We start from the raw sequence: 113,486 nt of genomic DNA on the forward strand, positions 1-113,486 counted from the left end.
CGGACCGCCTGCACGCGAGCCCGCTGGGCCACGACAGGATCGCCGCCGCGCTCGCGCAGGCGCTCGGCCTGCCGGGCAGCGACGACTCGTGGTCCCGCGCTCTGGAGCCCATCGCTTCCACGGCCACCAGCGGGGTACGCGCGGCGGCCACCGAACTGCGCTGGGCCGCCGGGTTCCTGGGCCCCTGGCTGCTCCGTCGTCTGCAAGGCCGCTCCTCCGGCGACGGCCGCGCCGCCCGGCGCCCGGAGCTGCTGCCGGTGGGGATCCCGTCGATCGGCACATGAGGAAAAGCACCCGGCCGACATGATCGGGCGATCATGCCGGCCGGGTGCCGCGGAGCGATGGGGCGCCGTCCTCACTCGATGATCGTGCCGAAGAGGGCCACCGCGCCTCCGGCGGCGACACCCGCGGCGATGAGGGCATCGGGGACGCGGTGCGTGCTCAGGTAGGTCAGGCCTCCGGCCACCGCGGCGACCAGAAGGCTGAGCACGAAGACCAGGGCGGCGCGGAGGGTGAGGAGAGCTCGGTTGCTCGGGCCGGTCATGGTGACGGTGTCCTTTCGGTTCGGCCGGAGCGGACGGATCCGGCGGAGCACGGGGCTTCGCCGGCCGTACGCGGATCGGCGCGGTGCGGTCTGGAGCCAGACTGGCCTTGGGCGTTCGCAAAACAGAGGGGTGGATTCTGCGAACGCCGCCCGCCCGGTTCTCCCGCGCCCGGCTCCGCCCGAGGCCTCGCCCGCTACAGTGCGGAGGGGGGTGGTCGGCATGCGGGTCGCCGTGGTGGATGAGCGCGAGGACGTCCTGGAGGGCCGCCTCGGCTGGCTGCGGACGGCCGGACACACCGCCGTGGGCTACAGCTTCGAGGCGGCGTTCGAGGAGACGGACTGGCACCGGTTCGACACCGTCGTACTGGACGGCCGGGACGACCGGGAGCATCCGGCCCTGATGGGCAGCGGCGAACTGCCCGACCGCTTCCTCGGTCCCAGGGTCGCCCAGCACATCCGCGAACTGGCGGGCAGGGAGCGGCCCGTGATCATCCTCGTGAGCTCGTACGCGCGCACGCACCCCGAGCTCTCCCTGCGGTGTCAGGAGGCCAGGGTCGACTACGCCTTCGACTACCTCGACGTGCCGTCCGCGGCGCGCTTCGTCCGTGCGGTGGAGTCGCCACGGGACATGGGCCCCCGGAAGCCGGTCGACTGGCGGACCGTCGGGTTCGTCGGTCCGCCGCGGATCGGGGACGCGCTCGCCGCGGCCGAGGACAGCAGGGCAACCCGTCCGCTGGTGTCGGACGGCGCGTCGGCCGAAGGCGTGTCGGCCTACGAACGCCGACGGCTCCGCGAGACGCTGGGCGGCCTCCTGCCCGTGGCGCTGTTCCGCACGGGCGAGCGGCGGCGGCTCGCGCACGGGAAGGAACTGCGGCCTCTCATGCGGCGCTTGCTCGGACTGAGAGCGGCGGACGATCCCTACGTCGACCGTGGGGACGCCGGTCGCTGACCCGCCCGGACGCCCGAGAACGGGGCGCGAGGCTCGTGTTCCGCGCGTCCCGTCGGCAACGCCGTTGTAGCGGAGCACCGTTGGCGTGTTCGGGCCGCCGAGGCGGCATTGCCGTCGTCGCGGCGGCGGCGTCATAGTGGCCCCATGGGTTTCCTCGGCTGGGTGGGACGTGCCTTCTCGCGGGTCTACTGGCGGGAGGAACCGCTCGTCGCCCGGATCCGGCCGCACCTGCCGGCGGGGGGCAGCGTTCTCGACGTCGGGGCAGGTGGATGCCGGATCGCCGAGCTCCTCGGTGCCGACGGGCGGCTCTCGGTGACCGCGGTCGATGTCGTCGACCACAACGTCACCGACGTTCCCCTGCTGCTCTGCGACGGGGACACCCTGCCCTTCCCCGACAAGTCGTTCGACGCGGCGCTGCTCGTGTTCGTACTGCACCACGCGGAGCGTCCCGAGGCTCTCGTGCGCGAGGTCGTGCGGGTGACCCGGTCGACGGTGGTGGTGATCGAGGACGCCCCCGAAACCCTTGCGCAACGGCTGTGGTGGAGGGGGTGGGACTACCTGCTGAACCACGCCGCGCATGACGACATCGGGGTCGCGCACCGCGCACGGAACGTCGCGCAATGGGTGGCCTTCCTCCGGTCCTGCGGAGCCGCCCCCGTCTCGGCCCGGCGATTCAGGGCCCTCTATCCGGTACTGCGCTCCTACCCGCACGTCGTACTGCCCGTCCCCGTCGGCGCGGCGACGCGCGGGTGACGTGGACGACGGCCTGCCGTACCGCCGCCCTCCCGTCCGGGTTCAGAGCAGCCCGGCGGTTCGCATGACGCGTACCGCCTCCTCGGTGCCACGCTCCCCCGCGGCTTCCCCGGCGGTCAGGAGCGCGCGCCTCCGGTACTCCCCCGCCTCGGGCCCGCGCGTCATCGCCGTCATCATCTCCGCGAGCCGGGCGCTGTCGAGTCTCCGTCTCGGCACGGGGGTGGGTCCGACGCCGAGCAGCGCGAGTCGGCGCGCGTAGTAGTGCTGGTCGAACTGGTGCGGTACGGCGGTGGAGGGGACGCCTGAGCCCAGAGCGGTCGTCGTGGTGCCGGCCGCACCGTGGTGGACGACTCCGGCGGTACGGGGCAGCAGCCACGCGTGCGGTGCGTCGTCCACCACGTAGACCGTGTCACCGACACGGCCCGGCGCCGTGCCGGAGCCGCGTGGCACGGAGGTGATCAGACGGACGCCCGCGGTCGCGGCGGCGTCGACGCACAGCGGCACGTCCGAGGCCAGTCCGACGCTGCCGAAGCTCGCGAAGACGGGGGCGGGGCCCTCGTCGAGGAACGCCGCGAGGCCGTCAGGCACCTCCCGGCCGCTCGGTGCGGGCACCTGCCACGGTCCGGTCAGCCGTACCCCGGGGCCCCAGTCCGTCGCTTCGGGGACGAGGAGGGCACTCGCGGCGAGGAGGACGGGAACGTCCGGGGGAACGAGGAGGGACCGTTCGGCGCGGTGTCGGGGCAGGCCCAGTTCGCGCCGCGCGACGGCGCCGCCGGGTCTGGACCACCACACGCCCGCCGACCACGTGAGGGTTCCGCCGGCGCGGTTGAGGACGCTGGTACGGAAGGGCCTGACCGCTTCGACGAGGCTCGGCCCTTCACGCGTGGGCAGGCACGGGGCGAACAGCGCCACGGCGAGACGGCATCCGAGTGCCGCGCGGAGCGCAAGCGCCGTGTCGAGGGTGAGGATTCCGCTGATGACCGTGTCCGTGGGGCGGACCAGGCGCGTGACCGATCGCGCGACCTCGGTCGCGATGCCCCGTAACCACAGGCGCACGCCCCCCACGGCCACGAGCGGGCTGCGGTGCGCGTGGGTCATCGCCCAGCCCACCGGGCGGGACACCCTCCCCTCCCGAGGGAGGCTCGCGCGCATGGACGCGAAGTCGATGCCCGCGCGGCCGACGAGGTCACGGAAGTCGTCCAGCGCGTGGATCACCACGTCGTGGCCTTCCCGACGCAGCGTCCCGGCGAGGGCGACGCACGGCTCGACGTCCCCCCTGGATCCGAGGGCGAGAATGACGACGCGGCCCTTCGGTGAACTGCGGCCCATCGGTGAACTCCTGACCTAGGTGGCGTGCACCACGCCCTGATGGCGCAGGGCGTCGAGCGAGGACCGCGCCTCGGCGAGCGATCGCGCGGGGACCTCCACGTCGTGCTCGCCCTCCGCGCTGTCCACCACGTGTGCGGCGTGGGCGATCTGACGCCTCAGCAGGTCGATCTCCTCGTCGAAGCAACGGCGCCTGATGTCATCCGCGGTGGCCTGGAGGCTTCCCACCCACTGGTCGTGGAGGCGCAGGCCCAGGTCCCGGTTCCTGTTGTCGAAGGCCAGGACCGCCATGACGACGCTGGCGGGGATGACCAGCGTGCCGATGACCGACCGGAGGGGCGGCGCGCCGTACGGATTCATCTCCACGGCGACGAACGTCCAGACCAGGCAGAAGGCGACGGTGCCGAGGCGCAGACGCGATGGCAGGTCGGGCCAGATGATGCCCACCATGTAGAGCGTGGCCGTGAGCCCGACGATCGCGGGAACGATGATCCGCCCGTCCGCCAGCCTCCATTGGACGGGGAGTACGGCCGTCATCGCGAGGACCAGGAGGGCCGGGAGCAGTGTCGTGAGCCAGAGCAGGCGGATCCCCGCCCTGAGGTCCTTCTCCCGTCGGTGCTTCCTCCGTCTCTCGGCCGCGAGCCCCAGCGCCGCGGTGGCCGCCATGGTGAGGAGGACCGGGGCGAGCGGGAGGTCCGCGTAGATCGGGTTGACGAGGGCGAGCAGGGAGCCCGAACCGAAGATCACGGCGGCGGGTACCAGGGCCAGCCTGCGTCCCTTCGCCGGTGGTACGTGCAGGATGCGGCCGCCGACGGAGAGCTGGGCCTCGCCGGTGACGGGGTCGCTGGCGAGGACCTCCGCCCGGTGGCGCCCCGTCAGGTCCAGAGCGGTGAGCTGGGTCGTCAAGGCGTCGGCCTGGGCGGGGGTCAGCACTTGGAGGCGTTGTTCCCTGTCCATCGTGAAGTGCAGGTGTTCCGCGACGGCGGGCCGTCCGAGACGTTGCGCCGCCGCCGTCTCCAGGAGGATGTCGGCGAGGTACCTCGCCTGCTCCCGTGTCCTGTCGGAGAGGTGCTGCTGTTCGCCTCGGAACTCGTGATGGGCGCGACGTGCCGTGTCACCCACGGTCGCCTCGAGTTGGTACCACGTCCGGTTGAGCGCCTCCGCCACGGCACCACCCCGGCCGAGGAGCAGTTCGTTGCGCGTCTGCAGGGCGACCATGTTGCGGAAGGCCTCGCGCTCCGTCAGGAACCTTCTCTGGTGCTGCCGTCCGGCGAGTTCGGTCACGGCGAAGGCGACGGCCCCGATGACGAGCATCCACCCGCCGTAGAAGAGGAGTTCGAACACGAACGGGTCGGCGCCGGCCATGACCCGGGTGAGGAACATGACGCCGTCCACCGTGGCGACGTACAGCGCGCCGAGCAGCAGACCCCGGACGGCGATGAGCTCGATGGCGGTCGGGACCAGGAAGATGAGCACACCGGAGTACGGCCACGTCGGTGGCACGGCAAGTGCTCCCAGGCAGGCGTAGACCAGGTCGAGCGAAACCCGAGCCTTCATGAGGTCGCGCCCCGACCGGTGCAGTCGCAGGGCGATGACCGCGTCGGTCGCAGCGGCGAGGAGCGTGATAGCGAGGACGAGCGGGCGATCCTTGACCCAGCCCTCCGCGGAGACGATGTTGAAGACGTAGAGGGGTGCCCGCAGGCTGACGAAGAGGCCGGCCCGCGCGCTGGAGAACGTCATGCGCCCCAGGTGGTCCCTCGCCAGCTCCGTCATCGCCGCCCGTCGAGCACGCGCGGGCGGGGCTCCGTTGCCCCGGCCGCATGGGCGACCCATCATGTCCCACCGGGAACGCCCAAGGACAGTGGTATACGGATTTGGGGCCATCATTCAGAGGATTATTGGCTTTCACCCCGCAAACAGCCTTCGTGCCGCCGTACGCTGCCACGATGTCCGCTCTCGTCGTAGTGAACCCCCACGCAACGGGCGTCGACCGCGCCCGGCGCGACTGGCTCCTCGACGCGCTGCGCGGCGTCACACGGACCGAGGTGGCGCAGACCACCGGCCGCGGCCATGCCGTCGCGCTCGCCAGGGACGCGATGCGGGGGCGGACCGTGGACGTGGTGGTCGCACTGGGCGGCGACGGCACCGTCAACGAGGTCGCGAACGGCCTTCTCTCCGACGGGACCCACGACGGGGTCCCGGCCCTGGGCGTGGTCCCGGGCGGTGCGACCAACGTCTTCGCCCGCTCCCTCGGGCTCCCGAGGGACTTCCGGGCCGCGGCCCACGTCCTGCGGTGCCATGTGCGCACCGCCCGGTACAGGACGATCGGCGTCGGCAGGGTCGACGAGCGGTACTTCCTCTTCGCCGCGGGGGTCGGCCTGGACGCCGCGATCGTCGCGGACGTCGAGGAACAACGCCTGCGGGGGCGCAGGTCGAGCCTCTCGCGCACCGCGGGTACGGCGGTGCGCCACCTCCTCGTTCCCTCGCGGGCCGAACTGCGCCTGGAACGAACGGGGTTCAGAGCGCGCGACGGCATACGGTGGCTGGTCGTCGCGAACAGCGATCCCTGGACCTACATGGGCCACCGGCCGCTGCGCGCCACCCCACGCGCCTCCTTCGACACACGGCTCGACCTCTACGCCCGACGCACGACGCATCCCGTCGCCCTGATCCGCTCGGCCGTCCGCATGGCCGGCCGGACACCGCACGAGCCCCGTGCCGGTGAGCTGGTCGCCCATGACGTCGACCGGTTCACCGTCCACTCCGACCGGCCCGTGCCCGTACACGTCGACGGCGATCCGCTCGGGCACCACGGCCACCTGCGGTTCGCGTCCGTTCCACGCGCCCTGCGCGTCCTCGCCCCGCCGCCCCTCGCCCAGGAGGAACCCGCATGACGTTCTCGTACCGTCTCGCACTGACCGCGGCCCGGGTCGTGGTGGAAGGGCGCGCACCGCTGAGTGTCGACGGGGCGGACCACATACCGCGCACCGGTCCCACCCTGATCGTCGCCAACCACGACACGCCCCTGGACGCCCTTGTCGTCGGCGTCGCGGCACGCCGACACCGGCAGGTCCGCTTCCTGGCCAAGCGATCCCTGTGGGAACGACGGCCCCTCGGTGCCGTGCTCGACAGGCTCCAGCAGATCCCCATCGAACGGGGAGGGGAGAGCGGCGGCCTGGACGCGGCGGTGGAGGCACTCCGGTCCGGTGCGTGCGTCTGCGTGTTCCCCGAGGGCACGCTGTCACGCGGGCGGACCCTGCGCGTCCGCAGCGGTGCCGCCCGCCTGCTCACGGCGGTCCCCGACACCAGACTCATCGGGTGCGCCGTCACGGGTGCCGGGGCGCTCGCGTCACTGCGGAACCGACCACGGGTGCGGGTGGTCTTCCTCCCCCACACCCGCGAACCCCAGCCGGTCGACTACGACGTCAGCGTCGCATCGGTCCAGCGCTCGATGCACACGATTCGTACGATCGCGCCGCCTACGACGTAAGGACTCCGGCGAGGGCGACCGGACCCATGAGCTCGTCGACGCCGAGGAGCTTCAGGTCGAGGTCGCGGGCCTAGGCCCGGGCCCGTACCGGTCGGTCTTCGTCAGCCCTCGCCGGTCCTCGCAGGTCCGCGGCAGCCCTGGCCAGCCCGCGCCTGTACTCGTCGGTCCGCGACAGCCCTCGTCGGTCCTCGTCGGTCCTGGTCGGTCCTCGTCAGTCCTGGGCGGGCCGGAGGAAGTCGGCGCCGATGGACCGGGCCGTCTCCTCGATCGCGTCCTGGTTCCCGTCCTGCGCCGTGAACAGGACCATGCCGATGCTGCCCTTGTCAGCCCAGGCACACATCGCCCGGGGGGTGCCGGTGGCCGCCTCGGTGTACCGGAAACACCGCATCCAGGCGCCGTACGGACCGGCGGCGGCGCGCCAGGTGTCGTGGACGGTGCCGGCCGCCGTCATGTTCATGGGGATGGCATCACCTTCTCCCTGCACGTAGGACTCCCGCATCTCGTGGAAGTCTCCCGTCGTGACGGCCACCAGGTACTCCGCGGCGGCGTCGGGAGCGGCGTCCTCGGCCACGTAGATCTTGGCCGTCGACGCTTCCCGATCGTTGTCGGGCACGGCACCGAACGGGTCGTACTCCTCTTGGAGGTCGAAGCCCTTGAGGCCCCGGAAGGTGTCGTGGGCGACGATGTCGTAGCGGGGGTACGCGACGGAGGAGGCGTACGCCGCGACGCCGACGGCCAGCAGCAGAGCGAATCCGAACCCGGCGAAGGCGTACTCACGCCGGGTGGCGCGTGGCACGGGCGGCAGCTCCGGCACCCCGGACCCGTCTCCCCCATCAGCCGCTTCACCCTCCTGCCCGGGTTCGGCCGAAGCCGCGGCCATCCGCTCGGCAGCCCGTTCGCGGGCGGCTCGCAGCTGCTTGCGGAGGGCGAGGAAGGGCAACCCCATCAGCAGCCCCAACCCCACGGTCAGGCCGTACGGCACCGACGGCAGGACCGTGAGTCGCACGACCACCAGCAGAGCGACCACCGCACCGACGGCGCCCCGGAATTCGAGACCCCGGCGCAGCAGGAAGCGCCACCATGTCCGGCCCGGGGCGGCGAAGGCGGCCGTCGTCTCGGCGAGGACGGCGAGCCGCAGATCGTGCGGGGCAGCGGCCGCCCACTGGGCGGCCTGGGCGGCGGCGGCCTCGGGTGTCGGCGCTTCGGCGAAGGCACGGCCGGCGTCGAACGACTGCACCCGGCGCGCCGAGGCCGCGTCCTTGGCGCCGACGGAGACGGAGCTGCCCGCGCCCTCGGCGCGCCGCAGCTCCGCGGAGTCAGGAGCGACCTCCCGCAGGCGGGCGAGGAGGTCAGCACCGCGGGCGTGCCGCCCCGGCCGGTCCAGCGCGTCGGTGCGGGCGCAGAGTTCCGCGTACCCGGCGAGCAGAGCGATGTCGTCCGGGAAGGCGTCGAGGCCCTCGCGGAACACCCGCTCGGCGGCGTCGTCGTGGTCGTCGTCGTCCTCGGCCAGGTGGGCGCGGGCGAGCGCGAGGAAGAGGCCCACGTCGGGCCCACCGGCGTCGAGCGCGCCGCGCGCAGCGGCCCGCGCCTCAGCCGGACGGCCGGCGGCGACCAGCACGTCGACCTGACCGCACACGTCATCACGTACGGCATCGTGCTCGTTGTCGAGTATGTCGTCACGTACATCGTCATGCTCGTTGTCGAGTACGTCGTCTCGCACGTCATCATGCTCGTTGTCGCGTACGCCGAATCGCACTTCGCCACTGTTGTCGTTCAAGAGTCCCCACCCCTGGTACAGCAGGCCGGACGAACACGGCCGCAACCGCAACTATCACCTCTACCGGAATCCTGGTCAACCAGAAATCTGACCCTCTGACCTGCCCTTTCACTCCACAACGGGGAACAATCGGATGCACTTCGGGCACCGTCTCCGGATGCCGGGGCGCGAACGCCGGACCGGACCGCATCGAGGCCGGTTGGCATCAAGGCCGGACTCTGTCAGGGGGCCGGATGTCCACGAGAGGTGCCCTCAACGCCACCACGCCCCAGCACTGGGCGGACGAACTCGTCACCGTTCTCCATCGCCGCACCAGGACCCCTGGCCGCCTGGTGACCGCTCCTGACGAGGTACAGGCCGCGAGGGAAGGCCAATCGGGCCGCTGTCAGCAGGTCCGCCCGATCGCCGGTCCCCATCAGCACGACATCGCGCGATCCTCGGACGAGTCGACGGTTGCCGACGGGATCGCGAAGAAGGCCAGTGCCGCAACGGCCGCCGCAGTTGCCGCGAGCACGAGAGAACCCTGAAGGGACCAGGCCGCGACTGGCCCGGCCAGCGCCGCGCCCACGGCGAAGCCGGTGATCTTCAGACTGGCTCCGGTGGTGAAGATCTGGCCCCGCAGACGTTCCGGGGCCTCCCGATGACGGACGGCGAACAGGGCGGTGAGCTGGGGCCCTTCACCGAGGCCGACCATGAACACAGCCACGATGAGCACGGCTGGATGGCCCGACGTCGCCAAGGCCAACGCGACGGCCTGGACGACGGCACTGGCCCAGATGATCGTGTCGGGGGCCACCGAACGCGGGAACCGGGCCAGTACGGCGTTGGCCACCAGGGCGGCGACGGCCGCACAGGAGAGCAGCACCGCGCCACGGCCCGCGCCACCCAAGACGCGCTCGCCCAGGAGTGGGACGCACACCATCAGCATGCCCTGGGCGACGCAGGAGACAACCGAGGTGAGGGTCGCTCGGGCCAAGGACGGCCTTCCGGCGATGACTCGCAGGCCGGCGGCAAGGTCGCTGATGACCGAGGCCGTCCGAGTGCCACGCCCTCGCCCCTCCGCCCCGGCTCGGCGCGCACAAACTCGACCCACGCTCCGTCGCCCCGCGCTCCCTCGGCCCGCACTCCCACGGCCCGCACTCCCACGGCCCGAGCCGGCTCGGCGCTTACCGGCTCGGCGCGCACGGGCAGGCAGCATCCAGGCCGCGGGCAGCGCGAAGGCAATGAGCGCCGCGGAGACCACCCCGGCCGTCGGGGCTCCCCAGGCCTCTGCCACACCGCCCGCGAGGGCAGGGCCCGCCAGACTTGCCGCACTGAACGTCATGGCATCGAGCGCGTTCGCCCGGGACAGGCGATCATCGGGCACGACACGGGGCAGTTGGGCCGACCACCCTCCCGACAGCGCCGGCCCCAGCAGCCCGGCCAGAAACGCGATGAGGATCGTGACGGCAAACGGGAACCGGTCGATTCCCACGAGGATCGACCCCAGCCCGGCCGCGTACAGGAGAAGAGCCCCGGCCAGCAGGCGTCCCGGCCACACCGCCCGGTCGAGGAGGGCGCCGATCACCGGTCCTCCCACCGCCGCCGAGATCGTTGCCGCCGCGAGCAGCGACGCCGCGTCGACGGTCGACCCGGTCAGGGCGAATCCCGTCAGCATCAGAGCCGGTCCCGACATCTCGTCCCCGGCGCGAGCCGCCATGGCCCCGGCCAGATGACAATGGATCAAGTAACGCTTCCTCATCAGCAAGACGTTACGGAAGTAACTCAAAACTCAGCAAGATGCGTTACATTGCGCGAGTGACCTCCACCTCCACCAACGCCGACTGGTCCACCCGGCACTCGGTACTGACCACGGCTCAGCGGACCGCCGCCCTGCTCAACGCTCTCGCCGGGGATGCCCCCGACCCGGCCGAAGTCACCGATGTCCTCAGGGCATACGGCGAGGCGGACCCCATCGAGCTCACGACCAGCGATGTGGCCGGGATGCGCGCCGCAGCCGCGCTGCTGCGGCAGGTCTTCGCCGCCGAGCACACCGACGATGCCGCGGCCACCCTCAACCGCCTCCTGCGGGAACACACCGGGCCGCTCCGCCTCACCTCACACGACGGCAGCGCCCCCTGGCATCCTCACCTCGACCAGGACGACGACGCCCCCTGGGACGAGTGGCTCCTCGCCTCGTCCTGCATGGCCCTGACCGTCCTCCTCTGGGACCACCAACGCCCGCCCGGCAGAATCTGCGCCTCCCCCAGCTGCCAGAACGTCTTCATCACTCAAGGCAGCGGTCCGGAACGCCGCTACTGCTCCCGCCGATGCGCCACCCGCGAACGAGTCGCAGCCCACCGACGCTCACACGCCACCGAGCAACGTCGCGAGGCCGAGTAGAACGCGCCAACCAGCCGACGCGACGCCCACAGGCTCGATGAGAACGACTCACCTGCGCTGCCTCGGCTGCAACAGTTCAGCAGGCACTGCTCGGCGTCAGGGTGCTTACACCTCAAGCACCCTGACGCCATCTCACATGATCTGCGAGCATACGCTCGGCATCGACTAGGACCTGTCCGGGCGATCTTTGAGGTAGTGGCCCCCAACAGTCGTGGACCGTTTTCGCAGATCTCGCCGCGTGAGGTAGAGGGGCGGCATGGACACCGCCGTACTTCAGCAGCTGCTGGATGCGACCTTTCGATCACGCTGTCGTGCACAAGCCCTTCCACGCGAGCCCGCAGGGGCTGTGCGCGACCGACGCCGACCGGTACGCACTCCGACCACCGTCGCCATCCTCGCGGCGGCTGCCGCTGCCGTGATCCGCTACGTGGCCTGCAACGCGCAAGTCCCCACGACGGTTTGAGTAGCACTACTCAGGCGTCAGGGGCCGGCCCGCCGCACGATGGAACCCTCGTCGACACGGCGGGACGGATCCGTTCAGGAGGAATCGATCATGCGAGACAGTCGCCCCCGCGCACTCGTCCGGCTCACGTTCGCCAACCCCGCCTCGCTGGTCTACCTCGGCCTGGTGGCCGCGGCAGCGCTCCCCATGGTGTTCGCCTCGGCGACTGCGGACAGCAGCTTCGCGGCTGTCTGGATGCTCCTGATCACTGCGCCCACCAGCATGCTCCTGCTCCTCCCCGACTTCGCGGACGGCGACTCGGGCCTGGCGACCGGGTACTTCCTCGCGGCGCTGACCCTCTCCGCGCTGCTCCACTCCTTCCTCCTCGGTCTCGCATACCGGGGACTCCGGGGAAAGCCGACACAGCAGGCCTGCACCACCAGGTGAAGACCCTCCCTCGACTCCACAAAGCGCCCTACCTGTCCACCCACCGAGAGCACTGGCCACATCCTCGGCATCACTCACATCGCCCCGCCCCTTGCCCGCAGGACGACTAGGACTCGTCCGGCCGATCATGGTTATGGGCAGTCGGCATGATGCCCCAGTGAGCATCATCGTGAAGTTCAGGCGGTTGATCGCCCGCTCGACCGTGTTGCGCTTCGGGTAGCGGATCTCGTCGAAGCCGGGCGGCCGACCGCCACGTAAGCCCTTGCGTACGCGGGCCGCCTGACTATCAATCCTCTCCGGGATGGTGTGGCTGATTCCCCGTCGTCGCAGGTACTCGCAGATGGGGCCGTTGCTGTAAGCCTTGTCGGCCGCGAGGCTGGCAGGCTTCTTGCGTGGCCGACCCGGGCAAGGTCTGGGCACTCGGATCTTCTCAAGGACCGGCTTGAACTGAGTACAATCCGCCCGCTGACCTGGAGTGACGATCAGGGACAGCGGGCGGCAGCGGCCGTCCGCGCTCAGGTGGAGCTTGCTGGTGAACCCTCCACGTGAGCGGCCCAGGCCCTCGCTTCCAGCACCACCTCCACCACCAGGTGGGCGAAGAGAATCTGCCACGCCGTATCGGCCTGGTGTTCCATTTCTTCGGCCCCCTTTGGTTCCGGGCCGGAGGCGAATCGGTACGGGCGCCGGCCGCGTGTTGATGCGCGCGGACGATGGTGGAGTCGACCGAGATGTCCCAGTTGATCTCGCCTGCGGCGTCGGCCGCGGCCTGGACCTGCTGGAGCAAGGTTCCCAGCCTCCGTCGGCCGACCACAGGCGGTGGCGTTCATAGACGGTCTTCCACGGCCCGAACAGTTCGGGCAGATCACGCCACTGCACCCCGGTCAGCACTCGGTGCAGAATCCCGTCGATCACCTGCCGGCGATCCCGCCACCTGCCACCACGCCCGCTGCTGACCGGAAGGAACGGCCGCAGCCGCTCCCACTCGGCAACCGTCATATCACCCCGCCCCATGTCCATGTGAACGATCAGCAGCAAGGGCCAGGGCGTGCCCCATCGAGTCGGTCCTAGTCTCCTGAGAATCCGAAGATTCCCAGGTGAGTCGGCCTATCGCCGGAGTAGAGGACGATGTAGAAACCGGTCCACCGCATCTGACACTCGCCGAGCAGGCTTCGCTCGTGCTCCTCATGGCCCGCAGCCTCGTTGGCAGCAGCAGTGAGTTCCTCGTACTGCTCGACCGACGGGCAATCTGTGCCGAAGTGGTGCCTCACACGGTTGAGGGCCAGAGGGCGCAGGGTGCCGTAGTCAGCGATAGCGGAACGTGCCGGCGGGTCATCCGTGGCGACAACCTTGTCGATGTCAAGGATCGTATGGGTGCCCTCGGTCCCCATGAACTCCTCGTCCTCAGAGAGGTCCTCCAGGCTTCGGTATCGGTCATCGTCGCCGTACTCCTCCTGGAACACGCTGGCCTGCAATGTCGCCAAGGCCGCCTCGACATCCCCGTTGTACCCGGTGACCTAGTCCCATCCGCTGGCGCCCATCGAGCTGTTTGACGTCCCGGACGGAGGTGCCCAGGCGGTCGACCGCATCACGAAGATCGGCTGGACAGTTCCTAGTCGATGCAGAACTCGTTGCCCTCGATGTCCAACATCGGAATGCACGAGTCGTTGCCGTCATAGAGCGTTCGCACGTGTACGGCGCCGAGCGGGACCAGTCGTGCGCGTTCGGCCTCAAGCGCGGCGAGGCGCTCCTCACCCTTGAGCCCGGTGCCGACCCGTACATCAAGATGCAGCCGGTTCTTGGCGGCCTTCCCCTCTGGGACGCGCTGGAAGTACAGTCGCGGACCCACGCCTGAGGGGTCAGTGCAGGCGAACCACGAATCCCGCTGCTCGGGTGCCTGCGAACGCTTGTAGTCGTCCCAGGTTGCAAATCCCTCTGGCGGAGCCGGTACGACGTACCCCAACACCTCGCACCAGAATCGAGCGAGGCGCTCGGGTTCAGCACAGTCGAAGGTGACTTGGAACTTCTTGATCGACGTCATCGGTCCACCCTAGGGGCGCTCGCCAAACCCCTGAGATCCCGGGGCCTCCACGCAGCCCGCCCCCGTCCAATACCCCCAATCCAACCGCCCAGTAGCGCCCGAAGCCCTCTCGCGGCGATCAGCTGAGACAGCCGTGGCGCGCTCGAACTCTCTCCGAGCGGACCAGCATGGGACGGGACAACAAGGCGCCCGCCCGTCCGCATTCCGGTCAGGGGAAGCAGCCGGGCGGGCTCTGTGAACCACGCGCTACCGGCCACAGCGGACCGCCATCCACACCTGACCGCCTCCGCCCCAGGACACCCACGAGACGTCAGGCGATCCAGGGGTGGGGCCAATACACATCGTCGAAAACACACGGCGCTCTCGCCGGACGGCAAGGTCGCGCTCATCGCGCACGAGTGGGCCTGCCGCCTCAGCGGCCGTCTCAGGGTCCGTCGCCCGCCCTGCGGCACGGCGCCCGGGAAGTGATCAACGGCATCTCGCGCCAAGCCTCCGTATGGGCGCAGGCGGCCGGCATCGGTCCCGTCTCGAACCACCTCGGGCCGTCGGAGGGCTTGACGCCGGCCTCGTAACGCAGTGCCATGAACACAGAGGGAGGGGGCGGGATGAGCGACGAGGAACGCGACACCGAGAGCGAGCGCGGCGTTCCCCCACGGCGCCCGAGCATCACGGACTTCCCGGGCACTGTCTGGACGGTGCTGCTCGCGCTGCTCGTGCTGGGGCTGTTCCTGTACGGCCTCACACGGGGCGAGGGGGGCGGAGGACACCCCGACGGGTACACCGGCTGGCATTGAGCGGATCAGGGCGGGCCGCGCCGGGCCGACCGGAGACAGCGGGCACCCACACCGCGCCTCGCTGACCCGCGACCCCGCTCGGACTCGGGAGGACCAGCGGCTACTGGTCTCCTGGAAGGACGCGATTCGCTCCAACCTGGTCAAGCCCGCCTGCACCGCAGGACACCCGGACAGGATGTCCAGACATCTGGGCGAACACCCTGTCCTCGCGAGTCAGCAGTGCCGGACACATCTCCCAGAGCCGCGCCCCGGACCCCGTGTCCGGAGGTCGCGAACAGGGTGTCCGGCAGCAGCGTGCCCCGCCCGGGTTCCACCGCCGGACGGGGCACGCAAGGGTCCGAGTAGCACAGCACGGACAGAATGAAGCTAGCGCGCGGGTCTGACAGGACGCCGGCGGACGGCTGAGGTTGCGGCCCGGATCGAGCGTGACTGGTGGCTGGCCGAACTCTCAAGCTCCTCGTGCACCCGGTCGGCCCGGATGCCCTCGGTCACGTGGACTCCGTGACGGCCCGGATCGGTGACGACGCCTACAACCACACCCCGTTCCAGCAACGCCTCGGGTACAGCCACCCGTACAGCCCCACCCCGGAACAGATCGCCGCACACATCTGGGAGCCCTTCCGCCTCCGGCCTCGAATCGACCACGCAGACGACGACGGCCCAGAGCTTGAGTCAGCCGACCTAGGCCTAGGCCGCGACCGGCCTCTCACGCCGGATCCTCCTCACGTGCCGTCGTGGCGAAAAGACGTGCAAGATCGCCGTCACCAACCCGAACTGGCGGGCAACAGACCCGCCTGCCGCCTAGTCCGGCCCCGCTGTCCGGTCGCGTGTCCGCGGACGCGGAGTAGGGCCCCGCGCTCGCCTTCCTCCCGCTCGTGAGGCGGTTGTCGGTACCAACCACGGCCCGGAAGTGCAGCCTCCCCCAGGACGGTACAGACACGGACCGCCGGCCCCTGGAGTCGTAGGGGTGGGCGGTCCCATCCTCGCGGGGCAGGACCTGGAGGTACTCGTAGCCATCAAAGCGGTCGGGTCAGCCGCTGGAAGAGCGGGTGCTTCCAGTCCTCCAGCGGCAACCATCGCCTCGATAGCTCGCGGATCGGGGGCGTCCTTGGTCCGGCCGTGCTCCAGCGCGACAAGTTCGATCGGTCCAAGGCCCTACCTGGGCCGCATTTCCCAGTGCCACGTCTTCTCCTGACCGATGAGCAGGGGCGGCGGTACGGCGGGCCCGTCGTGGCTGTGGACGACGAAGAGGTCATCCGGGCCGAACCACGAACCCATCGTCGACAGTCAGTAGAAGTGGACGCCGCCCCCGTTCAGCGGCATCGGGGCGGGACTCCGGCGCGGGAGGACCGGGAATGCACCGCCCCACTTCCTCGCCATACGGACCCCCAGGGAAGGCAGCGCGCATCCAGCCGCTCGGCGTTCTACCAGTCATGTCGAGAAGGTCATCCATCGCACGCCCCTCGCGCATCCTGGAGTTCGCCCTCCACGATCTGATCGGCCGGACAGGCCTAGGTCGCAACGAGCAGGCGGAGGCCGAGATCGGCTGCGCCGAGATCGGTGAGATCGCGGTTGCGCTCGGCCCAACGCCCGGACTGGAGGTCGTCGTTGAGGCTGCGTACCGCACGCCGCTCGGCCTCGGGCCCCACCCTCGTCCACACCGACATCGCACGGCGCACGTGATCGTCCAGATACGCCCCCGGTCGCCGCCAGTAGGCCTCGAACAGGCCATCAGCGCAGTCCCACGGGATGGGCACCGGCTCGACGCGGGCGTCGATCGCGTCGGCCATTCCAGCCAACGAGGGAAACCCCGCGAGGACCCCTGCGAACTCGGGCAGGTAGTCGCGGGTGAGCCAGAACCGGTCCTGCCATCCGGATTCGTCGGTGTCGAACGTGAGCACCACCACGCGGCGGGCCACCCGCCGCATCTCACGCAGCCCCGCTATCGGGTCGCCCCAGTGGTGAACCGTGGAGACAGCCATCGCGACATCGAACGAGTGGTCCTCGAACGGCAGGTCTTCCGCAGCGGCGGCCACGCACGGCGCCGAGTCCGCGGGCCGCTGTGCACGCATGACCGCCGACGGCTCCACTGCCGTCACCTCACGATCCGCGGGCTCGTAGGAGCCGGTTCCGGCTCCTACGTTCAGCACCGTCTCCGCGTCCCCGAGCGCGTCCCAGATCTGCGCGGCGATCCGCGGCTCGGTACGACGTGTCGCGGTGTAGGCACCGCCGATCGCGTCGTACAACCGTGCACCGAGCATCTCCAGTTGTTCCTCCGGTGTCACCTTCAGCCCCTTCGAACGTGCCTCGAGTTCCCTGTCGATGGAGGCCACCATGGCGTCGGCGCGAGCACGCCGTTCCAGAAGCAGACCACGCAGCCGACGCAGGTGTGCGATCGCGTCGGTGGACGGGTCACCGACCAGTTCCGCGACCTCCCGCAGCCCGAAGCCCAACCGCCGATAGACAAGTACCTCCCGCAGCCGCTCCACGTCCTCAGCCGAGTAGGCCCGGTACCCGGCTGCGGTCCGCGCCGACGGCTGCACGAGCCGGATCTCGTCATAGTGATGCAGCGTGCGAACGCTCACGCCGGCCAGATCGGCCACGCGTCCCACGGTCCAGTGATCCTCCATGGCCCCGACTATGCAGCCTCACGCCACGTGAGGGTCAAGAGCTCACCCTCCACCGTCGCGCCGTACGGGCTGTAGAGGGTGGCTTGACCGGGCTCTCCTCGAAACGCCCCAAGACGCTTCGTCCGAAGTCACATGCGGGGATCCCCAACGCTGGAGCACCTCCGTGCTGCGTGCTCACGTATCACTGCGACGGCCTGAATGTTGCAACCGGCAGCGGTAAGACGATCCGCCCCGCCGGTCAACCGCCAAGAGGCGTCTCCGCACCGGGAGACCGGGCGCTGGATAGTGGCACGAGACCCAGAGGGGTGCGAGCGACGCGGCACCATTGTAGGTGACCCGCTTCGCTCCCCGATGGAGTGGTGTGACGGAGTCTGTCAGTAGGCTCCCCCACCATGACCAGCGATCTCGGGTTCACCTGCTCGTGCTGCGGAGCCCACCACTCTGAGCTGCCGATGAACTACACAGCCCACGCCCCGGCCGTCTGGGAGCCGGAGTTCGCGGAGGCCGACAACTGCCTGCTCTCGTCGGACCAGTGCGTCGTCCATGCGCAGCACTACTTCGTCAAAGGCCTCATCGAGATACCCGTCATCGGCAGCGACGAGGTGTTCTCCTGGGGTGTCTGGGTCTCGCTCAGCCGGGACAACTTCTCCCGGACTGCGGATCTGTGGGACAGGCCCGGCCGTGAGGCTGAGGACCCGTACTTCGGCTGGCTCACCACGGATCTGCCGGTCTACCCGACCGCGACCCTCAACCTCAGGACCCACGTCCACACTCGTCCGATCGGTGAGCGCCCCTACGTCGAGCTCGAGCCCACCGACCATCCCCTGGCCGTCGAACAGCGCACGGGGATCACCCTGGACCGCGTGCGGGAGATCGCGACGGCAGTGTTCCACTCCAGCAGCAAGGAGCGGTGATGACCGACACTTCAGACGTGGCCGCGTCGCCGATCCCGATCGTGCCGGCGGGGCTGAGTCGCAGGGCCCGGACGTTCGTCGAGGCGCATGGCATCCGCGTCCCCCGGCGGGATCTGCGGCAGCACCGTGACATGTGGATCGAGCACGGAATCCCCGCTGCGGAGATCGGGCGAGCCCTGGCCTTCCAGGACCGCTGGGGCGGACTCGCCCTGCCGCCGGCCCCGTTCTACGAGGGCGGTCCGCGCATCCTCGACGCCGACTGTCCCGAGGGCTCGGCCGCGGAGGGTTGGTCGTTCCCGGCCGGGAACTGCCGGTTCTCCATGGCCTACGGATTCATGATCGGAGCAGACGGCACGTTCGGAATCGACGGCTACCACTGGACGCCCTTGCACGCCAGTACGGACGGATGGGTGGAGTCCCTGGCGCTGGCCGACCATGCGGGAAGGGCGGCCAAGACCATCACGAAGCTCACAGGCAAGGCCGTCGACTCCCTCGACCTCGACGGGTACGAGCGGGTACCTGAAGTGCAGGGCCTGACCGACACCTGGTGGCGGGGCAAGGACTCTCTGATCGCCCTCTACCGCGGCGAGGCCGTCGGTCTTGACGCCCCTCAGTGCCTCCAAGGCCACGTGTACGGCGGCCTTGACGAGTGGGGCCTCCACGGCGGCTGAGTGGGTATCGGCGGTGAGCCCCACCCGGACACTACCAGCGGCGCAAAGACCCCGGTCCGCAACGAGTGGACCAGCCGCCCGCCCGTGACAGTCGCTCGCCACTTGCCCGCACTACGACAAGCCTCTCGCCTTCGAAAGCGATTCGATCACCAGTGTCCAGGAAGAGCGGGCTCGCCAGCTCGAAGGCGTACCCGTCGTCAGTCTCGAGGTCCTTCACCAGCACCAACGACGAGGTCGGCGTGGATCCGTCAGCTACCAGGTGCATGCCGAGATGGTCCCACGCGGCCTGAGATCACCTCGACCCCATCCAGCGGCTGACCCACCGCCCAAACCTTAAAGATCAAGCTAAGGCTTGTCTGTAAATGATCTCAATGATCTTCGAGTCGACTGAGGCATGCTCGACCATCATGCGAGCTGCTCACCTGTCCCGGCGAGAGTAGGGCTGTACATCGAGGCCATGCCGAGCGTGGCGTGGTGAACTCTGTCGCCTTGAGACGGCAGTCGCGGAGGATCTTCCAGGTCTTCACGCCGGCGAAGACGTGCTCGACGCGGGCCCGGACCTGCTTGTGGGACTTGGTGTGCTTCTCATTCCGGTCCGGGAGTTCGGTCCGGACGCGCTTGCGGCGGTACGGGATGACAAGTCCGGTGCCTGGGTAGCCGCCATCGACGACCGAAAGCGTCATGCCACAGCGGCCTTGGCGCCGGATTCCTCCCATGCCTTGCAGTCGTTGCGGTTCCCGGCGAGCGGCCGGCCGACCACGATGACCAGACGGCTGTCGGCGTCGATGAGGACCTGGTGGTTGGTGGAGTACCGGTAGTTCTTTGACCGCTCCGCGATGGTGTGGTCTCGGGTGGGGACCAGAGTGCCGTCCACGATGAGCGCGGTGTTCTTGGCGTCCCGCTTGCGGGGCTGGAGGCCGAGCAGGTGCCCGAGATGGTCGATGATGCGGTGCGTCGCCGACTTGGACACACCGCTTCAAGGGCAAGCTGGACCATGGTCAGGTTCGTGCGGCAGTGGGACTCGAACAGCAGTGCCTGGTCCTCCAGCGGGAGACTCTATGGCCGGCCTTGCGGACCGCGTCCACACCCTGGCGCCGCAGATCGTCATCGGACTGCCCGAAGACGCGAGGGCTCGTCCCGGGGAGCGGAGCTATCCAGGACGGCGTCGGCGCCGCGACCACACCAGCCACGCGGCGATCATTTCAGTTGCCGATGAAGTGCGTTCTGGCCGATCCTGTCGACTTCGCAAGCGAGGAGGACCACGTGGGCTTGACTCTGTTCCCGGGAGACGGAGAGATCAGCAGCCCGGACGTCTCATGGTCCTGCATCAGCTTCAACGCATTCCGGGAACGTCTCGCACAGGTCGAGGGGTTCAGCCTCCCGGAGATGTGGGGCTTTGGCGGCGACCGGCCGTGGAGCGACATCTCCACCACCCTGGAGCCGCTCCTCGATCACCCGGATGTCGGTGGTGACAATCTCTCTACTGCCGACTGCGCTGCGATGTTGCCTCGCCTTCAGGCAATCATCGACGAATGGCAGGAGGAGCCCGATCAACCACTTCTCCAGCAGCACATCCAGGACGCCCGACAACTGACAGTAGTCCTACGTTTCTGCGTAGACGAGAGCGTCGAACTCATCTTCCTCTGACCTCGAGGAGTGCCCAGTCAGCACACCTCACCCCGACCGCAGTTACGGGACAGCCCGACGCGCGGCCCCGAGACACGTCGATGCCTTGACGAAGAACTCCTCAGGGCAAGGTGCAGACAGCATTGGCCGAGTGCCGGTCAGGTTGGATCGGCTGGTGACCAGGTGCCCCCACAAGGAAAAGATGGCTCTTTCCGGCACGGCGCTATACAAAGTAGTCGCGCGCTTCCTGCTGGGGGCCGCGCAGTAGACAGCTGACGGCCTCGTGGGTGTTCGTTCCCAGGAAGTAGGGGCCGGTGTGGTGCAGGAGGAAGAAGCGGCCGGTCTCGTCGACGAGGATCATCGCGCCGTCGGACGTTTCGTATCCGACGGGAAACAACTTCCCTCCCAGGTTTCGGGCGAGTTCGGCGACGTCCTCGCTGCTCTCCTCGTAGATCCAGTGAGGGGTGAATCCGATGGCGAACGGCGGGGTCCCCGGAATCTCCAGACGAATCCCACCGAATTCCCGGACGAAGTCCTGCGCGGCTCGGAACGGTTCGACCGGGTGGCCCTCCTCGGTGAAGCGGTCGGTCACGAACCTCAGGAACTCGGGCAGCTGGTCACCGATGTCACGGCCCCGGGACCAGCCGGCGTCGGTGAGAACGGCTTCGACCGCTTCCGTTGTCATTCTCGCCATGTGCGAGCCTTCTCTCAGTGGTGCGCGGTGAGGTGACGCCGGCGAGGGGCAGCTCGCACTGGACCTGCATTCGCCGTACCCGAGGGCCAGAGACTCATCGTGCCACTCCATGTCATCCTCAAGCCGTTCCAAGTCCTGCTCCATAGCCGGGCGGGAGCATCGACACAGCGCCGGTAGCGGCACTGACGGCTCGGCGGTCCGCTCCTGGCGTCGTCTGCGACGGTGACGTCCTCGTAGGCGAGCAACTCCAGCCGCCCACAATCATCGAGGTGGCGTTTCACCGGCCTGGCGGGAAGCGGGCGGGCCTGGGCCCGGGTCTTCGGTACCCGCCGACCACAGCCCGCCGGCGTCTGGGCGGGCTGCCGGACGCAGTGCTGAGATCCTGGTGCCATGAACTCTGCGGATCCCCCTGTTCGCCCCTCGCCGACGGACCCGTCCCCTCGTCCCTTGCTCGTGGTGGACGGTGCCAATGTCGTGGGATCGGTGCCGGACGGCTGGTGGCGCGACCGGCGAGGGGCGGCCGAGCGGTTGCGTGATCGGCTCGCCGCGACCGGCGGGCCTGCCGATGGCCCGTACCCAGGCCCGTACGAGATCGTCCTGGTCGTGGAGGGCCGCGCCCGGGGTGTCGCCTCCGTGCCCGGTGTTCGGGTCGAGGAGGCCCCTGGCAGCGGTGATGATCTGATCGCCGAGCTGGCTCTGGAGGCGCGCGGCCGGCCGTGCCTGGTGGTCACGGCCGACCGGGAGCTGCGTCGGAGGGTGGAAGAGGTGGGCGCCCGCTGTGTGGGGCCACGGAGTCTCGTCTCCGACGGGGCCTGAAGAACGGAGGCGCGCGGTCTCGGGTCGGACATGGCCGGCGGGGTGGGTGCGCTGCGGCGGGTCGATCCCCGCTGAGCGGGTGAGGGGTGGGCCGGCGGGTTTCCGGGCGCGGGCCTCGATCGGTGCAGGCCTGGGTGGGGGCCGGAGTGTTCCACGCTCTCGTTGCCGGGTCAGTTCACTCGCGGCGGCATGAGGGGAAACCGGACCGTGGCGAGGAGGCCGCCGTCGTTGCGCGGGACGAGGTCGAGGGTTCCGTCGTGGGCGCGGACGATGCTGTGCACGATGGCCAGGCCGAGGCCGACGCCGGCATGTTCGTCGGTGCGCACGCGTTCCGTTCCGCGCTGGAAGGGCTCGGTGAGGGTCGGTACGAGTTCCGGTGGGAGCGGGCGGCCGGTGTTCTCCACCCTCAGCACGCTCGAGTCGCCCTGGATCTCGGTGTGGATCGTCACGGTGCCGCCGGTGGGGAGGTTGTGGACGACGGCGTTCTGGACGAGGTTCGTCACCATCCGCAGCAGGAGCTCCATGGAGCCGCTGGTACGGGCCTCTCCCCCGGTGACGTCGAGCGTGATCGTGCGTTGCTCGGCCACGGGCAGCAGTGTCTCGGCGGCTTCCTCGGCGATGAGGGAGAGGTCGACGCTCTCGCGGGTGAAGTTTCCGCTGTCGCCGCGGCTAAGGAGCAGGAGGGCTTCGGTGAGGTCGATCGCCCGCGTGTTGACAGCCTGCAGGCGTTCGATGAGTTCGCCCCGGTCCCGTGTGGGGTCCTTGCGGGCGACGTCGAGGAGCGTCCGCGAGATCGCCAGCGGGGTGCGCAGTTCGTGGGAGGCGTTCGCGGCGAACCGCTGCTGCTCGACGACGTGGGATTCGAGTTGGTCGAGCATCGAGTCGAAGGTGTCGGAGAGCTCCCGGAATTCGTCCTGGCGGCCTTTCATGCGGATCCGGTGGGACAACGAACCGGTTCCGGCCGTCCGCGCCGCGGTCCTGATCTGGTGGAGCGGTGCAAGCATCCGACCCGCCAGGATCCATCCCCCGACGAGGCCGAACACCAGCAGGGAGACCATCGCGACGGCTGCGGCGGGGGCGAAGGTGCGCACGAGGAGGTAGCGGTTGGGTGCGACCCCGAGGAGGCCCTGGGAGTTGTCGGGGACGTAGCGCAGCAGGAACACCCACACCACGGCCAGCAGGAGAGCCCCGGCGACCCCGAGGAACCCGGCGTAGCTGAGGGTGAGTTTCAGGCGGACGCTGAAGCCTGGGCGCCTACGCATCCGTACGTCCGGGGCGGGTGGGGCCGGGGCGGGTGGTGTGGGGACGAACGGAGCGGGCGCCCGTGGTGCCGGGGCGGTCGGAGGGGGGCGCGTCGATGCCGGAACCATGGGTGGGGGAAGCCGTGGGGCCGGATGCCGTGGGGTCGGATGCGGTGGGGTCGGATGCGGTGGGGTCGGGGCCGGTGCCGATCCGGTAGCCGACTCCCGGCACCGTAGCGATGATCCACGGTTCTCCGAGGCGCTTGCGCAGCGCGGAGACAGTGATGCGGACGGCGTTGGTGAGGGGGTCGGCGTTCTCGTCCCAGGCACGTTCCAGCAGCTCTTCGGCGCTGACGACCCCGCCCTCGGCGGCGACGAGGACTTCCAGCACGGCGAACTGTTTACGGGTGAGCGCGACGTAGCGTCCCTCGCGGAAGACCTCCCGGCGGAAGGGATCGACCCGCAGGCCCGCGATCTCGCGGACCGGGGGCCGGGCGTGCGCGCGTCTACGGTCGAGGGCCCTCAGCCGCAGAACGAGCTCCCGCAGCTCGAACGGTTTCGTGAGGTAGTCGTCGGCTCCGAGCCCGAACCCGGAGGCCTTGTCGTCGATCCGGTCCGCGGCGGTGAGCATGAGGATCGGGATGCCGCTGCCGGAGGCGACGATGCGCCGGGCGACCTCGTCCCCGGAGGGGCCGGGGATGTCGCGGTCGAGGACGGCGAGGTCGTAGGAGTGGATGCTGAGCAGTTCCAGGGCGGATTCGCCGTCACCGGCGACGTCGGCGGCGATCGCCTCCAGCCGCAGACCGTCACGGACGGCCTCGGCAAGGTACGGCTCGTCCTCCACGATCAGTACGCGCATGGCTGAAGCCTAAGCAGGACCGCATATCTCCGACGTATGCAAAGGCGCGCGCACCGGAGCCCTGCTCAGCCTGCCCGTGTCGTCGGCTTGGGGCCGGTCCCCTCCGGCATCCCCTCCATCGGGCCCTCCGACGAGTTCTCCGACGACCGCTCGGACGGGCTGTCCGACGGCGCCACCGCCGTGGTGCGCCACCAGCGGCGCGACGCCAGCGCGGCCAGCGCAGCGCCGGTCGCGTTGACCAGTACGTCGTCCACGGAGGACACCCGGTCCAGCCGGAGGGCGTACTGCGCGGTTTCGACCAGGACCGAGCAGCCGGCCCCGAGCGCCAGGATCCGCGGTACGGACGCCAGCGCCGCGAACCGCATCGGGGCGAAGAACCCCAGTGCCGCGAAGACCAGCAGGTTGCCGGCGATCCCGAGCGTCCCCATCATCAGCAGGTCCCGCAGCGGCACCAGGCTCACCCGGGCGGGGGCCATGCCCGCACCGGCGCCCGGCATCATGGTCATCCACAGGAACGGCGCCGTCCCGTGAACCATGCCCACCTCGGCCAGCGACATCCGCCACGCCGAAGTGGCTCCGGTGGCACGCCGACGGCGCGCCAGGGCCCACACCACCAGCATCGCCAGCGGCAGCGTGACCAAGGTCATGAGCACGACGCCGTTGAACGTGTCGATGCAGCCGTGCCACCGCCCGGCCAAACACACCGGGGCGGACATCATGAGCGGCTTCCGCACGGCGAACGCGCCACTCGCGACGGCGAGGATCGCCAGACAGAGGAGCACGAACCGGCGCATGCGGCGGGGCGGTGCTGACAGGGGTGGGTCGACGTGGTCCATGCCGCCATTGCAGACGGCGTGCCGTTGCGGTGGCGTATGCGATTTTCCATACACCCGCGACACACCCGCGGTACATCCACTCCCTGCCGTCAGAGGGCAGACGCAACTCGACAGGGCGGCTGTTTCGCCGCTGATGATCGCGTTGGTCCGGCCTTGGCCGGTGCTCAGGTGGGTCGGGAGACCGGTGACTCGGGAGGCCGGCGGGCGGGAGGCTGGTGGTCGGGAGGTCGGTGGGCAGCTGTGTCGCCCGGCCGCTCAGCCGACCGTCCTTCGACGCCGACCGACTCGGCAGTGGACATCGCACTGCCGATCAACCAAGACGACGTGAGGCCCGGATCCTGTGGATCCGGGCCTCACGTCACTTCAGTAGCGGGGACAGGATTTGAACCTGCGACCTCTGGGTTATGAGCCCAGCGAGCTACCGAGCTGCTCCACCCCGCGTCGGTAGGTCCAACACTACGCCATCCACGGCACCACCCATGACCACGCCGGTCTCCTCGTAGACCGCATCACACAGACCTGTCCGCCCGGGGCATCCGCCCATCCGCCGGATCCATACTTCACAGCCCATCTCCCCAGCCGACCGGAGACGCACGGCTGATGCTGTGAGCCTGCATCATGCACGGTCGCGGTCGCGGTCGCGCCAGGGGCCGTCCGGCACCAGGGTGTCGAGTACGGCCAGTAGTTGAGGCGGCTCCACCGGGTCTGGCAGCGCGCCCAGGTCCGACCATGCGATCCAGACGTGCGTCCCCAGGTTGACCTGTTCATCGGGGAGCAGGCCCGTACGTACGAGGGGAGGTTGTTGGTCAGTGAACCGTGCGACGAAGAAGTACTCCGTCCCGATGTACCGCTTGCCGTTCCACCGGACATCGCGATCGACCGGTACAGTCTGATCGAGCACCGCTGCCGGGTCGAGTCCGGTCTCCTCGGCCAGTTCGCGTCGTGCCGCCACCAGCGGTGTCTCACCCGGTTCGATGCCTCCACCGGGAGGCTCCCAGAGCAATGTCCCGTCAAGCGGGTCGCGCCAGTGCAGCAGGAGCAGGTGATGGGCAGCGTCCAAGCAGATGACCCGGGCGGCGGGCCGGTGTGTTGCTTCCACCGCCCTGACGCTATGCGGTGCACGAGATGTCGATCAAGACCTGCGTTGCGTTGATCGACATCTCCGACACGCCCTAGTGCGGGCCGCCGCGGAGGAGCACATTGCCGTGCTGGCGTGGGCGGTCGCCACGTTCGTGGGCTGCGTCGGAGCGGTCGGCGGGGGTCGAGAGCTGGGCGAGGGCCCGGAGGGCCGTCAGGCCGGCCAGCACCTCGTCACGGCGCTCGGCGGCCTTCATCCAAGCCGGCAGCCGAGCGAACATCGCCATCGTCGGGGAAGCGCGGCGCTCGCGCAGCCGGGCACCCACGTATGCGGTGAGGGCGTCGACGTGCTCCTCGTCGTAGGCCCACAGAATCCGTCCCGCACAGCGGGTCTGAAGCCACAGCGGCCGCCGGAAGAAGGGGTCCTCGGTGCCGCCGGGCACCGCACCGACGAAGCCGCTGCCTCGCTGCTCTACCGCCCCCTCGGCGACCGCTCCGCAGCCGGCGACACCGTCGAGACGGGCGGGCGGGAAACCCCATGAGGTCCGTGTCCGTGCCGCCCTCGGCCCGGGAGTCCGTGCGGAGGCCCACAACGAGGAACCGTGATCGCCACTGCTCCTTGCCTCCCTCTGCGGTCACATGAAGCCGCCCCTGTCTTGGTCACGGCCGGAATCCGAACCCGCAGCAGCACGGCAGGCTCGTCCAGCCCCGCCGTGCTGCCCGAAAACTCCCGTAGCCCGATCGGTCACCTTGGGCCTCCCGCACGAAGGGTGACCGAGATGAGACGACTCCCGCGTTCCGTGAACGGAAGTAGCACGTGAAGGCGGGCTGTTCGACCGGGTGGCTACGGTATGTGTACCTTCACGGGCTCCGTCTCTGGGGCGCTGTGCCTCTCCGCCCACGTTTCGAGGGCAGCTCGGCAGGCGTGGTCCAGGTAGTTGAGGCCCGAGAGGTCCAGTTCGATGGGTCGGTCGTCGGGAAGCGCTTCGAGGCTGTCCAGTATTTTCGGCAGCCGCAGGAAAGTGGCGTTGCCCGACAGGTGGACCTGGATCGGTCCCGCTCCCTTGTCTATGACCTCCGTCTTCAGGTGCGACGTGTCCCACGCCGTCTTCACGATCGACAGCGCGAGACCGATCAGCACGCCCTCGAACATGTTGACCAGGACGATCGCCAGGGCCGTGGCCACGAGGATCAGGGCCTCGCCGCGGTGTGCGCGCCACAGGCCGGCGAGTTGCCGCCGGGGGATGAGTTTCCATCCCGCGTGGATCAGGATGCCCGCGAGCGCGGGCAACGGGATGAGCGCCAGGGCGCCGGGGAGCAGGGCCGCGAAGAGGAGCAGCCACAGTCCGTGGAGTACCCGGGATGCCTTGGTGCGGGCTCCTGCCTGGACGTTCGCCGAGCTCCGCACGATCACCGCGGTGAGGGGCAGTGCGCCCAGCAGGCCGGACACGGCGTTGCCGGCGCCCTGGGCCATCAACTCCTTGTCGTAGCGGGTGCGAGGGCCGTCGTGGAGGCGGTCCACGGCGGCGGCACTGAACAGGCTCTCGGCGGAGGCGATCAGCGTGAACGCGAGGACTGTTCCGATCATGCCGACGCTCGCCAGATCGCCGAATGCCGAGAGCCCCGGGAGTTGGAGCGCGCCGAGAAGGCCCGTCACCTCGACGGTCGCCACGGGCAGGTCGAGGACGAGGGTGGCCAGCACGGCCAGCAGTACCGCTGCGAGCGCTCCGGGGACGACCCGTACCTTCTTCGGCGCCCTTTGCCACAGGACGATGACGGCGATGGTGCCGACGCCTATGGCGAGAGAGACCAGGGCGGTCGCATCGCCCACCACGTCCGCGGCTGCTCCGGGCAGGCCCTTGATCTTGTCGAGCCCGGAGGCGGGGGCGTCGGTTCCGGCCGCCGCGTAGAGCTGTCCGGCGATGATGATCAGTCCGATGCCGGCCAGCATGCCTTCGACGACCGAGACCGAGATGGCCCGGAACCAGCGCCCCATCCCGAAAGCGCCCATGGCGATCTGGAGCAGTCCGGTCGCGAGCACGATCACGCCGAGCGCGGCGAGCCCGTGCTCGCGGACGGCCTCGAAGACGAGAACGGTCAGGCCGGCCGCCGGACCGGAGACCTGGAGGCTGCTGCCGGGGAGGAGTCCGACGACGATGCCGCCCACGATGCCGGTGACGAGACCGAGTTCGGCCGGAACGCCGGAGGCGACGGCGACGCCGACGCACAGCGGGAGGGCCACCAGGAAGACGACGAGCGAGGCCGCGAAGTCCTGGCGCAGGTGGGGGAAGTTCTTCCCGACGGTCCTGGCCCTCCTCACAGCGCCTCGAATGTGTCGGTGTGGGCACGGTGCTCGCGTACGGAGCCGGTGTGGACCTCGTAGTACCAGGCGTGGATGTTCAACACCCCTTGCTCCAGGCGCTGTTGCACACAGGGATAGGAGCGCAGGCGCAGTACCTGGGTGAGGATGTGGTTCTGCACCGCCGCTTCTACAGCCGGGTCCGCGGGGTCGGCCTCGGCCGGATCGACCGACTCGCCGGCGGCGTGTGCCAGCCAGTCACGCACGGCGGGTACGAGGGAGAGGTCGTCGCCCCGTACGAGGGCGCCGACCGCTCCGCAGTGGGAGTGGCCGCAGACCACGATGTCCCGCACCCCGAGAACCGCCAGGGCGTACTCGATGGTCGCCGCCTCACTGCTCGGGCTGCCCGACCGGTAGGGCGGGACGATGTTGCCGGCCGTGCGCAGTTCGAAGAGTTCACCGGGCCGGGCGCCCGTGATGAGGGCGGGTACGACGCGGGAGTCGGAGCAGGTGATGAAAAGGACCTGAGGGGACTGGCCTTCCGCCAGTCTGGCGAACTCCTCAGGGCGCTGTCCGAAGGTCCGGGCGTTGTCGATGAGGGGCTGCATGATTGTTCCTCCTGGCGGGCCACGATGGGGGCGCCGGACGTGCACGTGTGCATGGGGGGGGTAAGGAAATGGGTGGGGAATGAGCGAGGGGAGAGAAGTCAGAGCGAACGGGGGCAGGCGAGGACACTGCTCTCAGAAGTGACAGGACTTAGCAGTGTCGTTTCTGCCGACCGGTACAGATCTGACGGTGCCGTCGAACAAAGCAGCGGAGAGCCGCAGTTGCGGGCCGAGGCTCACCGTCTCCGGATTCCCCGCACGTTCGGGGTTCACGGAGATGGAGGACTCGACGAGTCGAGCGGGCCGCCGCGCGTGAGGGGTGCGTCCAGAGGGTATTTCGGCGTTCCGGGCGAGGAATATACGGAACATGTGCACCTCCTTTCCACGTACTGCCGGGGCGACCATTCCCGACCTATAGCGATCACCAAGACTTGGTCAATAGCAGGTCAAGAGAGAAGTTACCCGTGCGAAGTCGCCCGGCGGGACGACACGGCGTCACGCGGCGCAGAGAGTCTCAAAAGTGTGGCGACTTGACGTGATCCGCCGCCTTGGCGGAGCGGGCGGGACAGCGTACGGCGACGCGCTGCCCGGGCAGATCCGGGGAGGGCAGGGCAGAGCCCGGCCGGGGCCGGGCGGAGACAGGTCGGGCCGGGCGGAGACAGGTCGGGCCGGGCGGAGACAGGTCGGGCCGGGCTGGGCAAAGCCAGTTCGGGCTGGGCAGAGCCGAGCAGAGCCAGCTCCGGCCGGGCAGAACAAGGGAGAGCCAGGCCAGAGAGAGCCGGGTCGCTGCGAGGTGGAAGCGGCGCGGTGGGTGCCCATGCCCCGTCGGGGGCAGCAGCCGCCGCACGTGCGGACATGGGCTGCGGGGCAGTCAGGATGCGGGGGCCTCGCCGGTGACGGGCTCCTGGCCACCGAGGACGGTTGCGCGGAACGACGCCACCACGGGTCGCAGATCGACCCGGTGCCAGGCCGCCCAGAGCTGCACCGATCCCCCGTACCAGGGAAGTTCGCGTACGACGATGCCTTCGGTCGTACCGCGCACCATGCTCCGCTGGACCAGCGCGAGGCCGAGGCCGGAGGCGACCAGACCCAGCGCGGTGAGCGGATCGGACGCGTCGAGGCGGATGTCCGGGGTGAAGCCGGCGGAGATGCAGGACGCGACGAACGTGTCACGCCAGGCGGGATCCGGGGAGTCCCCCACCGCGATCCACGGCTGACCGTTCAGGGCGTCGGGCGTCAGGTCCTCCTGGTGCGCGAGGGGATGGTCCGTGGGCAGTGCGAGCAGCAGCGGGTCCTGCAGCAACGAGCAGGCGGCGAGGTCCGCGTCGTCGTCGGGAGGGGGCGTGCGGACCAGGGCGATGTCCAGGCTGCGCTGGCGCAGGCCTTCGAACTGGTCGGCGGAGTCCTGGTCGTACAGGGCCACGTGGATTCCCGGGCGCTCCTCGCGCAGGGTGCGCAGGGCTGCGGGCAGGATGCCCGTGTGCATCGCGTCGGCCACGTATCCGATGCACAGTCCCCCTTCCTCACCCCGCCCGAGGCGCCGGCCGAGGTTCTCCAGCCGGTCCGCGTGGCGCAGCAGCGCGCGGGCCTCGGTCAGGAAGACGTGGCCGTCCGAGGTGAGCCGGATGCGCTGCTGACTGCGCTCGAAGAGCGTGAGGCCCAGGTTCTTCTCAAGCTGGGCGATCTGCCGGCTGAGGGGTGACTGGGAGATGTGCAGCCGTTCGGCGGCGCGTCCGACGTGCTCCGTCTCGGCGACGATCACGAAATAGCGGAGTTGTCGCAGGTCAAGCATGTAGGACCTCAAAGGACTGAAGTGAGTCCAAGTGAGTCTTGGACAGTCTCATGTAGGGATCCTAACCTCGGAAGCACAAGGCCGACGGATCTCTGTTTTTGCTACTGATCCGTGGCAATCCCCATGAAAAGGATCTCTCGTGACCATCGCATCCCTCCTTCCCGGTGCCCTGGGCTTCGGTACCGCTCCCCTGGGCAACATGTTCCGCGCCATCCCCGACGAGGAGGCGGCTGCCACCGTCGAAGCGGCCTGGGATCAGGGCATCCGTTACTTCGACACGGCTCCCTTCTACGGCGCCGGCCTCTCCGAGATCCGACTCGGAGAGGTGCTCGCCCAGCACCCCCGCGACGCGTACGTCCTCAGCACCAAGGTCGGCCGCCTGGTCCTCGACGAGATCGAGGACCCCGCTGCCCGGGACCTCGGAGAGAAGGGCGGCCTCTTCGAACACGGTCGCCCCAACAAGATGGTCAACGACTACAGCGCCGATGCCACCCTGCGTTCCGTCGAGGACAGCCTGAAGCGGCTCAGGACCGACCGCCTCGACATCGTGTGGGTGCACGACGTCGCCCAGGACTTCTACGGGGACGAGTGGCTGGCCGCTTACGAGAGCGCCCGCACCGGAGCCTTCCGCGTCCTGCAGAAGCTGCGCGAGGAGGGCGTCATCAAGGCCTGGGGCCTGGGCGTCAACCGCGTGGAACCGCTCGAACTCACCCTCGACCTGGACGAGCCGAAGCCCGACGCCTTCCTCCTCGCCGGCCGGTACACGCTCCTCGACCACGACCGGGCTCTGCAGCGCCTGCTTCCGGCAGCCGCCGCCCAAGGCGTCGACATCGTCGTCGGCGGCCCGTACAGCTCGGGAATCCTCGCCGGAGGAACCCACTTCGAGTACCAGAAGGCCCCTGCCGCCGTCGTCGAGCGGGTCGAACGGATCAAGGCGGTCGCCGACCGCCACGGCGTCGGCATCAAGGCCGCCGCCCTGCAGTTCTCCCTCGCGCACCCGGCCACCGTCGCGGCCATCCCCGGTGCGACGAAGCCCAGCCGCATAGCGGAGGACACGGCAGCGCTGGCGGAGAGGGTGCCGGGGGCGTTCTGGGCCGACCTGCGTACGGAGGGGCTGATCGGGCGTGACGCCCCTACGCCTACCCCTGCCGCTACCCCTACCGCCACTGCCTGACCTCTTCGACCGGTCGGTCCGCTGGCTCTCGGCCTCTCTGCGTCAGCCCTCGTCCCCCTCCCCCTTCCTTCCTGTCTCTTCGACTTCTCTGACCGCTCCAGCAACGCACCTCAGGAGACTCCCGTGGCCACGACGACCGCCTCCATCGACATTCCCGCATCACCCGACCGCGTCTGGCAGCTCATCGGCGGCTTCGACTCGCTTCCCGACTGGCTGCCTTACATCCCCGCAAGCGAACTCAGCGAGGGCGGCCGCGTCCGCACCCTCGCGAACGAGGACGGCGGGGTCATCATCGAGCGCCTGGAAGCCTTCGACGACAAGGCTCGGAGCTACAGCTACTCCATTCTCCAGGCCCCCTTCCCCGTGACCGGCTACCTCTCCACCCTCAGCGTGCACGCGGCACCCGGGCAGGACACGGCCCGCGTGGAGTGGTCCGGCACCTTCACCCCGAACGGCATCAGCGACCACGAGGCCGTCAGCCTGTTCCACGGCATCTACCAGGACGGCCTGACAGCCCTGCACCGGACACTCACGTACGAAGCCGTCTGACCACCAACCACGCGCCTCCCGGCTCGGAGCGGGTGCCCGCCGCACCCTGAACACCACAGTGTGAAGCCACGGTGTCGCTCCGCCGGGAAGGGCGCCCTAACGCGACCGGGAGCGCCACCGGCCCGGTGCTCAGGGGCGTGACCGTGACTGTGACCTTGACCTTGACCGTGGCCGGCGTTCAGGGCGTCAGGCGTGGCCGGGTGATCTTCGTGCCCCGGGATCGTTGGGCCTCCCGTGGCGGAAGTCCCTGGCCGTACAAGTGGACTGAGCCAGTGGACCGGGCGAGCGGCCCGAGGGAACGGGCCGAGCGGCCGTGCCGCCACGGGTGGGGGCGGGTCAGGGCAGAATCGAGTCCACATATCCGCCGTCCACCCGCAGCGCCCCGCCGGTCGTGGCGGAGGCCTGATCCGAGGCGAGGTACACGACCATGTTCGCGATCTCCTCAGGTTCGATCAGCCGCTGCAGCAACGACTGCGGGCGATACTCCTTCATGAAGACGCGCTGCGCCCGGTCCCAGGGCAGGTCCCGGTCGACCAGCTCGTAGACGAAGTCCTCGACGCCACCCGTATGCGTGGGGCCGGCGATGACCGAGTTCACCGTGACACCGGTGCCTGCCGCGTGCTTCGCGAATCCCCGGGTGACGGACAACAGCGCGGTCTTGGTCATCCCGTAATGGATCATCTCGGCGGGGACCACGATCGCGGAGTCGCTCGCGATGTTCAGAACCCGTCCCCAGCCGCGCTCACTCATGCCGGGCAGGAACCGGCGGGTCAGACGCACTGCGGACAGAACATTGACGTCGAAGTACCGTCGCCACTCGTCATCGCTGATCTCCAGAGCGTCAGCCTGCCCGAAGACACCGAGGTTGTTCACCAGAATGTCCACATCGGGCAGAACCTCGGCGACCTGGCCCGCGCCCTCCTCCGTGGTGACATCGGCAGCCACCGCCACGAGATCCGCCCCCGGTTCCCTGCCGAGAAGGTCGGCCATCGCCTGTTCCACCCGATCGGGCGTCCGGCCGTTGACACCCACACGCGCACCGGCTGCGGCAAGACCGGCGGCGATCGCGGCGCCAATCCCCTGAGTGGAGCCCGTAACCAGCGCCGTACGCCCTGTCAGATCGATCTGCATCGGGGATCTGCTCCTCACCACCACGAGACTTCTGCCTCCACCTGCCTTCCCTCCTCGACCGAAGACACGGCAGCACGTGCCTGACCCTCCCCCGAACGGCCCCTTGATCGGCGGGTACGACATGTACTCGGTGTCCGTGGCGGCGGGGCACTACGACGGGTGTTCGTGTTCGGGTTCGGTTTCGCGGCGTCCCACTACGAGGCCGAGATCATCGCCCGGGGACGTCCGCCCGCCGACCAGGGAGACCAGGAGATCGGCGTCGCCGAGTCCACCCGTCTGCTGGCCGAGAATCTCACGCGACGCCCTCAGTTGTTCCGAATCATCTGCCGGAGCACCTTCAGGATGGATGGACGACAGCAAGGACCGATGCTCGCGAGCGAGGCATGTCTCCGCAACCTCATCGACTCAACTTGACGGCATGAGCAGCCGGGGCAGTTCGGCCGTCTGGTTCTGCGCGCCGGGGCGCAGTCCCGACGCGGCGCTGTTGGCCCACTCCATGGTGACCACGGGAGCGGTGCCGCTGCCCACCGCGACGCCGGCCCCGGCGAACCGCTCGCCCGGGGCGGTCTTGGCCTTCAACGCCTCGGCGACACCCCGAGCGCCCTCGGCCGACTGCGTCACGGCGCACAGTCGCTCGCGCGAGGTGCCGTCGTCCCCGGCGCGGGCGCCGATCGCGAAGAGAGTCAGCCCAGGCAGCCGGCCGGCGGGGTCCTTGCCGTAGAAGGTCGCGTGGTAGGTGTCCTCGCCGAGGCAACGGACGGCCGCCTGGTAGGCCGGGTCGTCGGCGACCGAGCGCCCGGGTGCGGTCAGCGGAGCGATCCCGCTGTTCTTGCCGGACGTGGAGGTGCGGACGGAAGCCGAGACGCCGACCTGGGCCTCGCCTTCGCGCAGCAGCACCCCCTCGTCGGTCTTCGAGTCCGTCCGCCACCCGCGCTTCACCAGCGCATCGGTGACAGCCGCGACATCGAAGCGGCCGGTGAGACGGGCGGCCTGCGATCCGATCTGGACTGTGGTGTCCACATCGCTCTCGTCGAAGCCCTGCGCCGTGCGGGGCGGGTCGCCCTCGTACCGAGCCTGGACCACCTCGGCGATCCCGTACCCGTCCAGGGGTCCGTACAGTTCCTTGTTCTTGCCGACCAGGCGCCGCGATTCGCTCACATCCCAGTAGGTCAGGTAGGTACCCGCAGCGTCCTGGCCGATCCCGTCGAGTGCGGCGGAGAGCCTCCCGCCACCACCCTCCGCGTCATCCCCTGTATCGCCGCAGGCTGCGGCACCCGCCGTGAGAGCCCCGGCGAGCACAAGCCCCGCGATGCCGCGCCGTGAACGTTGGCCGTAAGACGTCATCTCGTTCCCCAGATCCTTCGCATCCCGGACGCCCTGCTGCGCACCCTGCTGCTGTCCGCAGAGCATTGTTCCAGTTCGCTTCCACCGTGACCGAGGCCGGGCCGGGCCGGGCCGGGCCGGGCTGGGCTGGGCTGGGCTGGGCTGGGCTGGGCTGGGCTGGGCACTCCTCCCAGGACCACAGACTCTGCCCCCGTCGCAACGCAGCGCACAGGCGGCACCGTCTCCGCCCCAGAGGCACTCCACGGCTTCCCCAACCAGCGACAGCGTCACTCTCCGTGCCCCGCGCAGGTGACCCTCAGTCCGTGAGAAAGGCGCCCTCTCGACAAGGGCGGCAGACGAAGACGTAGCCCAGCTGACCGCCGAGGTTCATTGCGGTCTCCTGGGTCATCCCCTCCTCCAGGTGTGCCGCGAACTCCATGGTGCCGCTGCACGAGGGACACGCGGGCAGGCGGTCGTCCTCAAGGTAGGAAGGGCTGCCTCCGAGTGACCCGAGCACTTCGCGCTGCTTCCCGAAGCGTTCGTCGGGTTCCCGCTTCCATCCCGAGCGGGCAAGGTCGTAGGCGTCAGGCTCGATCCCTTCCTCACCGCAGGCATCTTCGGGGTCGATCGTCACCACGTGGGTGCGGATGGCCGAGGTCGTGGGCAGCAGCGTCAGTCCGGCCTCGGGTACGGCTACCGGCCGCAGTCCCTCGCGGGGAAACAGATGGACCCGGTTCGCGCTGGAGCTCGCATCCCAGAACTCGCACGCCCCGGGGTCGTTCTGGCACAGGAACACCGACAGGACACCGTCCTCGACGGGGAGATGGGCGAAGAACTGAAGCGGTCCCCCACAGCCGCACAGGGGCCAGGCGAATCCGGCAGGAGCCAGCGGCACGCCCCCGGTACGCGGGATGTCGGAATCGACCGGTGCGGAGCCGTCGTAGATCATCAGCGCTGTCTGCATGGCGAGAGGCTACTGGCCGCCTGTGACAGGCCCGGGGAAGGCGTATGTCTCCCGGCGCCCGATGAACCGCTACAGCGGTCGCCACGGCGTGAACTCGGCGTTCGTGTGTCCACCCAGATCCGCCTGGAGCAGTGGCGGCGCCGCTGCTCGCGACGCCAGGCGGGTGCCCGGGCAAACCTCATAACTCGCCCAACTCGTGCGGCCCTTGCTGCGTTGCGGTTCGATCCCCGTCAACGTCAGCAAAGGCCAGAAACCGATGAGTGACCCGAAGCCGGTCGGCGTGACCTTGCTGGTGCTGTACTCGCCGCAGCTTGAGGAATGCAGGCGCTTCTACCAGGGTCTCGGCCTGGACTTCGCCGCGGAGCGGCACGGCCAGGGCCCCGAGCACTACGCCGCGGTCCTTCCCAACGGCATGGTGTTCGAGCTCTACCCAGCCCGCCCTGGACGTCAGACGGACGCACTGCGCCTCGGCCTCGCCGTCGACGGCAGCACGGCTACTCCGCAACTCACGCCAGGCCGCCACATCCTCACCGACCCCGACGGTCGCACGGTCGAAGTCCACTCAACCTGAACACCGTCAATCGCTCCCCAGGTCGTCAGACGTCGTTTCCTTTGGTGTCTTGGCGTGCGAAGGCGTTCTTGTTCGGGTGTGATCCCTGGGTGAGGAGCGGTTGCATGAGTCCTGTCTATGACGATGAGCAACTGGCCGGCTCCTAGGAGCGTGGCAACGCTATGCCCGAGGCCTTGCTGCGGGCCTTGGTCGAGCTGATCACTTCCTATGTGCAGCGGACATCGCCGTCCATCGTCGAGATCGGATCGGGGACAGGCGTCTTCTCGGCCCGCGATGGCTTTTCCAGGGCGAAGTTCACATAATTCCCCAGGCCCTGGCTGTTTGGGGGCGCCCACAAGCTTCATCCAGGTAGGTTGTGAGGTGTTGTGAGCTGTCTGGTTCTGGGGTGGGGAGACATGGTGGGCGAAAAAGCAGATCCCGACATGTGGAACTTCTGGATCGTCGGCGGATTCTTCATCGTCGCCGGCTTTGTGTTCGCCCTGAACGTCCGGGGGGCGGCAGAGAAGTTCTTTGCCCTCGTCGCGCGCAACATGCCGTTCACGGGGACGGCAACACCGAGGACGCTCCGCATCGTTGGAGGAGGCTGGATCTTGGTCGGGTTCCTCATGCTGCTGCCCGAGCTGATCAGCTTCAGCCGGGCGCGATAGCCCATCGACCGCTTTTCGGGTCTTTCGGTGGGGTTCTAGGGGCGCTTGTACTTCGGTCGCTGGGCCCGCTCACATGCCGCGCCTCGCCTCACTCGCCTCGCTCGCACCGGGTTCACCTCGCTCGCCCTCAGGCCGACCCGATGCCCACGCTGCCCGTGTCCTCGAAGCGCCTGGCCATCACCGTCTCTACCCCGGACGGACCCACCGCCTCTGACGGCCATTCCGCCCACCTGATCGCCCAGCGCTCCGTCACCGCTTACCCCACCACCCTGTCCTCGGCTTCGGCTGACCCTGCGAGCAGCACCGGCGCCGAGGGTGACGGTGGATGAGTAACGCTCATCCCCGCAGTTCCCGCCCATCCCCTGCGCAGATGGCAGCCACAGCGAGCAGCCGCTCCATCGTCCGTATCGGCAGTGCGGGATGGGCGGCGGCGGCGTGGACGACCCTCTGGTCCGGAGCGTCCAGCAGGCGCTCGACGACGTCCGGCGGAAGGGCCGGGTGCGCCGCGATCGGGCGGAGCGCCTTGGCGACAGAGGTGCAGTCCTGTGCCATCCTGCGCAGCAGCTCGGCGGGGCAGCCAGGATTCTGAGCGACAGCGCCGTAGACGGGTGGCCCGTGGCGGTCGGTCATCGCGGTGAGCTGATGGCCGGTGAGTTCAGGATGAGGGGCGATTCTTCGGGCCACCCCGATGTCGGGGTCTGCGGCGAGCAGGTCCACGAGCGGCGCGGGAAGGTCCGGACGGGAGGCTGCGAGTGCCCGGACCTGGGCCACCCGGCTCATGGCCAACTCGTACAGCTCGGCGTCGTTGGCGGCGAGGATCCGGGGCAGCGGCCCGCGCGGGAGTCGTCGCCTGCCTGCGAGGGCGACGACGAGGGAGAGCGGTACGGCCGGGTTCTCCGCGACGGCCAGGCCCACATCGGGATCGGGGTCGGCGGCGAGCTTGAGGATCAGGGCCTCGCCGATACTGGGATTTCGCGCGAGGGTCGTCCGCACGAAGGCGGCCGGATGGACGGCCAGGCGATGGTGAAAGGGGGCCGGAAGGTCGGTCCGTTCCGCGATCTCGGCCGGCGCCCAGGTTTCTTCGGGGCCGAGGAAGGCCTCGATCCCGCCGGGCGGCACGGCGGGGTTGGCCGCCGCGGCGAGTCGTATCCGGCGGACGCCCGGTGTGTGGTCGCCGCAGCCCTCGGTGCGGCGGTGGCATGAGGCGCAGCGGGTGGGCGGGGGGTGACCGCCGTCGGCGACGAGCGCGGCAAGCAGGGCGGGCGGGACGCGGTCGTTCTCCGCAAGGCTCACCCGTACGACCACGTGAGGGTGGCGGGCGATCTCCTCGGCAAGGTCGGCGGGCAGTTCGGGGACGCCGGCGACCCGCTCGACCACGTCCGGGTCGGGGTCGCGGGCGAGGACGGCGAGGATGTGGTGCGGCAGGTCCGTGACGTAGAAGGCCAGCTCGCCACGGATCTCCGGGTCGGGGTGCGTGGCGAGGTCTCGTAGCACCGCGTCCGGCACGATCCCGGCCTGAGCCGCGGCGAGCAGGAGCGTGGGGTCGTGGCGCGGCACATCGGTCCAGGGGACCTTGCCGAGCGCGATCAGGGTGTGGATGTCGGCATCGGCGTGGGTGAGGAGAGTGCGTGCAGGGGACTCGGTCAGGTCGTCGCGACGCGCCAGCACGGCACGTACGTACTCGTCACCGATCGCAGCAAGCCGTTCGAGCAGTCGCTCGGGGAGGGCTGGGTTGGCCGCGAGCCCCTCGAAGATGTCCTGCTGCACCAGCTCTCCCTCGTGTCCGTGCGATCACCCCATCGGATGGTCGATGGAACACGGAGGGCCGTTCGTTCGTCCATTCCATTTCCTTCTTTTCTCGTTCCCTCCCGTTGCGGGGCCGTTCCATGGGACGGCTTCGCCATGCCAAGGGCGGGCGCGGGCGGCCTCGGCGTTGCCGGCGGGAGCGATTCGGCTCGGGCGGGTGGTCGCCGACGTGCAGCTGGGCGGGCGGCGGGTCGACCAGGTGGGTGGCGATCGCAGCGCGGAGTACGGCAGGAGGACGAGCGTTCCGCCGGGTCGAGGCGGCCCCGCACGAGCCCGGGTGGTCAGTGCTCCAGCGCGGGAAGGCCGTCCAGGCCTGTGTCGTGCATGATGCGCTCGATCGTCTCGTACACGGCACTGTCGGCACCGATGACGGTTTCCACGCCGCCGGGGAGCAGGTCCCGTTCCCGGTACCAGTCGCGCAACTCCGTTTCACCGACCTCGTTCGCGATCGGCTTGGTGGCATGACGAGCCAGGGTTTCCTCGAACGGCACGTCAAGGTAGTAGCCGCGGGTCGGACCGCGGTGGTCGGCGCGCAGCCGGGCGAGCATCTCGCCGTAGTGATCGGCGTAAAGGATGCCTTCGACGACGACGTGATATCCAGCATCCAGCGCGTAGCGCGCGGTCAGGTCGATGAGGCCGACGTTCGCCGCACCGGGCCGGTCCCGTTCGCGAAGCACGATCCGGCGGAGGTTGTCCTGGGCGACGAGGGCCAGGCCACGGCCGAACAGGTCGCGCATGCCTGCCGCGACGGACGACTTGCCCGAGGCGCTGTTGCCGCGCAGCACGACCAGCCTCGTGTCCTCGGTACCCACCCTCACCCGGTCGAGGCTACCGGGGCATGCCCTTCGATACCCGCGACTCCCGTCCCCCTGACTGGATCCCCCTGACGCTTCTGCCCCTGCTCTACTTCCCGTGCGTGCGCTGTCGGCGCGGATTCACCCCTGTGATCTTTGCGCTCTTCGCGACCTTTGGGGGATTCGTGTTTCTTTGACAGTTTTTGATGATAAAGGGAGACTACGACGCAATGCCGTGGTCCCTCGTACGGGCGCGACCCCGCCGTCGGGGGCGCTCAGGGCCCGGCATCCGGTGCGGTTCGCGAAGGCGGGGGTAGGAGAGCGGCATGGACAGCTCCCTCTGGTTCGTGGTGGCAGCCGTAGTCGCGCTGGCGATGGCCGCGTGCGCGGCGGTTCTGCTCGTACGCGTTTTCCGTGCCCGCCGGCTTCTGCTGGACGCCGGTATCCCGTTGCGGTCCAAGGCCCTGTTCTGGGCAGCCGTGGTGTACACGGTGTCGCCGATCGACTTGATCCCCGACCCCGTCTACTTGGACGACATCGGCGTCCTTCTGGTGGCCTTGCGGGCCCTGCATACGGCGGCCACACACGTCCGGACCGATGAGCCCGACCACCGGGCGAAGCAGCTTCAGCACGAGCGGGACGGCGCGTAGCGCGACCGCGCCGAACCACCATCCCCCCGCCGACCCTCGGCAGTAGCGGATCGAGCGCCTCAAGCGCCGCCGGGCGCGGATGGAAGACGTGGGGCGTGGGACACGGGGCTCGAAGAACTGCGTGGCACGGACGATCGAGTACGGGGTGGGCCCCTCTCGGAGCTGGGAACCGATGAGGTCCCGGGCGGGTCCTGTGCGATCGGTCCGGGGCAAGGCCGGCGGATATGTGGTGATCAGGCAGGCCGCCCAGATCAGCCTGCTCAACGTGGTGCGGGCCGTCGACGGTCCAGAGCCGGCGTTCGTCTGCACCGAGATCCGCCAGCGTGGCCCTCCGGCGACGCCACCCGAGAAGTGCGTGAAGCAGTGCCCCATCGCCCGGGCGATGGGCGCGGCGGAGGCCGTCTGGAGAGCCTCACTGGCCGGGACCACCCTCGCTGATCTCGTCGCGTCGGTGGACAGCGACAGCGGCCCGGACGCGCTCCCGAACGTCGGCACCTGGCTCACGGCGAGCCCCTTGACACGGGCCCCTGACACGGGCGGGCACGCGGCCGAGCCATGCCACGCACAATGCCACGCCGCGCCGCCCACACCGCCTGACCGTCAGCCGTCAGCCGTCAGCCGTCAGCCGTGTGAGGTCGCGGCCCAGCGCCGCATCGGACGCAGCCCCAGGGCGACCCCGTACCGGCCAGCCGGAGGTCAGGGCTCGAACGGTGGGGAATCACCCCGGACAGCTCCTTAGAGCACTCTCTCCGGCAGCCCCTCCCGCAGTCCCTCCCGCAGTCCCTCCCGCAGTCCCCTCTCCTCGATACCCCGGCAACACTCGCCGCCCCAGCTACGTGCCGACCCGCCCGACGGACTGTCGCGGCGCAAGTGCGCCGGGGCATCGGTGTCCCTCCTCGGAGCCTGCTTCTGCGCCGGGGCGCAATTTCGGGTGGGGCGAGAGCGCTGTGCGCTCGCCGGATCAAGTGAATACGGGTGCGTGGTGGTTGGTCCGGCTCTGGCATCGGGCACCTTCCGACCAGCGGTCCTCACCGTTGAGAGGGACATGAATGACAAGCCAGGTTACGGAAGTTGAGCTGGAGGGCGTCCTCCGCAAGGCGCTGCACACCACGGGTGCGAGCGCACGCTGGACGGCCGATTCGGACGAGATGTGGTGCCGTCTCAACCCCGGGTCCGGGACGCGCCGCGAGCAGGGGTGGAAGCTCCACCTGTCGGCGACGGCCGCCTCTGCGCCGGCGGTCCTCGAGAAGGCCCTGGACGTGCTGCTGCGGGAGGAGTCGGCGTTCAAGTTCGCCCGGTCGCTGGACCAGGTGAGCGCGCTCAACTCCCGTGCCACGCCCCGGGGAAGCTCCGGCAAGTTCGTCACCGTCTACCCCCGCTCCGACGCCGAGGCGGCCCTGCTCGCGCAGGAGCTGCACCGGGTCACGGCGGGGATGGCCGGTCCCCGGATCCTGTCCGACCAGCCCTACGCCGTGAACTCTCTGGTGCACTACCGCTACGGCTCCTTCGTCGGCCGACGGCGGCTGTCGGACGACGGTCTCCTGGTGTGGTTCATCGAGGACCCCGACGGCAACCCCGTGGAGGACAAGCGCACCGGCCAGTACTCCCCACCCGCTTGGGCGGTCAGCCCGTTCCCTGCCACGGTGCCGGTCGTGCCACGCGCGGCGGAGCGCACGACCGGTCCGGTGGTGCTCGGCGGTCGCTTCGCGGTACGGGAGGCCATCCGGCACACGAACAAGGGCGGCGTCTACCGGGGCAGCGACGTCCACACGGGCGACCTCGTGGTGATCAAGGAGGCCCGGCCGCACGTGGAGGCCGACACCTCCGGCTGCGACGTCCGCGACTGGCTGCGGGCCGAGGCCCGGACGCTGGAGAAGCTCAAGGGCACGGGGCTGGCTCCGGCCCCGCTGGCGTTGTTCGAACACGGTGGGCACCTCTTCCTGGCCCAGGACGAGGTGCCGGGCGTCACCCTGCGGACCTGGGTCGCCGAGCACTTCCGCGATGTCGGAGGAGCGCTCTACCGCGCCGACGCGCTGGCTCAGGTCGAGCGCCTGGTGGAGCTCGTCGCGGCGGCCCATGCCCGTGGCTGCGTCCTCCGGGACTTCACACCGGGCAACGTCATGGTCCGTCCGGACGGCGAGCTGCGCCTCATCGACCTGGAGCTCGCCGTCCTCGACGACGAGGCCGCGCTGCCGACCCGCGTGGGAACCCCCGGCTTCAGCCCCCCGGAACGCCTGGCCGACGCACCCGTCTCTCCGACCGGCGACTACTACAGCCTCGGCGCCACCGTGTGCTTCGTCCTGGCCGGCAAGGTGCCGAACCTGCTGCCCGAGGAGCCCGACACCAGGGCCACGGAGCAGCGTCTCGCCTCCTGGCTGTCCGCCTGTACCGGACCCCTTCGCCTGCCGGACCGCCTGGTGGAGATGGTCCTGGGGCTGATGCGGGACGATCCCGCTGAGCGGTGGGACCCCGCCCGTGCCCGCGAGGCGCTCAGGGGCTCGGACTCGGCGCAGGACAACAGGGGAAGGCGTGGCGCATCGCGTGCGGCACACGAGGACGGTCGGCCCGACGCGGTCGCCGGGATCGTGAACCACCTCATCGACTCGATGAACCCCGAGGACGACCGGCGGCTGTGGCCCGTCTCCACCTCGGCCGGGGAGACCGACCCGTGCACGGTCCAGCAGGGCGCGGCCGGTGTCCTGGCCGTACTGACGCGGTACTGGGAACTCACCGGTGACGACCGTATGCCGGGGCTGATCTCCACCGCGGGGCACTGGATCGCGGACCGCACCGATACGCGGTCCCCACGCCCCGGTCTGCACTTCGGCGGACGCGGGACGGCCTGGGCGCTGTACGACGCCGGGCGCGCCCTCGACGACCGCCGGCTCACGGACCACGCGCTGGCTCTGGCGCTCGCCCCGCAACAGACGACGCCCCACCACGACATCACGCACGGCGCCGCGGGCAGCGGCCTGGCCGCCGTCCATCTGTGGCAGCGCACCGGCGATCCGCGCTTCGCCGAACTGGTCGTGGAGGCAGCCGACCGACTGGCCGCCGCCGCACAACGTGGTCCGTCCGGCATCGGCTGGCCGGTGCCCGCGGAGGCCGACTCCTCGGAGGGTGGCAAACGCTACCTCGGCTTCGCCCACGGAACGTCCGGCATCGGTTCCTTCCTCCTCGCCGCGGCCACCGTCTCGCAGCGCGCGGAGCACCTGGAGCTCGCGGTCGAGGCGGGCGAACACCTGGTGGCCGCCGCGGTGATCACCGGCGACGCGGCCCAGTGGCCCTCCCAGGCCTCGGACGTGCCCACGGCGCCGTACTGGTGCCACGGCTCGGCCGGCATCGGTACCTTCCTCGTACGGTTGTGGCAGGCGACCGGGGACGACAGGTTCGGCAACCTCGCCCGCCGCAGCACCCACGCCGTCACCGAGCGCGCTTCCCGCGCCGCCCTCGCCCAGTGTCACGGGCTGGCGGGCAACGGTGACTTCCTCCTCGACGTGGCCGACGCGACGGGCGATCCCGTCTACCGCACCATGGCCGAGGACCTGGCCCGCCTCATCCTCTGCGAGAGGGCCCACCGCCACGCCCAGGTGGTCTTCCCCAACGAGTACGGGGACGTCTCGACCAGCTGGAGCGACGGATCCGCCGGAATCCTGGCCTTCCTCCTGCGGATCCGCCACACCGACCCCCGGCACTGGATGGTCCAGTTGCCGGTCTGAGCGGCAGGAAGTCTGCCGCCGGCTCACAGAAAGAAGGAAACACCCATGGAGAACAAGGACATCGAACTGCTGGCCCGGCTCCACGCCCTTCCGGAGACCGACCCCGTCGGCGTCGACGGCGCGCCGTTCGCCGCCACGTGCGAGTGCATCGGGCTGCTGACGGTCCTCAACACCGTGTGTATCGGCATCAGCTGCGCCTAGGACAGGCACCACCATCCGGCCGGCGGCTCACCCGGGACGCCGTCGGCCGGACCCGCCCACACCCCCCACGCGTACGACGACGGGGCCGCCACGCGCGTCCGCGTGCACGGCCCCGTTCGCACGGCCCCGTTCGCACGGACCCGTTCGCTCGGACCCGACGACCGCAGGACGCGGCCGGCCACACGGGAAGCGGTCGGGTGACGTGGCCGGCTGAGTGGCCCGGCCGACGCGATACGCCGGACGCCGGTGGTGCGCCCCCAGCCCCTGGTCACGCGCCCGGGGCCGCAGAGCGCGAACCCGTAGATGAGGACCCGACCCCCATGCAGCGACACGCCAGTGACGACGACCTCGCCCCCGCGGCCCTCATGACAGCAGCCGCCGTCACCAGCCCGCACGGCGCACACCATGCTCCCGAGGCCGAGGCCACGGTCGAGTCCGAGCCTGAGGCCGAGGCAAACGCAAAAGACGAAACCGAAGACGGAGCCGGAGCCGCGGCCGAGTTCGCGCCCGCGCCCGAAGCCGAACCCGTGCCCGCCCCCGCGCCCTCGCCCGCCCCCGAGTACGCCATCAGCATGCGCGGTCTGGTCAAGAGCTACCCCGGCCCTCAGGGAACCACCATCCACGCCGTACGCGGCCTCGACCTGGATGTGCTGCAGGGCGAGACCTTCGCCTTCCTCGGTCCCAACGGCGCGGGAAAGTCCACCACCATCTCCGTCCTGTGCGCCCTGGCCCGCCCCACCGCCGGTCACGCCACGGTCGTCGGTGCCGACGTGCTCACCCAACCCCACGAGGTACGGCGACGCGTCGGCATGCTCTTCCAGCACAGCGCTCTGGATGTGGACCTGACAGTCGAACAGAACCTCCACATCCATGCGCGCCTCTACGGGATCCCTCGTCGCCACGCCCGTCGGCGCGCCTCGGAGGTCCTGGAGACGGCGGAGCTGACCGACCGGCGTCGCGCCCCGGTGCGCACCCTCTCGGGTGGCATGCGGCGACGTCTGGAGATCGCCCGGGCCCTGCTGCACTCCCCCCGCGTGCTGTTCCTGGACGAGCCGACCACCGGGCTCGACCCGCACGCGCGCGCCCAGGTCTGGGAGCATCTGCGCGCGCTGCGCGACCGGCAGGGCAGCACGCTCTTCGTCACCACCCACTACCTGGAGGAGGCGGAGAACTGTGATCGCATCGCCATCATCGACGGTGGCCGCGTGGTGGCACAGGGCACGCCCCTCGCGTTGAAGGCGGCCATCGGAGACGACCAGGTCGTGCTGCACACGAGCGACAACGCGACAGCACAACACGTCGTGCGCGGCATCGTCCCACCGGACCGCGCCATCACCGTGGACACCGACGGAATCTCCCTGCGAGTGCCGGACGGCAGCACGTGGATTCCCCGGCTCTGCGCGGCGCTGGAACGTGACGACATCGCCGTCCACGCCGCCTCCGCCACCCCGCCCACGCTTGACGACGTCTTCTTCCACCACACCGGCCGCAGCCTCGACACCGCGAGACCCAGCCGCACGTCGGCCGCGCCGACCTCGGGCGACACCACGTCGGAAGCCGGTGAAGGCCGATGACCGCAGTCACTCCTCAGACCTCGAAGGCCCCGCACCTCCCGGACACCCAGGACCTCACGGCTGCCCCGGACGCCGCTGGTGCCCTTGGTGGCCCTTGTGCCCCGGAGAGCCGGGGTACCCCCGGCACGGCGCACCTGACCGCCCGCCTGCGGCGCGAGCTGCGCGCCGTCCACGCCTTGGTCTACCGCGATCTGCTGCGCCTGGCCGGTCAGCGCTCCCACACCGCGCTGATGCTGCTGCACCCCATGCTCTATCTCCTGATCCTCGGAGGCGGGCTGGCCGCCGTCATCCCCCGCTCCTCCCTGGGCGTCGGCTACCAGACCTACCTCTTCCCCGGCATGCTGATGATGACGGTGCAGACCCCGGCCATCATGGTCGGCATCCGTCTGATCACCGACCGGCAGAGCGGCTACCTGCGAGAACTCCTGATGGCCCCCGTCAGCCGTTCCACCCTCCTCCTGGGGCACTGCGCCGGTGGCACCCTGACCGCCACGGCCCAAGGCGCCGTCCTCCTCAGCCTCGCCGGCACGGTCGGTCTGCCCTACGACCCGCTTCTGCTGGCCGTGCTCCTCGCCGGCATGATCCTGGCCTCATTCACCATCACCGCCCTGGCGCTGGCCCTCGCCGTGACCCTCCGCAGAGCGGAGACGTTCCACACGCTCCTCGGCGTGATCATGATGCCGCTGCTGTTCCTCTCCGGCGGCTTCTTCCCCCTGCAATCCCTGCCCGGCTGGGTCCACACCGTCGCCGACTTCAACCCGCTCGCCTACGCGGTCGACCTCCTCCGCCGCTCCATCTCCGAGCGCGTTCCCGATCAGGCAGCCGCTACCAGCATCGAGTGGGCCGGCTGGCAGCCACCCCTCCTCCTCGAAGCAGCACTGCTCCTCGCGGGCGGCCTCGTCGCCCTGTTCTGGGCCGCACGGCGGTTCAACCGCCCGGAATGACGCGCGTTGCAGGGGCACATCACGTCGATGATCCTCGCCCGGCACCCGGCCGGGAGAAGGTTTCTTCGGGACTCCGGTCACATCTCCGTGCGCAGATCCGTCAGTGCTGTGAAGACGCCAACCAGGCCGACACGGAGGAGAACAGCCATGACGAACCCCTCGATCTCCCGGATGCCCGACCCCGCCGAGTTCGTGCCGGAGCTGAGCGACGTCAGCGCCGCCCTCTTCCGGGCCACGGGCAACCGCTCGGTGCCGCGCAAGACGATGAGCCTCGTCCACCTGCGTGCCGGGCAGATCGTCGGCAACACCTACCTGACGATCCTGAACACCGGTTTCCTGCGCAAGGCCGGGGAGACCGAGGAGCGCATCACCGCCGTCTCCTCCTGGCAGGACGCGCCCTACTTCACCGACGCCGAGCGCGCCGCGCTCGCCCTGGTGGAGGCCACTCTCCAGCCCGCCCCGCACGGCAGGGAGCGCGTCTCCGACGAGTTGTACGCCGAGGTCGCCAAGCACTACGACGACAAGGCGCTGGCCACCCTCACCGTCGCGATCGGCCAGATCAACTTCTTCATCGCCCTCGCCGTCATCGGCAAGCCCCAGCCGGTCGCGTCGCTCGCCGAGGAGCAGTGGAGCTGACATCCACCCGGCTCCTCCGCCCCCTCGATCCTCCCGGCTCCGGTCCCGGGGGCGGGTCACGTCTCGAAGCCGCTTCCTCGGACGCCCCCGGGCGGCGGGGTCAGGCCGTGCCGACCCCGCTACGTGCCAACGCGAACACGCCGAGGACGATCAGCGCGACGCCCGCGAGCTGGGGCAGCAACCACCACCCTGCCCGGACGTGCTCCTCGTACAGCAGGACGCCCAGGGCCAGGCTGACGGTGGCGTCGCCGAGGGTCAGAGCGGGCTGTGAGGCGACGAGCGGCCCGCCCTGCATGGCGTGTTCGAGCAGCAGGATGGCCGCGATGCCCGCGCCGCAGAAGGCGTAGGTCTGCCAGGCCGTCAAGAAGGCCCCGATACCGCCGTCACCGAGGATGTGCATGGACGTCTTCATGAGGGCCGCGGTGAGCGCGTAACAGATCGCCGTGGCGGCGCCGAGGCAGCCGGCCCTGGCCCGCCCCGGCGGTCTGCGCAGTCCGGTGGCGGCGAGGACGACCACGGCGACGGCGCACACCACCAAGGCGGGCACCCAACGGTCCAGTTCCACATGGGTGCGGTTGCCGGTGGGCGAGGCGGCGGCGAGCGCCACTCCGAGCCCGGCCACGACCGCTGCCACGGCCGCCCAGAGCCGGGCGGGCAGCCGTTCACGCGTCAGAAGGGAGGCGATCAGCAGGGCAAGGGGCAGTTCGAGCACGAACAGGGGCTGTACGAGAGCCAGGGGCCCGGTCGCGAGGGCCGCCGCCTGGCCCACGCCTGCGGCGATGACGGCGAGGATGCCGGCCAGCCACAGGGGGCGGTGCAGCAGGTCGAGGATCAGCCCGGGCCGGAAAGAGTCGGACTGCTCGACGGTGAGCGCGGCACGCCGCTGGAGCACCGTGGCCAGCGCGTTGCTGAACGCGGCGAACAGCGAGAAGAGGACCGGCAGGACGACGCCCATGCCCCGATCCTCACCGGGGCGGCTGCCGTCCGGGGGGCGACACGGCAGGCGCTCGTACGGAGGACCCGGTCGGGTCAATGTCCGGTGACGGCACCGGCGGACGGAGGCTGGATCTGCTCGACGCGCTCGACCTTCTCAGCCCGCTCGGCCCTCTCAACCTTCTCCATCTGCTCGACCCTCTTGATCTCCTCCGTCTACTCGATCTGCTCGATCATCCGTTCCATGACGTCGGCGGGCAATGCCGGGTTGCCGGCCGCCTTCTGCGCGGTGTCGGCATCCCGCAGGAGGCGGATCAGTGCCCGCGCGGGCAGTCTGGGGTGCTGAGTGGCCGCGTGGCGTACGTGTTCGTGCGGATCGTCAAGCAAACGCACGGCCGACGCGGGTGTCAGCCGTGGGTCCGACGCGGCCCGGTGTCGTACTTCCTCGTGGGTGTCCCTGCTGAACCGTTCGACGAGTTCCGGCGTCGACTCCCCGTCGTCGAGGGTCAGTTGACGCATGCGCGGGTTCGGGTCGTCGGCGTACCGGAGGAGAGCGTGGCGGGGGAAGTTCGGGTGGCCACGGGGACGGTCGGGGGTGCTGAGGCTGCCGGTCCACCACTGCCACACTCTCAGCAGCATGTCCGCTGGGGCGTCGTCGCAGGATTCCGCGAGGAAGAGCTGGACGACGCGGTCTTCGTCGCGGGCGAGGCGATCGACGACGTCCGGCGGGAGGTGCCGGGCCCGGGCGACGCTCCGGCGCACGAGGGGATGGGCGGAGCCGGCCAAGCGACGCATGGCGTCGGTGTCCTGGTGCAGGGCCATGACCCAGGCGAGCGGGGCGTAGCGGCCCTGCGGGTCGAAGGCGATGGCGATCCCCGCCCGCTGCTCCTCGGTGAGATCGGGACGTGTGGCCACCACGGAGCGGACGCCTTCGTCGGGGTCCCGCGCAAGGAGGTCGATCAGATCCGGGTCCAGGTGCGGGTTCTCCGCGAGGGCGCAACGCCGGACGGAGTCGGCATGGTTGACCAGGTGCTCGGCGAGGGGGCGCTCCAGGCGGCAGATGGTCAGCGCCTGATCCGTGAGGTCCGCGGACTCGAAGACCGATCGGGGCATCGGGTGCTCCTGGTGGTACTGGAGCAACGCCTCCGTTCGGACCTTGTCTGCCGCATCGTCCAGCAGTGCGCGCCTGGCCGGAGCGTGCAGCTGGGCCCAGGCCATCGGGCAGGCCGAGGCCCGTACGGACGGGTCGACATCGGCAGCCAGGGCGGCACGTAGGCGTGCGGGCAGTCCGGGAAGGCGAGCGGTCTCCTCCCGGACCCGTGACGACGGGTCTGCGGCGAGCTGCTCGTACGCGACGTCGGTGAGCTCGGCACGCCGTTCTGCCGCGAGCATGGTGAGAATCCACCGGTACCTGGTGTCCTGTTCTCCCAGGATGAGGCGGGCCCATTGCTCCGTGGTGATGTTCGGCTGGGCCTCGGCCAGCAGATGCCGGAGGCTCCGGTCCGGGTGTGCCATGGCCGCCTCGACGACTGCCGAGGGCAGCGGGCGCCAGAGGAGGTGGTGCGAGAGGCCCAGCAGGCGGGCTCGGAGGTGATCGGGTGTGGCCGGATTGAGGGCCAGCCCGTGCGCCCACGACTCCCGCAGCCTCGCTGGGGGTCTGGGGCCGGGGCGGGGTGAGGACGCGGGTGCGGTTCCCGTTCCACGTACGAGGCCGCCTGGGCCGGGTCCGTGACCGGGGCCGCGAAGGAATGCCGCCCAAGCAGCGTCGCGCTCGCACGGGGTCTCCTGGCCCGCTGCCTGCGCGGTTGCCTCCTGCCACTCCACGACGTGGTCCAGCAGCATGAACCACACCTCGTCCTCCTCCGTGGTCGCCCCGAGAAGAGTGGTTCCGTCCGTCGAGAGGGCGACGGACTCCGGCTGCCCGGGCCGCTCCCCGAGGACGCCGACGAGGTCCCAGCGGTCAGTGAGCCGCACTCGCGTCCACTGCCTGGGCGCACGTCCTCCCGTCGAGGCGCCGCCCACGTCGATGAGGAAGACGCCGTCAGCGCCGATGATCCCGTTGTCGGCCGCGAGCCGGTGCCACTCTGCGTTGAGCTCGGCGACCAGGTCGGGCAGGTCCTGCCGCACCGCCACGGTGGGCTTCGCCTCGTACGAGACGATCATCCGCCAAGCGGCTCGGGGCGGCAGAACCTCCTCGATCCGCCAGTCCCCCACGACCTCCAGGCCAGCCCGTCGCAGTAACTCCATCAGTTCGTCTCGCCCACCCGCCATGGGAGCCCATCCTGCCCCACGCGGCTCTCCAGCCGGCCACAACGTGGGGCCCGGTCGAGTGCGTCCGCGAGTACGTCCCTGAGTACGTCCCTGCTGCTCGGGGTCGTGCCACTTTCCGCCTCGACACGGACAAGCGGCTCGACCGCGCGCCGCGAGCTACCGCCCACCGCACAGGCACCGGCCGCACACTGCCCAGGGCCCCGCCGGCGACGTCCACGGATCCGCGCGCCGCCTCCGGCCGCCGCGCGCCAGGACGCACCGGACCGGTTCCCGTCTGAAGATCACCGAGCAGTAGGCTCATCCCGCAACACGACGCGAAGGGGCATTCGGTGGCGCGGGTTGCGGTAGTCGGTGGGGGAATCAGCGGGCTGGGGACAGCGCTCATGCTGGGACGACGGGGCCACACGGTCACGTTGTTCGAGCAGGACGCGCGGCAGGCCGGGGAGGACCCGAACCGGGACTTCCTCCACTGGCGCAGACCCCGAGTGCCCCAGGCGCACCAGCCGCACTCACTGCTTTCGCCCGTCCGCACCGTGTTGCGCGCCGAGGCCCCTGATGTCTACGCGGACCTGCTGGCGCGCGGGGCGCGGCAGTACCACGAGTTCGACTGGTTCGGTGAGCATCCGCCGTACCGGGCAGGCGATGAGGACTTGGTGACGCTGCGCACCCGGCGCATCGTGCTTGAGGCCGCCCTGACCGCGGCCGTGCGACGGGAACGCAGCGTTGACGTGCGGCGGGGCTGTCGGGTGCGTGCTCTCGCCATGCGAGAGGGCAGGCCTCCCCGTGTCACCGGCGTGCAGGTGGGCGCGGAGACATACCGGGCGGACCTCGTCGTCGACGCGTCCGGCCGTCGCTCGCCGGTTCCCGCCTGGCTGACCGCGGCCGGCTGCCGCCCGCCCGTGGTCGACAGCCACCGCACCGGGATCACCTACCTGTGCCGTTGGTACCGCCTCCGTGCCGACGGCCCGCGTGACCCCGGGCGGGTGAAAACCGGCTCGGCAGCGTCCTTCGCGCTCGCCGGCGTCTTCCCTTCCGACAACGACACCTTCGCGGTGAACCTGGTGCTGTCGACGAGCGATCCGAGCCGTGGTGCGCTCACCGACCCCGCCGTGTTCGAGGCCGCCGCCCGCCGTTTCCCCGCGACGGCCGCGTGGCTCGACCTGGCCCCCGAGCCGCAGACGGCCGTCCTGGCGATGGCCGGCCTGGACAATCGGTGGACCGCCCTCGTCGACGACGACGGCCCCGTCGTCACCGGCCTGGTCAACACCGGGGACAGCCTCATCCACACCAACCCCACCTTCGGCCATGGCGTGGCCCTCGGCCTGCTCGCCGCCCAGCACCTCGCCACGGATGTCGACCGGTTCGCCGAGGACCCCACCGGCTACCACGCCTGGACAGCACAGGCCCTCCGCCCGTGGTTCGACGCACAGGTCACGAGCGACCGAGCCGGCGGCCGACGTCTGGCCGAGGGGGCACCGCTCTCGGACCGGCGAGCTGCGGCCCTGGCCGCCTGCGCCTTCGACGACCCCGTCGTGATGAGAGCCCGAGCCCAGGTACGGCACCTCCTCCGACCGGCCCACGACGCCTACGGCACGGATGAGGTGGACCGACACGTCACGGCTTGGCTGGCCGCCCACCCGGACTTCTCACCGGCACACGACGGCCCGACGCGAGCACAGTGGGACGCGCTCATACCGAGCTGAGTTCTCACCTGGCGCAGACGGTGCGGGGGTTCCGGTAGCGCCTCGGACGGCGCATGATCGAACCGTGCTGATCGAACTGGTGAAGGTCGCCGGGTCTCCCGGAACCTGCGTGCTGGCCTCCGTCCGGACCTCGTTCGGACAGGCGACTGTCCGATGGTGCGGGAGCCCAACGGCGGAGCCCGGCGCGTATCACGTCGAGTGGACGATCGACGAGGCCGTCACCTGGGGGCGGAACGCCCAACCGGCTGCGGGAATCGGTCCCGGTCTCCGGTCCGACGGACGCGACGTCGTCCTGCGGGGGCAGCTGAACGTCACCGAGGACGGCGCCGCCCTGCTGGAACTGGGCGGCACGCAGATCCTCCTGGACCTTGCGGATCGGCTGCCCTCAGGAGCTGCCGGGGGCTGGGTCGAGCTCTTCATCGAAGGCGAGAAGGCCGCCCTGTACCCGTACGAGCTCTGACCAGACGTCAGTCCTGCTCGCAAGGTCGTGCGCTCCTCGGGATCCGGTTCCATAGATCCCGCACTACAGCGGCTCGCCCGAGCCTCTCATCTGCCAGCGCTGGCCCGTGGCCCCCCGGGGCGGCGAGGCTCAGGGGTTGGCGGCGCCAGGGTGCGGGACACCGCCTTGTGGAAGCAGGTATCGGTCTTGAATCCGGCAGGCTCAACGAGCAGATAATCGGTTGCCTCCGGGCGATGGCGGTGGATGCAATGCCCGACAAGCCACTGTGATCGCCCGCATCCGCATCGCCTGAGGGAAAGTCCGCGCCCCATGAACACACAGCCATCGTTGTCCGGAGCGAGCCACGCTCACGGGCCGTCTGTCCGTCTGGGCGCTCTCGTCCCGTTGACGCGGCCCGGCTGGGTCGACGCGGGTCGACATGTGCTCGCAGGGCTCGACCTGGCCGTACACGAGGTCAACGCAACCGGCGGGATCAACGGCAGGCCACTGGAGCTGGTGGTCCGGGACACCGCGGCCGATCCGGAGCGGGCCGCGGTGGCCATGGACGAGCTGGCCGGACTGGGCGTGGCCGCCGTGGTGGGCGAGTACCACAGCGTGGTCGCCCGCTCCGTCGCCGCCCGCGCCGACGCCCTCGGCGTACCGTTCCTCTGCTCCTCCGCCGTACTCGACAGACTCACCGACGGGCCGACGGAGTGGGTCGCACGTCTGGCCCCGGCCCAGTCCCACGGCTGGCGCGTCTACGCGGACTTCCTCCTCGCCGCGGGCCGACGACGGATCGCCGTGGCGACCCAGCCGAGCGTCTACTGGGCATCCGGAACCCGCGTCCTGCGAGACCACTTCGCCAGCCGCGGCGGCACCGTCATCGAGCTCGACACGACCGAGCTCACCCCCGAGGCTCTGTGCGACGCGCTCGTCGACCACGGTGCGGCGGCACTCCTCCTGTTGGTCGGCCACCCGGAGCCGGCGGTGTCGATCGTCAGAGCCGTCCGGGGTGACCAGCGGCTCGCGGAGGTCCTGATCGGCGCTCCGGCGGGACAGCCGGAGTTCGCCGAATGGGCCGCGACGCTGGGCAAGGACGGCGCCGGGATCCCGTTCCTCCGCTACCTGCCCGAGCACCTCGGCCCGCTCGGCGAACGCGTCGGCACGGACCTCCGCGAGCGCCTGGGCGAGGCGCCTTCCTTCGTCGCCTTCGAGGGCTGGGACGCCCTCACCCTCCTGGCCACGGTGCTGCGCTCCCACGGCACGGATCGGGCAGCCATCGCGGGATCGTGGCCCCACGCGGCCGTCGAGGGCACCCGTGGGCCGATCCAGTTCTCCCGCCCGCCGGGGATGGGCGTGTGGCAATGGGCTTGGGCTCCCGTCCAAGTCGTTGACCGGGACCCGGCGAAGCCCGATTGTTTTCGGGTCCTCCACACCGGCTGACTACGTACAGAGGTCCGGCGGCCCGGGCAGGGCCGAGCCTGAGCCTCTGCCTGCCCATCCACGTCACGTTGCGAGCCGTTCCCAGCAAGGCCCCCGCCGTCTGCCCTTGTTCCGATGGCCGGAAGCCCTCCCTACCAGTGGGCCCGGCGTTCTGCTGCGGCGTGCCACCAGCCGGGCGGAGATGCGCCGGTGACCGTGGCGGTGGACTGGTCCGGGTGGAGCCCGAGCCGGCGCAGCGCGCTGGTGTGGACGCGAAGGTCGAACCAACCGTGCCAGTGGCCGTCAGCGCCGACGCCGCAGGCCAAGCCCCACTGCATCTCGTCCGGAGCGAACGGCATCCAGTCGATACCTCGGTCGCGCAGTCAAGCGCGGGCGGCCGCCATCGGGTGGAGACAGCCCGGCAGGTTCTCGTAGCCCGCGATGGTGATCCAGTCGGTGGTCGGCGTGCCCGTGGAGTCCGTGGGGTTCATGGGGTTCATGGACCCCATGATGCCGGGGGCGCGGAGGCGTCACAGACGTTCGCTGAGTCCGGCGTTGAGGGCAGCTGCTCGATGAGGGTGGGAAGGTTGTTGTGGCGATCGGCGCGTGACCGTACCGCCCGCCGATCGTCAGATCCCGCGGGGCGTACAGCGGGGTCAGGAAGAGCACCGCCACGGCGCACGCAGGTGCCTCGCGCCGCGGCGGGTCGCCGGGGATACTCGTAACTTCGCTCGAATTCTCACTGCCACGGGCGATCCGGCGGGCTCGTGGCCCGCCCGGCACGTGCCCCATCCAAGACCCGGCACCCGGCCGACCTGCGAGATCTCGCTGGTCCGAGTGCCTCCCCCCTTCCTGTACGCCGGTCTCGTCCTCGACTCGATCGCGGGTCGCACGAAACTCCCACCCGCCTGGCAGACACGCGGCCTGGGCTGAGACCCGGTCCGGTAAGTATGATCAAGCGATGTCTGACATGACCGAGACCACGCCCGGCTGGCTCACCACGGACGAACTGGACGTGGCCAGGGCCCGGATGCCGATCCTGTACGTCGAGGCCGTTCCCGTGCGCGTGGACGACAGCGGCGAAGTCACCAGCATCGGCCTGCTCCTGCGCATCGGCGCGGACGGAACGATCAGCCGCACTCTGGTGTCCGGCCGGGTCATGCACCACGAACGCGTCCGTGACGCGCTCCTGCGTCACCTGGAGAAGGACCTCGGCCCCGTGGCCCTCCCCCGGGTCCCCGCCTCCCTGCAGCCCTTCACCGTCGCCGAGTACTTCCCCACGGCGGGCATCACCCCCTTCCACGACCCACGGCAGCACGCGGTCTCCCTCGCGTACATCGTCCCCGTGACCGGCGACTGCCGGCCGCGACAGGATGCGCTGGACCTTGTGTGGGTCAGCCCGCAGGAAGCGGCGTCCACCTCTGTGCAGAACGAGATGCCGGGCGGCCAGGGGGCACTGCTGAAGCAAGCCCTCGCGCACGTGGGCCACACCTACTGAGTTTCCCGTACAGCCGCTTGGCAGGACGTGGCTCGCGGCCGCCTCCGTAGGGAGGAGGCCGCCGACGTCACACACGAGCACGGTCGACGATGCGGATGCGGCTCTGGGGTTTCCACCGAGGTCGACGGGGTGGAGTTCGTTCCGAGCCCGTAGACGCTCCACGGCGGCGCCACTCCGCCGAGCGGAGAAATCCGATGGTCCCGGCCTTCGATGCACCCCTAGCATTCGCTCATGACCGTGGAGAGCAGTGCCGCAGGCGACGAACATGACGCGGAAGGGGAAAGAGAACTCTCCTGGCGGGCGCGGTCGGTCGGACTCGCGGCGCTCGACGTAGGCGACGCGGACCTCATGCACGCCTGGCGTTCCGACCCCGTGAACGCGCACCAACTGGGCGTCTGGCCGCGCTCGCTCACCGCTGTGCGCGAACGCATCGAGCGCGACATCGACGACGACGATCGCGACGACTTCCTCATTCTCGTCCCCGGTACCCCGCCTGTCGGCTACGTCGCGCTGACCGGTCAGAACATCGTCAACGGCACAGCCCAGGTCGAGCTGATGCTCGCGGCTCAGCACCGTCGGCGCGGCCACGGCACCGCCGCTCTCGACGCTCTGGTGGACCTGGCGTTCGGCGAACTCCCGATGTATCGGCTGACGGCAGAGACCCACACCGAAAACCGTCCCGCGCTCGCCGTCCTCGCCAAGTCCGGCTTCACCCAGGAAGGCGTCAGCCGCGCCGCCTGCCTCCATCGCGGCCGCCGTCACGACCTCGCGGTGTTCTCGCTGCTCCGCCCCGAATGGGAACAGCTGAAGCGTCCTCGCGCCTGGGACGCCTGACCAGCCGGGCGGGCCACGAGGTGGAGGCGGAATCCCTTCCCTGCGGGTTGCCTTCGAACGGTACTCGGCCGATGGACGCGTGCGGTGCGCAGCTCGGGCTAGAAGGGCGGCTGCCAGCCACGCCAGTGGGGTGCGTAGCCGGGTGGGGGCCAGTACTCCGAGTGGCCCGAGTGGGCCCACTGACGGCCCACCCATTCGCACTCCGGGATCGCGCCTTCCCAGTCGTCCGTGCACCGGTCGGCCCAGGCCCGGCCCACCATGACCGGCCGGGTCACCACGTTGTCGTCGCACTCCTGTAGCCGCACGACCAGACCCAGCCCGTTGGATCCAGGGTTTCCCCGCGGACCGTACGACACGTCGGTCACCCCCAGTCGTGCGCTTGCAAGAGGAACCGCTCCAGATCGGCTGGAGAGCAAGCGGTCAACTCCCGCCCCCAGAGTGGCACCTGCGGTCCGTGAACCGCGTCGACCGCGACGCAGAACAGTCGGCCGCCCACGAAGTAGGCGTACACGCCAGGCTCCGCGGGACTCGTGCCGAACTCCAGGCCCAAGGTCTCCGGAAACGAGGGGTCGGCCTGGAACCGACGCGGCTCAGGCATGCTCGGCAGCACTGCGGCGACCTCGGCGATCCCCATGCCGAACCACAGCGGCCCGATGCCCTCCAGCGGCATCAGCTCCCAGTCCGCCCGGCCTGCCCCCACGTACCGATGACCCGACGAGCGGACGGTGCCGAGGTGGAACGTCGGCGTCCGCCGGCGGGTCAGTCGTGCGGCGACTCGTCGGCAGCCGAGCGTCGGCCCCCGAGGGAGGCGATCAGCGCGTCTGCCACGACCGCCGCGTCCGCGTCCGCGACATCCGCCGGATACGCGGGGAGCAGGTCGTCCCAGACGGGCATCCACGATCCGTACAGCTGGGTCTGTCCCTCGGGCCGTGCGAAGAACCAGATGTGCAGGTGAGCCCCTCCGTCTCCGATGCGGTAGACGTGGGCTCGCGAGATGTGTGACAGGGCCTGCACGTGGCGGACGATGTGAGCGGTCAGGACCCCCAGCTCGGCCGCCAGCTCATCAGGCAGGTCATCCATGTCGAAGTGCTCGCGCGGATACAGCATCAGGACCAGCGGGACACCGACACCCGTGATGCGAGTGAGCCGCCAACGGTCGTTGAACCAGATCCCCTCGCCTCGGTCACGGCACGCATCGCAGTCCGACGGGTCCTCGCCGTGTCGCGGAGGCTCGGGCAGAACCGGAGCGCGCAGTGGCGCGACGCGCAGTCCGTCCGGTTCGAAGGGGCTGATGTCCCACCCGGTCATCCGCGCGAGCGGGAGCCGACGCTCACCATCCGCGGCGGCAAGCGCGTGGTCGTAGAACTCGTCAGGTCGCAGGGCCATGGTACGAAGATTAGTTCGACGCCAGAACTTGTCGGGGACCGGGGTGACTTGACTCCGGCCCGGAACTTCTCCTCTGGGCTCGTTTCCTGGTGGGGAGCGCCTCACGATCTCGCCCGGTGCAGGTCCCCCTACGGGGCGGGCGCGAGTACGAGGCACGTTGTGAGGTGGAGGTCGAGTCCCCTGCGAGCTGCCGATACGGCGAAGGCACCCAGGCGTCGGACAGCCCGTCCGACCAGGGGGCAGGGGCCGACTGCCGTCCGACGTGCACGGCAGATCGGGGGGGCGGGCCGGGCCACATGTGTGCGGCTGTGGGCGCGCTCGCCAGTTTCTGAGTGCCGCGATGTGAGGGGCGGCTGTGCGGGTTGGATGTTCGGCTACCAGGGTGGCCCAGCAGTTCCCCGACCAGGTCCAGGCCCCGCCGCTGGAGCCGAAGAAGCACGCCCCGTCGGGGGCCCTCGCGACGTGGGACGCCACCCGCCGCCGACAGCCATCAGAACGAATCCGCGTCGAGCACGCCAACGCCGAGCACGAGCAGTGGCGGGACACTGCAGCGGTACCTCGGACGCCGCGAGTACTTCGACGAAAGCTACTTGGCGGTGGCCGGCCTGGTCTCCGATCGCACCGCCGAGAGGTGAGCACCCACCCGACAACCTGCCAGGCCAACATGCCCCAACCTCAATCGCGCACAGCGTCGTCAGTGCGTCGAGCTTCGTGGCGTTCTCGGTACGGTCGTCGGCGAGCAGGGCCAGGAGCTGCGGGGTACTGAACCCGGCGACGGTCGCCGAGCGGGCGAGTACCTCGGCACCTCGATCTCGAACCGCCTCCACGGTTCCGACTGCCACCGCGGCTCCGCCTCTCCCCCGATCCGTGCGCGTGCGACGGCACCGAGGTCCTCCCGCCACTCCAGCCACTCCAGTGGCCGACAGGCCGACGGCGACTCCGGTACGGAAGCCCGCAGGTCGCAGGCGGGGGTCCGGGGCCGCAGTCCGTCGTTCAAGCGGTTCGTGCGCCCGGTTCCGTACCCTTGCGGCATGCGCATGCGCCCCACTCTCAGCTGGACCCCCGACGAGGACCTGCCGCCGGGCACGACGGATCTGGAGCCGGTCTTCGACGCGCTGAGCGCCGGCGGTGTGCTGGTCCTCAGTGGCGCGGGCATCTCCACGGAGTCCGGAATCCCCGACTACCGGGGCGAGGGCGGGAGCCTCAGTCGGCACACCCCGATGACCTACCAGGACTTCACCGCCGGCGCCCAGGCCCGGCGCCGGTACTGGGCGCGGAGCCACCTGGGCTGGCGCACCTTCGGCCGCGCCCGGCCCAATGCCGGGCATCGGTCCGTGGCAGCCTTCGGGCGGCACGGGTTGCTCCTGGGTGTCATCACCCAGAACGTCGACGGCCTGCACCAGGCCGCCGGCAGCGAGGGCGTCGTGGAACTCCACGGCGGCCTGGACCGGGTCGTCTGCCTCTCCTGCGGTGCCTTCAGTCCCCGCCGTGAACTCGCCCAGCGACTGGAGGCGGCCAATCCGGGCTTCGAGCCGGTGGCCGCCGGGGTGAACCCGGACGGTGACGCCGACCTCACCGACGAGCAGATCGGAGACTTCCGCGTGATGCCCTGCGGCATCTGCGGCGGGATCCTCAAACCGGACGTGGTGTTCTTCGGCGAAGCGGTCCCGCCGGCACGGGTCGAACACTGCCGCGAGCTGGTACGCGAAGCGTCCTCGCTGCTGGTTCTGGGATCCTCACTGACAGTGATGTCCGGGCTCCGGTTCGTCCGTCAGGCGGCCCAGGCCGGAATGCCGGTCCTGATCGTCAACCAGGATCCGACACGTGGCGACCGGAACGCCGTCGCCAGGGTCGCGCTCCCCCTCGGAGCAGCCCTCACCACCGTGGCCACCCGCCTCGGCGTCCCGGTCGACGACCCGGCCTCGGCCTAGTGCTGTTACGTCCCGGGTCGATAGCGTTTCCCCGTGCGGGTGGCCTCGTTCAGCAGACCGCGTGGGCGGGAGTTCCGCCCGTGGCCGGGTGCTCTGCGTCCACCGCTCTCCGCCGACGGACCTCGAACGGCGCGTGGGGCATCGGCGGAATCGACGGAGCCGGTGGTGGTGGAGCGATGATCGGGGAACGCTGTGGTGACCATGGCCGACGAGGTGCTGCGCGGTGCGGGCGATGCCTGTGAGAGTCAGTTGCGGCGATGGGTCGGATCCCTCGGGAGCTCCGTCGCCGAGGTGGCCTCGTACCAGTTCGGGTGGTCGGGGGAGGGTGCGGGGCGGGGCGGCAAGTTCGTTCGTGCCGCCCTCACGCTCGCGTGTGCCCGCGCTGTCGGGGGTTCCGTTCAGCGGGCGGTGCCGGCGGCCACGGCGATCGAGATGGTGCACAACCTGTCCCTCCTCTACGACGACGTCCTGGACGGCGACTCCGTACGGCGCCACCGGGCGGCCGCGTGGCAGGTCTTCGGTTCCTCGGCGGCCGCCCGTTCGGCTGACGCCCTGCTGGTGACCGCGTTCGACGTGCTGTCGGACGCGGAGGGGACGAACGGCACGGCCGCCGGTGAGACGTCCGCCGCATCCCCGTCCCTATCCGCACCCGCGCCCGCGCCCAGCGACGCTTCCGACGCTTCCGCCGCATCCATCGCCAGCGCCGCCTCCGCCGCTCTCCTGGACGCGCTGATCCAGCTGGCCGTCGGCGAGGGCCTGGACCTGGTCTTCGAGGGCCGGTCGCAGGTGACCCTGGCGGAGTGCCTGGAGATGGTCTCGGGCAAGACGGCGTCGCTGTTCGCCTGCGCCTGTCGACTGGGCGCCCTCTACGGGGGCGCCGACCCGGTCACGACGGACGAGTGGGCCGCGTTCGGGCACGACCTCGGCATGGCCTTCCAGCTCGTGGACGACCTGCTCGGCATCTGGGGCGACCCAGCGGTGACAGGAAAGGCGGTCTTCAACGATCTGGCGCGGCGCAAGATGTCGGTGCCCGTCGTGGCCGCACTGACTTCCGGTACCTCGTCCGGCGAGGAGTTGGCCCGCCTCTACGCCCTGCCGGGGGCCGACCCGGCCGACCTCGCCCGCCTGGTCGAGCAGGCGGGCGGGCGCCGGTGGACCGGTGAGCGCGCCGCCCGGCACGCCGAGGCCGCTCGGGAGCGACTGCACCGGCTCGCCGTGGTGCCCGAGGCCCTCGCGGACCTCCAGGCACTGTGCGCGGTGATCGTCAACCGCGCGCACTGACCGCCCACGGCGGCGGCCCGTCCAGGATGTGGGCGCGGCCCTGGGCGAACAGCTCCGCGTCCACCTCCTTCAGCCTCCGCAGTTCCTCGGGCTGGTGCAGGGCATGGACGGGTGCGGGGGCGCCGGGATGTCCTGAGGCGTCGAGGAGGGCGTTCACCGCGAGCCGCGCGGCCTGGTTCGCCCCCTCCATGGTCGCCAGGTTCACCGGGCAGCGTACGTAGTCACCGGCCATGAACAGGTTCGGCGCCGCCGTCACCGCCTGCGGGCGGGCCGCCCAGGAGTCGGTGGTGTTGATCAGCAGCGGCTCGTCGTTGACGGCGGGCCCGGTGCCGTCCAGGTTCCGTACCGCCGGATCCAGTTCCCAGGAGTGCAGCAGCCCCTCGTGCAGGGTCGTCCGCCCCCGACCGTTGAGCCCGTCGCACAGCTGCGCCCAGACCTCGGCGGCGACCTCCGCCCGGGTGCACTCACGGGCCGGCTTGCCGTACAGGATGCCCGGGGTGTCCCAGGCGGAGATGTCCACCGACAGGCAGTCGGCCACCGTGCCGTCCCCGTAGGTGGCGCGGAAGTCGCAGTCCCAGAACTGGGCCTGGCTGATCGAGGTGAGCGCCCAGGGGGAGTCCAGGAAGAGGATGTGACCGCGGATGACCGGGACCGGTTCGGTCAGGTAGAACTGGATGCCGACCATCCAGTCCGTCCGCAGGTCCGACGTGCTCTTGAGCGCGGTGTCGGCCTCCGCCAGGCCCCGTTCGAGGAGCGCGCCGACGCGGTGGACGGGCAGCGCGCAGATGTACGAGTCCGCCGTCAGGTCCCGTCGCTCTTCTCGCGGCCCGCGGAGTTCGGCACCGGTGACGCCGCGAGCCCCGACGGCCAGCCGCTCGACGCGCCAGCCGAGTTCCAGTCGTACGCCCAGCGAGTCCAGGTGCGCGACCCAGGGGTCGATCCAGGCCGTGCTGGTGGGGCCGTTGAGCACCCGGTCCGCGGGGAGCACCTCGCCCCGGCCGAGGAATCCGTAGCCGAAGGCCTCCAGGAATCCGCCGACCGTGTGCGCGCTGCACACCTCGGCCCGTGCCGCGACCACCGTGCGGGTCGTGCCGACCACGCACGCCTTGCGGTACTCGTCCGACGCCCCGTCAGCCGCGCTGAAGTCCCACCACGAGGTCGACTCCCACTGCCCCAGCCGTCGTTCGTCACTGCTCGTCATGTAGACGAGCATCCGGTTGGCGAAGTACAGCAGTTCCTCGCTGGTCAGCCCTCTCCCGCCCACCTGCATCCCGAGCGAGCGCAGGAACTCCGACGGGTTCCGCGCGCCGGCGGCCGAGGACACGTCCGTGAGTCTTTCGCCCACCCGGCCCGAGCGCGCCGAGAGCACGTGCGTCGCCTCCCGCAGGTTTCCCGCCACCCCGTCCGGGCGGCCGTGGAGCGGGATCCTGCGCAGGGTGTCCGGCAGGCTGCGGTAGAACCCCGGGAAGAACCGGAACCCGTGCTCGCTCGGCAGGTCCAGCCGCCCGCCCCTGCCCGTCCCCGGAACCGTGGCGCTGCGGGCCTTGCCGCCCCATCCGGTCGGCTCGACCACCGTCACGTCGACGCCGCGCTCGGCCAGCTCCGTCGCCGCCGTCAGCCCGGCGACACCACCGCCGAGCACGGCGACTCGTAACCCCTGGCGCTTCAACATCACCGACACCGCTTCTCCCTCTCCCGTACGGGCCGGGCCGCGAGCGTCCCTCACACCCGCCACCCCCCTTGATCACAGGGAGTAGATCATCCATTCGGGTGCGGTCACACCTCGCCCGGCATGCGCGGGAGGGCATCGACCGGTCGGACATCGCGGCCGTGCGGGGCGGTGCGGTGCCGGCCTCGTCAGGAGGGCGGGCCCGCGTCGCGACGCTGCCCCGCCGTCGAGGTGCGACGGCGGGGCAGGGCGACGCGTCGGACCGGGCCGCCTCTCGGGCGGAGGGGCGGTGCGGTCGGGGGGACCTGGATCAGCCGGTCGGTCGGACGTGCCCGAAGAAGAGGCTGCCCGGCGCGTCCGGGTCGTTCGAGAGGAAGTGCTCGCGGATCGCGCGGATGAACTCGTGGCGGGAGATCGCACCGTCCCCGTCGGTGTCCAGCTTGGCGAAGCTGTCCATCGCGTCGGGCGCGTCGATCCTCCACACGTCCCGCAGGGCGCGGGCGAACTCGTCCTTGCTGATCTCGTTGTCACCGTCGACGTCGATCACGTCGAAGATCGCGTGGCCGCCCCCCTCGGTCACGTTGAGGCGACTGGTGTCGACGGCCGCGAGGCGGTTGGCCGTGACGAACTGGTCCTTGGTGAGCCGGTCCCCGTCCACGCCCGCGTGCCGCAGCAGTTCCAGCCAGTAGATCTGGCTGAAGGTCTGGAGCGCCCTGCTCCGGCGGTCGTTCTTGTCGAGCTTGTAGGCCTCGATGTAGCGGCCGGCGAGCTTCTCGTAGTCCGTCCAGTCCAGGTAGCCGTCGTTGTTGGCGTCCATGGCGTCGAAGCTGCGCTCGAGCTTGGTGGTGATGACGTCCTGCGGCATGGGCCGAGTCCTTCCGTGATCTTGTTTCGCGGCTTCCACAGCCTGGGCCAAGATCACCCGAAGGGATACCGAACCGCACATATGACACCCGATCTAGTGATCGCTCCCCCTTGGCTTGCCACCGCCGACGAGCGGGTCACCGTGGCCGTGCATCCGTCGCGAGCGGGCGACTCCTCCCGCTGCCTCCAGACCCCCTCCTGGGCGCTTCGGCCCGACGAGCGCGGCACACACACAGGTCAGGATACCCCTAGGGGTATTGAGGTCGACGCGGAGGGGATCACATTTCACCGCTCCCTAGAGTACCCCCTGGGGTATTTGACTTCGATGCGTCATGCATCTACCGTCTGGAAACCTCGATACCCATGGGGGTATCGAGAGCAGAGGGATACCCCTCTGCGTGAGCCAGGAAGGGATGGACGTGTTCTTCGCCCAGTACTACCTCGACTGCCTGTCCCAGGCCTCGTACATGATCGGCGACGAGGAATCCGGCCGGGCCGTGGTCGTCGACCCCCGCCGGGACGTCTCCGAGTACCTCGCCGACGCCGACGCGCACGGCCTCACCGTGGTCGGCGTCATCAACACGCACTTCCACGCCGACTTCGTCGCCGGCCACCTGGAATTGGCGGACGAGACCGGTGCGTGGATCGGCTACGGCCGGCGCGCCGAGACCGAGTACCCGATCCGTACGTTCGCCGAGGGTGAGCGGATCTCCCTCGGCGACGTCACCCTGGAGGTCATGGAGACACCCGGGCACACCCCGGAGTCGATCAGCGTCCTGGCGTACGAGCACGCCGACGACACCGTCCCGTACGGCGTGCTGACCGGCGACACGCTCTTCATCGGCGATGTCGGCCGCCCCGACCTGCTCGCCTCCGTCGGCGTCACCGCCGAGCAGCTCGGCGCGATGCTCCACGACAGCGTGCAGAACAGGCTGATGGGCCTCGCCGACACCGTACGGGTCTTCCCCGCACACGGCGCCGGTTCCGCCTGCGGCAGGAGCCTGTCGACGGAGAAGAGGTCGACCATCGGCGAGCAGCGGGCCACCAACTACGCCTGCGCCCCCATGAGTCGCGAGGAGTTCGTCGCGCTCGTCACCGCCGGGCAGCCGGCCGCGCCCGGCTACTTCGCCTACGACGCGGAACTCAACCGCAAGGACCGCATCCGCTACGACGCCTCGGCTGCCGCTCGCCCACTGACGTGCGCCGAGTTCACCGGGGCGCGGACCGCCGGGGCGGTCGTGGTGGACGCGCGCGACCCGCAGGAGTTCGCGGCCGGGCACCTGCGCGGCGCGGTCAACGTGCCCGCGGACGGGCGGTTCGCCGAACAGGCGGGCACCGTCCTCGATCCGACCGAGAAGCTGGTCGTCATGGCACCGCAGAACCGCGAGGAGGAGATCGTCACGCGGCTCGCGCGCGTCGGCTTCGACCGGGTCGTCGGCTACCTGCGCGATCCCGAGGACGCCTTGGAGGAACTCGCCGTCGACGTCACCCCGGCGAGCCGGATCACCGCCGCACACCTGCGCGCCGCTCTCGCGGACGACAACCCTCCCCTCGTCGTCGACGTCCGCACCTGCGGCGAACGCGAGGCCGGCGGCTTCCTGGAGTCCGCCCTCCACATCCCGCTCGGCGAACTCCCCCGCCGTACGCAGGAACTCCCCGCCGACCGACCGCTCGTCGTCCACTGCGCGGGCGGCCACCGCTCCTCCATCGCTGCGAGCCTGCTGCGCCACCGCGGCTTCCCGGACGTCTCCGACGTCCTCGGCGGGTACGCAGCCTGGGCTCTCTCGGCCCACTCCGCCGACGTCGCCGCGGCGTCCGCCGGCCCGGCCGTCCCGACCGAGCGCGTCGGCGCCTGACCGCCCCCGCCTCTCCTGCCCTGCACCACCCCTCCCACCCCTGCCGCCCCTCTCCCCCTCGCCCCGTCCACCGGCAGGGCCCTTCACAGCCTTCCATATACCCCCCTGGGTATATGGTCACTTTCGAAACGGAACACCATGAGCACAACCACCTCCCTCACCCCGGCCGCGCTGCACCGGCTCCTCCAGGAAGGGCGGGCGCCACGTCTGCTCGACGTGCGCACGCCCGGTGAGTTCCGTACGGCGCACATACCCGGCTCGTACAACGTGCCCCTGGACACCCTGCGCGAGCACCGCTCCGAACTCCTGGACCACCTCGACGAGGAGGTGGTGCTCGTCTGCCGCTCGGGGGTCCGCGCCGCCCAGGCCGAAGGGGCGCTGGCCGAGGCCGGGCTGCCTGATCTCCGCGTCCTGGAGGGCGGCATCGTCGCCTGGGAGGCGGCCGGCGCGCCCGTCGACCGGGGACCCGAGCGGTGGGACATGGAACGCCAGGTCCGGCTCGTGGCCGGGTCCGTCGTCCTGGCCAGCGGTCTCGTCGGGGTGTTCGTGCCGGGGCGCATCTGGTCGGCACCGCGATAGGGGCCGGTCTCACGTACGCGGCCCTCAGCAACTCCTGCGCCATGGGCGTCCTGCTGTCCAGGCTGCCGTACAACCGCGGGCCCCGGCCCGACATCCGCACGGTGATCGCGGAGCTGCGGAGCACCCCGTGACCGCCCTGGTCGTCGTGGCCTCCCTGCTCGTCGGCGTCAGCCTCGGCGTGCTCGGCGGCGGTGGCTCGATCCTGACGGTGCCGCTGCTGGTGCATCTGGCCGGGCAGGACGCCAAGGAGGCCGTCGCCACCTCGTTGTTCGTGGTCGGTGTGACCAGCCTGGCCGCGCTTGTCCCCCATGCGCGGGCGCGGCGGGTCCGCCCGCGGACGGGGCTGCTCTTCGGCGCCTTCAGCATGGTGGGCGCGTACGGGGGCGGGCGGCTCGCCGCGTTCGTCCCGGGGAGGGTGCTGCTCGTCGCCTTCGCCCTGATGATGCTGGCCACGGCGGTCACGATGCTCCGCGGGCCCCGGCGGGACGGGGACGAGGCGCGGCTCGTGCACGACGATCCTCCCCTGAAGCGCATCGCGGTCGTGGGGGTCGTCGTCGGCGCGGTGACGGGTCTGGTCGGTTCGGGCGGCGGTTTCCTCGTCGTCCCCGCCCTCGTCGTACTGGGCGGGATGCCGATGGGCGTGGCGGTCGGCACCTCGCTGCTCGTCATCGCCCTGAACTCCTTCGCCGGCCTCGCCGGGCACCTGTCGGACGTGTCGATCGACTGGGGGCTCGCCCTGGCCGTGACGGCCTCCGCGGTGGTCGGCGGTCTGGTGGCCGGCCGGCCGGCGGGCCGCGTTCCTCAGGACGCGCTGCGCAGGGCGTTCGGCTGGTTCGTGGTCGTCATGGGCGTCTTCGTCCTCGCGCGGCAGCTCGACGGCGCCGTCTGGGCCCACCCGGCCACCTGGGTGGGGCTCGGGGCCGTGCTGGCCACCGCGGTCGCCGCCCGGTGGTGGCGGGCCTCAAGGGCGGCGCGCCGACGGGCGGTTCTGGCGGCGCATCGGCCGATTTCGGGGGTTCGCTCAACCCTCTCCTGACCGCGTGCGGTCCCTCTGTGAGAGCGGCCCCGCTCGGTGGAGCCGCATCGGCGCGCCTCGGAGCGCAGAACAGCAGGGAGCACGGCATGGCGTTACGGAAGTCCGTACGGGTCGGCATGGTGGGGCTCGTGGTGGCCGCGACCGGGGCCACGGCCCTCGCGGCCCCCGTCCGTGCCTCGTCGGAGGCCGTTCCCGCCGCGGCGGGACACGAGGCGGTGCGGCGTGTGATCGAAGCGGAGGTGAGGGATGGCATCCCCGGCATCACGGTTCAGGTGCGCGACCGCGCCGGCGTCTGGAAGTCGACGGCGGGTGTCGGCGATCTGACGACCGGCACGGCACGCGGCACGAACGACCGGTTCCGGGTCGGCAGCATCACCAAGTCGTTCGTGGCGACCGTGCTGCTCCAGATGGAGGCGGAGGGAAAGCTGAGTCTCGACGACACCGTGGAACGCCGTCTTCCCGGTCTGGTGCGGGGGAACGGCAACGACGGCCGGACGATCACCGTACGTCAACTCCTCAACCACACCAGCGGCTTGTTCGACTATCTCGCCGACGAGGAGTACCTCGACACGTACATGCGGGGCGAGGGGTACCTGAAACACCGGTACGACACCCTGCCGCCCGAGAAGCACGTGAGGGTGGCGCTCTCCCACGAGCCCCTGTTCGAGCCCGGCGCCCGGTTCTCGTACTCCAACACCAACTACGTCCTCGCCGGACTGATCATCGAGAAGGTGGGCGGGCGGACGTACGAGGCCGAGGTGCGCCACCGCATCATCGCGCCGCTGGGTCTGAAGGCCACCACCAACCCGGGCGACAGCGTCCGCGTCCCCCGGCCCAGCAGCAGGAGCTACTCCAAGCTGTTCGCGTCGGCACCCGACAGGATCGACGACGTCACGGAGATGAACGGCTCGCAGGGCTGGGCGGACGGCGACATCATCTCCACCACCGGCGACCTGAACCGGTTCTACAGCGCGTTGATGCGCGGCAGACTGCTCCCGCCGAAGCAGCTCAGGGCCATGAAGACCACCGTCTCCAGCCCTGACGCCCCCGGCATGGCCTACGGGCTGGGCCTGATGCGGCTCGGGACCGGCTGCGGCACCACCCTCTGGGGCCACGGCGGCGGCATGGTGGGGTCGACCTCCCTGGCCGTCACCACGGAGGACGGCCGCCACCAGGTCGCCTACAACCGCAACGGCGACTGGAACGTGGGATCCCCGGTGGCCGTCCTGGAGGCCGCGTACTGCCCCACGTCCGCCCCCGCGGGCTGAGGCGGGACGTCGTGGTGGACTCTCCCCCGGTGGGAGAGTCCACGATGAGGGGGTGCACGACGAACTCCTCACCATCGGACGCTTCGCCCGTCTCTGCCGGCTGAGCGTGAAGCAGCTGCGCCACTACGACGAGGTGGGGCTGCTGGCGCCGGTACGGGTGGACACCGGTACCGGCTACCGCTACTACGCCCCCGAGCAGGCCCGCGACGCCCTGACCGTCGCACTGCTGCGGGAGATGGACCTCCCGTTGGCCGTGATCGCCCGGGCGCTGGCCGCCGAGCCGGGGCCCCGTGCCCGCATCCTGCGCGCCGAGCGGGACCGGCTGGCCGAGCGGATCAGCAGGGACCGGGCGCGGCTGGAGATGCTGGAACGGCTGGCGGCCGGAGGGCTGCCCGGGTACGAGGTGACGATGGGGAGCGAACCGGAGCGACGGCTCGCCGTGGTGCGCGCGGTGTGCGCCCCCACGGAGCTCGGCGAGACGGTCGGGGAGTGCGTGGGCCGGCTGCTGTCCGCGCTCGGTGCGGCGGAGGTCGTGTGGGAGCCGCCGTTGTGGGGGCTGTACCCGCTGGATCCGGAGGAGCGGATGCGGATCGCCGTCGGGGCGCAGACCTCGCGGGAGGAAGCAGTCCCGGGGGTGGAGTTCCAGGTGCTGCCCGGCGGACCCGTGGCCGAGACCGTGCACATCGGGCCGTACGCCCAGCTGCCCCTGGCCTACAACGCGGTCTTCGCCGCCGTCCACGAACGAGGACTTCGCCCGCGGGCGCCCGTACGCGAGGCCTATCTCGTCGGGCCGGCGGAGGCGGCGCGAGAGGACCTCACGACCCGGCTGATCGTCCCCGTGGAGGAGAGCGCGACATGACCACAGTACGAGGCGTGGAGGCCCGTGGAGGGCAGCACTGCGAGACGACGGCTCTGGGAGTACTGCTGCGCCACGAGGGAATCGATCTGTCCGAACCGATGCTCTTCGGGCTCGGCTCCGGTCTGTCGTTCGTCTACTGGGACAGCAAGGGCATGGGGTTCCCCTTCCTCGGAGGGCGGGTCAAGCCCTTCGAGCTCACCAGGAACCTGGCCGCCACGCTGGGCCTGGAGCTCCTCGTGCAGGAGACCACGTCCCCGCGCAGGGCCTGGCGGAACGTGGCGGGGCCCCTCGACGCCGGGCGTCCCGTCGGGCTCCAGCTCGACAGCCACCACCTCGACTACTTCGGGTCGAAGGCGCACTTCGGCGCCCATGTCGTCGCCCTGTACGGCTACGACGAGCACGACGCCCAGCTGGTGGACACCGCGCAGCAGGGCGGAGCGGTGTCCACGAGTCTGGCCTCCCTCGCCCGGGCCAGAGCCGCACGCGGTCCGATGACGGCCAAGCACCGCTCCTTCACCCTCGGCGCACCGGTGAACCCGCCCTCTCCCAGGAGCCGTGTCGTCCCCGCCGTCACGGCCTGCGCCGACGCCTTCCTCGACCCGCCCATCGCCAATCTCGGGCACCGTGGCATCGAGAAGGCCGCCAAGCGCGTCCGCACCTGGTTCGAGCGTGCCGACGACCCTCGACGTGACCTGACGCAGGCCGCTCGGCTGATGGAGCGGGCCGGAACGGGCGGCGCGCTCTTCCGCAACCTGTACCGCGACTTCCTCGGGGCGTGTACGCAGCTGCTCGACAGCGACGATCTGCGCAGGGGTCACGGGCTGTACGTCGAAGCCGCGACGCTCTGGACACAGACCGCGGGCCTGATCGCCAAGGCCGGTGAGTCGGGCGACGCGCGGTGTCTCGTCCAGGCGAGCACCGTCCTCGGTGACCTCGCTCGCATCGAGCGGGAGGCCATGGAGGCGTTGAGGCGGTTGCGGGACTGAGCCCGTCGACGGGGTGGGGCGGAGGGTGCCGGGTCGGGAGGGGGCGGGGCGGGCCGTAGTGGTGGTGCGGCGGCGTACGGGCTTCGCTGTCGTTCGTTGTGGGGCGTGCTCCGAACCGCGGAGTCACAGGCCGCCGAGGCCCGGTCCCTCGTACACCACGACCGGCTCCGGCTCCGGCTCGGGCGCCGGTGTGCGGGGGCGAGGGGGTGGTGCGGGCCTGTGCAGCGGGTGACGCGCCGACAGGGCGTCCCGGCCCAGGACCGCCACCTCCCGCAGCCACGCGGGCTCACCCCTGCGGATCCAGTCCGCACGCCCGGCGGCCTCCACCGCCGCGCGCCCGGCGGCGGTGAGCGTGGAGTACGGCTCCTCGTCCCGGTCACGCACGGCGCGGGCCCACCAGAGGAGCGGCGGGTACACCAGCAGCGGCAGGTAGGAGCGCAGGGCGACCGCCAGAACCGCTCCCGCGACCACGGCGGCGGGCAGCCGTGCCACCAGGGTGCGGTACCGGGTCCGGGCGCGGAGCCAGCTCTCCGTGGTGGGCGCCCGGCGCAGGACGCCGTCGGGGAAGCCGCCCTCGTTCAGCAGGCCCTCCACGACGAGCCGGTCGCGCAGCTCCCGCATCCGGCTGTCGCCGCCGCTCGGGAACAGCGGCCAGGGAGCGCGGCCGTCCCCGTCCGTGGCCTTGGCCGCGGTCTCCAGCGCCAGGGCCTCCATGTCGTCCCGTGGGCCCCCGCCGACCGGGCGGAGCGCGATCCTTTCGGGGCCGTGCCGCTCCACGACGAGCCGCCGCCCCCGGTGCATGCGCACCAGGGCCACGCAGGCGACGCGGCTCGCCCCGCCGCTCAGGTAGGCCAGTTCGTACAGGCCCAGGCGTTCGTCCGCCGGCCGCGGCGGGCGGACGGTCGCCAGCATGCTCCGGCGGGCGCGTCGCAGCGACTCGGCCGCGCCGAGGACGGCGCCGAGCGAGGCCAGCGCGAGCAGGCCCCCCAGCAGGTTCCCCCACCCCGTCCCCATGTGGTTCCCCTTCCTGGGCGTGAAGTCCGTCGGGCTCTGTATGCCCCGGTGGAACCTGCCGGAGACCTGGGTGACCGGTCGGAGGCGGGAGCCTCGGCGTTTCGGCCAACTCGGCTGCACAGCACCGCCCTTGTGGGGCACGGGTCGGTGTACCCGACACCCGCGCGCTGCCGCCTGAACCCGGGGTTCGCACACCGTCCGAAACACGTGTGTTCGATATTCCGGCCGGGTCGTTGACCCTCACGACCAGCCGGACGACCTCCAAGGGGGCCCCTGTTGACCTCGGCAGACACGCACGAGAAGCAGAACACCGCGCCGCCTCCGCCCCCACCGGCGGAGATCTCCTACAGCGGGCAGTATTCGGTCAATCCACTCGCCCAGGTCTCGTTCCGGCGGATGTGCGGGCAGATCCCGGCCGTGCTGGGACGGATCGCCCGGCTGTCGTGGCGGACCGACCGGCACGCCGTACAACTCCTCGTCGGCTGCCAGGTCGCCACGGGCGTCTCGGCCGCCGTGCTGCTGGCCGCCACCGCCCGCGCCATGGGATCCGTCCTCGGCGGGGGCTCCGCCGGCGACCGGCTGCACGGCGCCCTGCCCGCGCTGCTCGTGGTGGCGCTGGCGGCGGCGCTCGGCCGCGGCGCGGGCGCGGTGGCCGCGTACGCCGAGCGGCGGATCACGCCGCTCCTCACCACGGAGACGGACAGCGCGCTGGTCGAGGCGGTGTGCCGGGTCGAGGCAGCGGCCTACGCGGAGAACGGCTTCTCGGACCGGCAGGAGGCGGCCGAGATGGGTGTGATGCGGACCCATGTGATGGTCACCGACGCCCAGCGGTTCCTGTCCGCGCTGATCCGTATGGTCACCGCGGGCGGTGTCCTGTCGGTGCTGAACGTGCTGATGCTGCCGCTGCTCCTCCTGGCCGTGCTGCCGGCCGGCGTCGGGGCCGTACTGACCGCCCGGGTCGACTACGAGATCCACTACGCCAACGTCGCCGACCGCAACGTGCGCGGCATGATGCGCTGGTGGGCGACCACGTCGAAGTACGGCGACGAGGTCCGCGCCAACTCGATGACCGACTACCTGGTGTTCTGGTACCGCGCCCTGTCCGACCGGTGTGACCGGCGCACCCTGGCCGCCGCGCCGCGGACCCTGCGGATCGCCGTGCTGGCCTCGTTCGCCGGCGGTGTCTTCCTGGTCGCGACCTGGGGAGCGCTCGCGTGGCTCGCCGTGACCGGCCGGATCGAACTCGCGGTCGCCGCGACGGCGGTCATCGCCGTCCAGACGATGCTCGCCGCCCTGTCCCAGTTCGTCGTCAACGGAGCCGCCGTCTTCCACACCAGCCTCTACCTGAGCGACATGCAGGCCTTCCTCGACGACGCCGCCGCCCGCGCACCCCGGCGCGGCGACCGTGTCCTGCGGGCCCCGATCGAGGAGATCCGGCTCGACGAGGTCGTCTACCAGTACCCGGGCAAGGACAAGCCCGCCGTGGCCGGTGTCTCCCTCACGCTGGAGCGCGGCCAGATCCTCGCCGTCGTCGGCTCGAACGGCTCGGGGAAGTCGACCCTCACCAGGCTGCTCACCGGCATCTACCTGCCCGACAAGGGCAAGGTCACCTGGAACGGCACCGACCTCGCCGACGCCGACCCGGCCGACGTCTGGGCCCACACCGGACTCGTGCCGCAGATCTTCGCCCAGTGGCCGCTGCGGGTCCGAGAGAACGTCACGCTCGGCCAGCCCCGTACGCACGACGACGCCCTCGTGTGGGAGGCTGTCGACGCCGTCGGCCTGCGCGAGGCCGTCGAGGACCTGCCCGCAGGCCTCGACACCCTCCTCGCCCGCGACGTCTTCGGCGGCTCCGAGCTGTCGGGCGGCCAGTGGCAGCGGATCGCCTGCTCCAGGGCGCTGTACCGGCGGCCCGGGCTGTTGATCCTCGACGAGCCCACCTCCCAGATGGATCCGCGCGGTGAGCACCAGATCTTCGAGCGCATCAAGGCGATCGCCGCCGACCGGATCACCATCGTGGTGACCCACTGCCTGGAGAACACCAGGGTCGCCGACCACATCGTCGTCATGGAGGACGGCCGCATCACCGAACAGGGCCGCTTCGACGACCTCGTCCACGCGGGCGGAACCTTCGCCGAGCTTCTGGAACTGTCGAAGGACCGCTGAGCGTCCCGCCCGTCCACCGCGGGCCCGGCCTGATCGGCAGGACAGCCCTAGGCCGATCAGGTCGGGCCGAGCGAGTCGGGCCGGGTCGGCCCGGCGGCCGGGTTATACGTGGTCCCTGTGGAGGCACACCCCCTCGGCGATACGGAGGTCGATCGTGGCGAACGGCGACAAGTGGACGGCTGTCGGGCCCGCGCCAGTGGGCTTCGAGACCAAGACCGGCACCTTCACCACGGGTGCCCGGTTCAGCGGCCGCGAGACCGGACTCGTGGCGGCGTCCGAACAATCCGGGAGCGGTGTCGTCGGGACGGGCAAGGGCGAGGCCAGGCCGGGGGTGCTCGGCTCGTCGACGAGCAACAACGGCGTCGGTGTGAAGGGCGAAGCCCTCACCGGTACGACGGCCTTCGGTGTGTGGGGCGTTTCCACCAGCGGTCTCGCCGGCTTCTTCGAAGGGGACGTTCGCGTCACCGGCGACTTCGCGGTGGAGGGCAACAAGAGCCTCGCGCTGCGCATGGACGACGGTACGCACCGGCTCCTCTACGCGGTGGAGGCCCCGGAGAGCTGGTTCGAGGACCTCGGCTTCGGTGAACTCGTCGACGGCCACGCCCGGGTCACCCTCGACCCGGAGTTCGTCGCGGTCACCGAGGACGCCCCGTACCACGTCTTCCTCACGGAGTACGGGGCGCCGAGCGGTCTGTACGTGACGGACCGGACCACCGCGGGATTCACCGTGCGTTCGACCGTGGGCAGCGACACGCGCGGCGAGTTCGGCTACCGCGTGGCGGCGCTTCGCCGGGGACCCCGGCCCGAACGGTTCGCGGTCCGTCCCGCTCGTCCGGAGCCCGGGGCGGGCGACTAGCGGGGCGCCCCGCCGGTCGTGTGACCGCGCCGCGCGCCGTCCCGGGAGATCTCGCCCGGCGCGGTGTCCGGCGCGGCGGGGGTGACGAGTGCGGAGAGGCCCCGGTCCGCCGGCCGGCCGATCACGTCGGGGTGCACCAGGAGGCCCTTCTCCTCCGAGGACTTGCTCCTGTCGGCGATCAGCGGGTGGGCACGGGCCCAGTTGTCACAGCGGACGCCGGTGATCTGCCAGCAGACGTCCAGCCCCGCTCCCCCGCCCGCTATCTCGAAGGTGTGGTCCGTGAGGGGACGGCTGACGTGCAGGTCGGGGGCCGGGCCGCCGACGGCGGTCAGCTGGTAGCGGAAGGATTCGTTCAACGACTCGAACCACTCGGGTAGTTCGACCGTGGCTCGGCCGTCCTCGTCGAGGACGGCCGAGCCGTCGTAGACGTTCTTCAGTTCGGAGGACTCGACCGCCGCGTGGACGAGGAACCGCTCCTCGGGCTGGACGGGGTGGTCGATCCGCATGAGGCTCGCGCCGTCGAACACCGTCCCGGTGATCACGACATCGCCTTCCAGGAACGCGGCTCGCGACGCCCCCGTCGCGTACAGGCCGGTCGCTCCCTCGGCCCTCACTCCGATGCCCTGGACACTCTTGCCGAGGACGCCCGGCCCGAAGGTGACCTCGCCCTTGACGCCGGCGTTCCCGCCACCGCCCTTGCCGAGCACCCCGACGTCCTTCGCGCTGGAGCCGGACAGACCGGGCCCGCCGTCGCCGGTGCCCCGGACGCCGGGACTCGCGCCGCCCCCCTGGCCGGACACCCCCACGCCTTTGCCGCTCGTGCCCGAGACGCCCGTGCCCTCCTTGCTCGACGCCGTCACCCCCGCGCCGGTGGTGCTCTCCGCGAAGACGCCCGCTCCGCTGGTGCTGGTGCCCTTGAGGCCGGGGCCACCGGTGCCCTGGCCGAGGACTCCGGGGGTGCTCGCGCCGCCGATTCCCTGGACACCGATGCCCTGCTCGCTGGTGCCGGAGACCCCCGGACCCGTTTCGCCCGCTCCCTCCACACCGGCGCTCGTGGGGCCGCCCTTCCCGGTGACGCCCACGCCGTCCGTACTCCCGCCGGACACCCCGGCGCCCCGCGTGCTCGTGCCGTGCACCCCCGCACCGGACGAGGCGAAGCCCTCCACCCCGGCGGAGGCCCCTCCCCCCGTACCGCGGAGGCCGACCCCGCTGGTGCTGGTGCCCGAGACGCCCGGGCCCTCGCCGCCGGTGCCCGAGACGCCCGCGCCCCGGCCCTTGCCCTCACCGGTGACGCCGTCGCCGTTCGTGCTGACTCCCGAGAGGCCGGGACCGTCGGTGCTGGTGCCGGACACGCCCGGTCCGGCCGCGGCCCTGCTCTCGACGCCCGCGGCGGTGCCGCCGCCCTGAGCGAGGACTCCCGGACCTTCGTCACTCGTGCCCGAGAGGCCCGCTCCGACGGTGGCGGTACCGACGACACCGGCTCCTGCGGTGCCGCCCGTGCCCGTGACGCCGTCGCCCTCCGCGCTGGTTCCGCGGACTCCGGGGCCTGTGACACCGGTGCCGGTGACCCCCGGTCCGGAGCCCGTGACCGACCCGGAGACGCCGGGGCCGTCGACCGAGGACCCGAGCAGCCCCGCGCCGGCTCCGGCAGCACTGCCCGCCACGCCCGCGCCTGATCCGGTGGCACTGCCGGACACGCCCGCGCCGTCCGTACTCGAACCCTCCACTCCGGGACCGTCGTCGCCGGTACCGGTCACGCCGGGGCGTCCGGGCCCGCCCTTGCCTGTCACTCCCGGAGCTTCGTCACTCGTGCCCTCCACGCCCGGGCCTTTGCCGCCCTTGCCCACCAGCCCCGCGACGGTTCCCTTGCTGCGGCCCGACACACCGGCCCCGGCGGTGCTGAGACCGACGACTCCCGTGCCCCCGAGGGGATGGGGCGCCTCACCCACGACTCCCACGCCGCCGGACTGCTTGTGGATGCCGAACACACCGCCGATCGGGTCCTCCGCCGTGCCGGTCTTCCCGCTGCTGCCGATGACGCCATGCCCCATTCCGGCATCTCCCCACACGCCGTGGTCGGGCGGCTCGGGGGTGAGACCAGTGGGGCTTCCGTCCTGTCCTTTGAGCGGATTCGGCCTGGCCATGGTCCTCTCCTCTCCCGACGAACCGAAGGATGCTCCGGAGGCTCACTGGTAGGCGATCCGGACGCAGAACACCTGGACCCTCGCGTCCAGGTCCGCGCCTTCCACGTCGACCGTCAGGAAGTAGCGGTGGGACTCGTTCTCGATCTCCGCCTCTCCCTCCGGCTCGACGGCGACGTCCAGCCTCGTCGTGCCGACCAGGGTCTTGGCCACATCGCCGTTGTCGATCTTCCGGCCCTTGAGGGCCACCGTCAGCGTCCCCTTGCTGGACTGATTGGCTCCGGTCATCAGCAGGGAGCGCACCAGAACGCCGTCGGGCAGCAGGACGTTCATGAAGCCGTGCGCCGCCGCCTCGCCCGCCGGCTTCTCCACCATGTCGATGGCCTGCGCCCAAGCGGGCACCTCGACCTCGGCGTCGGTGTAGGCGATGAGGGCGGGGACGAGCGTGAGATGTCTGGTCGCCGTCCCCAGCACGGCGAGCATCGGGTTGATCTGGTTCTTGGCCAGCCCGGCGAACTCGTCCTCCAGTTGGTGGAACCGGCGGTTGAGTCCCTCCTCGCCGCCCGCCTGGACGCGGTCCTGGTTGTCAATCCAGTCCTTGTGGGTGAACTGCGGCCGGTAGATCTCAATCATGGCGGTTGTCCTTGCGAAGGCGGATGAAGGGGGACGAGAACGGATCCGCGACGTGATACGTGGGGAACGTGTACAGGCCTTGCCGTTCCGTCTCCTCCGGATCGAGACCGGCCAGCACCCGCAGGCGGTCCGTGCGGCACTCCACGCCGACGGGGTGGAACCAGTTGAGGACGTTGAGGATCAGGTCGTACTGCTCCTTGGTGACGGCCGCGTCGGGGTTCGACTCCAGGGCGTCCTTGAGCCGGACCTCGCACTGGTACGGCCGCAGCCCCTCGGCGGGGAGGTAGGTGGCGCGGAGCGTGACGTACCCGGGCGTGCGGCCGGCGAACGCGCAGACCGGGGCGTCGGGTGTGGCCGGTTCGGCGGTGCCGTGGCCGTCGGGGGTGGACGACCACGCGAGCAGCTCGCCCGTGCCGGCCCCCAGCGGGAGTTCGGCATCGAGCCGCGGGGGACCGGGTGGGGTCGCGCGGAGCGGGGCGGGATCGGCGAGGAGCACGGTGCCGCCGTGGCGAGGGGCCATGACGAGGCAGGGCGGGTACGGGGCGCCGGAGGGGCTCGCGGCGAGGGCGGTACCGCCTCGGCCCGGGCTGAAGACCTGCGGAAGGCGGACGTCGGTGGCGACGTCGACGAGGTGCACCCGGCCGACCGACGCGGGAGACCCCTCGGTCGCCACGTACAGCAGCTTCCCGTCGCCGCTGAGGCTCAGCGCCGTCGGCGCGGCCCCGGCGGGGAATCCGCCGATCTCGGCGTCCGGTGTCCCGGCCGGCGGCCGGTAGACCCGGACGACTCCGGCGCCGTCCGGGCCCCCTCCGGGGCAGATCACGTACAGCTTCTTCCCGTCCGGCGTGACGGCGGCTGAGTGGGCTTCCGGGTCGTGGGTGTCGACCGTCTCGCGCAGGGTCAGCGTCGAGCGCGCCACGCGGCACCAGTGGCCGTCGTCCAGGACCGCGAACAGGGAGGGGCTGCCGGCGGCGACCACGAGGGCCCGCGGCGCCGCGGGCAGTTCCAGCGGGATCGAGGGGGCGCCGGTCGTCAGGGCGAAGGCGCGGAGGGTCCGGTCGCCGCAGCCGACGTAGAGCCGGTCGGCGTCCGTCGCCAGGGCTGTCGGGAGGGGGCAGGTGATCTGCGGCGGTGCGGCGGCCGGGGACAGGGTCGACGGGTCGAGGACGGCGACGCGGTCGAGCCGTTCGTGCGCCACGAAGAGGTGCCCGCCGCCGAAGGCGAGGGCTCCCGGGAAGGGGGCGACCCTGCGCGCGGTGGCCCGGCGGATCCGGGGGGCGGGACGTGGGGGATCCGCCTCGACGGCGAAGGAGGTGACGCGGTGGGTGCCCGGCTCGGAGAGGCAGACCAGTGAGCCGTCCGTGGCGAAGCAGGCCGCGCCGGGTGCGGCGGCGGGGGTGACCTCGACCTCGACGGACGCGCCGGCGTCGACCTCGACCGGCCCGGACCTCCCGGTGTCACCCTCGCCCGGGCGGGTCACCTTGAGCTGCTCGCCGGCGGCGACCGCGACGCGTACGGTCTCCGGTCCGCCCGGGTCGGTGGGAGGGGGCGAGTCGATCCGGATGTGGTCGAATCCCGCCGCGAAGGCCCGGGCCGCGAGGGCCGAGGCGGTCAGCTCGGAGTGACGGAGTCGCAGGGCCCGGCCCTGGGCATGCAGGGCGGCGTCGGGGTCGGGTTCCGGGGGCGGTTCCTCCTGCTGCTCCGGAAGGTACGACCGGAGCACCAGGAGCTCGCCCGGTTGGTCCGCGAGCAGGTCGAGCAGCCGGTCGAGGGCGTCGGACGCGACGCGTTGCATCATCCGGCTCTCGGGCTCGGGGCCGTACGTGACCAGGCCGGGCGGGATGCCGAGGTCGTCGGTGCGTACCCACAGCGTGCTCGGGTCGAAGTCCCGGGTGGGCGGGCCCGCGGCGGCCGTCTCCCCGGCACCGAGGCGCCCGGTGCCGCTGATGCTCTGTCCTGCCGTGAGGGTGTCGTCGGACAGGCCGATCCGGATCCGGCGGGTGCCGCTGCCGACGTGGCCGCGGCGGACGACCTCGACGCGCACCGAGACGTCTCCGGCGGCACGGGCGTGCAGGACTCCCGGCGCGCGCGGCCGGAAGACGGCGTCGCCGGCTCCGGAGCGGAGGATGGACCACCGGATCTCGGCGTCGCCGAACCGGGAGGGGTCGGGCTCCGTGCCGAGGACGAGTTCACCGCCTTCCGTGACGTCCGGCGGGCCGGGGGAATCGTCCGTGGTGGCCGTGGTGACGCGGAAGGCCTCGCCGCGCGGCTGGGCGGCGAGGATGTGGCCGTCCCGGGTGTGGTGGACCCAGCCGAATCCGGCCGCGTGGGCGAGCGCTCCGAGCCGGTCGGGGCCGACGGACGGCGTGGGGGTGAGGAGCAGGGCGCGCCCGACTCCGTGCAGGCCGGTGGATGAGGGGTCGTACGCCTTGAGGACGTGCAGTGTGCCGGTGGCCGTGCCGCCCGGATCCGCCGGGTCGCCGTCGGCGGGGTGGTCCGGGCCGGCGAGGCGGAGGAGGAGGGCGTCCAGGGCGCGGCTGACGACGAGTTGCATCCGGTGGCTGTCGTCCCCGTCGGCGAACGTCAGGCCGGGCTGGTCCGGCCGGCTGATCAGCCAGGCGGGGTCGAAGTCGGGTTCGTCGCGGGCCGCGGTGCCGACGGCGGCCTCCTCAAACGTGCCGAATTCGCCGTCGGCGGTGACGGACTGGCTCACCAGGAGCTCCGTCGGAAGGACGCGCAGGGTCAGTCGGCCGGTGGCCACGGTCCTGCTCTGTTCGCGCACGACGAAGGGCTCGGGGTCTCCCGGGGCGACGGCGAGGGCTCCGGCAGCCGTGTTCACCGCGGCCTGGAGCCGGTCGGGGGTGGGCAGGAGCCAGCGGTGGAAGATCCGGAGCCGGCGACGGTACTGCTCGTCGGGTTCGCCGGTCACCGGGTCGAAGGCCTCACGTGCCGTGCCGGAGACCCGTACCTCCTCGATCAGACCGGTGAACTGCGCGGTGGTGTCGCCGTCGGCCCGGGCCTCCGTTCCCCGTCCGATGAGGAGTTCGGCGGGGGTGGTCAGCGCGCCGAGGGGGGTGGTCATGACGCGGCGGGCCACCTCGTGTCCGTCGAGGTGGAGCCGGACGGTGGAGGTGTCCCCCTCGCGGGCGAGCGCGCCGGCGATGTGGTGGAAGGCTCCGTCGCCGAGGTCGCGGTCGGCGAACAGTTCGACGTTCACGCTGCCGTCGGAGAGGGAGAAGCGGAGGTTGCGGTCGATGCCGCGGAAAGTGCCCACGGTCAGGGCCCAGCCCTTGTCCTCGCGGGTGTTGAGCTTCTCGCGTTTGGCGACCACCGCTCCGGTCGTGGTGACCCGTTCCGGCCGCACGATCGCTTCGACGGCGAAGGGGGCGCTGGCCGGGAGGTCGAAGGCGGCGGCGTCGTCGACGCTGATGAAGCTCTCGTCCACACCGAGGCCGAAGCCGAAGGCGTGCGCGAAGCGGCCCGTCCGACCGGCGTCGGCGCCGGTGTTGTGCCCCGGGCGGTCGGGGGCGGCGGCGTCGACGACGGTGCTCACGTCCGCGTGAGGATCCGGTATCCCGTCCTCGTCGGCCGGGGGGACGTCGTCGAGATGGAAGAGCGCGATCGTGGCGCCGTCCACGGTGTGGGGCCGGGGCGGGAAGCGGGGGGCGCCGAGGTCGAGGCCGAGGAGGTCCAGGCTGACGCCGTGGGCGGTCTCGGTGTTCCGCTGCGCCGTCACGTCCCTCAGGTGTTCGGCGACGAGCTCGTGTTCCGCGCCGATGACCCAGAGCAGTTTGGCCAGGTTCCCCAGGAGGGCGGTGACCTCCCACTCCACGGTCCCGAAGCCGCGCGCGGGTGCGACGGGGGCGAGGCTTTCGAGCCGCAGCCGATCGGTGATGTCGGCGGCGTGGCCGGGGATCGGGACCGTCAGGGCGCGTCCGGCCGGGTGGCACGCGGGGAACGACACGTCGACGTGCTCCGCGGGCGCGGCCTCGTGCCGGGTGAACGAGACCCGGACGGTGAGGGGGGTGGTGAGGTCCTGAAGGGGGGCGAGGAGGTACCGGGGGGAGGCGGGCCGCCGGCCGTAGAAGTGCTCGTACCGGTCGAAGTCGTAGAGCGGGACGGGGATGTCCGGGTCGCCGGCGTCCGGGGCGCCGAGCGGAACGGTCATCCGCTCCATGCCACGGTCGTACGGGGCGGGGAGCGCGTCCCGCATGACGGTGAGGGCGCCGCCCGGCAGCGGGTCGGGGAAGCGGGGACGCCCACAGGATCGTGTCGTGTTCATGTGATCACGACCTGGAGGTCGGCCATGGAGGTGTCCACGGAGAAGCGGGCGATCTCGTCGGGGGCGAGGCGCAGGTTCTCGCCCACGGACAGTTCCTGGGACCCGCCGTAGGTGCCGCCGCCGTAGTAGGTCTGGCCGAAGGCCGGAGCGAAGCGGCGGAGCCGCAGGTTCTGCACGTCCACCACACCCGCGGCGGTGCGGGCGCTGAGGACGATGTCGGAGTGGAGCACGCCGTGGCCGAGCCGGAGGCGGTCGACCGAGGCCCGTACGGCGTCGAGGATCGCGCCTTTGACCGCCTCCTCGTCGTGGCCCGCCTCGATGACGAGGGTGGCGCGCATCCCGACGTCGACCTGGTTGGCCGCGAGGATGTCGGGGAAGATCGACACGGGCCGCCACTGCCTGACGACGTCGAGCACGTCGTCGTACACACCGGGGACTTGCGACTCGCCGCTGTGCCACGGCCAGCCGGGCTCGGCGGCGACGACGATGTCGAAGAAGTAGGGGGAGCCGGTCCGGCGGTCCCTGGAGAAGGCGCGGCTTCCGAAGCGGAAGGTCCCGAAGGTGCGACGGGTGGCCTCGACGCCGCCGAGCGGGTCGAAGATCGCCGCGTCCCGGACACCGTTCACGTCGAGCACCTGGGCGAGGAGCGCTTCCTGGGTCCACACGGTGCGGGGGACGCCGAGCAGACGGGCCCGGTAGACGGCGTCGGACTCGCCGACGTCTCCGTCGTGGAAGGCCTGCTGTGCGACGGCCTCGACCTCGGCGTCGCCCATGGTGAGGTTGTACCGGGCCCATTCCGTATCGAGGCGCAGCTTCCTGCCGGCGGAGAGGTTCCCGGCGTCACCGCGCACGACGGCCTCGACGTCGACGGTGGCGCTCTTCTGCTCCGTGGAGAGGACGGCGGCCCGTGTGCTCCGGAAGGCCAGGACGGACCCGTCGGCCTCGGGTTCCGTCACGAGGACGGTGCCCTGCGGGAGGGCGTAGCGACGACCGGCCTCCTCCTTCGCGATCGCGAGGAAGACGGGGCCGCGGGCGCGCAGTTCGCGGCGGCGCAGACCGAGGTCGCAGCCCAGCAGGTCGAGGCTAGGGCCCTGGGCGGTGGTGATGAAGGTGCCGTAGTACTGGGATTCGAGAGCCCGCCACAGCTCGTGGGTGTCGAAGGCCGCGGCGTCCAGGACCTTGCGCAGGGCGCTGCCCGACGTGAGGTCGACGTCGTCGCCGAACATGGCTCGGGCGCGGGTCTGCTGGTCGGCGACGATCCGGTCGATGCCCTTGACGACGAACCCGTCCGCGGCGACGCCGTACCGTTCCTCGGAGGTCATGGGGTTCCCCTTGCTCGGAGGGAGAGAGTCGTGTTCGCGACGGTTTCGACGATGGCGTAGACCGCGTAGACGCGTGCCGCGTGCGCGGCGGCGATCTCACGGCGGTGGGCCTCGTCGTCGAGTCCGGGCGTCAGTTCCCGATAGCGCGGGTCGTCGTCGAAGAACACTTCGCGCACGTCGGTGACCCGGAGGTCCGAGCTGAGGCAGCGGACGAGTTCCATCGTGAGGAACTGCTTGCGGGTGAGCAGGTCGTCGGCGTAGGCGCCGATGGCCAGGCGGTCGAAGCCGAAGAGTGTGTTGAGCCGGTCGCTGCCCTTCTGGGTGGCGACGCCGAGTTCCAGCGCCTGGCCCAGGGCCTCGGCGCCGGCCACGAGGGCGAGGTCGTGGGAGCGATCGTCGAGGACGAGGTCGCCCTCGTGCAGGGCGAGGCTGCGGCCGAGGCTCGGGGCGCCTTCGCGCGGGCCGTCGCCGGACAGGTACGGGCGGACGCCGGCGGCCAGTTCCGATCCGCCCGACGTGAAGCGGAAGGCGGGTGCCGGGGAGACGACGGGCGGCGAGGGGCCGGCCCGCAGGGAGTCCCCTGTCTGGCCCCCGGCCTCGGCACCGGCGGCGGGACGGCCGTCGCGCGGTACCCGGCCCCCGGCCTCGGCACCGGCGGCGGGGCGGTCGTCGCGCGGTGCCAGCGGTTCGTTCTCGGTCATCAGAGGGTCTCCAACACGGCTTGGCCGGGGTCCGCCACCGTCCACCGGCCGGCGCCCAGTCCGCTCACGGTGGCCCCGGCGGCCGTCGCCAGCAGGACCGGGGTGCCGCCGACGGTCAGCTTCTTCGACCATCCGTCGGGGGTCGCCGGGGTGATGGCGCAGGGCTGGGGCGACCCGGCGGGCGTGGTCGCCGGGCAGGGGGCGAGCATGCCCGGTACGGGGGTGGCGGCCGAGCCGAACACCAGGCCGTTCTCCTTCCCGGCGAGGACCACTCCCTTGCCCTTGACGGTGACCCGGGGGTCGCCCGCCGCGAGGGTGAGCCTGCCCTGGTGGGTGCACTGGATGACGGCGCCTGCGACGAGTACGTAGGACATCAGCTGATCGCCACCTTTCCCTGACCGATCGTGAGGGTCACTTGGCCCGACTTGAGCACCACGTCCTGCGCTCCCCCGTCGACGGTGACCTTCCCCTGGGCGTCGATCGCGACGGTGGTCCCCGACGTGTGGGTGAGCAGGAAGACTTCGGCGGGCCCTTCGGTCGGCCGGGCGCCGACCTTCGAGCACTGCTTCTCGCCGATCGCGATCTTCAGCCCGAGCGCCTCCACGACCCGGAGGCCCTTCGCGGTGATCAGGTCGTTGACGCCCTTGCCCGTGGGCCTGGGCGAGTCGCCGACGGTCAGCTCGGTGGGCAGGCAGAGCCACCAGTCGCCCTCCTGGGACTTGGGGCGCTCCGCCTTGGGGTCGTTCGCCCACAGGAAGCCGGTCACCACGGTGTCGTCGGGGTCGTCCCTGACCTGGTTGAGCAGTGCGCGCATCCCGGGGTACACCGGGACCGACAGACCGACGTTGTGCCAGGCGAACGGTGACGCGACGGGCTTGTCGTACCGCTCCCCGGTCTCGCCGCTGACCGGCACGTCCACACTGGGCGACGCCTTCGCGTGATCGGGCTGCTGGCCGACGCGCAGGCTCGCCGTCCGCAGGTCCGGATCGGCCTTGTCGACCTCGCCCACGTCGACCGAGGGCTTGGCCGCGGCACGCTCCTGCGCCTTGCCGGTGATCAGGTCCGCGATCGACTGCGGGGTCGCCTTCCGGGCGAGTTCGCTGCGCCGGTGGTTGCCGCCCACGGCGCTGAACTCCACGGCCCGGCCGGTGCAGGTGTATCCGCTCCGCGGGGAGAACGTGTGGGTCAGCTGGAGGACCCGGAAGGCGACGAGCGGCTTCTCGTACCCCTCCACTCCGGCGGCCACCATCTGTCCGGCCCGCAGGGAGGGGACGCCCAGCACCGTGAAGTCGAAGAGCTCCACCTTGTCGGGAGCCGCCTTGTCGGTGACCAGGGCCTGTCTGCCGACCGCCTCCAGCCGGGCGGGTTTGAACTCGGCCAGCCGGGCGACGGTCATCGTCTCGTGGGCGACGAGCGTGTCCTCGGCGAGCATCATGGCCGCGAGCACCGCGTCCGGGGGAATGAGGGGGAACCGGCTCTCGGTGGGCGGATGGCTGAGGGTCGACCCGCACTGGACCGTCCCGTCCTGGACGAGGATCTCCTGACCGAAGTCGGAGGCCATTCCCTTGAGCAGCGCGAAGGAGTTCTTCTCCCTCCTGTTGATCGGGCGCTCGGGAGCGTCGGGGTCCTCCGGCCCCACCACCTCGACTCCGGCGAGTCCGGCGATGTGCTTCGCCGCGTCGTAGGGCGTCGTCTTCTCCTTGGAGAGGGCGGCCCTGGCCGGTTCGCTGCCCGGATCGGTGTGGTTGAGCAGCCGGTACGCCGCCTCCTCGTGGCCGCTGAGTCGCATGCCGAGCGGGGGGAACCGGGTCGCCGACCTGATCTCGTCGACCCTGCCCTTCAGAACCACTTCCCGCCCGGACGGGTCGTCCAGGTATCCGAGGTGGATGTCGACGTCGACTCCGCCGTCGGGGCCGGTCCTCTTCGCGAGCTCGGTCGTCAGCGTCTCGTGGACGGGGAGCGGCAGGTCCACGAAGGTGATCGCGAACGTTCCCGGTTCACCGATCGCGTACGTCACCTCGATCTCGGCGTCGGCCAGTACGGACCCGCTGCGGACGTCGTTCGAGATCTTCTGCCGCAGGATCGGGAAGTCGAGCTGGTACCAGAGGATCACGCCCATCGCCGTGCCACCCCGATCACGATCCGGGAGCCGTAGTGGCCGCTTCCGTTGAGGTTGCCGCGGGCCACCGTCGCCTCGACGAGGCGGATGGCCAGCGGGCCCGCCCGGTGGACCAGGTCAGGCTCGGGAACGAGCTTGCGCAGGAGGAGGACACGCGGGCCGTCCGGGCCGGGGCCGGCCACCCTGAGCACCAGGTGGCCGGGGGGAAGGGGCTGACGGCCCGGGTCCATCGGCTGGGGCACGCGGCTCCAGACCGCGAGGTCGTACAGGGTCTCGGGAGGGTCGTCCTCGCCGCCGTCGAAGTTGGCGTACAGGGCGAAGTCGTAGGTGGTCCCGCCGATCGGGCAGCGGAAGGCCTGCGGGAGTCCCGCGTCGGGCTCGACGGGCAGCCGGTGGAAAAGCGGTTCGGTGCTCACAGTCCACCTCCCAGCTGGCGCTCCGGCGAACGCGTCTTGCTCACCGTGGGGATCGCGGCGGAGCCGACGGCGAGCGCGAGGTCCATGGCCTCCCCGAGCATCGCGGTCAGGCTCGAACGGGGGACCTGTTCGAGGCTGATGGTGACGTCCACGGCGTCCCTCTTCTGGTTGGACTGGGTGAAGCGCAGGCTGGTGATCTGCATGTCGAGGCTGACGGTCATCCCGCACACGACCGGCAGCCCGGCCACCTTCATCAACGGCGCCGTCGAGCCCGCCAGGGCGCGCGAGGTGAGCGCCATCGCCTCCAGGCCCTTCTTGGACAGCAGCCGGGTCCTGCCGACGAGTACCGCCTCCACGCTGATCGTTCTCGTCGTCGGCGCCACGAGCTGCGTCAGCCGGCTGCCGGCGATCCTGGCGACCTGATACCCCTCGCTGAGGGACAGACTGGTGACCGTGAACAGCGGCACCGCGCCGATCATGACGGGAACGTTCACACCGGCGGGCATGATCCGCGCCTACCTTCCCTGCTCATCTCCCGTGGCCTCCTTGCCTGTGCGCGCGCTTCCTCTTCCGTTCCTGCTTCGGCGCGTCCTCGACCTCGTACAGCGGTTCGCCCAGGACGTCTTCGGCGACTTCGGGGGCGACGCGGGTGGGTGGGGTCGGGTCGACGCGGAGGCGCGGTCCGCGCTTCGCGGGCCGGGTGGGTGCGGGTTCGAGGCTCACGCGGGGACCGGCCGCCGCGGATGGCTGCGGCTCGGCCTCGATCGCGATCCGCTGACGGACCTCCGGCTCGGGGAGGGGCTCGTGCTCGGTGGCCGTGGTCGTGGTCGCGGGCTTGGCCTCGGGCTCGGGCGTGGTGTCGGGGGTGGTGTCGGGGGCGGTCTCGGCCCTGCGCTTCGCCTCGGCCTCGGACTTCGCGTCGGTCTTGCGCTTGGACTTCTGCTTGGGCTTGGCCTTGTCCCTGTCCTTGGTCTTGTCCTTGATCTTGTCCTTGATCTTGTCCTTGTCCTTGTCCTTGGTCTTGGTCCTGTCCCTGCCCTTGTCCTTGGGCTTCGTCTTGCTCTTGGTCTTGGACGCGGGCTTGACCTCGGCCTGGGGCTCGATCTCAACCCTGACCTGAGCCCTGGTCTCAGCCTTGGGCTCAGCCTTGGGCTTGGCCGCGGGTTCTGTCCTGGGCTCTGTCCGGGGCTTCGTCTCCGTCCCGGACTCGGGCTTGGGTGTGGCCTCGGGCTTGGCCCTGGCCTTCTCCGGAGGCCGGGGCTTCGGCGCGGACTCGGTCGTCGGCCCCTCCCTCGGACTGGCCTTCCGGGGCACCCTGGGCGTCCGCTTGCCACGTGGCGCGCCCCTCACCCTCTCCAGCAGTTCGAGCTGCTCCGCGTCGGTCAGCCAGTCCAGTTCGTGCCGGTTCCTGGCGAACCACTCGGCGTAGCTCTCATGGGCCACGCCCGTGTCAGGAGGCAGGTGGAACCCGTGGAGGAGCTTCTCCTTGATCTCGGACATCTTGCGGATCACCGCGTCCGCCCCGCCCTCCTTCCTCGCCGTGATCAGTTCCTGCGTCATCCACTTGTAGTAGTTGTCCGTGTGCATCACCTCGTGGCGGGTCCAGCCCTGGGGGACGATCTTCGGATCCATGGAGGTCCGGGGCAGGTAGACACCGTTCAGAGGGTCGTCGGCGGGGTTGATGCCCGCCCACTCGAGGATGTCCCTGGGGACCTCGCCACGACGGTCCCCCGCCGCGGCGGCATGGTGCGCCGGGTTCCCGTAGTCCTGGTGCTGGCCGATGGCCTCCATCGACTCCTTCAGCTCGTGCGAGGGCGACCCTGCCTCCCCGAGCCTCGACTTGATCTCGTCGCGGGGGCTGAGCCGCTGCGCCGGCACCTCATCGGGCTCGTGGTGCAGGGCCTTGGCCTCACGGGGCGCCTTCGCCTCCGCCTCCGCCACGATCTCGGCGACGTGGCCCTCGACCGTGCCCTCGGCCGTGAGCAGGTCCTCGAACTTCTCCAGGTGCTCCATGGCTTTCGCGGGGTCCGTCTCGGACACCCGGGCGATCTGCCGCAGCGCGTTCCGCATCGCCTTGGGGTCCTTCACCGCCTTGTTCGGGAACCGCTTGCGCAGTTCCGCGATCCGGTCGAGGACCGGGGCCCGTTCGGCGGCCGTCGCCGTGACGCGCGGCGGCTTGACCGGGCGGTCCAGCCGCCGCCAGGGCCCCTTCTTCCCCTGGCCGAGTTTGTCGACGAACTCGCTGAACTCCACGGCCTTGCCGTCGGCGACGTGTTGCGCGCGGATCTTCTCCAGTCGCGCGAGCATGGCGTCGAAGGCCTCCGCCTTTCCGGCGGAGCGGGCGTGCATCTGGCCCACCACGGCGATCCCGTACTGGTGCACGGCCTCCATGCGCCGGCTGTCCCCGGCCAGCATGGCCAGCAGGTCCGCCTTGACCTGCGCCTGTGCCCCGATCCGGCCGAAGCCGATCTGCTCCAGCATCGCGGCGAACCGCGTGCCCTCCCCCTCCTGGAGCGCCTCGACGACCTTGGCGACCTCGGCGGTCGTGAAGCCCTCCTTGCCGGTCAGCCGGGCGAAGGTCTGTGCCAGTTCCGGTGTGAGACCACCCGACTTGGCGCCCAGCACATGCAGGACCTCGGCCTTCGGCCTGAGTTCGGCGAGTACGGGGCCGAGCCGCGGATGCTCCATCAGCTCTGTCAGGTGGACGCTCTTGGGAACGTCGACCTCCTGGAGGACGGCGCCGAGGCGGATGCCCTCCTCCTCGGGCAGCATGAGCATCAGGTCCACGACCGCGTGCTCGTCCTTGAGTCCGTTCAGGACGGTGCTGCCCACGTGGAGCGCCTCGGCCAACCGGGTGAATCGCGCGGCGATCCTCTCGCCCTCGAACACCTTGAGCACCTTGAGGAAGCGCAGGACGGCGACGACCTTCTGGATCTTGACCAGTGCCTCGACGGCGGCCTGGATCTCCGAGATCCAGGTGAGCGCCTCGATGATCACCGCCCACTTGATCTTCGTGAGCAGGCGCTCGCCGACCCCGAAGACCGCGGCACCGCGCAGACCGTCGCGGAGCGCGGAGCCGACCTTCTCGAGCAGGACCTTCAGGTGCCTGGTCGACACGGGGTCTCCGTAGAACGCCATGTGGCAGGTGACCGTGAGCTTGTTGAGTTCCCAGAGCCCGGAGAGGATCTTCTCGGGCTGGGTCAGCATGATCTTGAGGGATTCGAGCGTCCCCAGGACGAATCCCATCACCGCTCTGATGGCCTCCTCGATCTCGATCATCGCCTTGAGGCCGGGCACGGCAGTCTGCTCCTGCCTGACGTTCGGGCTCAGCCCGGCGTCATGCCGCATCGTCAGGTTGAGCGCCTCGGCCACGAGTCCGATGAACTCCCGCACCGTCAGGGGCTTCTGGTCCCCGAACTTCCTGCCGACCGCCGTGAGCAGGTCCCAGAGGTCGCTTCCCATATCGGCGAAGAGCTGCTCGTACAGACCGGCCTGGATCAACCGGGCCCGGACCGCCTGCAGTTGCGCCAGGCCGTCCAGCGAGATCATGATCTGGATGATCGCGTGCCGCTGCTCCTCGAACGTCCACGCCTTGACGAGGATCTCCAGGTACTTCTCTCTCATCTCCTCGTCCACCAGGGCGAAGGCCTTCGCGTTCATCTCCCCCAGCTGGGTGGCGGCCTTCTCCAGATTCTCCTGGTTCCCGGCCAGACCGGTGACCACCAGGCGGTCGAGTCCCTGGAAGGTGAGGACCTTCAGTTCCTCGGCCGAGAGCCAGAACTCCTGGGTGGACCTGCTCGTCTGGATCCAGCGCTTCCCCTCGTCCGCGCTCCCCCAGACCCAGCCGCGTTCCTTGGTCCACAGCGTGTTCACCTCGTACCGGTGACCGTCCGGCGTGGTGACGACGGGCAGGATACGGAAGCCCGTGAAGGTGCTGATCCGCTGGCCGGCGAGCTGCCACGCCGACACCTCGTGCCCGATGGTCTCGTCGGTGACGGTGGGTGCGGTGGCCACCGCCAGGTAGAAGCTCTCCGATGTGCCGGACGAACCCTGCAGAACGGCGAAGGAGCGGGCGCCGAAGAGGTGGTCGCCGAGTTGGACGGCGTGGATGAGGCTGCGCGAGCGCGCGTAGCGGGTCGCCTCGCCCAGCATCACGAGCTGGGTGGCGCCGATGACCATCACGGCGCGTCCGTCGACCGGGCTCGGTCCCTCGACGACCGCGTCCTGGGGATCCGACACCACGGTGACGCTCGTCAGCCTTCCGGAGCTCTCCCTCTCGGCCAGCGCGTTCGCGTACTCCAGTCCCTGCGCGACGGCGGTCGCCTCTTCCGCCGCGGCCCAGGAGGTGGGGGCGGGCGCCTCGGCAGGAGGCGGTGTCTGTTCCGCGGTGGGGGCGGTGGCGGGGCCTTTCGGGGCGGGGCGCGCGGGGATGGCGGTCGCCGTGGCGGTCGAGGCGCCGGTGTCCGTGCCGGGGGTGGCGGCCGGACCCCAGGTCCGCCGGGTGCCGTCCGTCGGCACACCCGGTTCCGCCGTCTCCTTCGTTCCGTCCCCTCGGCTCTCGCCCGGGGCGCTGCCGCCCGTCCCGTCCCGGGCACCGCCGTGCTCCTGGTCCCCGTCCGCCTCTCCGTCTCCCGCGGCTTCCTCTCCTCCCTCGTCCGCCACTGCCATGGCGAAGGTGAGGTGGGCGTGACCGCCCGGGGTGGGCTCCGTCGGCGCGCCGGTCTCCGTGCCGTCGCCTGCCGATGGCCACCCCGGCCGGGGGCTGGTGATCCCGGCGCCGCGGTCGTCCTTCTCGATCGCCCGGGCTACGGCACGGAGCAGCAGCGCTTCCAACGCCGTCTCGTGGGTGAGACGTTCGTCGCCACCGGTGAACGTGACCGAGGTCGGGAGGTGGAGGCGCCGGTACGCCACGCCGGCTGCCGCCGTCTCCGCGGCGGTGACCGGTGTGACCTCGACGGTCGCGTTCACGGTGCCGCCCCCGAGGGGTCCGGGGCGTCGGCCGGGACGATCTCGGGGAAACCCGCCGCCGCGACCTTCGCCCGGGCGAAGCTCAGACGTGCGATCAGCGCCTGCTCGACCACCTCGCCCAGACGTTCCAGTGCGGCGGGCGAGGGATTCCCCGTGATCCTCACGGTGATGGGGAAGTGACAGGTGATCGTGGTGGGCATGGGAACACTCCGGGCTGCGCGGTCAGCTCAGGGCCTCGTGCAAGGCCTCGTAGACCTCCGCGACGAGGTTCTGGCGGATCTCCTCGGCGTTGTCCCCCGCCACCACCACCTCGATCGGGAAGTGGAAGTGGAGTTCCGCCCCCGGACCGGAGACCACGGCGGGCTCCGGTCCCATGGCCTCGGGCAGCGCGCCCCGCTGCTCGACTTCCTGGTGCGACATGGGGTCCTCCGTGCTCCGGTCAGGTGGTGGACGTGACTTCCAGGCAGACGCAGTTGAAGGTGGTGGTGGGTACGCCGTCGATGACGATGGTGCTCGCGGCGGACGTGATGTAGCACTCGCTGAACAGGACCTGCTGGAACGTCCAGTCGGTGCCGGAGGACTCCTGGAGCCCGATGTTGAAGCTCTTGTGCGTCAGGGCCATCTCGGTGAGGTTGGCGACCGACGGGCCGATCCCCTTCACCGCCATGGAGAAGGTGAACGCCTTGGGCTGGACGACGTGGGCCACGTTGTCGGCCTCCAGCGAGTGCAGGGGCTGCACCGGACTGTTGAACGTGGGATTGAAGGAGTCGATGGGGGTGACCGGCGTGGTGCCGAGCATCACCGTCAACCGGGTGTCCCATTTGACCTCAGCCATCTCATCGCTCCTTAACCCTTGAGAACCAGCTTGACGGCGATCTGGTGGATCACGCCCGCGTAGACGACCGAGACCTCCATGTCCACGTTCCGTCCGCTCCGCCCCTGACTGATCTGTTCGAGCTCGTCGGCGCTGAGGGTGGCGCGCTCGCGTTCCAGGAGGACCAGCAGCGGGATGTGGATGGCGTAGGACTCGATCACGCCCCGGGTGACCAGCGGCGAGAGCACGCTCTGGACGAGCGTCACGACCGTGCGCAGGCCGGGGCGGTCGATGCGGAGGTCGCCGACGGCCTGGATCAGCGCGGCCTTGACGCGGAAGCCGATGTCGTCGAGCGTCCGCACGACGTCGATGTACTTCTTCCCACCGCTGGGGTTGGCGGTGAGTCCCTCACCCAGGTACAGGGCCTGGCCGGGGAGCAGCACCGGGCTCGCCACCCAGTTGATGGAGTTGTTGTAGTACTCCTGGATCTCGGTGGCCGTGAAGTGCTCGGTCATCTTGATGGAGACCGGCTTGAGCAGGAGGGAGATGTGGGGTTCGTGGCCCGCGATGACTCCGGCCACCGCCGCGGCCACGTCGTCCGTCGACTCGTGGGCGATCAGGAACATCCGGTTGCTCCTGATCGCGCCCGTGCACAGCGCGATCTGCTCGTCCTGCGTCAGCGTCGGGTCCAGCATCGCGATCCCGATGCGCTCGTTGCCGTCTCCGCCGGTGTTGGAGACCGTGGTGACGTGGTTCGCCAGGAGTTCGACCGGGTGGCTGGTGGGCGGCTGCTCGTTCAGCGGGGTGTTGGCGAGCACCACGATCTGCACCGGGATGTCGGTCGCCGCCGTGAACGCCTCCGACCAGACGGGGTTGGCGAAGTCCACTTCGAGGCCCCAGACCACGGTCGGGGGCGGGGTCTGCCGGAAGGCCATCGAGATGGCGGCGGCGAGGTCGCTGAGGCCGAGGCCGACGACGGGGTCCTCCGCCGCGTGGGCTTGGTCCAGCTTCTTGTCGAGGGTCAGGGTGAACGTGTTGCCCGCGGCGTCGGCGACCTCCGTGATCGTGCGGACCTCGACCTCTCCGTCCTTCCCGATCGCGACGCCGGAGCCGACCGGCAACTTCGCCGCGGTGACGGCGCTCTGCGCAGCGGCCACGACTGCCTGCGTCAGCTTCGTCCTCCCCTGGGGGTAGGCCTCGACGGCGTCGCCCGGGTAGGTGAACGACCGCGCCTTCGAACCCTCGCTGCCGATGGCTCCCTTGCCGATGACGAGGATGTCCCCGAAGGCTCTGGTGGCGGGCGCGAAGAGATCACTGCTCGCTGTGACAGTGATGTAGTTGAACGGCATCGCATGCTCCTCACCGTGTGCGCGCCCGGTCTCCGGGGCTGGGCGCGGCCGGTGCCGGCCGGGACTTCAGGGGGCCGTCTCGAAGGCGGCGACGAATCCCTGGGTCGCCAGCAGATCGCCGACCAGTTGCTCGGTCGTCTGTGACGGTTCGTCGGTCGTGACGGCGGGGAAGACCGCCAGCCACGCGCTGGAGGCGAGCTGGGCGCCGCCGTCGTGGACCTCCGGCTGCGGGCTCGCCGCGTCGACCGCCCGCTTGGCCTGGCTGAGCCGGCGCAGCGCGTCGGCGAGGTCGAGGCGGTCGAAGAAGAGCGTCGACACCCGCAGGGGGAGGTTGCGGCTCGGCGCTGTCGGATCGAAGGGGGGTGGATCGGCGTACTGGAGTGTGTAGGGGCGTTCGAACTCGTCCTGTGGTGCCCCGGCGCCTCCGCCCGCCGCCCAGGCCGCCTCGGCCTTCACGGAGGAGAGGAGGCTGCCGACCGGTGCCGCCCTCACCCCGATCACGGTCTCCAGGGACATGTCGATCCAGTGCACCGGGGGCGTCGCCGGGATCTCGACGGTGGCGCGGGCCTGTTCGGTGGCGGGGATCGACTTGTCCCATGATCCGTGGACGGCGAGCGAGGCGTGGACGGCGGTCTGGAACTCCGTGAGGTCGACGCGGACGGACTCCACCGACGTGATGGCGAGGTGGGCGGGGTCGTAGACGGAGGCCAGCAGCGACCGCACGCGCTTGCGTTCGGGGTCGGCGGCGGGACTCAGCAGCGCCTCCACGTTCTCCGGCCGTAGGTACCGGAGCATCAGACCGTCCGTGAAGGGACTCGTCGCTGCCATCTCGCCGTCACCTTTTCCTTCGTACGTCGGGGAGTCGAACGGCTCCTCTCGCGTCGGGCTGCTCGGTCTCCGGTGCCTCAGCCGTCGTCGAAGGTCGGGAGGCAGTACGCGCAACCGTTGTAGCCGTGGGCGATGGCCAGGTCTATGCGCGGGAACGGCACCAGGCTCGTCTGGTTGATCCGCCCCCAGAACGGACAGGTGTCGATGTGCACCTCGTGGGTGTGCTTGTTGCCGAAGAACCACTCGTGCAGGTCCTTGACCGCGGTGATCTCGATCGTCAGGCGTCCGGCGACCCGGTGGTCCTGGAGCTGGGTGGTGACGAGGTCGTAGTGCTGCATGTGCACGGCTTCGTGGGCGAAGTCGATGGTGACGTCGGCCGCCACCTTCTCTTCGGCGTCGAGCCGGAAGCCGTCGACGACCGCCGTGTCGCCACCCTTCATCCGGAGCGTGGAACGGACCTCCCCGGTCTCGGTCACCTCGATGTGGCTGAGGGTGGCGGGTTCGACGATGCGGCTCAGGGTCCGGATGGTGATCTGTGTGTCCGGGGGCATGGCGGTGGCGTCGAGTTCCCACGAACCGTCTGTCGGCGCCGGCCCGCCGTTGAGCTTGATCGTCATCGTCGTCTGTCCGCCGAGGACGGAGGGTTTGGGGTACACGTTGCGCTGGCCCACGTTGTTGTCCAGGCGGACGAGTTTGTCGTGCGCCACCGGCGGACCCTCTGTGGCGGCGACGGCGGGGTCGTCCGGGCCGTGAACGACCGCGATCAGGCATTCGTGGTCGGGGATGACCGGGGTCCACGCGAAGGGCCCGACGCGCACCGATCCGCCGGCCGGGATCGTTTCGTGGATCGTCTCCGTGCTGATCTCCTTGAAATGAGTGGGCCACGTCATCCCGGTGCCCGGGTCGCAGCGGCGCGTCTGGACGGTGAAGCTGTCCGGCGGTGCGTCGTCGGTACCGCGGTTGTGCACCCGTACGTAGAGGTTGCTCGGCCGGTTCATGATCGGTTCCTGGTGTTCCTCCTCACCGTCGCTCTGGTGGCGGACCCAGATGTCGGGAGACGTCCAGAACGGGTCGCTGTCACCGCCGCTCGGCACGGCGCCGGTGTCCCCCACCCTGTCCGCGATGAACACGTCGATGTGGGGCTTGGGGAAGAGGCCCTGCCGGACGAAGGCGTTGCGCATCACGTTCTTGTTCACACCGAGGTGGACCTCGACGTCCGCCGCGATGCAGATGTCGGCCATGTGGACGGCGTTGTCCTTGCTCTGCGGCGTGTCCGTCCCCAGGCGGGGCACCATCGCGAGAAGCACCTTGATCAGGTCGTCGGCGGCCTTGTCCCGCACGGTCTCGTTCCTCGACGACCCACCCATGCCGAGATAGCACTGCCACAGGGCCGAGGCCAGCATGGAGGTGCGCACGTCGGGCCCGTAGGTGGCGAATCCCGGGTCGTCGAAGCGCTGCGTCAGGTCGAGCCGCCGGTCCTTGCTCCACGAGTCCTGGAGGTTGTTGTCGAAGGGGAACGTCTCGGTCCGCCGGATTCCCTTCTGGTTGAACCGGTCGCGGTAGAGGCCCGCCATGACATCGCAGATGCTGTGCTCGTACTCCAGGGGGGTCGTCGCGCCGGGCCGGAGCCACTGCACGACGCCGTGCGTGTATTCGTGCACGATGATGCCCAGGTCGGCGGCTCCGGGCACGAGCTTCATGTCGAAGCGCATCCGCGGGGGATTCGTCGTACCGATCCACTCGCTCTTGTCGGCGGCCGGGGCTCCCTGGGGGTCCACGTCGACCCGGACCATGTGGGCGTTGAGCGTCGGGTTGGCCAGGCCGCGGAGGTAGCGGGCGAAGGAGTCGACCCAGTAGTAGGCGTTCGCGCTCAGGAACGCCTTGTCCTTGGGGTGGGTGTCGAACACGAAGGAGGGCTCGGACGGCTCCGGCTGGGCGAACCCCGAGGCGTCCCAGTCCAGGCAGCGGCACCAGTCCCCGTCGAGGTGGAACTTCCCGGCGTCGTCGGCCTCCTTGATCTCCGCCTGGACCTCGTGGGCGTGCGGCTTCAGGTCGTCGTCGCTGGACAGGGAGCTGAGCGTGCCGTTGTTCGACGCCGTCACGGGGTCGGGAACGAAGACCTTGAGCGTCGCCGTGGCGTACCGGCCGGCCACCTCGATCCAGAGGAGTTTCCCGCCGACGGCGTCGACGACGGCACGGAAGTGCTCGAACGGACCGGAGGTCTCGACGACGAGGTCGTGGACGAGGTGCAGCCTGCCGTCGGGGCGCCTCTTCCCCTTCTTCAGCAACGCGACCGAGGCGGTGGGGCGGTCCGCCTCCGGCAGCGGGGGCCTGGTCGTGTCACGCAGGTAGCAGAGGGTGTCGCGGACCACCGCAGCGGACTCGTACCCCTCCTCGAAGGGCGAGAGCGCGGCCTTCTCGACGACGTCGGGGGCCAGGGCCTCGCTCACGTCGGGGGCGTCGGAGACGTCGAACTCCGTCGTGTTCTCGACCTGTACGACGGCCGCCTGCCCGGTGTCGGCCACCATCCGGAGCGTGGCTCCGAGGATCGGCACGTCCTGGTGGAACTGCTGGTAGCGGACGTTGAGCGTCGCCGGCCCCTCCTCCTTGCCGACCTCGCGGAGGTCCGCGCCGTCCGTCCCGAGGTCCTGTGCACGCTCTCGTACGAAGGTGTTGACGGCCCTGCGTGCGGTCGGCGCGCGGAAGAGCGTCGCACCGGGGTCCAGGTACCTGCGGAGGACGCCGTCGGCGCCCCTGTGCTCACCGACCCCGGGGGTCACCTTCAGCGGCAGGCCGGGCAGCGGGCCCGGGTCGTTCCTGTGCCTGCGTTCCTCGTTCCGGCCCATGACGTGCTCCTCTGCGCACAGGGTTCCCTCCCCCTGGCGTCCCGCCCTCGGGTGATGCGCTCCGTCGACGGTCACGCCCGTCGGTCGGCCTCGGCGGCGCGGGGGACAGCGGGGTACGTCAAGGGGCCTCCGCGGGACCGTCGATCCGGAAGAGCGAGGAGGGGCGGACGATGTCCGCCGCGCTTCCTCCGCCGGCGACCGCCGTGCGCGTCGCGAAGATGCTGTGGTCCTGCCTGCCGCCCATGGCTCCTGCTCCCGTCGCCTGCGGCCGCGTCCCCTTTACCAGCTTAGACACGTGCACGCCGGTCGACCACGCGACGGGACGGACACGATGCGCCCGTGGGACAGCGATGCTGACTCAGCGTCATGGCGTTGACTTTCCGTCACCAGGTTGACTCAGCGTCGCCATGTTGACTCAGCGTCGCCGTACTGACTCACCGTCACCGATCCGGGAGTCGCCCCGCCACCGAAGGAGCCGGGGTCACGCTCCGTGGCCCGGCGAAGGTGGTCTCCGCGTCGATCTCGCGGTTCCTGCCGGTCGGGCGGGTTCGGGCGGCGCGGCGCCCGCCCTCCGCGACCGCCGACCCCACCCGTCGCGGAAGGCGATCGAGCGGGGAGGCGGGGCCCGTCCGGCTTCGGCGTGACCGGGCCCGGTTCCGAAGCCGCCGGCCTGGGCACATCGTCACGATGGAGAGAGCGAACGAGACGAACACGACAACGCCGCCCGACGCGTCACCTGGCACGTCGATGACGGACGAGGAGTACGGGGCCCTGCGGGCCTCGGCCGCACTGTGGGCCGGGACCTCGGTGCTGATCACCGACCGGTGGGGGAAGGTCCTGGTCCAGCACGTCGACTACCTCGACACCTGCCTGCTGCCGGGCGGCGCCGTCGACAAGGGCGAGTCCCCCGCCCACGCCGCCGTCCGCGAACTGCAGGAGGAGCTCGGCGTCACCGCCCGGGTCGACCGGGGGCTCGTCGTCGACTGGGTCTCCACCGAGAGCGTCAACGCGCCCCCGGACATGCGGTTTCCGGGCGAGATCCTGCACGTCTTCGACGGTGGCACGTGGAGCGACGACCGGATCGCCACCATCCGGCTGCCCGAGCGCGAGATCACGAGCGTCGAGTTCATCGAGCCCGCGCACCTGCCCGACCTGCTCGCCCCGCGCGACTCCCGCCGCGCCCTCTCGGCACTCCGCGCCCGCGTCAACGCCGCCGGCGCCGTACTCCTGGAGAACGGCCTCCCGATCGCCCCCGGCGTCCTCGACACCGTCGGTGTCCTGCGGACGCCCCGGGCCAGGCACCGCCACCCCTTCCATCCCGGCCCGGTGCCCCGGGAGCTGACGGTCCGCCAGTCCTGGGTCTGGGCCTTCGCCCCGGACGGACGCGTCCTGGTGCTCCTCGAACCAGACACCGGCGCGGCCCGCCTTCCGGGCGGCACGCCCGAACCCGACGACCACGGCGATCCCGAAGCCACGCTGCGCCGCGAGGCGGCCGAGGAAGCCGCGGCCCGGCTGGCCGACGCGGTGTACATCGGACACCTCGTCGACCCCGAGGAGCCGGGTGCCCGCGTCCGCTACGCCGCCTCCCTGACCGGCCTCGGCCCGCCGCCCGTCGATCCGCCCACCGGCCGTACCCACGTCCGCATCCTGGCGGCCCCGGAACAGGCCCTGGAGCTCTTCGACTGGGGCCCGTGGGCCACCGAGCAGCTGGCGGCCGCCCACCGGGCCCGCGTCCGCCTCGGCATCCCCGCGGCGGCGCCCGGGCCCGTCACCGAACTCCCCGGGCCCGTCACCTGGTGACCGGACCCGCCACTTCGTGACCGGGTGTGTCAGCCGGTGGTCCGCGCCTACGGCCCTCAGGAGTTCTTCGGCCGGCCCGTCAGCGGTCCGGCGGCCCGAAAGGGGCTTCGCCGGATCGGGCCTGACGGACGGGCCCGGCTCTTGTTTACCTTACGGGTCGACCCGTAAGGTAAATGCCATGAGTTCCTCTCCGCCCTCCAGAGGGCGTCCCAGGGATCCCCGATCGCACGAGGCGATCATCGGCGCGACAGCGGAGCTGGTGACGGAGGTCGGCTACGCCGCCACGTCGATCGGGGCGGTGGCCACGCGGGCCGGTGTCGGCAAGGACACCATCTACCGGCGGTGGCCCGGCAAGCCGGAGCTGGTCTTCGAGGCCGTCTTCACGACCACCGACGACGCTCCGCCCCCGGACACCGGCACGCTGACCGGCGATCTGACCGTGCTGCTCCAGGGCCTCGTCGACGAGTTCCGCGCGCCTGCCGCAGCGGCGGCGCTCCCGGGGCTGCTCGCCGACTTCGCCGCCGATCCGGAACTGCGGGCACGCATCCGCGGCGACTTCCTGGGTCCGTCGAAGGAACGGCTCCTTGTCGTCTTCGAACGCGCCGTGCTGCGCGGGGAGATCGCGGCCGAGACGCCCGTGGACCTGGTCCTGGACACACTGGCGGGAGCCGTGTTCTTCCACGTGGGGCTGGTCGGGGAGCACCCCGGCCCGCGGCTGGCCGCACTGCTGGCCGGCGTCGTGGCGAGAGGAATCGAGGTCCGGTGAACGGCTGGCTCCTGGCGGCAGGGATCACCGCGCTCGGCGTGGCCGCCGTGCACGTCGTCGGCGGGCACCGTGACGTGGTGCGCCCGCTGCTGTCCTGCGGCCTCGCGGACGAACCCAAGCGTGTCCTGCACGCCGTGTGGCACATGGTGAGCGGTGACCTGGTGCTCTCCGGACTCGCCCTCGTCTACCTCTCCCTGGCGGAGGGCACGTCGGGTGCCGGTCCGGTGGCGTGGTTCGTGGCCGCGCACTTCGTCGCGTACGCGGCGGTCTTCCTGGTCGTCACGCTGTCCGTCGGCTGGCCCCGACCGCTGCTCCGGCTGCCGCAGTGGATCCTGCTCCTGCCGGTGGCGGTGCTGGCAGCGGTGGGCGCCGCCTAGCCGCACCCCGGGAAGGCTCCCCCGGCCGCCGCGTCGAGCCGCGCCCGACCGGGGCGACCGGGGTCATCGGGGCGCCGCGACGCGGCTGAGGCGCTGCCCCCTGGGTGGGGGCAGCGCCTCGGTGGACTTTCCTCGGTGGCCGTGGGGTCAGCGGGCGCCGAAGACCTGGGTCCAGTAGGGGCCGCCGGAGGAGTGGAGGCCGATGCCGATCTCCTTGAAGTCGCAGTTGAGGATGTTCGCGCGGTGGCCCGGGCTGTTCATCCAGGAGTCCATGACCTGCTCCGGAGTGCTCTGGCCCATGGCGATGTTCTCGCCGTACGTCGACCAGGGGTACCCGGCGGCCGTCACCCGCTCCCCCGGGCCGGCGCCGTCGGGGTTGGTGTGGTCGAAGAAGTCGCGGGCCGCCATGTCCTCGGAGTGGCCCTGAGCGGCCCTGGTCAGGGTCGCGTTGACCGTGAGCGGGCCGCAACCCGCCTTGGCGCGCTCCTCGTTGACCAGGGCGACGACCTGGTCGGCGGCCGAGCTCTGGCCCTGGTCGTTCTGCGGACCGGCACCCGTACCGCCGTTGCCCGTGCCCCCGTTGGTGCCGTTGTCCGTGCCGCCACCCGTGCCCGGGCCCGTCGACTCGGAACCGCGCGTGGGCGCCGGGGTGCGGGGCGGGTTCGTCTTCACCTTGGCGGGCGCGGTGGTACGCGGCGGGCGGGTCGGCGCGGCGGTGGTGGTCCGCGCGCTGGGCGACGCCGACGCGGAGGGGCGGGCGGTGGCGGACTTGGAGGTGGACGGCGAGGCGGAGGGGCTCGCCGACGTCTCCAACGCGTCCCCGGTCTGGGCGGACGGGTCGTGCGCGAGGGGCAGGTCGAGGCCCGGGGCCGAGAGACGGCTCGCTTCGAGGCTGTCGTCGTCGCCTCCACGGCCCCCGTAGAGCGAGAACGCCCCACCCGTGACCGCCATGACCACGACTCCGGCCGCGATGACGGCCCGGCGCCGGCTGCGCTCCTGCGTCCGGCGGCGGCGCCGGAGGGCCGCACGGGAGCCGTGCCGGCTCGGCGTCGAGGCGGCGGGAGAGTGGCGGGGTATGTGCGGGCCGACGTGCTCTGCGGATCCGGCCAGGAGGTACGCCTCCGTGAGGTCCGCCGCGTCGTCCGGTGCGGTCAGGTCGCCCGTACCGTACGCGCCGACCGGCGATCCGGTGGTGGCGTACGCGGCGGAGGTGCCGTGTCCGTCGGCTGTGCGGGTGGGTGCGGGCGGCGGCGTCACGCCCCCCTGTGTGGCTTCGCCCGCCGGAGGCGCCGACGGCGTGGCGGTCAGGAGGATCTCCGCCGGGACCAGGCCGCTCCAGCGCGTGACGCAGTGCGCGCAGGCGAGCGTGTGGTGGGTCAGGTGGTCGCGCCACGGGGCGGACGGGCGTCCGTCCCAGCTCGCCGCCTCCCGGCTCAGAGCCGGGCAGTGGGTGTTCCCGGCCAGGGCGCCCACGACGACCCGGGCCGCGTCCAGCCGGGCCCGTACCGCGTCGATCCGGGCCGCCGTGTCCTCGACCGACCACCGCAGCGCGGCCGCCGTCTCGTAACGGGTCAGCTCGCCCGTGCACTCCAGCCGCCACAGGGCCAGCAGCTCGCCGTCGTCCGGGTCCAGCCAGCGGGCCGCCTCGGTGATCTCGGACGCGCCCCCCGCCGGGTGCGGCCACTCGGCGGCCGGGGCCCCGGCCTCCGCGTACCCGAAGCCGGCCGGCTGCGCGTGCCGGTGCCTGCGGATGCCGTCGACCGCGATCGCGACCAGCCAGGGCCGGAAGGCGCCGGGGTCGGTCAGGGCGGCGAGACCGCCGAGGGCGCGCACCATCGTCTCCCGTACGAGGTGCCCGACGTGCTCGACGCCGTGGCGACCGCTCAACGCGAGCGCCACGGTGGTGTGGATCAGGGGCAGGTGGGCGGTGACCAGCTGCTCCCGCGCCCAGGGGTCGCCGTTCCGCGCCGCCAGGACCAGCTCCGTGTCCCGCTCGATTCCTGTGCTCTGCCGCACGCCGACTGTCCCGTCTGTTGGAGATGGTTGCGCATGGGAGAGCCTGGGGCCCGGCCCGGGATAACGGAAAGTGGAGAAGCGTGAAAGTGATGTGGGTCACGCGGGGCCGTGGGGTGGGCCGGCGCGTCCGTCGCGTCCGGGGTCGCCGCCTATCGTGAGCGCATGGACGAAGATCACGGAGACCCGCGACTCGCTGACAGGATCCGGGCGTTGACGGGTGCCCGGCACCCTGTGGCGGCCGCTGTGGTCTCGCCCGGGGGGACGCGGATCGCCTGCGTCGGCGCCGGTCCGGCGGGTCTCGGCACCACGGCCGGCTCCACGGGCGGCGTCACGGCCGGCTCCGCGGCCGACGGCGCCCTCGGCGCCGGACTCGACGCCGATTTCGAGATCGGGTCGATCTCGAAGGGCGTCACGGGACTGCTGTACGCCGAGGCGCTCGCGCGGGGCGAGATCGGGGCCGGTACGACGCTCGGTGAACTCCTGCCGCTCGGGGACGCTCCCGCCGGGCGGGTCACCCTGGACTCGCTGAGCGTCCACCGGTCCGGGCTTCCCCGGATACCGCCGTCCGCCGACATGTGGCGTCGTACGTTCGCGCTCTGGCGGCACGGGACCAATCCGTACGGGGAGGACCTCGGCCGGCTGCTCGACCAGACCCGGGGCGTACGGGTGGGCAGGCCCAGGCCCCGCTACTCGAATCTGGGGTTCGAGCTGCTGGGGCACGCGCTCGCGCGGGCCGCCGGGACGACGTACGCGGAGCTGGTCCGTCTGCGGGTCACCGACCCTCTGGGGCTCGGCTGCTTCTACCTGCCCGCCACGGCGGAGGAGCTCCGGCCCGGGGCCGTGAGGGGCACGAACCGGAAGGGGCGGCCGCAGGAGCCCTGGACCGGTGAGGCGCTCGGGCCCGCCGGCGGGATTCGCGCCGACATCCGCAGCATGGCCCGGCTCACCGAGGCCCTGCTGGACGGCAGCGCGCCGGGCCTCGCCGCGCTCGATCCGGTCGCTCCCCTCGGCACGGGGACCCGCATCGGCGCGGCGTGGATCACCCTCCAGGTCAAGGGCCTGACAGTGACCTGGCACAACGGCGGTACGGGCGGCTTCCGGTCCTGGCTCGGACTCGACCGCGCCACGGGAACCGGCGTGGTCGTCCTCTCGGCCACGACCACGTCCGTGGACCGCCACGGTTTCGCCCTGCTGACCGGACGGGACGACGACCTCCGCACCTGAGGCCGTCCGTCCCGCTGCCCGTCGGTTGGGGTGGGGACGAACCGGCCCGGCGAGGGGCTCGTCAGGTGGTCGAAAGCCCGGCCGCTCGGGTGCGGGCCTCGGGTGCGCGGGGTCAGAGCGGCTTGAGCTGGGCGTGCAGGAGGCAGAACTCGTTGCCTTCCGGGTCGGCCAGGACGTGCCAGCTCTCGGCGCCGCTCTGGCCCACGTCGGCGGGCCTGGCGCCGAGGGCGAGGAGCCGCTCCAGCTCGGCGCCCTGGTCGCGGTCGGTGGCACTGACGTCGAAGTGCAGTCGGTACCCACCGGTCCGCGGGGCGCTGCTCGGGCTGAGGACGAGGGTGGGCTGCGCCCCGCCGAAGCCGACGTCGGGCGGCCCGATCTCGATGCTTCCGTCGTCCTCGCGGTCGAGCTCGACGTAGCCGAGGACCTCGTTCCAGAAGGACGCGAGCCTCTCGGGGTCGGCACATTCGATGACCAGCTCACTGATGCGGCATGCCATGGCGGGCATTGTACGGAGAGGCCTTCGTGAGGACCGCGATTCTCGTGTCAGGCGGGCTTGTGCGCCTCGATCAGGAACCGTGCGGTCCGGGCGACGAACGGGCCCTCGCTCTCGATCCGGTCGTGCAGTTGCCGCAAGCGGTCCCGGTACCGGTCGACGGTGAAGCCGGGCACCATCCAGATCACCTTCCGCAGGAAGTAGACCACCGCGCCGATGTCGAGGAACTCGGTGCGCAGGTACTCCGCGCGCAGGTCCACGACCTCCAGCCCGGCCGCCTCGGCCGCTCGGCGGGCGCCGTCGGGGTGCCGCCTGCGGCGCACCTCCTCGGGCTGCGGGCCGAGGATGTACTCGACCAGCTCGAAGACGCTGGCCGGGCCGACCTGCTGGGAGAGGTAGGTGCCGCCCGGCCGGAGCACGCGCGCGATCTCCTCCCACCACACCGTCACCGGATGCCGGCTCACCACCAGGTCGAAGGCCCCGTCGGCGAACGGCAGCGGCGGCTCGTCCTCGTCCGCGACGACGACCGCCCCGAGCGGATGCAGCAGCGCGGTGGCCTTGGCCACGTTCGGAGGCCAGGACTCCGTGGCCACCGCCAGCGGCGGGAGCTTCGGCACCCCCGCCAGGACCTCCCCGCCACCCGTCTGGATGTCCAGCGCCGCCAGGGCCCGCGCCATGCGCTCGCCCATGACGCGCTGGTAGCCCCAGGACGGTCGCTGCTCGTGGGCCCGTCCCTCCAGCCAGGAGAAGTCCCAGCCCTCCACCGGGGTCGCTTCCGCCTCGGCGATCAGTTCCTCAAACGTTCGCACCATGCCCCGATCGTCCCAGCTCCACCCGCGCGTCGGCGCGCGGGGCACACCTCCAGGACATCCAGGGCGATCCAGAGCGCCCAGGGGCGTCCAATGTTTCCAGGGGCGTCCAGGGTGTCCGTACCGGAGCCCCCCCCTCTCCCCGGCTTGGGTCACGAGCCCGTCCGTGGCGTCCAGCGCGGATCGCGCCCGCTCAGGGCGACCGCCCGGTCAAGCAGCGGGGCGTCGTCCGCGACGGGCACGACGGCTCCGAAGATGCCGTCGCCGCGGTCGTCCTCCTCGGCGGCCGCCAGGAGGAAGCCGTGCGACGCGTGCAGCGCGGCCTGATCGGGGGCGTACTCCTGGCCGGTGGCCCGGGCCAGGTCCCAGCCGTGGACCACCAGTTCGTCGAGAGCGACGACGGCGGCGATGTCGCCGGGAAGGTCCACGCCGCCCGCGCGGGTCATCCCGGTCCAGGCGGCCGGGTCGCTCCAGGCCTCGGCCAGTTCGTCGAGGACGCGGGGCAGTTCTTCCCGCCAGCCGGCGGGGAGGACGAACGACGCCGGGTCGGGGGCCGTGTCCGTCGTGGGTCCGAGGTTCTTGCGGGCGGCGTCGCGGAACGCGACGGCGAGTCCGGCGAGGTGGCCGAGCAGGTCGCCGACCGCGTAGTCGGGGCAGGGGGTGCGGTCGGCGAGCCGCGCGTCGGGGATGTCCGCCGCGAGTCGGGCCACGATCCGCGCCTGTGGTCCGAGGTCGATGGTCGTCGTGCCGGTCATCTGTCGCTCCTTCGGGACGATGGCGCCGGAGAAGGACGGCGCTGAAGGGTAGACCGGCGGGAGTGCCCGTACTCATCGGCCGTCGCTGGACGGATGCACCGGGAGCCCGTCCGTTCGTCGGAGGCCGCCCCACGGGGCCTGCGGTGCGCCACCGGGTTCGGGCGCCCGCCGTCGACCGGCAGCCCGGGACTCGCCCGGCGATGAGTTCCCGCCGCTTCCCGAGTCCTCCCTGGCACACACTGTGATCGACGAAGGGGAAGCCGTGAAAGACCACGTCTGGACGATGGTGCACGCCGAGCGCGGGGCGCTGATCGACGACCTCGCGGATCTCGACGACGAGCAGTGGAGCAGACCGTCGCTGTGTGACGGGTGGACCGTGCACGACGTCCTCGCCCATCTGGTCGACACCGCGCGCACGACCCGCCTCGGTTTCATGATCGGCCTCGCCCGGGCGAGGTTCGACTTCGACCGCCAGAACGCCGTCGGCGTGGAGCGTGAGCGCGGGGTCACGCCGCAGGAGACCCTGGAGCGGTTCCGGCTCGTGGCGTCGCGGCGGTCGACGCCTCCGGCGCCCCTCGACAGCCGGCTCGTCGAGGAGGTCGTGCACGGGGAGGACATCCGTAGGCCCCTGGGACTCACCCGCCCCTACCCGGAGGAGGCCGTCGCCAGGTCGCTCCGGCTCCAGACGCGCACCCCAGCCTCGTTCGGCGGAGCCAAGGAGCTGGTGGGCCGCGTCCGGCTCACGGCCACGGACGCCGACCTGATGATCGGAACGGGGCCGGAGGTCAACGGGCCCGCGCTCTCCCTGCTTCTGGCCGTCATGGGCCGCAAGGTGGCGCTGGACGAACTGCGCGGGCCCGGCGTCACCGCGCTGCGGCGGGACGGAGGGAACGGGTCCACCTCTTGATTACTGGCGGGTAAGGTACGGGCAGCCGTATCGCCATACCGCCGGTTCGCCCTCAGCCCGAAGGAATCCGATGTCCCGGTCCATACGCTCCGCACGTTCCGCCTTCCTGCTCGCCGGCCTGATGGCCTCCGCCGGCGTCGCCCACTTCGTCGCTCCCAAGCAGTTCGACGCCACCGTGCCGCGGACCCTTCCGGGCAGCCCCCGCGCCTGGACCCAGGCCAGCGGCGTGGTGGAACTGGCCCTGGCCGCCGGCCTCGCCCTCCCGGCGACGCGCAGGACGAGCGCCCGCGCCACGGCCCTGTTCTTCGCGGGCGTCTTCCCGGCCAACGTCAAGATGGCCTACGACTGGCGCAACCGCTCGACGCCGCAGAAGGCCCTCGCGTACGGCCGGCTCCCCCTTCAGATCCCGCTGATCCTGTGGGCCCGCGGCGTCGGCCGCCACAACGGGTGACGGAGTGCGGTCGGCGGGCCTTCCCGCCGGCCGCTCGCGGGCGCGGCCGGACGCCGCCGGATCCGGTGAAGCACGCCCGGGAGCTCCCCGCCCGCTCCGCGCCTCCGAGCCCCGGCGGCAGCGAGGCGAACGGCGCCGCCGCCCCCTGGACTTCGACCATCTCGGCCACCCCGCGATATGAACATTTCCTCGAATGTTCGAATCCAAGGCGGCGTGATTTCGATGAGTTCGTTCGTACGGGACGGACACAACCGCTGCCGTATGTGACGAGTCCGCAACAGAGCCACTGAGTGGGGGCGTCCGGGGGAGCCCCCCTGGGTACCTTGGCCGGGCAGGGAGAACGGCACGCCTTTCCTCGGGGAGATTACATGGACAGACGGGTCACGGGAGGGTTAGTCGCACTGTGTGCGCCGCTCTTCGCTTTGGCCGGTAATGTGGTGACGTCGAAAATCGACCCGTCACCGATTATTTGGTATTCGCTTATCGGTGTGTGCGTCGTAGCCGCGGCTCCGATCGCCGTCCAGGTCTACAGGGACCTGTCTCCGGCCAGCACACCCGCCCCGCCGAACGCAGGCGCGGCGGCGTCGCCGACAGGTGTTCAGCCCGGCCACTTCGTGGTCTTCGACGGCGGCCGCACCGGGGATGCGGGATCCGCCATCGCCTGGCTCGTGGGCTGCGGGTTCGTCGGGCTCCTCCTGGGCGGGATACTGTTCCTCAAACGCTCCGAAAAAGTCTTCGGTCCGGCGAACAAGCCGAGCGTTTTCGACGAGAATCCACTGCCCGTACTGATCGGGATCGCACTTTACGTCGCCGGATCCCTGATCGCCGCACTGGCCATCTGGCGTGGAAAATGGCGGGGATCCCTTTCGATTTCCCCCTCGCAGATCGTCCTGACGAGACCTCGGAGCCAGACTGTTCTGAATCGAGGAGATTTCTCCTCCGTAGAGGTTCAGAAATTCTTCATGAAGGGCCACTTCCTGGTGGCGCGGGTGCAGCCCCACTCACCTCTCCTGACGGTCCCTCCGACCAGGTCCATGTACGACCCGAAGCGCCAGGTCATGGTCATCTGCCAGCTCACTCCCATGAATGCCGCACCCCACGCGGTGCGCGCCGCCCTGGCCCAATGAGCGGCCACTCGCGACCGATCGGACGGCGATCGGCGTAGGGCAGGGAGCGGAGCCGTCTCCGCCGTGAACACGACGCCCGGGCGAAGGGCGGGGCGCGGCGGAGTTCGGACCGACCGGTACCGGTCAGGCCGCAGGCCGGTACCGGTGACGCCGCCGACCGGTACCGGTCACCGCGCGCAGCACATTCCAAGGCCGGCGAACTCCGTCTCTTCTCACGTCGGCCCCCGGCCGCGCGCCGTCCACGGCCCGGTCGGGGCCCGACGGCCGGGAGGCGGCGTGGCGTCAGGCGGCCTCGTACTCGTGCGCACGGCCGCCACGCCATTTCACCCACGCCGGATCGTCGAGGAGGGCGTCGGCGTCTTCGAGACCGGCTCGCCGCAGAAACTCCACGACGTCGGCATCGCTGTGCGCGAGACCCAGGATCCCGTGGTCACGGACGGTGACTCTGCGGCCGCCGCTCGGCGAGGGCGGGTTGACGACTATCGGGGCGGTGCTCATCCCTCCAGGGTGCTCCTGGTCGGCCGAGGATGCCGAGCCGTGTCCGGTCCCGAGCGGCGGTGGCCCAGCGGCTCACATACGTGTCGACAGCGGGACCGTGATCTGCTTCAGCCACGTTCCGGCGGCGAAGTCGCGCGCCTTCACGACGACGCGGTCGCGGTGGACCTCGATCTGGAGGCCCTGGTTGAACGTACCGGGGACGGAGATCTCTCCCCCCTTGCCGTCGTCCGTGTATCCCGTCTGCACGGCGCCCGTGTTGATCACGGAGAAGCCGTCGAGGTTGGCGGTGCCGGGGACGACCCTGCGGACGTACCAGTCCGACAGGGCGAGGTCCCAGTGGGTGTGTCCGCAGAAGAGGAAGACGTCGCGGTGGCGGCCGAGGATCCCCAGCAGCCGGTCCGCCTGGAGGTAGTCGCGCGAGTACAGCTGGTTGTGGCTGCCGGAGACGGTGTTGGGCAGGGGGTGGTGCGTGACCACCATGACGGGCTTCCGCCGGCGCGCCCAGTGCGCGAGGCGCTGCTCCAGCCAGGTCAACTGCGCCTCACTGAGCCACACTTCGTCCCAGAGCTTCGGGTCGTGGTAGTGCATGTACTTCTCGGTGCCGAGGCTCAGCACGGGGATGCCGCCGAACGAGTGCTCGGCGTACACCGTGTTGCGCCCGGCGAAGTGGTAGAAGCTGCGGAACAGGGAGTCCTCGGTGGTGCCGTTGGGCCAGGTGGCCTGCGCGAGGGTCGACGGGTCGCGCCACTTGGGGACGTAGAACTCGTGGTTGCCGATGGCCCAGGCGACCGTTCTCGCGTGGGTGTGGCGCGTGAGCTCCGACCGCACCGCCGCGTACTCGGCGTCGTACCCGCGCGGTGTGATGTCGCCCGCGACGGCGAGGCCCGCGCTCGCGGGGTTGGTCCGGTGCATGTCGTCGAGGGCCACCCCGAGGTCCCGGAGGTCGCCCTGGATGTCGCTGATGACGTTGAACGTGGCGACCGGGCGCCCTGCGCCGGAGTGGGTGGGGAGCGCCGCGCCCGCCGGTATCTGGGAGGCGGCGACGGCGCCCACCGCCCCTGTCGCGACGGTGAGCAAAGACCTGCGATCCACGGAGAGTTCCTCTCGGACGGGCGGTGCCCCGGGGGCACGCGCCCTGAGGCTCCCCCTGTTCAGGGCCGCGCGCCTGTCCCGGACACCGCTCTTCGAACCAGACCTGTTATGCATACGCAACCATCCGGGCCGGTTGTCGGGCCGCCGGATGTCTGCCGTATGAACGCATTCCGACGGGAGGGCCCGGGCGGTGCGCCGGGCGGCGGCGACCGGTCTGATGCGCGGCGAGAGCCTCGTCCACGGTCTGGACATCGCACGCGGCGCCGGACTTCCGTGGCCGATCGGCCCGGACGAGGCGACCCTGGTACTCGGTCGGTCGACGCCGACGATGCCGCCGGCTCTGGACCCGGAAGCGGACCGCCCCGCCGCTCCCGGGAGACCCCCGGGGATCTCACAGGTCGCGCCGTCGCACACCGACGATCGCCACCGCGGCCGCCGCCACCGCCCACACCGCGTAGACCGTCCAGGCTCCGCCGGTGGTCCAGGGAAAGGGTGTCGGTGCGGGACCGGACTCCGCGAGCCGCACCCAGGCGCTGAAGGGCAGGGTGTGGCCGGCGACCGCCGACCAGTACCGGCCGTCCGTGAGGGCGACGGGCAGGACAAGGACGACGGCGACCATGACGATCATCGTGGCCGCCGTGTGGCGGAGGAGGGTCCCGATCGCCAGGCCGACGAGCGCGCACACCGGGGCGAGCAGCGCGGAAGCGAGGACGAGGCGCACGGCGCCGGGGTCGCCGAGCGAGACCCCCAGCCGCTTGCCGTCGAGGATCGCCTGGGTGAGACCGAACGAGGCGCCCGCGACCAGCGTGCCGAAGGCGGTCGCGACCGCCGCGACGACGACGGCCTTGGCCGCCATCAGCGCACGGCGGTCCGGGACGGCCGCGAACGTCGTACGGAGGGTGCCCGTGCTGTACTCCCCCACGATCGCGAGGGCGCCGATGGCCCCGAGGGCCAGCATCATGACCGTGGCCGCGTTCCCCGTGAACGCCAGCTGCAGGGGGATCCCGTCGCGGATGAAGTCGGCCCGGTCGCTCGCGCTCTCCTCGGTCCAGTACTTGTACGTGTCCCAGGCCGTGCCCACGTTGAAGGCGATCACGGCCAGCACGGTGGCCCCGTAGGCGATCCAGGTCGACCGCAGCGAGCGGAGCTTGACCCACTCGGAGGCGACCAGATCGCGGAAGCGGGGCCGGGGCTCCGGGATCGGCGGGCGGGGTCCGACGGCGTCGCGGCGGTCGGCGGAGCCGTGGGCCGCCCGCGTGCCGGCGTCCGGGCCGGCGGTCGTGGCGGGGGTCGTCGCGCTGGTCGGGTTCATCGGGATTCTCCTGCGAGGTACTGGACGCTGTCGGCGGTGAGTTCCATGAACACGTCCTCCAGGGACGCGGAACGGGTGGTGAGCCCGCGCAGCGGGACGGAGTTCTCCAGGGCGATCTCGCCGATCCGGTCCGCGGTCAGGCCGGTGACGGTCAGCCGGTCCGCGGTCAGGCCGGTGACGGTCAGCCGGTCCCCGTGTCCGCTCCGGCCCGCGTGCCCGTCTCCGGCCTCGTCCGCGTCCCGGCCCCCTTCCACCGTCGCGCCCTCGGCCACCAGCAGGTCCCTCAGGGCGGCCGCCGCCCGCGTGCTCACTTCGACGCTCCCGCGCGTGCCGCGGGCCGAGAACTCCGCGAGGCTCTCCGCCGCGATCAGCTCACCCCGGCCGATGACGACCAGCTGATCGGCCGTGTGCTCCATCTCGGACATCAGATGGCTGGACACGAACACGGTGCGGCCCTCGGCGGCGAGCCGCCGGAACAGGCCGCGGACCCACTTGACGCCCTCGGGGTCCAGGCCGTTGAGCGGCTCGTCGAAGAGCAGCACCGGCGGATCGCCGAGCAGGGCCGACGCGATGCCGAGCCGCTGTTTCATGCCGAGCGAGAATCCGCCGATGCGGCGCCCGGCGACATCGGCGAGGCCGACCTCCCGCAGCACCTCCTCGACCCGCCGGCGCGGGATGCGGTTGCTCAACGCCAGTGCCGTCAGCTGCGCCCTCGCGCTGCGACCGCCGTGCACGTCGTGCGCGTCGAGCAGGGCGCCGACGTGGCGCAGGCCGCGCGGCCGATCGCGGAAGGGACGGCCGTCCACGGTGACGGTGCCGCCGCTGGGCTCGTGCAGCCCGAGGATCATGCGCAGCGTCGTGCTCTTGCCCGCGCCGTTCGGGCCGAGGAACCCGGTCACCCGGCCCGGCCGCACGGTGAAGGACAGGTCCTTGACGGCGGTCGTGCCGCCGTATCGCTTCGTGAGCTCGTTGACTTCGATCACAGGAACAAGGTGCCTTCGCGGTGCCCCTCCCGTCGTCCGACCGGTGCTGACAATCCCGCGGCCCCGGTGTCGACCCCGGTCGTACAGCCACGGGTTGACGGCCGCTCGGGCGTGGACCGATCCTGGGCGTCCGCGCCGCCGGCGCGTCCTGCGGCTCCCCGTGGAACCGCCCCTGTCACGTGGGACCGCACCACATCGAGGATCAGCCGTGACCCCGTACTCCCTGGCGTTCTACGTGGACGTCGTCACCACCGGCACCCTGCTGGGCGTGGGCCCCTCGGACTCTCCCGACCGTGTCACCGGGGCCCTGGGGCGGGACTTCGGTGAGAACGTCTTCGGCGACCTGGCCATGTGCCGCGACTACGGTCTCGTCGAGTTCCACTGGGACCGCGAGTCCGTCGACCACGGCTGGTCCGGGCACCACTTCACCCTGAAGGTGCACAGGCTCGCGTACCGGGACCGCACGCTCGTCGACGGCGTCCTCCGCGCGCGGTACGGGCGCTTCGCTCCCAGGCTCCGGTTCGACAAGCTGCGGCGCCTGCTGGAGCGGCGTGGCGTCCCGCTGCTGGAGATCCCGGAGATCCCGGCGAACGCCCCGTACTTCCGTACGTTCTGGCAGCCCGACTCCCGCGTGGCGGTCACCGTCATCGGCACCTACGGCGAGTACAGCACGCCGGACAACCTGCGGGTCGGCGACGTGTACGGCGTCCACGCCCCGCTGGCCGCCGAGGAAGTGGAGTGGCGGAGGGCGCGCGCGGTGCCGAGGAGCTACGGTGGGGCCTGACCTCCAGGAGTGACGCACGGCACGAAGGGAGGAGCGCGGTCATGGGTGACCTCCTCCTGATCCGCCACGGTGAGACGCAGTGGAGTGCCACGGGCCGGCACACCGGCCGTACCGATCTCCCCCTCACCCCGGACGGCGAGGCCGAGGCACGCACGCTGGCCCCGTTCTTCGCGGACCGTTCGTTCGCCTTCGTTCTGACCAGCCCTTCGAGCCGGGCCCTGCGCACGGCGGAGTTGGCCGGTCTGGGCGGCGCGGTGGAAGACGAGGACCTGTACGAGTGGGACTACGGCGGTTACGAAGGGCTGACCACCCCGCAGATCCACGAGGACCGGCCGGAGTGGTCGCTGTGGCGCGACGGCGTGCCCGCGCACGCGGACGGGCGCCCCGGGGAGTCGGCCGAGGACGTGGGGCGGCGCGCCGACCGTGTCCTGGCCCGGGTGGCACCCGCGCTCGCGGACAGCGACGAGGACGGTGTGGTGGTGGCCCACGCTCATCTGCTGCGGGTGCTCACCGCCCGCTATCTGGACCTTCCGCCGTCCGAGGGGCGTCTGTTCCTCCTCACGACGGCGACCGTCGGACGGCTGTCGACGGAGCACGGCCTGCCGGTGATCGCGGGCTGGAACCAGCGTCCGCACCGGATCGGGGCCGGTACGTGAGGTGCCGTCGGCGTCACGGCGGGCGGGCCCGCGGGGTCCGGGGCCGTGCAGCGACGGCCGCGTGAACGGGCAGGGCTCCACCCCGCGCGGCGGCCGCTGGGCCACGCTCCCTCCCGCCGCCGGTGCCACGGTCATGGCGACCGGGATCCTGTCGGCGGGGTTGTACCTGGCCGGGTTCGACGTGCTCTCCGTGGTGGCGCTCTGCCTGGCCACGGCGCTGTGGCTGCTGCTCGCGTGGGACTTCGCGACCCTGCTCCTCGGCGACCGGCGCCGGTGGGAGGCGAGTGCCGACACGCCGGCCGCGCTGACCGCCGTGGCCGCGACCACCGTGCTCGGCGTCCGCTACGAACTCCTCGGCGCGACGCCTGTGGCCGTGGCGCTCCTCCTGCTCGCCGTCCTGGTCTGGCCGGTCCTGCTCAGGACGGTGCTGCGCCGTCTGGAGCGCCCGGCGCCCGGTGCCGCGTTCCTGATCTGCGTCGCC

103 protein-coding genes, 1 tRNA gene and 3 pseudogenes (2 of these 107 only partly in view) are annotated in these 113,486 nt (G+C 71.0%); 48 read left to right on the top strand and 59 right to left on the bottom strand.

Going from position 1 to position 113,486, the window contains the following annotated elements; translation table 11 throughout:
* A protein-coding gene (locus tag ABT129_RS03585; protein ID WP_351896050.1) for an SGNH/GDSL hydrolase family protein crosses the window boundary here: on the top strand, positions 1-284 show its 3' portion. Its footprint begins 514 nt before the window's first position; the window shows 284 of its 798 coding nt (coding positions 515-798); the start codon falls outside the window, past its left edge; it ends in the stop codon at positions 282-284.
* 71 nt (positions 285-355) lie between these two features.
* Here ABT129_RS03585 and ABT129_RS03590 read toward each other — a convergent pair whose 3' ends face one another.
* The gene (locus ABT129_RS03590) at positions 356-544 is read right to left on the bottom strand and encodes a hypothetical protein (protein WP_351896052.1); all 189 of its coding nucleotides are present in this window, start codon (positions 542-544) and stop codon (positions 356-358) included.
* Between the two features lie 220 nt (positions 545-764).
* On the opposite strand from ABT129_RS03590, the gene ABT129_RS03595 reads away from it, so the two are divergent.
* Entirely contained in the window at positions 765-1,493 is a 729-nt protein-coding gene (locus ABT129_RS03595) for a hypothetical protein (RefSeq protein WP_351896054.1), read from the top strand.
* Positions 1,494-1,637: 144 nt separating this feature from the next.
* Entirely contained in the window at positions 1,638-2,246 is a 609-nt protein-coding gene (locus ABT129_RS03600; protein WP_351896056.1) for a class I SAM-dependent methyltransferase, read from the top strand.
* Positions 2,247-2,288: 42 nt separating this feature from the next.
* Here ABT129_RS03600 and ABT129_RS03605 read toward each other — a convergent pair whose 3' ends face one another.
* Both ABT129_RS03605 and ABT129_RS03610 read right to left on the bottom strand, forming a co-directional pair.
* A complete protein-coding gene (locus ABT129_RS03605; protein ID WP_351896058.1) occupies positions 2,289-3,575 on the bottom strand; it encodes a glycosyltransferase in 1,287 nt (428 codons plus the stop codon).
* 15 nt (positions 3,576-3,590) lie between these two features.
* Positions 3,591-5,312, bottom strand: coding sequence for a hypothetical protein (locus ABT129_RS03610; RefSeq protein WP_351896060.1), 1,722 nt, complete (start codon positions 5,310-5,312; stop codon positions 3,591-3,593).
* 206 nt (positions 5,313-5,518) lie between these two features.
* Here ABT129_RS03610 and ABT129_RS03615 point away from each other — a divergent pair, with 206 nt between their 5' ends.
* Both ABT129_RS03615 and ABT129_RS03620 read left to right on the top strand, forming a co-directional pair.
* Entirely contained in the window at positions 5,519-6,466 is a 948-nt protein-coding gene (locus ABT129_RS03615; RefSeq protein WP_351896062.1) for a diacylglycerol/lipid kinase family protein, read from the top strand.
* Positions 6,463-7,062, top strand: a complete 600-nt coding sequence (locus ABT129_RS03620) for a lysophospholipid acyltransferase family protein (RefSeq protein ID WP_351896063.1) — start codon at positions 6,463-6,465, stop codon at positions 7,060-7,062. Before ABT129_RS03615 ends, ABT129_RS03620 begins: the two co-directional genes overlap by 4 nt.
* A 211-nt stretch (positions 7,063-7,273) precedes the next feature.
* Here ABT129_RS03620 and ABT129_RS03625 read toward each other — a convergent pair whose 3' ends face one another.
* Both ABT129_RS03625 and ABT129_RS03630 read right to left on the bottom strand, forming a co-directional pair.
* The gene (locus ABT129_RS03625; protein WP_351896066.1) at positions 7,274-8,782 is read right to left on the bottom strand and encodes a hypothetical protein; all 1,509 of its coding nucleotides are present in this window, start codon (positions 8,780-8,782) and stop codon (positions 7,274-7,276) included.
* Positions 8,783-9,254: 472 nt separating this feature from the next.
* Positions 9,255-10,580 (bottom strand): MFS transporter, encoded by a 1,326-nt coding sequence (locus ABT129_RS03630; RefSeq protein ID WP_351896068.1) that lies wholly within the window; start codon positions 10,578-10,580, stop codon positions 9,255-9,257.
* A 38-nt stretch (positions 10,581-10,618) separates the two neighbouring features.
* On the opposite strand from ABT129_RS03630, the gene ABT129_RS03635 reads away from it, so the two are divergent.
* Positions 10,619-11,221 carry a CGNR zinc finger domain-containing protein gene (locus tag ABT129_RS03635; protein WP_351896070.1) on the top strand — a complete coding sequence of 201 codons (603 nt, stop codon included), beginning with the start codon at positions 10,619-10,621 and terminating at the stop codon, positions 11,219-11,221.
* Positions 11,222-11,774: 553 nt separating this feature from the next.
* On the top strand, positions 11,775-12,110 hold the full coding sequence (locus ABT129_RS03640) for an SCO4225 family membrane protein (RefSeq protein WP_351896072.1): 336 nt from the start codon (positions 11,775-11,777) through the stop codon (positions 12,108-12,110).
* 156 nt (positions 12,111-12,266) lie between these two features.
* On the opposite strand, the pseudogene ABT129_RS03645 reads toward ABT129_RS03640, so the two are convergent.
* The 3 genes and pseudogenes from ABT129_RS03645 to ABT129_RS03655 all read right to left on the bottom strand — a co-directional run.
* Positions 12,267-13,121 (bottom strand): annotated as a pseudogene (locus ABT129_RS03645) (IS5 family transposase); the annotation flags it as partial.
* A 53-nt stretch (positions 13,122-13,174) separates the two neighbouring features.
* On the bottom strand, positions 13,175-13,570 hold the full coding sequence (locus ABT129_RS03650; protein ID WP_351896074.1) for a hypothetical protein: 396 nt from the start codon (positions 13,568-13,570) through the stop codon (positions 13,175-13,177).
* A 149-nt stretch (positions 13,571-13,719) separates the two neighbouring features.
* Positions 13,720-14,148: a VOC family protein gene (locus tag ABT129_RS03655; RefSeq protein ID WP_351896076.1), complete on the bottom strand. Its 429-nt coding sequence runs from the start codon at positions 14,146-14,148 to the stop codon at positions 13,720-13,722.
* 605 nt (positions 14,149-14,753) lie between these two features.
* Here ABT129_RS03655 and ABT129_RS03660 point away from each other — a divergent pair.
* Positions 14,754-14,942 carry a hypothetical protein gene (locus ABT129_RS03660; RefSeq protein WP_351896078.1) on the top strand — a complete coding sequence of 63 codons (189 nt, stop codon included), beginning with the start codon at positions 14,754-14,756 and terminating at the stop codon, positions 14,940-14,942.
* 1,511 nt (positions 14,943-16,453) lie between these two features.
* On the opposite strand, the gene ABT129_RS03665 is transcribed toward ABT129_RS03660, so the two are convergent.
* Complete coding sequence (locus tag ABT129_RS03665; protein WP_502981641.1) at positions 16,454-17,572, bottom strand: MerR family transcriptional regulator; 1,119 nt, start codon at positions 17,570-17,572, stop codon at positions 16,454-16,456.
* A gap of 452 nt (positions 17,573-18,024) precedes the next feature.
* Between ABT129_RS03665 and ABT129_RS03670 the strand changes: the two genes are divergently transcribed.
* Together ABT129_RS03670 and ABT129_RS03675 are read left to right on the top strand one after the other, a co-directional pair.
* A complete protein-coding gene (locus tag ABT129_RS03670) occupies positions 18,025-18,486 on the top strand; it encodes a DUF2199 domain-containing protein (protein ID WP_351896505.1) in 462 nt (153 codons plus the stop codon).
* Positions 18,486-19,157 carry a hypothetical protein gene (locus ABT129_RS03675; protein WP_351896080.1) on the top strand — a complete coding sequence of 224 codons (672 nt, stop codon included), beginning with the start codon at positions 18,486-18,488 and terminating at the stop codon, positions 19,155-19,157. Before ABT129_RS03670 ends, ABT129_RS03675 begins: the two co-directional genes overlap by 1 nt.
* 405 nt (positions 19,158-19,562) lie before the next feature.
* Here the strand turns inward: ABT129_RS03675 and ABT129_RS03680 are convergent.
* A pseudogene (locus tag ABT129_RS03680) lies at positions 19,563-20,347 on the bottom strand (transposase).
* Between the two features lie 73 nt (positions 20,348-20,420).
* Here ABT129_RS03680 and ABT129_RS03685 point away from each other — a divergent pair.
* Positions 20,421-20,804, top strand: coding sequence for a hypothetical protein (locus ABT129_RS03685; RefSeq protein WP_351896082.1), 384 nt, complete (start codon positions 20,421-20,423; stop codon positions 20,802-20,804).
* A 202-nt stretch (positions 20,805-21,006) separates the two neighbouring features.
* Here the strand turns inward: ABT129_RS03685 and ABT129_RS03690 are convergent, their stop codons facing one another.
* Entirely contained in the window at positions 21,007-21,477 is a 471-nt protein-coding gene (locus ABT129_RS03690) for an SUKH-3 domain-containing protein (RefSeq protein WP_351896085.1), read from the bottom strand.
* 390 nt (positions 21,478-21,867) lie between these two features.
* On the opposite strand from ABT129_RS03690, the gene ABT129_RS03695 reads away from it, so the two are divergent.
* Positions 21,868-22,293: a PIN domain-containing protein gene (locus tag ABT129_RS03695; protein WP_351896087.1), complete on the top strand. Its 426-nt coding sequence runs from the start codon at positions 21,868-21,870 to the stop codon at positions 22,291-22,293.
* Between the two features lie 170 nt (positions 22,294-22,463).
* Here the strand turns inward: ABT129_RS03695 and ABT129_RS03700 are convergent, their stop codons facing one another.
* From ABT129_RS03700 to ABT129_RS03740, 9 genes are all read right to left on the bottom strand, one after another.
* Positions 22,464-23,555: a sensor histidine kinase gene (locus ABT129_RS03700; RefSeq protein WP_351896089.1), complete on the bottom strand. Its 1,092-nt coding sequence runs from the start codon at positions 23,553-23,555 to the stop codon at positions 22,464-22,466.
* Complete coding sequence (locus ABT129_RS03705) at positions 23,548-24,393, bottom strand: response regulator transcription factor (RefSeq protein ID WP_351896091.1); 846 nt, start codon at positions 24,391-24,393, stop codon at positions 23,548-23,550. Before ABT129_RS03705 ends, ABT129_RS03700 begins: the two co-directional genes overlap by 8 nt.
* 65 nt (positions 24,394-24,458) lie before the next feature.
* On the bottom strand, positions 24,459-25,229 hold the full coding sequence (locus ABT129_RS03710; RefSeq protein WP_351896093.1) for a VanZ family protein: 771 nt from the start codon (positions 25,227-25,229) through the stop codon (positions 24,459-24,461).
* A 367-nt stretch (positions 25,230-25,596) separates the two neighbouring features.
* Positions 25,597-25,670 (bottom strand) — tRNA-Met (locus ABT129_RS03715).
* A 175-nt stretch (positions 25,671-25,845) separates the two neighbouring features.
* Entirely contained in the window at positions 25,846-26,328 is a 483-nt protein-coding gene (locus tag ABT129_RS03720) for an NUDIX domain-containing protein (protein ID WP_351896096.1), read from the bottom strand.
* 73 nt (positions 26,329-26,401) lie between these two features.
* Positions 26,402-26,749, bottom strand: a complete 348-nt coding sequence (locus ABT129_RS03725) for a hypothetical protein (RefSeq protein WP_351896098.1) — start codon at positions 26,747-26,749, stop codon at positions 26,402-26,404.
* A gap of 401 nt (positions 26,750-27,150) precedes the next feature.
* Complete coding sequence (locus tag ABT129_RS03730; protein ID WP_351896101.1) at positions 27,151-28,626, bottom strand: SulP family inorganic anion transporter; 1,476 nt, start codon at positions 28,624-28,626, stop codon at positions 27,151-27,153.
* Positions 28,623-29,213 (bottom strand): carbonic anhydrase, encoded by a 591-nt coding sequence (locus ABT129_RS03735; RefSeq protein WP_351896103.1) that lies wholly within the window; start codon positions 29,211-29,213, stop codon positions 28,623-28,625. The genes ABT129_RS03730 and ABT129_RS03735 overlap by 4 nt, the downstream gene beginning before the upstream one ends.
* 868 nt (positions 29,214-30,081) lie before the next feature.
* Complete coding sequence (locus ABT129_RS03740) at positions 30,082-31,002, bottom strand: LysR substrate-binding domain-containing protein (RefSeq protein WP_351896105.1); 921 nt, start codon at positions 31,000-31,002, stop codon at positions 30,082-30,084.
* Between the two features lie 139 nt (positions 31,003-31,141).
* Here ABT129_RS03740 and ABT129_RS03745 point away from each other — a divergent pair, with 139 nt between their 5' ends.
* A complete protein-coding gene (locus ABT129_RS03745) occupies positions 31,142-32,176 on the top strand; it encodes an aldo/keto reductase (protein WP_351896107.1) in 1,035 nt (344 codons plus the stop codon).
* A 123-nt stretch (positions 32,177-32,299) separates the two neighbouring features.
* Positions 32,300-32,725 (top strand): SRPBCC family protein, encoded by a 426-nt coding sequence (locus ABT129_RS03750; protein ID WP_351896109.1) that lies wholly within the window; start codon positions 32,300-32,302, stop codon positions 32,723-32,725.
* A 336-nt stretch (positions 32,726-33,061) separates the two neighbouring features.
* Here ABT129_RS03750 and ABT129_RS03755 read toward each other — a convergent pair whose 3' ends face one another.
* The 3 genes from ABT129_RS03755 to ABT129_RS03765 all read right to left on the bottom strand — a co-directional run bounded on the left by ABT129_RS03755 (position 33,062) and on the right by ABT129_RS03765 (position 36,143).
* Complete coding sequence (locus ABT129_RS03755) at positions 33,062-33,856, bottom strand: SDR family NAD(P)-dependent oxidoreductase (protein ID WP_351896111.1); 795 nt, start codon at positions 33,854-33,856, stop codon at positions 33,062-33,064.
* Positions 33,857-34,261: 405 nt separating this feature from the next.
* Positions 34,262-35,014 carry a hypothetical protein gene (locus ABT129_RS03760; protein WP_351896113.1) on the bottom strand — a complete coding sequence of 251 codons (753 nt, stop codon included), beginning with the start codon at positions 35,012-35,014 and terminating at the stop codon, positions 34,262-34,264.
* Between the two features lie 481 nt (positions 35,015-35,495).
* On the bottom strand, positions 35,496-36,143 hold the full coding sequence (locus tag ABT129_RS03765) for a YwqG family protein (protein WP_351896116.1): 648 nt from the start codon (positions 36,141-36,143) through the stop codon (positions 35,496-35,498).
* A 256-nt stretch (positions 36,144-36,399) separates the two neighbouring features.
* Between ABT129_RS03765 and ABT129_RS03770 the strand changes: the two genes are divergently transcribed.
* Positions 36,400-36,714: a VOC family protein gene (locus ABT129_RS03770; RefSeq protein ID WP_351896118.1), complete on the top strand. Its 315-nt coding sequence runs from the start codon at positions 36,400-36,402 to the stop codon at positions 36,712-36,714.
* A 395-nt stretch (positions 36,715-37,109) separates the two neighbouring features.
* Positions 37,110-37,361, top strand: coding sequence for a hypothetical protein (locus tag ABT129_RS03775; protein WP_351896120.1), 252 nt, complete (start codon positions 37,110-37,112; stop codon positions 37,359-37,361).
* Positions 37,362-37,697: 336 nt separating this feature from the next.
* Here ABT129_RS03775 and ABT129_RS03780 read toward each other — a convergent pair whose 3' ends face one another.
* Positions 37,698-39,128, bottom strand: a complete 1,431-nt coding sequence (locus ABT129_RS03780; RefSeq protein ID WP_351896122.1) for a hypothetical protein — start codon at positions 39,126-39,128, stop codon at positions 37,698-37,700.
* Positions 39,129-39,448: 320 nt separating this feature from the next.
* Positions 39,449-39,985 carry a P-loop NTPase family protein gene (locus tag ABT129_RS03785; protein ID WP_502981642.1) on the bottom strand — a complete coding sequence of 179 codons (537 nt, stop codon included), beginning with the start codon at positions 39,983-39,985 and terminating at the stop codon, positions 39,449-39,451.
* A 302-nt stretch (positions 39,986-40,287) separates the two neighbouring features.
* Here ABT129_RS03785 and ABT129_RS03790 point away from each other — a divergent pair, with 302 nt between their 5' ends.
* From ABT129_RS03790 to ABT129_RS03820, 7 genes are all read left to right on the top strand, one after another.
* Positions 40,288-40,611, top strand: a complete 324-nt coding sequence (locus ABT129_RS03790; protein ID WP_351896126.1) for a YkvA family protein — start codon at positions 40,288-40,290, stop codon at positions 40,609-40,611.
* Positions 40,612-40,783: 172 nt separating this feature from the next.
* A complete protein-coding gene (locus ABT129_RS03795; RefSeq protein ID WP_351896129.1) occupies positions 40,784-41,350 on the top strand; it encodes an RrF2 family transcriptional regulator in 567 nt (188 codons plus the stop codon).
* Between the two features lie 310 nt (positions 41,351-41,660).
* Entirely contained in the window at positions 41,661-44,330 is a 2,670-nt protein-coding gene (lanL, locus tag ABT129_RS03800) for a class IV lanthionine synthetase LanL (protein ID WP_351896131.1), read from the top strand.
* Positions 44,331-44,375: 45 nt separating this feature from the next.
* Complete coding sequence (locus tag ABT129_RS03805) at positions 44,376-44,531, top strand: VenA family class IV lanthipeptide (protein ID WP_351896134.1); 156 nt, start codon at positions 44,376-44,378, stop codon at positions 44,529-44,531.
* Between the two features lie 572 nt (positions 44,532-45,103).
* The gene (locus ABT129_RS03810; protein WP_351896508.1) at positions 45,104-46,105 is read left to right on the top strand and encodes an ATP-binding cassette domain-containing protein; all 1,002 of its coding nucleotides are present in this window, start codon (positions 45,104-45,106) and stop codon (positions 46,103-46,105) included.
* Complete coding sequence (locus tag ABT129_RS03815; RefSeq protein ID WP_351896136.1) at positions 46,102-47,049, top strand: ABC transporter permease; 948 nt, start codon at positions 46,102-46,104, stop codon at positions 47,047-47,049. Before ABT129_RS03810 ends, ABT129_RS03815 begins: the two co-directional genes overlap by 4 nt.
* 147 nt (positions 47,050-47,196) lie before the next feature.
* Entirely contained in the window at positions 47,197-47,685 is a 489-nt protein-coding gene (locus ABT129_RS03820; RefSeq protein WP_351896138.1) for a carboxymuconolactone decarboxylase family protein, read from the top strand.
* Positions 47,686-47,785: 100 nt separating this feature from the next.
* Here the strand turns inward: ABT129_RS03820 and ABT129_RS03825 are convergent, their stop codons facing one another.
* Both ABT129_RS03825 and ABT129_RS03830 read right to left on the bottom strand, forming a co-directional pair.
* Positions 47,786-48,640, bottom strand: coding sequence for a DMT family transporter (locus ABT129_RS03825; protein ID WP_351896140.1), 855 nt, complete (start codon positions 48,638-48,640; stop codon positions 47,786-47,788).
* A gap of 194 nt (positions 48,641-48,834) precedes the next feature.
* Positions 48,835-50,889, bottom strand: a complete 2,055-nt coding sequence (locus ABT129_RS03830) for a PE-PGRS family protein (protein ID WP_351896142.1) — start codon at positions 50,887-50,889, stop codon at positions 48,835-48,837.
* A gap of 329 nt (positions 50,890-51,218) precedes the next feature.
* On the opposite strand from ABT129_RS03830, the gene ABT129_RS03835 reads away from it, so the two are divergent.
* The 3 genes from ABT129_RS03835 to ABT129_RS03845 all read left to right on the top strand — a co-directional run bounded on the left by ABT129_RS03835 (position 51,219) and on the right by ABT129_RS03845 (position 54,474).
* Positions 51,219-52,592 carry an FAD-dependent oxidoreductase gene (locus ABT129_RS03835; RefSeq protein ID WP_351896144.1) on the top strand — a complete coding sequence of 458 codons (1,374 nt, stop codon included), beginning with the start codon at positions 51,219-51,221 and terminating at the stop codon, positions 52,590-52,592.
* 64 nt (positions 52,593-52,656) lie between these two features.
* The gene (locus tag ABT129_RS03840) at positions 52,657-53,052 is read left to right on the top strand and encodes a hypothetical protein (RefSeq protein WP_351896146.1); all 396 of its coding nucleotides are present in this window, start codon (positions 52,657-52,659) and stop codon (positions 53,050-53,052) included.
* A gap of 309 nt (positions 53,053-53,361) precedes the next feature.
* Positions 53,362-54,474 carry an ABC transporter substrate-binding protein gene (locus ABT129_RS03845; RefSeq protein WP_351896148.1) on the top strand — a complete coding sequence of 371 codons (1,113 nt, stop codon included), beginning with the start codon at positions 53,362-53,364 and terminating at the stop codon, positions 54,472-54,474.
* A 131-nt stretch (positions 54,475-54,605) separates the two neighbouring features.
* Here the strand turns inward: ABT129_RS03845 and ABT129_RS03850 are convergent, their stop codons facing one another.
* A complete protein-coding gene (locus ABT129_RS03850) occupies positions 54,606-54,812 on the bottom strand; it encodes a hypothetical protein (protein ID WP_351896150.1) in 207 nt (68 codons plus the stop codon).
* A gap of 611 nt (positions 54,813-55,423) precedes the next feature.
* Here ABT129_RS03850 and ABT129_RS03855 point away from each other — a divergent pair.
* Both ABT129_RS03855 and ABT129_RS03860 read left to right on the top strand, forming a co-directional pair.
* Positions 55,424-55,951, top strand: a complete 528-nt coding sequence (locus ABT129_RS03855) for an NUDIX hydrolase family protein (protein WP_351896510.1) — start codon at positions 55,424-55,426, stop codon at positions 55,949-55,951.
* A 231-nt stretch (positions 55,952-56,182) separates the two neighbouring features.
* Positions 56,183-56,785 (top strand): GNAT family N-acetyltransferase, encoded by a 603-nt coding sequence (locus ABT129_RS03860; protein ID WP_351896152.1) that lies wholly within the window; start codon positions 56,183-56,185, stop codon positions 56,783-56,785.
* Between the two features lie 98 nt (positions 56,786-56,883).
* On the opposite strand, the gene ABT129_RS03865 is transcribed toward ABT129_RS03860, so the two are convergent.
* The 3 genes from ABT129_RS03865 to ABT129_RS03875 all read right to left on the bottom strand — a co-directional run bounded on the left by ABT129_RS03865 (position 56,884) and on the right by ABT129_RS03875 (position 58,171).
* On the bottom strand, positions 56,884-57,090 hold the full coding sequence (locus ABT129_RS03865; protein ID WP_351896154.1) for a hypothetical protein: 207 nt from the start codon (positions 57,088-57,090) through the stop codon (positions 56,884-56,886).
* A gap of 56 nt (positions 57,091-57,146) precedes the next feature.
* Complete coding sequence (locus tag ABT129_RS03870) at positions 57,147-57,455, bottom strand: hypothetical protein (protein ID WP_351896156.1); 309 nt, start codon at positions 57,453-57,455, stop codon at positions 57,147-57,149.
* Positions 57,456-57,544: 89 nt separating this feature from the next.
* Positions 57,545-58,171 (bottom strand): HIT family protein, encoded by a 627-nt coding sequence (locus ABT129_RS03875; protein WP_351896159.1) that lies wholly within the window; start codon positions 58,169-58,171, stop codon positions 57,545-57,547.
* Between the two features lie 1,031 nt (positions 58,172-59,202).
* On the opposite strand from ABT129_RS03875, the gene ABT129_RS03880 reads away from it, so the two are divergent.
* Together ABT129_RS03880 and ABT129_RS03885 are read left to right on the top strand one after the other, a co-directional pair.
* The gene (locus tag ABT129_RS03880) at positions 59,203-60,102 is read left to right on the top strand and encodes an NAD-dependent protein deacetylase (RefSeq protein WP_351896161.1); all 900 of its coding nucleotides are present in this window, start codon (positions 59,203-59,205) and stop codon (positions 60,100-60,102) included.
* A 201-nt stretch (positions 60,103-60,303) separates the two neighbouring features.
* Positions 60,304-61,383: a polyprenyl synthetase family protein gene (locus tag ABT129_RS03885; RefSeq protein WP_351896513.1), complete on the top strand. Its 1,080-nt coding sequence runs from the start codon at positions 60,304-60,306 to the stop codon at positions 61,381-61,383.
* Here ABT129_RS03885 and ABT129_RS03890 read toward each other — a convergent pair.
* Complete coding sequence (locus tag ABT129_RS03890; RefSeq protein ID WP_351896515.1) at positions 61,367-63,055, bottom strand: hydroxysqualene dehydroxylase; 1,689 nt, start codon at positions 63,053-63,055, stop codon at positions 61,367-61,369. The genes ABT129_RS03885 and ABT129_RS03890 overlap by 17 nt on opposite strands.
* 307 nt (positions 63,056-63,362) lie before the next feature.
* Positions 63,363-63,917 carry an EF-hand domain-containing protein gene (locus ABT129_RS03895; RefSeq protein WP_351896163.1) on the bottom strand — a complete coding sequence of 185 codons (555 nt, stop codon included), beginning with the start codon at positions 63,915-63,917 and terminating at the stop codon, positions 63,363-63,365.
* A 418-nt stretch (positions 63,918-64,335) separates the two neighbouring features.
* On the opposite strand from ABT129_RS03895, the gene ABT129_RS03900 reads away from it, so the two are divergent.
* From ABT129_RS03900 to ABT129_RS03925, 6 genes and pseudogenes are all read left to right on the top strand, one after another.
* Positions 64,336-65,772 (top strand): MBL fold metallo-hydrolase, encoded by a 1,437-nt coding sequence (locus ABT129_RS03900; RefSeq protein ID WP_351896517.1) that lies wholly within the window; start codon positions 64,336-64,338, stop codon positions 65,770-65,772.
* A 138-nt stretch (positions 65,773-65,910) separates the two neighbouring features.
* A pseudogene (locus ABT129_RS03905) lies at positions 65,911-66,482 on the top strand (rhodanese-like domain-containing protein).
* A complete protein-coding gene (locus ABT129_RS03910; RefSeq protein WP_351896166.1) occupies positions 66,479-67,387 on the top strand; it encodes a sulfite exporter TauE/SafE family protein in 909 nt (302 codons plus the stop codon). The pseudogene ABT129_RS03905 and the gene ABT129_RS03910 overlap by 4 nt, the downstream one beginning before the upstream one ends.
* Before the next feature lie 86 nt (positions 67,388-67,473).
* Positions 67,474-68,655 carry a serine hydrolase domain-containing protein gene (locus ABT129_RS03915; RefSeq protein WP_351896168.1) on the top strand — a complete coding sequence of 394 codons (1,182 nt, stop codon included), beginning with the start codon at positions 67,474-67,476 and terminating at the stop codon, positions 68,653-68,655.
* 52 nt (positions 68,656-68,707) lie between these two features.
* A complete protein-coding gene (locus ABT129_RS03920; protein WP_351896170.1) occupies positions 68,708-69,514 on the top strand; it encodes a MerR family transcriptional regulator in 807 nt (268 codons plus the stop codon).
* A complete protein-coding gene (locus tag ABT129_RS03925; RefSeq protein ID WP_351896172.1) occupies positions 69,511-70,500 on the top strand; it encodes a BtrH N-terminal domain-containing protein in 990 nt (329 codons plus the stop codon). The genes ABT129_RS03920 and ABT129_RS03925 overlap by 4 nt, the downstream gene beginning before the upstream one ends.
* 123 nt (positions 70,501-70,623) lie before the next feature.
* Here the strand turns inward: ABT129_RS03925 and ABT129_RS03930 are convergent, their stop codons facing one another.
* Positions 70,624-71,514, bottom strand: a complete 891-nt coding sequence (locus tag ABT129_RS03930) for a TIGR04222 domain-containing membrane protein (RefSeq protein ID WP_351896175.1) — start codon at positions 71,512-71,514, stop codon at positions 70,624-70,626.
* Between the two features lie 276 nt (positions 71,515-71,790).
* Between ABT129_RS03930 and ABT129_RS03935 the strand changes: the two genes are divergently transcribed.
* A complete protein-coding gene (locus ABT129_RS03935) occupies positions 71,791-73,680 on the top strand; it encodes an ATP-binding cassette domain-containing protein (protein ID WP_351896177.1) in 1,890 nt (629 codons plus the stop codon).
* Between the two features lie 154 nt (positions 73,681-73,834).
* Positions 73,835-74,536: a hypothetical protein gene (locus tag ABT129_RS03940; protein WP_351896180.1), complete on the top strand. Its 702-nt coding sequence runs from the start codon at positions 73,835-73,837 to the stop codon at positions 74,534-74,536.
* Here the strand turns inward: ABT129_RS03940 and ABT129_RS03945 are convergent.
* The 17 genes from ABT129_RS03945 to ABT129_RS04025 all read right to left on the bottom strand — a co-directional run bounded on the left by ABT129_RS03945 (position 74,533) and on the right by ABT129_RS04025 (position 97,199).
* On the bottom strand, positions 74,533-76,587 hold the full coding sequence (locus ABT129_RS03945) for a hypothetical protein (RefSeq protein WP_351896182.1): 2,055 nt from the start codon (positions 76,585-76,587) through the stop codon (positions 74,533-74,535). The two genes, ABT129_RS03940 and ABT129_RS03945, sit on opposite strands and share 4 nt — an antisense overlap.
* Before the next feature lie 135 nt (positions 76,588-76,722).
* Positions 76,723-77,310 carry a hypothetical protein gene (locus ABT129_RS03950; RefSeq protein WP_351896183.1) on the bottom strand — a complete coding sequence of 196 codons (588 nt, stop codon included), beginning with the start codon at positions 77,308-77,310 and terminating at the stop codon, positions 76,723-76,725.
* Positions 77,303-81,592, bottom strand: coding sequence for a LamG-like jellyroll fold domain-containing protein (locus ABT129_RS03955; RefSeq protein WP_351896185.1), 4,290 nt, complete (start codon positions 81,590-81,592; stop codon positions 77,303-77,305). Before ABT129_RS03955 ends, ABT129_RS03950 begins: the two co-directional genes overlap by 8 nt.
* Positions 81,589-82,914, bottom strand: a complete 1,326-nt coding sequence (locus ABT129_RS03960; protein ID WP_351896187.1) for a baseplate J/gp47 family protein — start codon at positions 82,912-82,914, stop codon at positions 81,589-81,591. Before ABT129_RS03960 ends, ABT129_RS03955 begins: the two co-directional genes overlap by 4 nt.
* Positions 82,911-83,615: a hypothetical protein gene (locus tag ABT129_RS03965; RefSeq protein ID WP_351896189.1), complete on the bottom strand. Its 705-nt coding sequence runs from the start codon at positions 83,613-83,615 to the stop codon at positions 82,911-82,913. The genes ABT129_RS03960 and ABT129_RS03965 overlap by 4 nt, the downstream gene beginning before the upstream one ends.
* Positions 83,615-83,989: a hypothetical protein gene (locus ABT129_RS03970; protein WP_351896191.1), complete on the bottom strand. Its 375-nt coding sequence runs from the start codon at positions 83,987-83,989 to the stop codon at positions 83,615-83,617. The genes ABT129_RS03965 and ABT129_RS03970 overlap by 1 nt, the downstream gene beginning before the upstream one ends.
* Complete coding sequence (locus tag ABT129_RS03975) at positions 83,989-85,734, bottom strand: hypothetical protein (protein ID WP_351896193.1); 1,746 nt, start codon at positions 85,732-85,734, stop codon at positions 83,989-83,991. The genes ABT129_RS03970 and ABT129_RS03975 overlap by 1 nt, the downstream gene beginning before the upstream one ends.
* Complete coding sequence (locus ABT129_RS03980) at positions 85,725-86,150, bottom strand: hypothetical protein (RefSeq protein WP_351896195.1); 426 nt, start codon at positions 86,148-86,150, stop codon at positions 85,725-85,727. Before ABT129_RS03980 ends, ABT129_RS03975 begins: the two co-directional genes overlap by 10 nt.
* A complete protein-coding gene (locus ABT129_RS03985) occupies positions 86,147-86,656 on the bottom strand; it encodes a hypothetical protein (RefSeq protein ID WP_351896197.1) in 510 nt (169 codons plus the stop codon). The genes ABT129_RS03980 and ABT129_RS03985 overlap by 4 nt, the downstream gene beginning before the upstream one ends.
* A 22-nt stretch (positions 86,657-86,678) precedes the next feature.
* A complete protein-coding gene (locus ABT129_RS03990) occupies positions 86,679-91,118 on the bottom strand; it encodes an AHH domain-containing protein (protein WP_351896199.1) in 4,440 nt (1,479 codons plus the stop codon).
* Positions 91,115-91,318: a hypothetical protein gene (locus ABT129_RS03995; protein WP_351896201.1), complete on the bottom strand. Its 204-nt coding sequence runs from the start codon at positions 91,316-91,318 to the stop codon at positions 91,115-91,117. Before ABT129_RS03995 ends, ABT129_RS03990 begins: the two co-directional genes overlap by 4 nt.
* Before the next feature lie 22 nt (positions 91,319-91,340).
* Positions 91,341-91,538 carry a hypothetical protein gene (locus tag ABT129_RS04000; RefSeq protein ID WP_351896204.1) on the bottom strand — a complete coding sequence of 66 codons (198 nt, stop codon included), beginning with the start codon at positions 91,536-91,538 and terminating at the stop codon, positions 91,341-91,343.
* 19 nt (positions 91,539-91,557) lie between these two features.
* On the bottom strand, positions 91,558-91,953 hold the full coding sequence (locus ABT129_RS04005; RefSeq protein ID WP_351896206.1) for a hypothetical protein: 396 nt from the start codon (positions 91,951-91,953) through the stop codon (positions 91,558-91,560).
* Positions 91,954-91,964: 11 nt separating this feature from the next.
* Positions 91,965-93,281, bottom strand: coding sequence for a hypothetical protein (locus ABT129_RS04010; protein ID WP_351896208.1), 1,317 nt, complete (start codon positions 93,279-93,281; stop codon positions 91,965-91,967).
* 66 nt (positions 93,282-93,347) lie between these two features.
* Positions 93,348-94,109 carry a hypothetical protein gene (locus ABT129_RS04015; RefSeq protein WP_351896210.1) on the bottom strand — a complete coding sequence of 254 codons (762 nt, stop codon included), beginning with the start codon at positions 94,107-94,109 and terminating at the stop codon, positions 93,348-93,350.
* Positions 94,110-94,186: 77 nt separating this feature from the next.
* Positions 94,187-96,955 (bottom strand): hypothetical protein, encoded by a 2,769-nt coding sequence (locus tag ABT129_RS04020; protein ID WP_351896212.1) that lies wholly within the window; start codon positions 96,953-96,955, stop codon positions 94,187-94,189.
* Between the two features lie 118 nt (positions 96,956-97,073).
* Entirely contained in the window at positions 97,074-97,199 is a 126-nt protein-coding gene (locus tag ABT129_RS04025; protein ID WP_351896214.1) for a hypothetical protein, read from the bottom strand.
* A 443-nt stretch (positions 97,200-97,642) separates the two neighbouring features.
* Between ABT129_RS04025 and ABT129_RS04030 the strand changes: the two genes are divergently transcribed.
* The 3 genes from ABT129_RS04030 to ABT129_RS04040 all read left to right on the top strand — a co-directional run bounded on the left by ABT129_RS04030 (position 97,643) and on the right by ABT129_RS04040 (position 99,898).
* Positions 97,643-98,755: an NUDIX domain-containing protein gene (locus tag ABT129_RS04030; RefSeq protein ID WP_351896217.1), complete on the top strand. Its 1,113-nt coding sequence runs from the start codon at positions 97,643-97,645 to the stop codon at positions 98,753-98,755.
* A gap of 178 nt (positions 98,756-98,933) precedes the next feature.
* Positions 98,934-99,521 carry a TetR/AcrR family transcriptional regulator gene (locus tag ABT129_RS04035; protein WP_351896219.1) on the top strand — a complete coding sequence of 196 codons (588 nt, stop codon included), beginning with the start codon at positions 98,934-98,936 and terminating at the stop codon, positions 99,519-99,521.
* A complete protein-coding gene (locus ABT129_RS04040) occupies positions 99,518-99,898 on the top strand; it encodes a hypothetical protein (protein ID WP_351896222.1) in 381 nt (126 codons plus the stop codon). The genes ABT129_RS04035 and ABT129_RS04040 overlap by 4 nt, the downstream gene beginning before the upstream one ends.
* Positions 99,899-100,045: 147 nt before the next feature.
* Here the strand turns inward: ABT129_RS04040 and ABT129_RS04045 are convergent, their stop codons facing one another.
* Positions 100,046-101,914, bottom strand: a complete 1,869-nt coding sequence (locus tag ABT129_RS04045) for a CAP domain-containing protein (RefSeq protein ID WP_351896224.1) — start codon at positions 101,912-101,914, stop codon at positions 100,046-100,048.
* Between the two features lie 162 nt (positions 101,915-102,076).
* Here ABT129_RS04045 and ABT129_RS04050 point away from each other — a divergent pair, with 162 nt between their 5' ends.
* Positions 102,077-103,138, top strand: a complete 1,062-nt coding sequence (locus ABT129_RS04050) for a serine hydrolase domain-containing protein (protein ID WP_351896226.1) — start codon at positions 102,077-102,079, stop codon at positions 103,136-103,138.
* A 112-nt stretch (positions 103,139-103,250) separates the two neighbouring features.
* Here the strand turns inward: ABT129_RS04050 and ABT129_RS04055 are convergent, their stop codons facing one another.
* From ABT129_RS04055 to ABT129_RS04065, 3 genes are all read right to left on the bottom strand, one after another.
* Positions 103,251-103,634: a VOC family protein gene (locus ABT129_RS04055; RefSeq protein ID WP_351896229.1), complete on the bottom strand. Its 384-nt coding sequence runs from the start codon at positions 103,632-103,634 to the stop codon at positions 103,251-103,253.
* A 47-nt stretch (positions 103,635-103,681) separates the two neighbouring features.
* Positions 103,682-104,443 (bottom strand): class I SAM-dependent methyltransferase, encoded by a 762-nt coding sequence (locus tag ABT129_RS04060; RefSeq protein WP_351896231.1) that lies wholly within the window; start codon positions 104,441-104,443, stop codon positions 103,682-103,684.
* A gap of 149 nt (positions 104,444-104,592) precedes the next feature.
* Positions 104,593-105,195, bottom strand: coding sequence for a TIGR03086 family metal-binding protein (locus tag ABT129_RS04065; protein ID WP_351896234.1), 603 nt, complete (start codon positions 105,193-105,195; stop codon positions 104,593-104,595).
* 283 nt (positions 105,196-105,478) lie between these two features.
* Between ABT129_RS04065 and ABT129_RS04070 the strand changes: the two genes are divergently transcribed.
* The 3 genes from ABT129_RS04070 (at position 105,479) to ABT129_RS04080 (ending at position 107,680) form a co-directional block, all read left to right on the top strand.
* Entirely contained in the window at positions 105,479-106,102 is a 624-nt protein-coding gene (locus tag ABT129_RS04070; protein WP_351896519.1) for a maleylpyruvate isomerase family mycothiol-dependent enzyme, read from the top strand.
* 70 nt (positions 106,103-106,172) lie between these two features.
* Positions 106,173-106,553 (top strand): DoxX family protein, encoded by a 381-nt coding sequence (locus tag ABT129_RS04075; RefSeq protein ID WP_351896236.1) that lies wholly within the window; start codon positions 106,173-106,175, stop codon positions 106,551-106,553.
* A 368-nt stretch (positions 106,554-106,921) separates the two neighbouring features.
* Positions 106,922-107,680: a hypothetical protein gene (locus ABT129_RS04080; protein WP_351896238.1), complete on the top strand. Its 759-nt coding sequence runs from the start codon at positions 106,922-106,924 to the stop codon at positions 107,678-107,680.
* A 282-nt stretch (positions 107,681-107,962) separates the two neighbouring features.
* On the opposite strand, the gene ABT129_RS04085 is transcribed toward ABT129_RS04080, so the two are convergent.
* The 4 genes from ABT129_RS04085 to ABT129_RS04100 form a co-directional block, all read right to left on the bottom strand.
* Complete coding sequence (locus tag ABT129_RS04085; RefSeq protein WP_351896241.1) at positions 107,963-108,178, bottom strand: hypothetical protein; 216 nt, start codon at positions 108,176-108,178, stop codon at positions 107,963-107,965.
* 72 nt (positions 108,179-108,250) lie between these two features.
* The gene (locus ABT129_RS04090; RefSeq protein WP_351896243.1) at positions 108,251-109,270 is read right to left on the bottom strand and encodes a metallophosphoesterase family protein; all 1,020 of its coding nucleotides are present in this window, start codon (positions 109,268-109,270) and stop codon (positions 108,251-108,253) included.
* A gap of 391 nt (positions 109,271-109,661) precedes the next feature.
* Positions 109,662-110,582 carry an ABC transporter permease gene (locus tag ABT129_RS04095; RefSeq protein WP_351896246.1) on the bottom strand — a complete coding sequence of 307 codons (921 nt, stop codon included), beginning with the start codon at positions 110,580-110,582 and terminating at the stop codon, positions 109,662-109,664.
* Positions 110,579-111,565: an ABC transporter ATP-binding protein gene (locus ABT129_RS04100; RefSeq protein ID WP_351896248.1), complete on the bottom strand. Its 987-nt coding sequence runs from the start codon at positions 111,563-111,565 to the stop codon at positions 110,579-110,581. Before ABT129_RS04100 ends, ABT129_RS04095 begins: the two co-directional genes overlap by 4 nt.
* A 208-nt stretch (positions 111,566-111,773) precedes the next feature.
* Here ABT129_RS04100 and ABT129_RS04105 point away from each other — a divergent pair, with 208 nt between their 5' ends.
* The 3 genes from ABT129_RS04105 to ABT129_RS04115 form a co-directional block, all read left to right on the top strand.
* The gene (locus ABT129_RS04105) at positions 111,774-112,349 is read left to right on the top strand and encodes a hypothetical protein (protein WP_351896250.1); all 576 of its coding nucleotides are present in this window, start codon (positions 111,774-111,776) and stop codon (positions 112,347-112,349) included.
* A gap of 41 nt (positions 112,350-112,390) precedes the next feature.
* Positions 112,391-113,005 carry a histidine phosphatase family protein gene (locus ABT129_RS04110; RefSeq protein ID WP_351896252.1) on the top strand — a complete coding sequence of 205 codons (615 nt, stop codon included), beginning with the start codon at positions 112,391-112,393 and terminating at the stop codon, positions 113,003-113,005.
* 61 nt (positions 113,006-113,066) lie between these two features.
* Positions 113,067-113,486, top strand: the beginning of a protein-coding gene (locus tag ABT129_RS04115; protein ID WP_351896254.1) for a tellurite resistance/C4-dicarboxylate transporter family protein. Its footprint extends 555 nt past the window's final position; the window shows 420 of its 975 coding nt (coding positions 1-420); it begins with the start codon at positions 113,067-113,069; its stop codon lies off the right edge, out of view.

Origin of the sequence: Streptomyces sp. NPDC002057, assembly GCF_040296665.1 — a bacterium.
In the GTDB taxonomy this organism is placed as follows: Bacteria; Actinomycetota; Actinomycetes; order Streptomycetales; family Streptomycetaceae; genus Streptomyces.

Coding starts and splice junctions, on each gene's coding strand:
- ABT129_RS03700 (WP_351896089.1), bottom strand. CDS start 23,555: ATGCGTAGGCGCCCAGGCTTCAGCGTCCGCCTGAAACTCACCCTCAGC.
- ABT129_RS03590 (WP_351896052.1), bottom strand. CDS start 544: ATGACCGGCCCGAGCAACCGAGCTCTCCTCACCCTCCGCGCCGCCCTG.
- ABT129_RS04000 (WP_351896204.1), bottom strand. CDS start 91,538: ATGTCGCACCAGGAAGTCGAGCAGCGGGGCGCGCTGCCCGAGGCCATG.
- ABT129_RS03630 (WP_351896068.1), bottom strand. CDS start 10,580: ATGAGGAAGCGTTACTTGATCCATTGTCATCTGGCCGGGGCCATGGCG.
- ABT129_RS03915 (WP_351896168.1), top strand. CDS start 67,474: ATGGCGTTACGGAAGTCCGTACGGGTCGGCATGGTGGGGCTCGTGGTG.
- ABT129_RS03675 (WP_351896080.1), top strand. CDS start 18,486: ATGACCGACACTTCAGACGTGGCCGCGTCGCCGATCCCGATCGTGCCG.
- ABT129_RS04060 (WP_351896231.1), bottom strand. CDS start 104,443: ATGGTGCGAACGTTTGAGGAACTGATCGCCGAGGCGGAAGCGACCCCG.
- lanL (WP_351896131.1), top strand. CDS start 41,661: ATGACAAGCCAGGTTACGGAAGTTGAGCTGGAGGGCGTCCTCCGCAAG.
- ABT129_RS03830 (WP_351896142.1), bottom strand. CDS start 50,889: ATGGCGGGTGGGCGAGACGAACTGATGGAGTTACTGCGACGGGCTGGC.
- ABT129_RS03595 (WP_351896054.1), top strand. CDS start 765: ATGCGGGTCGCCGTGGTGGATGAGCGCGAGGACGTCCTGGAGGGCCGC.
- ABT129_RS03610 (WP_351896060.1), bottom strand. CDS start 5,312: ATGACGTTCTCCAGCGCGCGGGCCGGCCTCTTCGTCAGCCTGCGGGCA.
- ABT129_RS03755 (WP_351896111.1), bottom strand. CDS start 33,856: ATGCAGATCGATCTGACAGGGCGTACGGCGCTGGTTACGGGCTCCACT.
- ABT129_RS03845 (WP_351896148.1), top strand. CDS start 53,362: ATGAACACACAGCCATCGTTGTCCGGAGCGAGCCACGCTCACGGGCCG.
- ABT129_RS03890 (WP_351896515.1), bottom strand. CDS start 63,055: ATGTTGAAGCGCCAGGGGTTACGAGTCGCCGTGCTCGGCGGTGGTGTC.
- ABT129_RS03775 (WP_351896120.1), top strand. CDS start 37,110: ATGGTGGGCGAAAAAGCAGATCCCGACATGTGGAACTTCTGGATCGTC.
- ABT129_RS03735 (WP_351896103.1), bottom strand. CDS start 29,213: ATGCAGCCCCTCATCGACAACGCCCGGACCTTCGGACAGCGCCCTGAG.
- ABT129_RS03600 (WP_351896056.1), top strand. CDS start 1,638: ATGGGTTTCCTCGGCTGGGTGGGACGTGCCTTCTCGCGGGTCTACTGG.
- ABT129_RS03855 (WP_351896510.1), top strand. CDS start 55,424: ATGACCGAGACCACGCCCGGCTGGCTCACCACGGACGAACTGGACGTG.
- ABT129_RS03740 (WP_351896105.1), bottom strand. CDS start 31,002: ATGCTTGACCTGCGACAACTCCGCTATTTCGTGATCGTCGCCGAGACG.
- ABT129_RS04025 (WP_351896214.1), bottom strand. CDS start 97,199: ATGGGCGGCAGGCAGGACCACAGCATCTTCGCGACGCGCACGGCGGTC.
- ABT129_RS03770 (WP_351896118.1), top strand. CDS start 36,400: ATGAGTGACCCGAAGCCGGTCGGCGTGACCTTGCTGGTGCTGTACTCG.
- ABT129_RS03825 (WP_351896140.1), bottom strand. CDS start 48,640: ATGGGCGTCGTCCTGCCGGTCCTCTTCTCGCTGTTCGCCGCGTTCAGC.
- ABT129_RS04095 (WP_351896246.1), bottom strand. CDS start 110,582: ATGAACCCGACCAGCGCGACGACCCCCGCCACGACCGCCGGCCCGGAC.
- ABT129_RS04010 (WP_351896208.1), bottom strand. CDS start 93,281: ATGCCGTTCAACTACATCACTGTCACAGCGAGCAGTGATCTCTTCGCG.
- ABT129_RS03795 (WP_351896129.1), top strand. CDS start 40,784: ATGAGGTCCCGGGCGGGTCCTGTGCGATCGGTCCGGGGCAAGGCCGGC.
- ABT129_RS03805 (WP_351896134.1), top strand. CDS start 44,376: ATGGAGAACAAGGACATCGAACTGCTGGCCCGGCTCCACGCCCTTCCG.
- ABT129_RS03925 (WP_351896172.1), top strand. CDS start 69,511: ATGACCACAGTACGAGGCGTGGAGGCCCGTGGAGGGCAGCACTGCGAG.
- ABT129_RS03670 (WP_351896505.1), top strand. CDS start 18,025: ATGAACTACACAGCCCACGCCCCGGCCGTCTGGGAGCCGGAGTTCGCG.
- ABT129_RS03655 (WP_351896076.1), bottom strand. CDS start 14,148: ATGACGTCGATCAAGAAGTTCCAAGTCACCTTCGACTGTGCTGAACCC.
- ABT129_RS03895 (WP_351896163.1), bottom strand. CDS start 63,917: ATGCCGCAGGACGTCATCACCACCAAGCTCGAGCGCAGCTTCGACGCC.
- ABT129_RS03705 (WP_351896091.1), bottom strand. CDS start 24,393: ATGCGCGTACTGATCGTGGAGGACGAGCCGTACCTTGCCGAGGCCGTC.
- ABT129_RS03605 (WP_351896058.1), bottom strand. CDS start 3,575: ATGGGCCGCAGTTCACCGAAGGGCCGCGTCGTCATTCTCGCCCTCGGA.
- ABT129_RS04085 (WP_351896241.1), bottom strand. CDS start 108,178: ATGAGCACCGCCCCGATAGTCGTCAACCCGCCCTCGCCGAGCGGCGGC.
- ABT129_RS03695 (WP_351896087.1), top strand. CDS start 21,868: ATGAACTCTGCGGATCCCCCTGTTCGCCCCTCGCCGACGGACCCGTCC.
- ABT129_RS03950 (WP_351896183.1), bottom strand. CDS start 77,310: ATGATTGAGATCTACCGGCCGCAGTTCACCCACAAGGACTGGATTGAC.
- ABT129_RS04065 (WP_351896234.1), bottom strand. CDS start 105,195: ATGACCGGCACGACGACCATCGACCTCGGACCACAGGCGCGGATCGTG.
- ABT129_RS04110 (WP_351896252.1), top strand. CDS start 112,391: ATGGGTGACCTCCTCCTGATCCGCCACGGTGAGACGCAGTGGAGTGCC.
- ABT129_RS03640 (WP_351896072.1), top strand. CDS start 11,775: ATGCGAGACAGTCGCCCCCGCGCACTCGTCCGGCTCACGTTCGCCAAC.
- ABT129_RS03635 (WP_351896070.1), top strand. CDS start 10,619: ATGCGTTACATTGCGCGAGTGACCTCCACCTCCACCAACGCCGACTGG.
- ABT129_RS03945 (WP_351896182.1), bottom strand. CDS start 76,587: ATGGGGCATGGCGTCATCGGCAGCAGCGGGAAGACCGGCACGGCGGAG.
- ABT129_RS03960 (WP_351896187.1), bottom strand. CDS start 82,914: ATGACCTCCGAGGAACGGTACGGCGTCGCCGCGGACGGGTTCGTCGTC.
- ABT129_RS03690 (WP_351896085.1), bottom strand. CDS start 21,477: ATGGCGAGAATGACAACGGAAGCGGTCGAAGCCGTTCTCACCGACGCC.
- ABT129_RS03820 (WP_351896138.1), top strand. CDS start 47,197: ATGACGAACCCCTCGATCTCCCGGATGCCCGACCCCGCCGAGTTCGTG.
- ABT129_RS03870 (WP_351896156.1), bottom strand. CDS start 57,455: ATGCCGCTGGAGGGCATCGGGCCGCTGTGGTTCGGCATGGGGATCGCC.
- ABT129_RS04020 (WP_351896212.1), bottom strand. CDS start 96,955: ATGGGCCGGAACGAGGAACGCAGGCACAGGAACGACCCGGGCCCGCTG.
- ABT129_RS03975 (WP_351896193.1), bottom strand. CDS start 85,734: ATGGGCGTGATCCTCTGGTACCAGCTCGACTTCCCGATCCTGCGGCAG.
- ABT129_RS04005 (WP_351896206.1), bottom strand. CDS start 91,953: ATGGCTGAGGTCAAATGGGACACCCGGTTGACGGTGATGCTCGGCACC.
- ABT129_RS03815 (WP_351896136.1), top strand. CDS start 46,102: ATGACCGCAGTCACTCCTCAGACCTCGAAGGCCCCGCACCTCCCGGAC.
- ABT129_RS04055 (WP_351896229.1), bottom strand. CDS start 103,634: ATGGCATGCCGCATCAGTGAGCTGGTCATCGAATGTGCCGACCCCGAG.
- ABT129_RS04030 (WP_351896217.1), top strand. CDS start 97,643: ATGGAGAGAGCGAACGAGACGAACACGACAACGCCGCCCGACGCGTCA.
- ABT129_RS03810 (WP_351896508.1), top strand. CDS start 45,104: ATGCGCGGTCTGGTCAAGAGCTACCCCGGCCCTCAGGGAACCACCATC.
- ABT129_RS03665 (WP_502981641.1), bottom strand. CDS start 17,572: ATGGAGGATCACTGGACCGTGGGACGCGTGGCCGATCTGGCCGGCGTG.
- ABT129_RS03985 (WP_351896197.1), bottom strand. CDS start 86,656: ATGCCCGCCGGTGTGAACGTTCCCGTCATGATCGGCGCGGTGCCGCTG.
- ABT129_RS03930 (WP_351896175.1), bottom strand. CDS start 71,514: ATGGGGACGGGGTGGGGGAACCTGCTGGGGGGCCTGCTCGCGCTGGCC.
- ABT129_RS03880 (WP_351896161.1), top strand. CDS start 59,203: ATGCGCATGCGCCCCACTCTCAGCTGGACCCCCGACGAGGACCTGCCG.
- ABT129_RS03850 (WP_351896150.1), bottom strand. CDS start 54,812: ATGCCGTTCGCTCCGGACGAGATGCAGTGGGGCTTGGCCTGCGGCGTC.
- ABT129_RS04035 (WP_351896219.1), top strand. CDS start 98,934: ATGAGTTCCTCTCCGCCCTCCAGAGGGCGTCCCAGGGATCCCCGATCG.
- ABT129_RS04050 (WP_351896226.1), top strand. CDS start 102,077: ATGGACGAAGATCACGGAGACCCGCGACTCGCTGACAGGATCCGGGCG.
- ABT129_RS03860 (WP_351896152.1), top strand. CDS start 56,183: ATGACCGTGGAGAGCAGTGCCGCAGGCGACGAACATGACGCGGAAGGG.
- ABT129_RS03970 (WP_351896191.1), bottom strand. CDS start 83,989: ATGTCCTACGTACTCGTCGCAGGCGCCGTCATCCAGTGCACCCACCAG.
- ABT129_RS03965 (WP_351896189.1), bottom strand. CDS start 83,615: ATGACCGAGAACGAACCGCTGGCACCGCGCGACGACCGCCCCGCCGCC.
- ABT129_RS03875 (WP_351896159.1), bottom strand. CDS start 58,171: ATGGCCCTGCGACCTGACGAGTTCTACGACCACGCGCTTGCCGCCGCG.
- ABT129_RS04015 (WP_351896210.1), bottom strand. CDS start 94,109: ATGGCAGCGACGAGTCCCTTCACGGACGGTCTGATGCTCCGGTACCTA.
- ABT129_RS03885 (WP_351896513.1), top strand. CDS start 60,304: ATGGCCGACGAGGTGCTGCGCGGTGCGGGCGATGCCTGTGAGAGTCAG.
- ABT129_RS03955 (WP_351896185.1), bottom strand. CDS start 81,592: ATGAACACGACACGATCCTGTGGGCGTCCCCGCTTCCCCGACCCGCTG.
- ABT129_RS03615 (WP_351896062.1), top strand. CDS start 5,519: ATGTCCGCTCTCGTCGTAGTGAACCCCCACGCAACGGGCGTCGACCGC.
- ABT129_RS03710 (WP_351896093.1), bottom strand. CDS start 25,229: ATGGACCACGTCGACCCACCCCTGTCAGCACCGCCCCGCCGCATGCGC.
- ABT129_RS04070 (WP_351896519.1), top strand. CDS start 105,479: ATGGTGCACGCCGAGCGCGGGGCGCTGATCGACGACCTCGCGGATCTC.
- ABT129_RS03995 (WP_351896201.1), bottom strand. CDS start 91,318: ATGCCCACCACGATCACCTGTCACTTCCCCATCACCGTGAGGATCACG.
- ABT129_RS03660 (WP_351896078.1), top strand. CDS start 14,754: ATGAGCGACGAGGAACGCGACACCGAGAGCGAGCGCGGCGTTCCCCCA.
- ABT129_RS03765 (WP_351896116.1), bottom strand. CDS start 36,143: ATGCAGACAGCGCTGATGATCTACGACGGCTCCGCACCGGTCGATTCC.
- ABT129_RS03620 (WP_351896063.1), top strand. CDS start 6,463: ATGACGTTCTCGTACCGTCTCGCACTGACCGCGGCCCGGGTCGTGGTG.
- ABT129_RS04075 (WP_351896236.1), top strand. CDS start 106,173: ATGTCCCGGTCCATACGCTCCGCACGTTCCGCCTTCCTGCTCGCCGGC.
- ABT129_RS04080 (WP_351896238.1), top strand. CDS start 106,922: ATGGACAGACGGGTCACGGGAGGGTTAGTCGCACTGTGTGCGCCGCTC.
- ABT129_RS03790 (WP_351896126.1), top strand. CDS start 40,288: ATGGACAGCTCCCTCTGGTTCGTGGTGGCAGCCGTAGTCGCGCTGGCG.